Annotated in this window: 96 protein-coding genes, 3 tRNA genes and 2 pseudogenes (2 of these 101 cut by a window edge); 54 read left to right on the forward strand and 47 right to left on the reverse strand. The window is 66.7% G+C overall.

Annotated features, from left to right (window positions below):
- Positions 1-261 carry the 5' end (the start) of a TM0106 family RecB-like putative nuclease gene (locus EF834_RS11695; RefSeq protein WP_408014502.1) on the reverse strand. It extends 1,329 nt beyond the left edge of the window, so only the first 261 of its 1,590 coding nucleotides appear in the window; the start codon lies at positions 259-261; its stop codon lies beyond the left edge, outside the window.
- A gap of 120 nt (positions 262-381) precedes the next feature.
- On the opposite strand from EF834_RS11695, the gene EF834_RS11700 reads away from it, so the two are divergent.
- Genes EF834_RS11700 through EF834_RS11725 form a run of 6 tightly spaced genes read left to right on the forward strand, consistent with a single transcriptional unit; the run spans position 382 to position 4,685 of the window.
- Complete coding sequence (locus EF834_RS11700) at positions 382-1,011, forward strand: DUF6474 family protein (protein ID WP_127947414.1); 630 nt, start codon at positions 382-384, stop codon at positions 1,009-1,011.
- A gap of 16 nt (positions 1,012-1,027) precedes the next feature.
- Positions 1,028-1,552, forward strand: a complete 525-nt coding sequence (locus tag EF834_RS11705; protein ID WP_127947415.1) for a hypothetical protein — start codon at positions 1,028-1,030, stop codon at positions 1,550-1,552.
- A gap of 42 nt (positions 1,553-1,594) precedes the next feature.
- Positions 1,595-2,257, forward strand: coding sequence for a YcnI family copper-binding membrane protein (locus EF834_RS11710; RefSeq protein WP_127947416.1), 663 nt, complete (start codon positions 1,595-1,597; stop codon positions 2,255-2,257).
- Complete coding sequence (locus EF834_RS11715) at positions 2,254-2,811, forward strand: copper resistance CopC family protein (protein WP_235871138.1); 558 nt, start codon at positions 2,254-2,256, stop codon at positions 2,809-2,811. Before EF834_RS11710 ends, EF834_RS11715 begins: the two co-directional genes overlap by 4 nt.
- A gap of 9 nt (positions 2,812-2,820) precedes the next feature.
- The gene (locus EF834_RS11720) at positions 2,821-3,774 is read left to right on the forward strand and encodes a CopD family protein (protein WP_127947417.1); all 954 of its coding nucleotides are present in this window, start codon (positions 2,821-2,823) and stop codon (positions 3,772-3,774) included.
- 50 nt (positions 3,775-3,824) lie between these two features.
- Positions 3,825-4,685 (forward strand): SDR family NAD(P)-dependent oxidoreductase, encoded by an 861-nt coding sequence (locus EF834_RS11725; RefSeq protein WP_127947418.1) that lies wholly within the window; start codon positions 3,825-3,827, stop codon positions 4,683-4,685.
- On the opposite strand, the gene nhaA is transcribed toward EF834_RS11725, so the two are convergent.
- Positions 4,674-6,083 carry a Na+/H+ antiporter NhaA gene (nhaA, locus tag EF834_RS11730; protein WP_127947419.1) on the reverse strand — a complete coding sequence of 470 codons (1,410 nt, stop codon included), beginning with the start codon at positions 6,081-6,083 and terminating at the stop codon, positions 4,674-4,676. The two genes, EF834_RS11725 and nhaA, sit on opposite strands and share 12 nt — an antisense overlap.
- A 293-nt stretch (positions 6,084-6,376) precedes the next feature.
- Between nhaA and EF834_RS11735 the strand changes: the two genes are divergently transcribed.
- Positions 6,377-6,808 carry an SPW repeat protein gene (locus EF834_RS11735; protein ID WP_127947420.1) on the forward strand — a complete coding sequence of 144 codons (432 nt, stop codon included), beginning with the start codon at positions 6,377-6,379 and terminating at the stop codon, positions 6,806-6,808.
- A 330-nt stretch (positions 6,809-7,138) separates the two neighbouring features.
- Here the strand turns inward: EF834_RS11735 and EF834_RS11745 are convergent, their stop codons facing one another.
- Positions 7,139-8,692 carry a succinic semialdehyde dehydrogenase gene (locus tag EF834_RS11745; RefSeq protein ID WP_127947422.1) on the reverse strand — a complete coding sequence of 518 codons (1,554 nt, stop codon included), beginning with the start codon at positions 8,690-8,692 and terminating at the stop codon, positions 7,139-7,141.
- A gap of 207 nt (positions 8,693-8,899) precedes the next feature.
- Here EF834_RS11745 and EF834_RS11750 point away from each other — a divergent pair, with 207 nt between their 5' ends.
- The 5 genes from EF834_RS11750 to rraA all read left to right on the forward strand — a co-directional run bounded on the left by EF834_RS11750 (position 8,900) and on the right by rraA (position 14,744).
- Positions 8,900-9,625, forward strand: coding sequence for a TetR/AcrR family transcriptional regulator (locus EF834_RS11750; RefSeq protein ID WP_127947423.1), 726 nt, complete (start codon positions 8,900-8,902; stop codon positions 9,623-9,625).
- Positions 9,622-10,521, forward strand: coding sequence for an ABC transporter ATP-binding protein (locus EF834_RS11755; RefSeq protein WP_127947424.1), 900 nt, complete (start codon positions 9,622-9,624; stop codon positions 10,519-10,521). Before EF834_RS11750 ends, EF834_RS11755 begins: the two co-directional genes overlap by 4 nt.
- Positions 10,518-12,149: an ABC transporter permease gene (locus EF834_RS11760; RefSeq protein ID WP_127947425.1), complete on the forward strand. Its 1,632-nt coding sequence runs from the start codon at positions 10,518-10,520 to the stop codon at positions 12,147-12,149. The genes EF834_RS11755 and EF834_RS11760 overlap by 4 nt, the downstream gene beginning before the upstream one ends.
- 139 nt (positions 12,150-12,288) lie before the next feature.
- Positions 12,289-14,130, forward strand: a complete 1,842-nt coding sequence (locus tag EF834_RS11765) for an AMP-dependent synthetase/ligase (protein WP_127947426.1) — start codon at positions 12,289-12,291, stop codon at positions 14,128-14,130.
- 143 nt (positions 14,131-14,273) lie between these two features.
- Complete coding sequence (gene rraA, locus EF834_RS11770) at positions 14,274-14,744, forward strand: ribonuclease E activity regulator RraA (protein WP_127947427.1); 471 nt, start codon at positions 14,274-14,276, stop codon at positions 14,742-14,744.
- Positions 14,745-14,831: 87 nt separating this feature from the next.
- Here rraA and EF834_RS11775 read toward each other — a convergent pair whose 3' ends face one another.
- Positions 14,832-16,133, reverse strand: a complete 1,302-nt coding sequence (locus tag EF834_RS11775) for an alpha/beta hydrolase (protein WP_127947428.1) — start codon at positions 16,131-16,133, stop codon at positions 14,832-14,834.
- 80 nt (positions 16,134-16,213) lie between these two features.
- Here EF834_RS11775 and EF834_RS11780 point away from each other — a divergent pair, with 80 nt between their 5' ends.
- Positions 16,214-16,741, forward strand: coding sequence for a helix-turn-helix domain-containing protein (locus EF834_RS11780; protein WP_127947429.1), 528 nt, complete (start codon positions 16,214-16,216; stop codon positions 16,739-16,741).
- A 24-nt stretch (positions 16,742-16,765) separates the two neighbouring features.
- Here the strand turns inward: EF834_RS11780 and EF834_RS11785 are convergent, their stop codons facing one another.
- Entirely contained in the window at positions 16,766-17,185 is a 420-nt protein-coding gene (locus EF834_RS11785) for a MarR family winged helix-turn-helix transcriptional regulator (protein WP_127947430.1), read from the reverse strand.
- 100 nt (positions 17,186-17,285) lie between these two features.
- On the opposite strand from EF834_RS11785, the gene EF834_RS11790 reads away from it, so the two are divergent.
- Positions 17,286-18,107, forward strand: coding sequence for an SDR family NAD(P)-dependent oxidoreductase (locus tag EF834_RS11790; RefSeq protein WP_127947431.1), 822 nt, complete (start codon positions 17,286-17,288; stop codon positions 18,105-18,107).
- Here the strand turns inward: EF834_RS11790 and EF834_RS11795 are convergent.
- The 3 genes and pseudogenes from EF834_RS11795 to EF834_RS11805 form a co-directional block, all read right to left on the reverse strand.
- Positions 18,104-19,071: pseudogene (locus tag EF834_RS11795) on the reverse strand (IS481 family transposase). The gene EF834_RS11790 and the pseudogene EF834_RS11795 sit on opposite strands and share 4 nt — an antisense overlap.
- A 141-nt stretch (positions 19,072-19,212) precedes the next feature.
- Positions 19,213-20,787, reverse strand: coding sequence for a molybdopterin-dependent oxidoreductase (locus EF834_RS11800; RefSeq protein ID WP_127947432.1), 1,575 nt, complete (start codon positions 20,785-20,787; stop codon positions 19,213-19,215).
- A gap of 189 nt (positions 20,788-20,976) precedes the next feature.
- A complete protein-coding gene (locus tag EF834_RS11805; protein WP_127947433.1) occupies positions 20,977-21,207 on the reverse strand; it encodes an RNA-binding S4 domain-containing protein in 231 nt (76 codons plus the stop codon).
- A gap of 82 nt (positions 21,208-21,289) precedes the next feature.
- Between EF834_RS11805 and lysX the strand changes: the two genes are divergently transcribed.
- The 3 genes and pseudogenes from lysX to EF834_RS18775 form a co-directional block, all read left to right on the forward strand.
- Positions 21,290-24,658, forward strand: coding sequence for a bifunctional lysylphosphatidylglycerol synthetase/lysine--tRNA ligase LysX (gene lysX / locus EF834_RS11810; RefSeq protein ID WP_127947434.1), 3,369 nt, complete (start codon positions 21,290-21,292; stop codon positions 24,656-24,658).
- A 269-nt stretch (positions 24,659-24,927) separates the two neighbouring features.
- Positions 24,928-25,161, forward strand: a complete 234-nt coding sequence (locus EF834_RS11815) for a hypothetical protein (protein WP_127947435.1) — start codon at positions 24,928-24,930, stop codon at positions 25,159-25,161.
- Between the two features lie 45 nt (positions 25,162-25,206).
- Positions 25,207-25,566 (forward strand): annotated as a pseudogene (locus EF834_RS18775) (hypothetical protein); the annotation flags it as partial.
- Here EF834_RS18775 and EF834_RS11825 read toward each other — a convergent pair.
- From EF834_RS11825 to EF834_RS11850, 6 genes are all read right to left on the reverse strand, one after another.
- Positions 25,554-27,014 (reverse strand): multicopper oxidase family protein, encoded by a 1,461-nt coding sequence (locus EF834_RS11825; RefSeq protein WP_164874125.1) that lies wholly within the window; start codon positions 27,012-27,014, stop codon positions 25,554-25,556. The pseudogene EF834_RS18775 and the gene EF834_RS11825 overlap by 13 nt on opposite strands.
- Before the next feature lie 220 nt (positions 27,015-27,234).
- A complete protein-coding gene (locus tag EF834_RS11830; RefSeq protein WP_127947436.1) occupies positions 27,235-27,708 on the reverse strand; it encodes a hypothetical protein in 474 nt (157 codons plus the stop codon).
- Positions 27,709-27,783: 75 nt separating this feature from the next.
- Entirely contained in the window at positions 27,784-28,686 is a 903-nt protein-coding gene (sigJ, locus tag EF834_RS11835) for an RNA polymerase sigma factor SigJ (protein ID WP_127947437.1), read from the reverse strand.
- A complete protein-coding gene (locus tag EF834_RS11840) occupies positions 28,683-29,930 on the reverse strand; it encodes an NAD(P)/FAD-dependent oxidoreductase (RefSeq protein WP_127947438.1) in 1,248 nt (415 codons plus the stop codon). Before EF834_RS11840 ends, sigJ begins: the two co-directional genes overlap by 4 nt.
- Before the next feature lie 138 nt (positions 29,931-30,068).
- On the reverse strand, positions 30,069-30,362 hold the full coding sequence (locus EF834_RS11845; RefSeq protein ID WP_127947439.1) for a putative quinol monooxygenase: 294 nt from the start codon (positions 30,360-30,362) through the stop codon (positions 30,069-30,071).
- Positions 30,363-30,417: 55 nt separating this feature from the next.
- Positions 30,418-30,897 (reverse strand): hypothetical protein, encoded by a 480-nt coding sequence (locus EF834_RS11850; protein WP_235871139.1) that lies wholly within the window; start codon positions 30,895-30,897, stop codon positions 30,418-30,420.
- A gap of 100 nt (positions 30,898-30,997) precedes the next feature.
- On the opposite strand from EF834_RS11850, the gene EF834_RS11855 reads away from it, so the two are divergent.
- Genes EF834_RS11855 through EF834_RS11865 form a run of 3 tightly spaced genes read left to right on the forward strand, consistent with a single transcriptional unit; the run spans position 30,998 to position 34,113 of the window.
- Entirely contained in the window at positions 30,998-31,648 is a 651-nt protein-coding gene (locus EF834_RS11855; RefSeq protein WP_206615258.1) for a TetR/AcrR family transcriptional regulator, read from the forward strand.
- A 3-nt stretch (positions 31,649-31,651) separates the two neighbouring features.
- Positions 31,652-33,313 carry an FAD-binding dehydrogenase gene (locus tag EF834_RS11860; RefSeq protein ID WP_127947441.1) on the forward strand — a complete coding sequence of 554 codons (1,662 nt, stop codon included), beginning with the start codon at positions 31,652-31,654 and terminating at the stop codon, positions 33,311-33,313.
- Complete coding sequence (locus EF834_RS11865; protein ID WP_127947442.1) at positions 33,310-34,113, forward strand: SDR family oxidoreductase; 804 nt, start codon at positions 33,310-33,312, stop codon at positions 34,111-34,113. The genes EF834_RS11860 and EF834_RS11865 overlap by 4 nt, the downstream gene beginning before the upstream one ends.
- A gap of 3 nt (positions 34,114-34,116) precedes the next feature.
- Here EF834_RS11865 and EF834_RS11870 read toward each other — a convergent pair whose 3' ends face one another.
- The 8 genes from EF834_RS11870 to EF834_RS11905 all read right to left on the reverse strand — a co-directional run bounded on the left by EF834_RS11870 (position 34,117) and on the right by EF834_RS11905 (position 49,588).
- Complete coding sequence (locus EF834_RS11870; protein WP_235871140.1) at positions 34,117-35,046, reverse strand: cutinase family protein; 930 nt, start codon at positions 35,044-35,046, stop codon at positions 34,117-34,119.
- Positions 35,047-35,333: 287 nt separating this feature from the next.
- Entirely contained in the window at positions 35,334-37,064 is a 1,731-nt protein-coding gene (locus EF834_RS11875) for an Ig-like domain-containing protein (RefSeq protein ID WP_235871141.1), read from the reverse strand.
- A gap of 32 nt (positions 37,065-37,096) precedes the next feature.
- The gene (locus EF834_RS11880) at positions 37,097-38,845 is read right to left on the reverse strand and encodes an Ig-like domain-containing protein (RefSeq protein WP_235871142.1); all 1,749 of its coding nucleotides are present in this window, start codon (positions 38,843-38,845) and stop codon (positions 37,097-37,099) included.
- Between the two features lie 225 nt (positions 38,846-39,070).
- Positions 39,071-40,789: an Ig-like domain-containing protein gene (locus tag EF834_RS11885; protein WP_235871143.1), complete on the reverse strand. Its 1,719-nt coding sequence runs from the start codon at positions 40,787-40,789 to the stop codon at positions 39,071-39,073.
- Positions 40,790-40,821: 32 nt separating this feature from the next.
- Positions 40,822-42,561 carry an Ig-like domain-containing protein gene (locus tag EF834_RS11890; RefSeq protein ID WP_235871144.1) on the reverse strand — a complete coding sequence of 580 codons (1,740 nt, stop codon included), beginning with the start codon at positions 42,559-42,561 and terminating at the stop codon, positions 40,822-40,824.
- A gap of 277 nt (positions 42,562-42,838) precedes the next feature.
- Positions 42,839-44,305: a glutamate synthase subunit beta gene (locus EF834_RS11895; protein WP_127947447.1), complete on the reverse strand. Its 1,467-nt coding sequence runs from the start codon at positions 44,303-44,305 to the stop codon at positions 42,839-42,841.
- On the reverse strand, positions 44,298-48,917 hold the full coding sequence (gene gltB, locus EF834_RS11900) for a glutamate synthase large subunit (protein WP_127947448.1): 4,620 nt from the start codon (positions 48,915-48,917) through the stop codon (positions 44,298-44,300). The genes EF834_RS11895 and gltB overlap by 8 nt, the downstream gene beginning before the upstream one ends.
- A 585-nt stretch (positions 48,918-49,502) precedes the next feature.
- Positions 49,503-49,588: transfer RNA gene (locus EF834_RS11905), tRNA-Leu, on the reverse strand.
- 184 nt (positions 49,589-49,772) lie between these two features.
- On the opposite strand from EF834_RS11905, the gene EF834_RS11910 reads away from it, so the two are divergent.
- The 7 genes from EF834_RS11910 to pknB all read left to right on the forward strand — a co-directional run bounded on the left by EF834_RS11910 (position 49,773) and on the right by pknB (position 59,320).
- Complete coding sequence (locus EF834_RS11910; RefSeq protein WP_127947449.1) at positions 49,773-51,053, forward strand: FhaA domain-containing protein; 1,281 nt, start codon at positions 49,773-49,775, stop codon at positions 51,051-51,053.
- 168 nt (positions 51,054-51,221) lie between these two features.
- On the forward strand, positions 51,222-51,686 hold the full coding sequence (locus EF834_RS11915; protein ID WP_127947450.1) for an FHA domain-containing protein FhaB/FipA: 465 nt from the start codon (positions 51,222-51,224) through the stop codon (positions 51,684-51,686).
- A complete protein-coding gene (locus EF834_RS11920; protein ID WP_127947451.1) occupies positions 51,683-53,062 on the forward strand; it encodes a PP2C family protein-serine/threonine phosphatase in 1,380 nt (459 codons plus the stop codon). Before EF834_RS11915 ends, EF834_RS11920 begins: the two co-directional genes overlap by 4 nt.
- Complete coding sequence (locus tag EF834_RS11925) at positions 53,062-54,498, forward strand: FtsW/RodA/SpoVE family cell cycle protein (RefSeq protein WP_127947452.1); 1,437 nt, start codon at positions 53,062-53,064, stop codon at positions 54,496-54,498. The genes EF834_RS11920 and EF834_RS11925 overlap by 1 nt, the downstream gene beginning before the upstream one ends.
- Positions 54,495-55,982 (forward strand): peptidoglycan D,D-transpeptidase FtsI family protein, encoded by a 1,488-nt coding sequence (locus EF834_RS11930; RefSeq protein WP_127947453.1) that lies wholly within the window; start codon positions 54,495-54,497, stop codon positions 55,980-55,982. Before EF834_RS11925 ends, EF834_RS11930 begins: the two co-directional genes overlap by 4 nt.
- A 3-nt stretch (positions 55,983-55,985) precedes the next feature.
- Positions 55,986-57,386 carry a serine/threonine-protein kinase gene (locus EF834_RS11935; RefSeq protein WP_127947454.1) on the forward strand — a complete coding sequence of 467 codons (1,401 nt, stop codon included), beginning with the start codon at positions 55,986-55,988 and terminating at the stop codon, positions 57,384-57,386.
- Positions 57,383-59,320 (forward strand): Stk1 family PASTA domain-containing Ser/Thr kinase, encoded by a 1,938-nt coding sequence (gene pknB, locus EF834_RS11940; protein ID WP_127947455.1) that lies wholly within the window; start codon positions 57,383-57,385, stop codon positions 59,318-59,320. Before EF834_RS11935 ends, pknB begins: the two co-directional genes overlap by 4 nt.
- 81 nt (positions 59,321-59,401) lie before the next feature.
- Here pknB and EF834_RS11945 read toward each other — a convergent pair whose 3' ends face one another.
- Both EF834_RS11945 and EF834_RS11950 read right to left on the reverse strand, forming a co-directional pair.
- Entirely contained in the window at positions 59,402-60,067 is a 666-nt protein-coding gene (locus EF834_RS11945) for an aminodeoxychorismate/anthranilate synthase component II (protein ID WP_127947456.1), read from the reverse strand.
- Between the two features lie 44 nt (positions 60,068-60,111).
- Entirely contained in the window at positions 60,112-60,882 is a 771-nt protein-coding gene (locus EF834_RS11950; protein WP_408014509.1) for a DUF881 domain-containing protein, read from the reverse strand.
- A 180-nt stretch (positions 60,883-61,062) separates the two neighbouring features.
- Between EF834_RS11950 and crgA the strand changes: the two genes are divergently transcribed.
- Together crgA and EF834_RS11960 are read left to right on the forward strand one after the other, a co-directional pair.
- Positions 61,063-61,326: a cell division protein CrgA gene (crgA, locus tag EF834_RS11955; RefSeq protein WP_127947457.1), complete on the forward strand. Its 264-nt coding sequence runs from the start codon at positions 61,063-61,065 to the stop codon at positions 61,324-61,326.
- A gap of 108 nt (positions 61,327-61,434) precedes the next feature.
- Entirely contained in the window at positions 61,435-61,905 is a 471-nt protein-coding gene (locus tag EF834_RS11960) for a PH domain-containing protein (RefSeq protein ID WP_127947458.1), read from the forward strand.
- 64 nt (positions 61,906-61,969) lie between these two features.
- On the opposite strand, the gene EF834_RS11965 is transcribed toward EF834_RS11960, so the two are convergent.
- The gene (locus EF834_RS11965; RefSeq protein ID WP_127947459.1) at positions 61,970-62,935 is read right to left on the reverse strand and encodes a rhomboid family intramembrane serine protease; all 966 of its coding nucleotides are present in this window, start codon (positions 62,933-62,935) and stop codon (positions 61,970-61,972) included.
- A gap of 10 nt (positions 62,936-62,945) precedes the next feature.
- Positions 62,946-63,467, reverse strand: a complete 522-nt coding sequence (locus EF834_RS11970) for a peptidylprolyl isomerase (protein ID WP_127947460.1) — start codon at positions 63,465-63,467, stop codon at positions 62,946-62,948.
- 59 nt (positions 63,468-63,526) lie between these two features.
- On the opposite strand from EF834_RS11970, the gene EF834_RS11975 reads away from it, so the two are divergent.
- Positions 63,527-63,706 carry a hypothetical protein gene (locus EF834_RS11975; RefSeq protein ID WP_127947461.1) on the forward strand — a complete coding sequence of 60 codons (180 nt, stop codon included), beginning with the start codon at positions 63,527-63,529 and terminating at the stop codon, positions 63,704-63,706.
- A 199-nt stretch (positions 63,707-63,905) separates the two neighbouring features.
- Here the strand turns inward: EF834_RS11975 and EF834_RS11980 are convergent, their stop codons facing one another.
- Positions 63,906-65,165, reverse strand: a complete 1,260-nt coding sequence (locus EF834_RS11980) for a TetR/AcrR family transcriptional regulator (protein ID WP_127947462.1) — start codon at positions 65,163-65,165, stop codon at positions 63,906-63,908.
- Positions 65,166-65,832: 667 nt separating this feature from the next.
- On the opposite strand from EF834_RS11980, the gene EF834_RS11985 reads away from it, so the two are divergent.
- Positions 65,833-66,207: a nuclear transport factor 2 family protein gene (locus tag EF834_RS11985; protein WP_127947463.1), complete on the forward strand. Its 375-nt coding sequence runs from the start codon at positions 65,833-65,835 to the stop codon at positions 66,205-66,207.
- 134 nt (positions 66,208-66,341) lie between these two features.
- Positions 66,342-66,473, forward strand: a complete 132-nt coding sequence (locus tag EF834_RS18635) for a hypothetical protein (protein ID WP_268960994.1) — start codon at positions 66,342-66,344, stop codon at positions 66,471-66,473.
- Positions 66,474-66,651: 178 nt separating this feature from the next.
- On the opposite strand, the gene EF834_RS11990 is transcribed toward EF834_RS18635, so the two are convergent.
- The 10 genes from EF834_RS11990 to dnaA form a co-directional block, all read right to left on the reverse strand.
- Positions 66,652-66,724: transfer RNA gene (locus EF834_RS11990), tRNA-Ala, on the reverse strand.
- Positions 66,725-66,886: 162 nt separating this feature from the next.
- Positions 66,887-66,960 (reverse strand) — tRNA-Ile (locus EF834_RS11995).
- A 75-nt stretch (positions 66,961-67,035) separates the two neighbouring features.
- The gene (locus EF834_RS12000; protein WP_235871145.1) at positions 67,036-68,271 is read right to left on the reverse strand and encodes a DUF3566 domain-containing protein; all 1,236 of its coding nucleotides are present in this window, start codon (positions 68,269-68,271) and stop codon (positions 67,036-67,038) included.
- Positions 68,272-70,782 carry a DNA gyrase subunit A gene (gene gyrA / locus EF834_RS12005; protein WP_127947464.1) on the reverse strand — a complete coding sequence of 837 codons (2,511 nt, stop codon included), beginning with the start codon at positions 70,780-70,782 and terminating at the stop codon, positions 68,272-68,274.
- 81 nt (positions 70,783-70,863) lie between these two features.
- Positions 70,864-72,906, reverse strand: a complete 2,043-nt coding sequence (gene gyrB, locus EF834_RS12010) for a DNA topoisomerase (ATP-hydrolyzing) subunit B (RefSeq protein ID WP_127947465.1) — start codon at positions 72,904-72,906, stop codon at positions 70,864-70,866.
- 318 nt (positions 72,907-73,224) lie between these two features.
- On the reverse strand, positions 73,225-73,791 hold the full coding sequence (locus tag EF834_RS12015; RefSeq protein WP_127947466.1) for a DUF721 family protein: 567 nt from the start codon (positions 73,789-73,791) through the stop codon (positions 73,225-73,227).
- Complete coding sequence (gene recF / locus EF834_RS12020; protein ID WP_127947467.1) at positions 73,742-75,013, reverse strand: DNA replication/repair protein RecF; 1,272 nt, start codon at positions 75,011-75,013, stop codon at positions 73,742-73,744. Before recF ends, EF834_RS12015 begins: the two co-directional genes overlap by 50 nt.
- Positions 75,013-75,936 (reverse strand): phosphogluconate dehydrogenase (NAD(+)-dependent, decarboxylating), encoded by a 924-nt coding sequence (gnd, locus tag EF834_RS12025; protein WP_127947468.1) that lies wholly within the window; start codon positions 75,934-75,936, stop codon positions 75,013-75,015. The genes recF and gnd overlap by 1 nt, the downstream gene beginning before the upstream one ends.
- A gap of 72 nt (positions 75,937-76,008) precedes the next feature.
- Positions 76,009-77,193: a DNA polymerase III subunit beta gene (gene dnaN / locus EF834_RS12030; RefSeq protein ID WP_127947469.1), complete on the reverse strand. Its 1,185-nt coding sequence runs from the start codon at positions 77,191-77,193 to the stop codon at positions 76,009-76,011.
- 544 nt (positions 77,194-77,737) lie between these two features.
- Positions 77,738-79,453: a chromosomal replication initiator protein DnaA gene (dnaA, locus tag EF834_RS12035; RefSeq protein ID WP_127947470.1), complete on the reverse strand. Its 1,716-nt coding sequence runs from the start codon at positions 79,451-79,453 to the stop codon at positions 77,738-77,740.
- Positions 79,454-80,162: 709 nt separating this feature from the next.
- Between dnaA and rpmH the strand changes: the two genes are divergently transcribed.
- The 10 genes from rpmH (at position 80,163) to EF834_RS12085 (ending at position 88,219) form a co-directional block, all read left to right on the forward strand.
- Complete coding sequence (gene rpmH, locus EF834_RS12040) at positions 80,163-80,306, forward strand: 50S ribosomal protein L34 (RefSeq protein ID WP_006550910.1); 144 nt, start codon at positions 80,163-80,165, stop codon at positions 80,304-80,306.
- A gap of 27 nt (positions 80,307-80,333) precedes the next feature.
- Positions 80,334-80,711 (forward strand): ribonuclease P protein component, encoded by a 378-nt coding sequence (gene rnpA, locus EF834_RS12045; RefSeq protein WP_127947471.1) that lies wholly within the window; start codon positions 80,334-80,336, stop codon positions 80,709-80,711.
- A complete protein-coding gene (yidD, locus tag EF834_RS12050) occupies positions 80,708-81,046 on the forward strand; it encodes a membrane protein insertion efficiency factor YidD (RefSeq protein WP_127947472.1) in 339 nt (112 codons plus the stop codon). Before rnpA ends, yidD begins: the two co-directional genes overlap by 4 nt.
- A 75-nt stretch (positions 81,047-81,121) precedes the next feature.
- Positions 81,122-82,258: a membrane protein insertase YidC gene (gene yidC / locus EF834_RS12055; RefSeq protein ID WP_127947473.1), complete on the forward strand. Its 1,137-nt coding sequence runs from the start codon at positions 81,122-81,124 to the stop codon at positions 82,256-82,258.
- Between the two features lie 21 nt (positions 82,259-82,279).
- On the forward strand, positions 82,280-82,843 hold the full coding sequence (locus EF834_RS12060; protein WP_127947474.1) for a Jag family protein: 564 nt from the start codon (positions 82,280-82,282) through the stop codon (positions 82,841-82,843).
- Between the two features lie 98 nt (positions 82,844-82,941).
- Positions 82,942-83,625 carry a 16S rRNA (guanine(527)-N(7))-methyltransferase RsmG gene (gene rsmG, locus EF834_RS12065; protein ID WP_127947475.1) on the forward strand — a complete coding sequence of 228 codons (684 nt, stop codon included), beginning with the start codon at positions 82,942-82,944 and terminating at the stop codon, positions 83,623-83,625.
- Positions 83,626-84,380: 755 nt separating this feature from the next.
- Entirely contained in the window at positions 84,381-85,091 is a 711-nt protein-coding gene (gene rsmG, locus EF834_RS12070) for a 16S rRNA (guanine(527)-N(7))-methyltransferase RsmG (protein WP_127947476.1), read from the forward strand.
- A gap of 40 nt (positions 85,092-85,131) precedes the next feature.
- Positions 85,132-86,124, forward strand: coding sequence for a ParA family protein (locus EF834_RS12075; protein WP_127947477.1), 993 nt, complete (start codon positions 85,132-85,134; stop codon positions 86,122-86,124).
- Positions 86,125-86,126: 2 nt separating this feature from the next.
- Complete coding sequence (locus tag EF834_RS12080) at positions 86,127-87,314, forward strand: ParB/RepB/Spo0J family partition protein (RefSeq protein ID WP_127947478.1); 1,188 nt, start codon at positions 86,127-86,129, stop codon at positions 87,312-87,314.
- A gap of 215 nt (positions 87,315-87,529) precedes the next feature.
- Positions 87,530-88,219 (forward strand): GNAT family N-acetyltransferase, encoded by a 690-nt coding sequence (locus tag EF834_RS12085; RefSeq protein WP_127947479.1) that lies wholly within the window; start codon positions 87,530-87,532, stop codon positions 88,217-88,219.
- A 48-nt stretch (positions 88,220-88,267) separates the two neighbouring features.
- Here the strand turns inward: EF834_RS12085 and EF834_RS12090 are convergent, their stop codons facing one another.
- The 3 genes from EF834_RS12090 to trxB form a co-directional block, all read right to left on the reverse strand.
- Positions 88,268-89,470 (reverse strand): N-acetylmuramoyl-L-alanine amidase, encoded by a 1,203-nt coding sequence (locus EF834_RS12090; protein ID WP_127947480.1) that lies wholly within the window; start codon positions 89,468-89,470, stop codon positions 88,268-88,270.
- Between the two features lie 154 nt (positions 89,471-89,624).
- Complete coding sequence (gene trxA / locus EF834_RS12095) at positions 89,625-89,948, reverse strand: thioredoxin (RefSeq protein WP_127947481.1); 324 nt, start codon at positions 89,946-89,948, stop codon at positions 89,625-89,627.
- Positions 89,949-89,994: 46 nt separating this feature from the next.
- Positions 89,995-90,978, reverse strand: a complete 984-nt coding sequence (gene trxB, locus EF834_RS12100) for a thioredoxin-disulfide reductase (RefSeq protein WP_127947482.1) — start codon at positions 90,976-90,978, stop codon at positions 89,995-89,997.
- An 859-nt stretch (positions 90,979-91,837) separates the two neighbouring features.
- Here trxB and EF834_RS12105 point away from each other — a divergent pair.
- The 5 genes from EF834_RS12105 (at position 91,838) to EF834_RS12125 (ending at position 98,507) form a co-directional block, all read left to right on the forward strand.
- A complete protein-coding gene (locus EF834_RS12105) occupies positions 91,838-92,986 on the forward strand; it encodes a beta-propeller fold lactonase family protein (protein WP_206615259.1) in 1,149 nt (382 codons plus the stop codon).
- Between the two features lie 200 nt (positions 92,987-93,186).
- Positions 93,187-94,338, forward strand: a complete 1,152-nt coding sequence (locus tag EF834_RS12110; RefSeq protein WP_206615260.1) for a beta-propeller fold lactonase family protein — start codon at positions 93,187-93,189, stop codon at positions 94,336-94,338.
- 237 nt (positions 94,339-94,575) lie between these two features.
- Positions 94,576-95,730, forward strand: coding sequence for a beta-propeller fold lactonase family protein (locus tag EF834_RS12115; protein WP_206615261.1), 1,155 nt, complete (start codon positions 94,576-94,578; stop codon positions 95,728-95,730).
- 231 nt (positions 95,731-95,961) lie between these two features.
- Positions 95,962-97,116, forward strand: a complete 1,155-nt coding sequence (locus EF834_RS12120) for a YVTN family beta-propeller repeat protein (protein WP_235871146.1) — start codon at positions 95,962-95,964, stop codon at positions 97,114-97,116.
- A 236-nt stretch (positions 97,117-97,352) separates the two neighbouring features.
- Positions 97,353-98,507: a YVTN family beta-propeller repeat protein gene (locus EF834_RS12125; RefSeq protein ID WP_268960996.1), complete on the forward strand. Its 1,155-nt coding sequence runs from the start codon at positions 97,353-97,355 to the stop codon at positions 98,505-98,507.
- Positions 98,508-98,626: 119 nt separating this feature from the next.
- Here the strand turns inward: EF834_RS12125 and EF834_RS12130 are convergent, their stop codons facing one another.
- The 5 genes from EF834_RS12130 to EF834_RS12150 form a co-directional block, all read right to left on the reverse strand.
- The gene (locus EF834_RS12130; RefSeq protein WP_127947484.1) at positions 98,627-99,391 is read right to left on the reverse strand and encodes a hypothetical protein; all 765 of its coding nucleotides are present in this window, start codon (positions 99,389-99,391) and stop codon (positions 98,627-98,629) included.
- Between the two features lie 64 nt (positions 99,392-99,455).
- The gene (sigM, locus tag EF834_RS12135; protein ID WP_127947485.1) at positions 99,456-100,037 is read right to left on the reverse strand and encodes an RNA polymerase sigma factor SigM; all 582 of its coding nucleotides are present in this window, start codon (positions 100,035-100,037) and stop codon (positions 99,456-99,458) included.
- Between the two features lie 91 nt (positions 100,038-100,128).
- Positions 100,129-103,863: a lipid II flippase MurJ gene (locus tag EF834_RS12140; protein WP_408014503.1), complete on the reverse strand. Its 3,735-nt coding sequence runs from the start codon at positions 103,861-103,863 to the stop codon at positions 100,129-100,131.
- A gap of 290 nt (positions 103,864-104,153) precedes the next feature.
- On the reverse strand, positions 104,154-106,565 hold the full coding sequence (locus EF834_RS12145; protein WP_408014504.1) for a DUF6049 family protein: 2,412 nt from the start codon (positions 106,563-106,565) through the stop codon (positions 104,154-104,156).
- Positions 106,566-106,567: 2 nt separating this feature from the next.
- Entirely contained in the window at positions 106,568-107,122 is a 555-nt protein-coding gene (locus EF834_RS12150; RefSeq protein ID WP_127947488.1) for an NUDIX hydrolase, read from the reverse strand.
- 126 nt (positions 107,123-107,248) lie between these two features.
- Between EF834_RS12150 and EF834_RS12155 the strand changes: the two genes are divergently transcribed.
- From EF834_RS12155 to EF834_RS12180, 6 genes are read left to right on the forward strand one after another with little or no spacing between them, the layout of a single operon-like run.
- Positions 107,249-108,709, forward strand: a complete 1,461-nt coding sequence (locus EF834_RS12155) for a CCA tRNA nucleotidyltransferase (RefSeq protein ID WP_127947489.1) — start codon at positions 107,249-107,251, stop codon at positions 108,707-108,709.
- A gap of 59 nt (positions 108,710-108,768) precedes the next feature.
- A complete protein-coding gene (locus EF834_RS12160) occupies positions 108,769-109,176 on the forward strand; it encodes a TOBE domain-containing protein (RefSeq protein ID WP_127947490.1) in 408 nt (135 codons plus the stop codon).
- A 2-nt stretch (positions 109,177-109,178) separates the two neighbouring features.
- On the forward strand, positions 109,179-109,934 hold the full coding sequence (modA, locus tag EF834_RS12165) for a molybdate ABC transporter substrate-binding protein (RefSeq protein ID WP_127947715.1): 756 nt from the start codon (positions 109,179-109,181) through the stop codon (positions 109,932-109,934).
- Positions 109,931-110,737: an ABC transporter permease gene (locus EF834_RS12170; protein ID WP_127947491.1), complete on the forward strand. Its 807-nt coding sequence runs from the start codon at positions 109,931-109,933 to the stop codon at positions 110,735-110,737. Before modA ends, EF834_RS12170 begins: the two co-directional genes overlap by 4 nt.
- Complete coding sequence (locus EF834_RS12175) at positions 110,734-111,810, forward strand: sulfate/molybdate ABC transporter ATP-binding protein (RefSeq protein WP_127947492.1); 1,077 nt, start codon at positions 110,734-110,736, stop codon at positions 111,808-111,810. Before EF834_RS12170 ends, EF834_RS12175 begins: the two co-directional genes overlap by 4 nt.
- A 20-nt stretch (positions 111,811-111,830) precedes the next feature.
- Positions 111,831-112,373, forward strand: coding sequence for a hypothetical protein (locus tag EF834_RS12180; RefSeq protein ID WP_235871147.1), 543 nt, complete (start codon positions 111,831-111,833; stop codon positions 112,371-112,373).
- A gap of 7 nt (positions 112,374-112,380) precedes the next feature.
- Here EF834_RS12180 and EF834_RS12185 read toward each other — a convergent pair whose 3' ends face one another.
- Both EF834_RS12185 and EF834_RS12190 read right to left on the reverse strand, forming a co-directional pair.
- Complete coding sequence (locus EF834_RS12185; RefSeq protein WP_127947493.1) at positions 112,381-113,682, reverse strand: MFS transporter; 1,302 nt, start codon at positions 113,680-113,682, stop codon at positions 112,381-112,383.
- A 9-nt stretch (positions 113,683-113,691) separates the two neighbouring features.
- Positions 113,692-114,639, reverse strand: a complete 948-nt coding sequence (locus EF834_RS12190; RefSeq protein ID WP_127947494.1) for an NAD-dependent epimerase/dehydratase family protein — start codon at positions 114,637-114,639, stop codon at positions 113,692-113,694.
- A 140-nt stretch (positions 114,640-114,779) separates the two neighbouring features.
- On the opposite strand from EF834_RS12190, the gene EF834_RS12195 reads away from it, so the two are divergent.
- Positions 114,780-115,343, forward strand: the 5' portion of a protein-coding gene (locus EF834_RS12195) for a TetR/AcrR family transcriptional regulator (protein WP_127947495.1). It continues 129 nt past the right edge of the window; only the first 564 of its 693 coding nucleotides appear in the window; it begins with the start codon at positions 114,780-114,782; its stop codon lies off the right edge, out of view.

Genomic DNA, 115,343 nt, shown 5'->3' on the forward strand with positions numbered 1-115,343 from the left:
GAGGGTTGCGCGGGCACGCTGCGGCTCGTCGGGCGCGATCCGCACCCATGCGTCGGGGTCCGCATCCATCAGCTGGATGCGCACCGCCTCACGCTTCGCGGCTGCCGCTTCCTGCCGCTGCTTGACGCCGATGTCTTGAGGGGCTTCAGCAAGCTGGTCGGGGTACTTGGCGTCGAGATGGATCCGGTGTCGGCACCGCGTGAGAGCTCCCGGCTCGAGCAGCACGGGGGCGCCTTCCTGCGGACCGTTGGGGGAACACACGATGTGCAAGATTATGTGCTCACCTAGGGTAAAGCCGAAAGCGGCGATCAGGAACAAGCACAGATAGGCCGTGACGCGGTCCGCGCCTGCACCGAAACACCAGATGGAGGGGCCATTCCAGTGGGGTTGTTCAAGAAACGTAAGCGGCGCGCCACGCGCAAGGCCGAGGCGAAGGCGCTCAAGCACAAGGCCAAGCTCGAGGCCAAGCTCGGCGCGAAGAACGACCGCAAGAAGAACCGCGCGGACAGGAAGGCGCAGAAGAAGGTCGACAAGGCCCAGATCGCCACGCTGAAGGCGCAGGAGAAGGCCGCCATCAAGGCCTCCGAGAAGGGCCTGACGGTCGGGAAGCTGCGCCGCTACCTCGGCGTCGCGCGCCTGCTCGCCCCCATCATCGTGCCGATCGCCTACCGCGGCGCAACCGCGCTTCGCGCACAGATCGACGCCCAGCGCGCCGAACAGATGGGCATCGCGGTCGATCGACTCGGGGAGTTCACCGGTCACGGCGCCAGGCTCAGCGCCCGCATCGCCGGCGCCGAGAAGTCCCTCGACGAGATCGTCGCCCGCCACCCCGCCGACGCGGAGACCAAGCAGTTCGCCTCCGCGATCCGCTCGCGCTTGACCGACCTCGGCACTGCCATCCGCTCGGCCGAGCAGATGCCGCCCTCGCGCCGCAAGCAGGCTCACCAAGCCATCTCCGCGGAACTCGACGGCGTCGAGGCCGACATTCTGTCGCGCCTCGGCGTCCGCTAGCGCTCTTCCGACCACCGTGCCAACAGGTCGTCCCGCTCCCACCGCCGGTCTCCGTGGCGGTGCGGTCGGGGCGACGGCGGCCTCTCTGGCCGGGGCCGCCCACGGGTTCGGCGGCGGCACACTCCCCGACTCGACTGCGCTGACGCTGTTGCTCACGGTCTGTACCGGGGTCGGCGTGGCCGTCGGGGGTGTACCTGTCCTCAACCGCAGCCGGTGTGCCCTGCTTGCAGCACTGGCCGCGGGACAGGGCGCCGGCCACCTCGCGCTCGCCCTCGCCTCCGACGCCCATGTGCACAGTGGGGCATCGGGATTCACGATGCTCGCCGCGCACGCCGTGGCCACCGTCGTCTGTGCGGGCCTGATCCTCACCGCGGAACGGCTCTACGGGCCGGTCACCAATGTCCTGCGCGTCGTCCTCACGCCGCCGACGGTCGGCGCCCGGCCGACGCGGGTCCTCCGGCCGCGTAGGCTCGATCGCGCACCGCGTCTCGCTGTGCTCGCCGTGGGATTCTCCCGACGCGGACCACCCCTGTGCGCCTGACCAGCGCACCGGTACCTCCGCACAGAAAGACACCTGAAGAAAATGAACAAGACCCTCGCCCGCGTGCTCGTCACCGGGGCTGCGGCCGGTGGGGCGTTGCTGCTGGTTGCCGGCACGGCCCCGGCCCAGGTCTCGGTCACCGCGCCCGGCGCCCAGCAGGGCGATTACACCGTCCTCACGTTCCGCGTGCCCACCGAGTCCAGCTCCGCCGGGACCACCGCGCTCACCGTGGAGCTGCCGAACCTCCTGTCGGCTCGTACCGAACCGATGCCCGGCTGGACGGCCACCGTCCAGAGGGATCCCGCGACCGAGACCGCGACGTCGGTTACCTGGACGGCCCACCCTGGGGTGAGCATCGAACCCGGCCAGTTCCAGCAGTTCGTGCTCTACGCCGGCCCTCTTCCCGAGCAGGACCAGGTGGAGTTCCCCACTACCCAGACCTACAGCGACGGCACCGTCGTGCACTGGACCCAGACGCCCGGCCCAGGCGGCGGCGAACCGGACGAGCCGGCACCGACACTGACGCTCACCACCGGCACCGAAGACTTCGACGCTCAAAGCAGGGTCGACGAGTCCACCACGGCCGGAGAGACCACCGGAACCAGCGACAGCACCGCCCGCTGGCTGGGCGGCATCGGCCTGGTGCTCGGTGCAACTGGCGCCGCCCTCGGCGCCGTCGCGATGATTCGGAGCCGTCGCTCATGACCGGCCACAGGATCACCGGCGTCCGTACCACCGGCCTGGGTGCCGTCGTCGTCGGCTTCGTGGCGGTGCTCGCCATGGTGCTCGGGGTCGGCGCGGCGTCCGCACACTCGGCCCTCATCGGGAGCAGCCCCGAGAACGGCGCCCAGATCACGACCGCCCCCCAGCAGGTCACTCTCCAGTTCAACGAGGCGCTCCACCAGAACTTCGCATCGCTGACCGTCGTCGGACCGGACGGCAACCTGTGGTCGAAGGGCGATCCGACGGTCCAGGGCGACACCGTCAGCGTGCCGCTCGACGGTCTCGGCCCGGCCGGCGAGTACACTATCGCGTTTCGAGTGACCTCCGCCGACGGCCATCCCATCAGTGGCACCCAGGTGTTCACGCTTACCCAGGAAGGCGCCGGCACCCCGGGCCCGGCGGCTGCGGCGCCGTCCGGCAGTTCCGACGATTCGTCAGGCAACAGCGGGCTGATCTGGGTGTTCGTCGGCGTCGGCGTCGTCGTGTTCGGCGGCGGCCTGTGGTTCGCGCTACGCAGACCGCGCGGCCAGGGCTGACCGTCGCCTATGAGAACGGTGCGTCCGGTCGTCTCCGGGCGGACCTGGCTACTGTCCACGATCGTCACCGCGCTCGCCGGGGTGGGCATCGCGTGGATGCTCGCCACCCCGGACGGCCCATCCCCCACGAGCGTGGTCCGTGTGCTGGCCGTGGGTCTGGGTGCGACGGTGTTCGGGCTCACCGCCTGGCAGTTTCTGCAGCGCGACGAGCGCCGACCCGCTCTCGACCCCGGACTGTTGTGGCAGTCCACCGCGGCGCTGGCGGGCATGTGGACGGTGGCCGAGGTCGTCCTGGTTGTCGTCGAGGCCGCCGAGGCCGAGGGCCGCTCACGATTCGCGGTGGCGCCGGGCACGGTCATCGACTTCGTGCGCGTGGTCAACGCGGGCCGACTCGGCGTCCTCACCGTGGTGTGTGTGGCGCTGGTGACCGTGACCGCGGCGGTAGCGTACCGACGAAGTCTGCCGTGGGCCGCGGCCCCGGTGCTGGCGTTGTCCGGACTGGCTCTGATCACCCGCCCGGCCAGCGGCCATATGTCGCAGCAGATACTTGGGGCGCTGCTCGGCGCCGCCCACGTCCTTGCCGCCTCCACTTGGTTCGGGATGCTGGCCGCGCTCGCGCTCACCGTCCACTCACGCGGCGCATGGGCAACACTGCTGCCGCGCTATTCGACGATTGCCGCGCGCTGTGTATGGGTGGTGGCGGCGACCGGCGTCGTCAATGCGGCGATCCGCCTGGGTGGGGTGGCCCCGCTCGTCACCACCGGGTACGGCCGGGTGGTGCTCGCCAAGATCATCGCCCTCGCCGCGCTGCTGGCCGCGGGCTGGTGGCTACGGCGCGTCTGGGTGGTTCCCGCGTCCGCGCATCAAATGGGCGCGGATGCGTCGCTGCGTTGGGCGGTCGTCGAATCGGCCGCCATGGCAACCGCACTCGGACTCGCGGCGGCACTCGCAACCACCGCTTGACCCGTCATATCGGTGATACCCGTCATATCGGTGATATAGGATCGCTCACCGTGACTGCGACAGGGTGGTGGTTCCAGGCCAAGCACGCTCTCGACACCCGCGGCCCGTTCGCGCGGCGTCGAGGCCGCACGCTCGCTGGGGCGGTGGCCTCCCGCCGTGTGCTGATCACGGGGGCGTCGTCGGGGATCGGGCGCGCGGCCGCCATCGAACTCGGCGCCGCCGGTGCCGTCGTCATCCTCGTCGCCCGCCGCGAAGCCGAACTTCAAGAGGTCGTGGACGCAGTCACGGCCCGCGGAGGGCAGGCATTCGCCTACCCGTGCGACCTCAACGATGCGGAAGCCTCCGAAGCGATGATCAGTAAGGTTCTGGCCGAGCAGGGCGGCGTCGACATCCTCGTCAACAACGCCGGGCGGTCCATCCGCCGCTCCCTCGCCGACTCGTACGAGCGGGCACACGACTTCGAACGCACCATGCAGCTCAACTATTTTGCGGCGGTGCGCCTGATGCTGGGGGTGCTCCCGGGAATGCGGGAACGCCAGTTCGGCCAGGTGATCAACGTGCTCTCGGTGGCGAACCTGTTCGGCGGCCCCCGGTACTCCGCGTACGTGGCCTCGAAGGCCGCGCTGGACGAGGTCTCCACCTGCTTCCAGGCCGAAACCCTTCACCAGAACATCACTTTCACATCGGTGTACATGCCGCTGGTGAAGACCGCGATGATCGCCCCCAACAAGCAGTACGCCGACGCCCCGGCACTGACATCCGAGCAGGGCGGACAAGTCATCTGCGACGCGATCATTCGTCGACCGCGCCGAATGGGCCCGACGTTCGGTCGTCTGGTGCGGCTGACCGACGCGATCAGCACCGAACGAGCCGACCTGGGCCGGCACCGGCGGTACAACTCAGGTATCTGAATTCTCGCCCGGCTCGGTTTCGTCGGTCTCGCCCGGCTCGGTTTCGTCGGTCTCGCCCGGCTCGGTTTCCTCGGACTCGCCCCGCTCTGTTTCCTCGGACTCGCTCCGCTCGGTTACCTCGGACTCGCCCCGCTCTGTTTCCTCGGACTCGCTCCGCTCGGGGGACTCGCCCTCGCTCGGCGCGGTCGTTGTGAGCATCCGGTAGGTGCGGTTTCGCATTGACAGGATCACCGCCCCGACCGCCGCGGAAAGGCTCGAACCCACCAACACCCCGAGCGTCGCATGGGATCCGAACACCGTTTCCGACCCGTAGGCAAGGTCGACGATGAGGAGGGACACGGTGAACCCGATGCCCGCGATGACCGCGATGCCCAACAAGTCGACCCGACCCAGCCCGGGCTCGAGGCGGCCGGGGCCGTAGCGGGCGAACAGCACTGTGGCCCCGAAGACCCCGATCGGCTTTCCGAGCAAGAGGCCGAGAACCACGCCCATCGCGACCGGATCCGAAAGCGCGGTCCCCAGGCCGGACAGGCCACCGACAGTGACGCCGGCAGCGACGAATGCGAAGACCGGGGCCGCGAGTCCCGCCGAAACCGGGCGCAGTATGTGTTCGTACCGGGCGCTCAGGCTCCTCCCGTGCTGCTCGTCGCGGGTCGGTACGACGAGCCCCAGCGCTGCACCGGCCACGGTCGCGTGAATCCCCGAGGAATGGAACAAGATCCACGTGGCGATGGCAATCAGTACCAACAGCCACCACGGTCGGTAAGCCCTGCGGACAGCCACCGCAAAGACCCCGATGCCCGCGATGCCGGCCGCGAGGGCGCCGAAGGAGAGTGCTTCGGAGAAGAACGTCGCGATGATGACGATCGCGAGGAAGTCGTCGACCACCGCGAGTGCCAGCAGGAAGGCCCTCAACTGAGCCGGCAGATGGGACCCGATGACCGCGAGAACCGCGAGCGCGAAGGCGATGTCGGTCGGCGCCGGGATGGCCCAGCCTCGTAGATCTCCGCCGACCGCGGCCAGATTCACCGCCGCGTACACCGCCGCCGGCACCACCATGCCCCCGACTGCCGCGGCCACCGGGACGGCGGCCCGCCGACGCCCGTGCAACTCCCCCGAGGTAACCTCCTGGGCCAGTTCGAGGCCCGCGACGAAGAAGAAGATCGCCATGAGCCCTTCCTCGGCCCACGAGCTGATCGACAGGTTCAGGTGGAGCGCAGCGGGGCCGAGTTCGAATTGCCCGATCGTGAAATACGAGGCGGACCAGGGCGAATTCGCCCAGATCAGGGCGATCGCGGCCGCCCCCAGCAGCAACGCCCCGCCGACCGTCTCGTCGCGCAGTATCTCCGCGACGCGGGATCGTTCGGTCGGCGACCTCGATGACTGCGGTGCGTTCACTGACGTTCTCCCACCTCAGAATGCCTTGCGACCCCGTGTCGGGAACAGAACACGGCACTCGGAATCCTCGGGACTGGGCCTGGCACCAAACGACTCGAGCCGGACAACCAGGCAGGGTGCGCGGGCCCGGTTGGCGGGATTTACGTGACCCGGTTTGCGGGATTACCGTAAGAGTAAGGGCCGGAATCACCGGGTTCGGCCAGGGCACTGACTGACCTCACTGCGGCTGCGCCGAATTGGGTGCTTCCGATACTTGACCGAGCAGATCGAACAAGGTCGAGGAGATGATTGCGATGTCGACATCACCGAGCATGTCGATGGAAACCCATCCGGATATTGCCGCCCTTCGCGACAGCTACGACGAACTGGGCGAAGGACCCGCCCTACAGTTCGCCGGAGGGCTGCTGGTGCTGGCCGGTCTCTACGCAGCGGCATCGTCGTTCATTGTCGGGTTCAACGGTCAGACGACCCTGATGATGACCAACATGCTCGCCGGGCTCGCTGTCGCACTGCTGGCAGTCGGTCACACCACAACCTATGGGCGGACGCACGGCATCACGTTCGTTGCTCCGTTGCTGGGAGTCTGGTTGATCGTCTCACCCTGGCTGGTGTCCGGTGTGAGCACGAGTGCGGGAATGATCTGGTCCAACGTCGTGGTCGGCGCAGTGGTCGTCGTTCTGGGGGCCGCGAGTGTGGGTGTGGCAATGAGCCGACGCGGTACCTGATAACGGTGCCCGGACAACCGAGCCGGTCACCGGTACGGGTGATCCAGGCGGTGGTGGTCGCAGTGCTGTCCATCCTCGTCCTGGGGGTGACCCTCGGCCTTACGGGGTCTCCCTTGATGGCGATCATGTTCGCGGTTTCGTGTGCCATTGCGGCCGCTGCTCTCGTTGTCCTCTGGCAGGTGATTCCACCCACCAGAGGGTGATGAAGCACGTCCGGGGCCTGGTCCACTCGGGCGCCGGTTCAGTGCGGCCGGGCCACTCCACGACCTTTTGCGCCCGCCCTTGCCAATCGGCAAGGGCGGGCGCGGAGGTCGGTGAGGGAGCCGGAGATCAGCGCTTCGGCAGGTACTTCATTCCCTTGACGAACGGCGGCAGGATCTTGGCCCAGACCTTCGCCGGAAGCCAGCGCGGGCCCCCGAGGTTGATCACGCGGGTGGTCGCGACGGTCTGCGCCTCGGTGTACTTGAGCAGGCCCTCGGCGCCGTGCCGGCGCCCGACGCCGGACACGCCCATGCCTCCCATCGGGGCCGCGGTGCTGCCCCACGTCGGACCGTAGCCCTCGTCGACGTTGACGGTGCCCGCCATCACACGGGCCGCGATAGCCTCGCCCTCTGCGTCGCTGCCCGCCCACACACTCGCGTTGAGTCCGTACTCGGTGTCGTTGGCGCGGCGGATCGCCTCTTCGACGTCGGCGACGGGGTAGATCGAGACGAGCGGACCGAACGTCTCGTTCCCGTAGCACTCCATCTCCTCCGTGACGCCGGTGAGCACGGTCGGCTCGAAGAACAGCGGACCGAGGTCGGGGCGGGCCTTGCCGCCGGCCACCACGGTGGCGCCCTTGGCGACCGCGTCCTGGACGTGCCCGGACACCGTCTTGACCTGATCCTCGGACACAAGACTGCCCATCTCGATGCCGAACTCGTAGCCCGGCGCGAGGGACACGTTCCGCACACGCTCGCCGAACATGCGGATGAACTCGGGGGCGATGGCCTCCTCGACGTAGATGCGTTCGACGGAGATGCACAGCTGGCCGGAGTTGGCGAAGCATGCGCGGACCGCCGCGTCGGTGACCTCGCGCAGGTTCACGCCCTTGGTCACGATCATCGGGTTCTTTCCGCCCAACTCGGCGGAGAAGCCGATCAACCGGCGCCCGGCCTGCTCGGCGAGCAGACGTCCGGTGGCAGTGGAACCGGTGAACATGAGGTAGTCGGTGTTCTCGACGATCGCGGTACCGACCACCGAACCGGGGCCCGGCACCACTGCGAACAGATCGCGGGGCAGCCCGGCCTGGTACAGCAGTTCGACACACGCGAGCGCGCAGTACGGGGTCTGGCTGTCCGGCTTGAGGACGACGGCGTTGCCGGCGAGCAGCGCCGGGATAGCGTCGCCCACCGCGAGCGACATCGGGTAGTTCCACGGCGAGATGACGCCGACGACACCCTTGGGGTGATGGCGGACGACAGTCTTGGTGATGCCGGGCATCATGCCCTGAACGCGCTTGGGGCGCAGCAGCTTCGGGGCCTGACGCGCGTAGTAGCGAGAGGTCAGCGAGATGTCGAGGACCTCCTCCTGCGCGGACGCCCGCGACTTGCCGGTCTCGGCCTGCGCCATGTCCAACAGGGCGCCACGGTTCTCGAGTACGAGCTCGGCGTAGCGCAGGAAGACCTCGCCACGCTCGGCCGGTGACCGCTTCGCCCACGCCTTTTGTGCCACGCGCGCCCGCTCGACCGCGGCGATCGTGTCGGCCGCGGTGCCGACGGGGACGGTGGCGAGTTCGCGCCCGGTGAAGGCCTCGATGACCGGGCGCGTCAGACGGTCCGCGGCGTCCGGGATGGCGATGAGGTCGGCGAGGCGGGCGAAGGTCGCCGCTGACGGAGCAGGCATGGTCGTACCCCTACTGGTGAGTAGATTGCAAGTTACAGACAACTTACCCCTTCCCCGGCATTAGTCACAGGAACCGGGATCCGATCCGCGACCAGTCGAACACCGGCGCCGGCCGGCCATCAGGATTCCGCGTGGGCGGCATGGGGATTAAGTGATGGCGACGGTCGAACCCTTGACCCGATTGAACGGTCGAGCAATACTTTAAACATGTGTTCAGCAAGAGCTGTTTCGCCCGACCGGGACCTCAACACCCGGGCGCGCATCCGAGATGCCGCGATCCGGGTGTTCGGGGAACAGGGGTTCGGCGCCGGGATACGCGCCGTCGCGACTGCCGCCGGAGTCTCGCCCGGCCTCGTCAACCACCACTTCGGCTCCAAGAAGGGATTGCGCGCCGCATGCGACGGGCACGTCCTGGAGGTGATCGCGAGCGAGAAACGGGACGCGCTCACGGCGAGTGATCCAGGCCGGATGCTCGCGTACATGAGCGAGATCGAGCAGTACGCACCACTCGTCGCCTATCTGGTCCGCTCGTTCCAGGCCGGGGGCGAACTCGCCGAATCGCTGTTCGAAGACATGGTCGCCGGCGTCGAGGAGTACCTGGACGCCGCCGTCGCGGAAGGGCGGGTGCGACCGAGCCGCGACCCCGCCGCACGCGCGCGGTACCTGGCGATGAACAGTCTCGGCACGACACTGCTGTTCCTGCAGATGCACGCCGACAAGAACGGTTCCGTCGACTACGCCTTCGCGCTCCGGAAGATGAGCGACGACATCGCGCTTCCCGGCCTCGAGTTGTACACCGAAGGACTGTTCACCGATTCGGCGCTGCTGGACGCCTACACAGACCGGGCCAACACAGACACGGCCAACACAGACACGGCCAACACAGACACGGCCAACACAGACACGCTGCAATCCTCCAAGGAGAATGAATGACCGCAATCATCGAAGTCGAGAAGCTGGAGAAGTCGTTCGGCTCCACCCGGGCACTCGACCGGCTGGACATGATGGTGCGCGAGGGTGAGGTTCACGGCTTTCTCGGGCCCAACGGCTCCGGCAAGTCCACGACCATCCGGGTGCTGCTCGGCTTGCTCCGCGCGAACGGGGGTACCGCAACTCTGTTCGGGCGCGACGTGTGGCGCGACGCGGTCGACCTGCACCGTGACGTTGCCTACGTCCCAGGCGACGTCACGCTGTGGCCGTCACTCACCGGTGGGGAAACCATCGACCTGCTCGCGCGGATGCGCGGCGGCTTGGACACCGCCCGTCGAGCCGATCTGATCGAACGATTCGACCTCGACCCCCACAAGAAGTCCCGCTCGTACTCGAAGGGCAACCGTCAGAAGGTCGCGGTGATCTCTGCGTTCTCGTCGCACGCCCGGCTGCTGTTGCTGGACGAACCCACGTCGGGTCTGGATCCGTTGATGGAGAAGGTTTTCCGCGATTGCATCGCGGAGGCCAGCGCGCGGGGTGTGACCGTCCTGCTGTCGAGCCACATCCTCTCGGAGGTCGAAGCTCTATGCCAAAAGGTCACGATCATCCGGGCCGGCCGTACAGTCGAGAGTGGCTCGATCGCTGCGATGCGTCACCTGAGCCGTACGTCCATCACCGCCGAACTCGACGGTGATCCAGGCGATCTCGGACAAATTCCGGGTGTCGAAGACGTGCGGATCGAGGGTCGCACGCTGCACTGCCAGGCCGACGCGGACGCACTCGGTGCCCTGATTCGCACCCTCGGTGACACGGGCGTCCGAAGCCTGGTCAGCACGCCGCCGACGCTCGAGGAACTGTTCATGCAGCACTATCAAATCGCGGAAGAGGTGCGGGCGTGACCGCCACCGCGACGTCGAGGGCGACCGTCACAGGGGTGACGACGTCGTCGCCTTTCACCGGAACAACGGCGCTGCTGCGCCTCTACCTGCGTCGCGACCGGATGATCTTGCCCGCCTGGGCGCTCGTGTTGGGCGTGCTGCCGATGGTATACGGCAGCTCGATCGCGGGACTGTACCCGACGGACAGTGCCCGTGCCGCGTTCGCGGCAACGACCGCGGTCGTGAAGTCCCAGATCGCCTTGGTGGGACCGATATTCGGGTCCAGCATCGGCGCGCTGGCGACGTGGCGGTCGGGGGTCCTGTTCCCGATGCTGGCCATCGCCGTCATCCTCACCGTCATCCGCCACACCCGCACCGAGGAGGAGATGGGGCGCACAGAACTGCTCGAGTCGACGTCGATCGGACGCCGCGCGGGCCTGACCGCGGCACTTCTCGTCGCGGGCATCGGAACGGTCGTCAGCGCCGCGGCCAGCACTGCGGGCCTCGCAGCGATCGGAACGGGCGCCGCCGGATCGATCGCGTTCGGTGCGGCGATGTTCGGCGCCGGGGTTGTGTTCGCGGGCGTGGCAGCTGTCGCTGCACAAATCAGCACCGGGGCGCGACTGGCGCGCGGCCTCGCGTTCGCCGTCCTCGCGTTCGCGTTCCTGCTCAGAGCTGTCGGGGACGTCGGGTCGGGAACGATGTCCTGGCTCTCACCGATCGGGTGGGCGCAGCAGCTGCGACCGTACGCCGACGAACGCTGGTGGGTGCTGTTGCTATCGGCGGTTACCGCCGTCGTGCTCGTCGCCGTCGCCTACCGCCTGCACGACCAGCGCGATCTGGGTGCCGGCCTCATCGCCGGACGCCCCGGTCCTGGCGAAGCGTCCACCTTCTTGTCGGGCCCGATCGGCCTCGCCTGGCGCATGCAGCGCGGACCGCTGCTCGCGTGGACGGTGGGACTGGCCGTGTTCGGGGCCATGCTCGGCGCCGCGGCGAGCGGCGTCAGCGACCAGATCGGCAGCAGCGAATTCATCATCTCGGTCCTGGACCGGATGGGCGGGACCAAGGTGATCGAGGATGCGTACCTCGCGATGATCTTCTCCATCTTCGGCCTCGCCGCGGCCGCCTTCTCCATCTCCGCGACGTTGCAGTTGCGCGACGAGGAGGAGTCGAGCCGAGCCGAATCCGTTCTCGGCGCGGCGATCGGCCGCTGGCGCTGGGCGAGTAGCCACCTCCTGTTCGCCCTCGCCGGTCCCGCGATCGTCCTCGTCGTCGCCGGACTCGCGGCCGGGATCGCGTACGGCGCGTCGATCGGCGACGTCGGCGGACAGATCCCGTCTGTCCTCGGAGCCGCCCTCGTGCAACTACCGGCGGTATGGCTCGTCACGGGGATCACCGTCGCGCTGTTCGGGGCGTTACCGCGTCTGGCACCGGGCGCGTGGGTGGTGTTCGCGGCGATGCTCGCGTTGTACATCATCGGGATGGTCGCCGATCTCCCCCAGCTGATACTCGACCTCGTGCCGTTCCTGCACCTGCCACGGCTACCCGGGGCCGAGTTCCAGGCCGCACCGGTTATATGGCTGCTGCTGATCGCGGTGGCGTTGCTGGGCGCCGGTCTCGCCGGGCTGCGCCGCCGCGACCTCCGCTGATCTGGGCCGACCGGGGCCGACCCGGTCGGCGCCGCCACCGCCGCCCAAGCCCTGAACGGGAACTCGAGTCACGCCTTCGCGGCGGAACCGTGACATGAATTCCCGTTCAGGGCATCAGTGGCGTTCATAGACTCGGGTCATGACAGCTTCGCGCGCGTCAGACGAGGTCGTGGACTGGTCCAAAATCGAGGAGCGCTCGTCGACGGTGGCCCAGCTGTTCGTCGACCGGGTGGCGGCGACCCCCCGATCCGAAGCCTTCCGATACCCCGTCGGCGACGAGTGGGTGAGCGTCACGTGGTCCGAGGTCAGTGAGCGGGTCCGCGCCCTCGCCGCTGGGTTGATCGCGCTCGGCGTCGAACCCGAGCAGCGCGTCGCCGTAGCGTCCACCACTCGGTATGAGTGGGTGCTCGCGGACCTCGCCGTCATGTGCGCCGGCGCCGCAACGACCACCGTCTACCCCACCACGACGGCATCCGACGTCGCGTTCATCGTCGCGAACTCGGGTAGCCGGGTCGTCGTGGCCGAGGACGAGAGCCAGCTCGCCAAGCTTCGCGAACACCGTGACGAGATCCCCGACGTGCACCGCGTCGTGCTCATCGACGGCACCGTGCCCGACGACGAGTGGGTGATGGGCTTCGACGAACTCGCCGATCTAGGCGACCGAACCTTGCGGGAGCGTCCCACCTGCGTCGACGACCGCATTTCCGGGATCTCCCCCGACAGCCTCGCGACACTGATCTACACATCCGGCACGACGGGCCGACCGAAGGGCGTGCGCCTACCGCACTCGGCGTGGACGTACGAGGCCGCCTCGATCGACGCGGTCGGCATCTCCGAGGGCGACGACCTGCAGTACCTGTGGCTGCCGCTGTCGCACGTGTTCGGCAAGGTACTGCTGACGCTGCCGCTGCAGATCGGGTTCCCGACGGCCATCGACGGGCGGGTCGACAGGATCGTCGACAACCTCGCGGTCGTGCGGCCGACGTTCATGGGTGCGGCGCCGCGGATCTTCGAGAAGGCGTACGCGCGCATCGTCGCCACCGTGAAATCCGAAGGCGGCGTGAAGAAGAGGATCTTCGACTGGGCCATCGGCGTGGGGCTGGCCACCTCGAAGGCGCGTCAGGCCGGCAAGCCTCTCTCGCGAATGCAGCAGGCCCAGCACGCGCTGGCCGACCGACTCGTGTTCCGGACGATCCGGGAGCGGTTCGGCGGCCGGCTGAAGTTCTTCATCTCTGGGTCCGCACCCCTGGATCGTGATGTGGCTCAATGGTTCGACGCCATCGGCATACCGGTCCTCGAAGGTTACGGACTGTCCGAGACGAGCGCCGCGTCGCTCGTGAACCGACCGAATGCATACCGGTTCGGCACCGTCGGCCGGCCCATCCCCGGCACGGACGTCAAGATCGCCGACGACGGCGAAATCCTCCTGCGCGGCCCCGGCGTGATGAGCGGGTACCACCACAACCCGGAAGCCACCGCCGAGTCACTCGAGCCGGACGGCTGGTTCCACACCGGAGACATCGGCACGATCGACGCCGACGGCTACTTGCGGATCACCGACCGCAAGAAGGACATGTTCAAGACCTCCAACGGCAAGTACGTGGCCCCGTCGGCGATCGCGGCGACCTTCAAGGGCATCTGCCCGTACGTCGGGGAGATCATCGTGCACGGCGAGGGCAAGTCGTACTGCGTCGCCCTCATCAGCCTCGACGGCGAAGCGATCGCCGAGTGGGCAGTGGAGAACGGGATGGGCGAGATGCCCCTGCGCGAGATCGCCACCGCCGGTCCGACCGTCGCGATGATGAGCGCCTACATCGACCGGCTCAACGACGGGCTCAACCGCTGGGAACAGATCAAACGATTCACGATCCTCGAACGCGAGCTCACCGTGGAGAACGGCGAGATCACCCCCAGCATGAAGCTCAAGCGCAAGAAGGTGGTCGACAACTTCGCCGACCGGATCACCGAGCTGTACAGCTGACGGTCGGTCCTTGCGCTGTCAGGCGCTGTTCCCCTTCGTTCCCTGCCCGGACTACCGGCAACGCCCCGGTCGCGGCTGACCAGCACAAGTTACCGGTGGGTAAGCTCGGGTGTGACCGGCGAACGAACGAAAGGGCAGTAACCATGAGTGAACCGGTGGCAACCGCTGACCTGGCCGACGAAATCGGTCCGGACATCCGCAGCTGCGACACCCAGTTCATCCAGTTCGGTGCCCGGAGCGCGTTCTCCGGCCCGATCACCACGATCAAGTGCTTCCAGGACAACCTGCTGGTCAAGCAAACCCTGAGCGAACCCGGCAACGGCGGAGTCCTCGTCGTCGACGGTGACGCGAGCGTGCACACGGCCCTCGTCGGCGACATCATCGCCGGTCGCGGCGTCTCGAACGGATGGGCGGGCGTCATCGTCAACGGCGCGGTGCGCGATTCGGCGATCCTGCGCACCCTCGACATCGGCGTCAAGGCGCTCGGCACGAACCCCCGCAAGAGCACCCAGACCGGCTCCGGCGAGAAGAACGTGCCCGTCTCCTTCGGCGGCGTCACCTTCAACCCGGGCGAGACCGTCTACAGCGACGATGACGGCATCGTTGTCCGTTGATACAGGGGTCGTCCGTTGATACAGGGGTCGTCCGCTGACGCAGGGGCCGGCCGCTGACACAAGAGTCCGTCCGTTAGCAGTGAGGGCTCACACGCGTCGCAGGTGGCCGGCCGTCCAGTCGGCCACCAGCGACAGCACCTTGTCATCGACCGGTTCGCGCACCAGCTTTCGGTAGGCACGCAGAGACGGCGGGTTCGGATCGCGGCGCAGCAGGTGTGTCAGATCGGGAACGCGGACCGTGTCGACCTCGTCCGGCACCAGGTCGGCGATCGTCGAGAGGTCGTCCGGGTCCACCTGGATGTCCTTCCCGCCGGTGACCGCAAGGACCGGTGAGTAGTTCTCTCGTAGAGGCGGTTTCGGGTCGAAGTCGAGGAACTCTCGGAACCAGCGCGCGTTGACCTTGCGGCTGCCGAGGCGCGCGACGTCGCCCTCGCTTCGATGCAGCTTGTCCAGCGCCTTCAACTGCTTGGTCCGCACGTCGATTCGCAGCACCTTCAGGATCGCTCGCACGGCGGCCGGGAGGCCCGCGACGGCCTTGCCCGACTGCCACAACAACACCTCCCGGCCGGTCGCCGCCGGACCTGCGAGCAGTACCACCGCGGCCGGATCCGCAGTCCGGTCCGCACCAAGCGCGACTGCGTGGCATGCGCCCTCGCTGTGTCCGATCACCGCAACCTCATCCCTCGCGAATCCTCCTGTGGTGCGCAACCATTCGATGGCAGCCACGGCATCGGCGATGTTGTCGGTGAAGCCCGCGGACAGAAAGCTGCCGCCCGAGGCACCGACCCCACGCTTGTCGAATCGCAACGACGCGACGCCGTTTTCGGCCAGGGCGTGCGCGAGCGCCCGACTGACACCGATGGCCATCTTGCGATGGTCGCCGTCCCGGTCGATCTCCCCGGAGCCGCTCAGAATCAACGCCACCGGCCCCTGGCCTCCCCCGCTCGGCACGGCGAGCGCCCCGACCAGCTTGGTTCCGTCACCCGAGATGAACGAGACCTCCTCTTCGGTGAACTCGGGGCGGCCCGTGGACAGCGCGTCCCGAACGCGCTGAGCGTCCGCCGTCGCGTTCGCGGTGCAGACGATCACCTGGTCGAAGTTCGCACCTGCGGCGACGCCGACGGTCCGCACCCGCACAGCCGGCACACCGCGACGGGCGACGGCGAACATCCGGGATCCGCGGCCCCGCCAGGTTCCGATCCGGATCCGGCCCGGAAACCCGAGTCCGGGCGCACGGAATCCGTGCATGTTCGCGAACGCGTCTGCGACGACGTCGACGCAGCTGATCTGCTCGAGCGGGATGGTGATGTCGCCGTGCAGGCCCGCGACCTTCTCCCCACGCGAGAGCGCGATCGTCAGCGCAGTCGAGGTGACCGTCAACTCGGCCATGGTGCTCCTCTCTAAGTCCGTTGAGGAGTATCATTCTTACAAATGAGAACGTTGTCAATGTTGAGAATGGTTGGTGTTCGATGAGTGTCAGCGCAGATCTTCTGCTCCACCCGATCCGCTTGCGCATCGTGCAGGCGCTGCTCGGTGGACGACGGCTGACGACGGCCGCACTGGCGGCCGAGCTGCCCGACGTCACGTCGGCCACGCTCTACCGTCAGGTCGCGACCCTCACCGATGCCCGCGTGCTCGACGTGGTCGCCGAGGAGAAGGTGCGCGGTGCCGTGCGCCGGACCTACGCCCTGCGCGCGGAGGCTGGGCGGATCTCCCCCGAAGAACTAGCCACGATGTCCCCGGACGAACACCGCCAGGCATTCATGGCGTTCCTCGCCGGACTTCTCAGCCCGTTCGACACCTACCTCTCCCGGCACGATCGTGATTTCACGCAGGACGGCGTCGGATACACGCAGACCGCACTCTCGCTGTCGGACAGCGAGTTCGAGCAGTTCCTGGACGAACTGCGGGGCGTGATCGAACGCTGGGGCGAACTCGGCCCCGCCGAAGGGCGGACCCGGCGGCTGTTCTCGACGATCGTGATGCCGACCGAGTAGCTGTCGTCCGCCGCGCCCGCTGGGTCAGGCGTTCAGGACGAGTTGCAGTAGTTCGCGCAGGGACTGGCGTTGCTCGGTGGCGAGTCGGGCCAGCGGGGCCGCGGCGAAGGGCATACGAGCGCGGAGGTCAGCCGCGACGGCGAGCCCGGCCGGGGTGGCGGCGACGAGTTTGATGCGGCGGTCGCCCGAGTCGGGGCGGCGCTCGACCAGGCCGCGTGACTCCAATCGATCGATGATGGTGGTGACGTTGGAGGGTTCCGCGTGCAGGCGGTTAGCGATGTGGCGCATCGGGACCGGTGCTTCTGCGGCGAGTAGTGCCTTGACCTGCAATGGGGTTAGGTCATGTACGGCGGCGGCGGTTTCTGACTCCTGCGCGTAGCGGCGGTTGATTGCCGCGAACAGGCGCACGACATCGTCGACTGGATCATCCGAACTGCTTTCCATGGGGTCCATGCCTACCAAGATGCTTGACAGAACGGAATTTTACAAAACATAGTTATGGTGCATAATAGCTATGACTGATAAGCAATGAAGGGTTGAGAAGATGAGCAGCAAGACCGTCCTGATCACCGGCACCTCCTCCGGAATCGGCCTGGCCACCGCCGTCGCCGCCGCGCAGAGCGGCTGGCATGTGGTGGCCACCATGCGCGACACCACCAAGGCGACCGCGTTGCTGGCGGCAGCCGAGCAGGCTGGGGTGTCCGTCGATGTGAGGGCCTTGGATGTGACTGACCCGGCTTCGGTCGCGTTGTGCCTGGCCGGGCTGGATCGTCTCGACGCGCTGGTGAACAACGCCGGTGCGGGTCACCTCGGCACGCTCGAGCAGGAGAGTTTAGACGACGTGCGCGCCGTGATGGAGGTCAACTTCTTCGGTGTCCTTACCGTCACCAAGGCGGCACTGCCACTGCTGCGCGTGAGTAAGGGGCGGGTGGTGACCGTCACCAGCGTCGGCGGTGTGGTGGGGCAGCCGTTCAATGAGGCCTACTGCGCGGCCAAGTTCGCGGTCGAGGGGTTCATGGAGTCGCTGGCGCCGGTCGCGGCGACCGTCGGTGTGGCGATCAGCGTGGTCGAGCCGGGTGCGGTGGCCAGCGAATTCGTCAGCAATGTCGGTGTCATCGATGCCGTGATCGAGCAGGCCGGACCGTACGCGCCCGCACTCACCGCCTACCTGGCCCACACCAGCGGTGTCTTCGCCAACGCCCAAACTCCACAGGACGTGGCCGGCCAGTTGGTCGAGGTGCTGGCGGCAGAGCGGCCCGCCTTCCGAGTGCTGACCTCCGACGCTGCACGTGCTTTCGCCGGAGTGAAGCTCGCGGACCTCGACGGTTCGGTGGTGCAGGGGCTGACCGGCTCATGGATCGCCTAGCTGTAATTCCTGGGGACGTTGTGAACGCCGACACGTTCGATGGGTGACTTGCCGCCGATCCCGGTGTGGGGTCGGTGGTGATTGTAGTGATGGATCCAGGCTTGGTATGTCGATGAACGTGCCTCGTCGCTGCGGTAGGTGTCGGCATACGCCCACTCGGCGGCGAGGGTGCGATTGAAACGCTCCACCTTCCCGTTGGTCTGCGGTCGGTACGGGCGGGTCCGCTTGTGCGCGACGTCGGCCCGAGTGCGGTAGCGAATGCGTGTGAGCGGTAACAGGATCCATTGTCGGTCAACACCCGGGTGACGGTGATGTGGTGGGCGGCGAAGAAGGCTTTCGCCCGGGTCCAGAAGCCGGCCGCGGTCTCCTTCGTCTCGTCACCAAGGATTTCCGAGTAGGCGAGCCGGGAATGGTCGTCGATCGCGTGGTGCAGGGACACGTACCCCCTGCCGGAGCGGTTCTTGCGTCCTGCTGCGCGGCCGAGTTTACGGTGACCGCCGCCGTGAGGGATCCGGCCGAGTTTCTTGATGTCCACGTGGACCAGATCTCCGGGCTCGGCGTGCTCGTAGCGTCGAGCGGGCTCCCGGCGCACGGGCAGGCCGGTGGCCTGATCGAGGTGAGCGAGCCGGGGCATCCGGTACCGGCGCAGCACGGCCTCGACGGTGGAACGGGCCAGGTGCAGGTGGTACGCGATCCGGTGTGGCCCCCACCTGCGAGTGAACCGCAGCCCGACGATCCGGCGCTCGGTACGGGTCGGTGTCCGGTGTGGACACCGGTATGGGCGTGAAGATCGATCCCGCATCGACCGATCGCCGGCACGGTAGCGGTCCACCCATTTCGTCGCCGTCGCCTTCGAGCACTGGAACCGTTCGGATACCCGCGCCACCGACCAGCCGTCGATGATGACGAGTTCGGCGAGGGTCAATCGTCCACGAGGAGTCAGGAAGGCATTAGCGTGTGTCATCGAGGACCTCCGATTTGTCGGCGTGTGTGTGGTAACCACACCGATACCGGAGGTCCTCACCTACTCCGCCACGCCACGCCGTTCACAACCTGCCTGGGAACTACAACTAGCGCACGTCCCGGTAGCCGGTGAGGATCCGCGTCACGACACCGTCACCGACAGGGTGTGCCATCCGGTGGCACCGTCGGGGACGGGGCCCGATCGCACCTCGGTCTGGGTGACACCGTCGAGGTCGGTGGCCCGCACCTGGAGGGTATGGGCGCCGGGAGTCGCCTCCCATTGCCAAGTCCACTGCCGCCACGTGTCGACGGTGTACTGCGGGGCCAGTGTCGCGGTCTGCCACGAGCCACCGTCGACCCGGACCTCGACCTTTTCGATGCCGCGGTGCTGTGCCCATGCCGTGCCGGCGACGAGGACCGGACCGGCGTCGAGTCTCGCGAACGCGGCGGGCACGTCGATCCGCGACGCGGTCTTGATCGGGCCCAGCTCGGCCCACCCACGGCGGGTCCAGTACGCCTGGGCCCGGTCGAATCGGGTCAGCTCCCAGTCGACGACCCACTTGGTCGCCGAGACGTATCCGTACAGACCGGGAACCACCTGCCGCACCGGGTAGCCGTGGTCGAAGGGCAGCGGCCTCCCGTTCATGGCGACGGCCAGGATCGCGTCCCGGCCGTCGCGCAGGACCTCGACGGGCGTGCCGGCGGTGAAGCCGTCGTGGCTACCCGACAGGAGCATGTCCGCGTCCGGAGACACACCCACCTCGTCGAGCAGGTCCTTGATGGGATAGCCGATCCAGGTCGCGTTGCCGGCCAGGTCGCCGCCGACCTCGTTGGAGACGCAGGTGAGGGTGATCGTTCGTTCGATCGGGGTGCGAGACATCAAGTCGTCCCAGGTCAGCGTCAGCTCACGGTCCACCATGCCGTGGATCCGCAACCGCCAGTCGTCGGTGGTCAGCATGGGGACCTGCAGCGCGGTGTCGATGCGGTAGAACTCGTCGTTCGTGGTGAGGAAGGGCGTGGCGCCGGGGACCGCGATATCGGTACCGGCCGCAATCGCGGGTGCCTTGTCCGCCGCAGCCACGGCGGGCACCGTGAAGGCGCTGCGATTGCGCACCGCGCCCGCAACCCTCTCCGCGAGCTGACGCCCGGCGACGCCCGCTGCGGCGGCGACCGCCGCCGTGGTCGCGGCCAGACCGAGGAAGGTTCTGCGGGAGAAGCCGCTTTGCTCGCGCGGCTCGCCGGTCTCGGGCTCCCATAGCTGCGCGGTGAGCAGGCGCAGAGCCACCACCCCCGCGAGGACACCGACGATCGTCGGGACGGCGTACGCGGCCGTGGCATCGGGACGAGTCACTGCCGCGTACACCCCGACGGCGCCGAGTCCGACGAGAATGGCGCTGCCGTACGGCCGCCTACGTTGTTCGACGATGCCGGCGATCGCCGCGAACACCACGATGAGGATGCTCATACCGATGAACAGGGCGGGCTTGTCGTTCGTGCCGAACGTGCCAATGGCGAATTCACGCGCCCATGCCGGGCTCCGGTCGACGGTGGTGCCGCCGACCGCGAAGAACGGCGAGGACGCGCCGCCGACCGGCACCGACATCAGTTCCCCCACACCCAGCACCAAGGCCGCCGCCAGCACCCCCGACGCGGCTCGCGCCGTCAGGTGCCTGCCGCGCCCTCCCTCCCGAGGGTTCGCGTATTGCTCAGTCGTCATGTACCGCCCATTCCTTCCGGAGCCGTCTACTTCCAGAGCCCTCTACTTCCAGAGCCCTCTTCCTTCAAGGCACTCGGAACATTCGGCGCAGTGCGGCAATCGGATGGGTCGGCGGCCGAAACGGCACTGCGCTGGGATGCACGACGCTGAGATGCCGGAGACGGACGCCGGGGACAAACATGCTGGGAACTACGAGGTCGGGGCCGTGACCCGCGCCGACATGCCACCGATCTCGACGAGGTCGCCGCCGTGCAGCTGCCGCCCGCGTCGGGTCTCGACCTCACCGTTGACGGTCACCAGTCCGTCGGCGATGACGCCCTTCGCCTCGGCTCCCGACTCGATGAGATTTGCGAGCTTGAGGAACTGACCCAGGCGGATCGACTCGTCACGGATCGGTACCTGGTCCACGGCGTCAGACATGACCCCATCATCCTCCTCGGACCCAAACCTCTGTTCGACGTCTCACACTGGAATCAGACGCACCATCAACGGGGAGGACACCATGGCCTCGGGCAGCGGGTTCGCGGTAGAGACGGCGGAGAAGCGAGAGCACGACCGCACTGCCGTCCCGGTCAGACGCGGGCGTCTCGCGGAAATCCCGCACATCGCGGGTCTGATCCTGGGGGTGTACTCCGTCCTGGTGTTCTTGTGGAGCCTTTCCCCCGTGCTCCGGGATCTCCTCCAAACCCCCCGCGTCTACGTCGACGACTACTACTTCGCCGCACCCGATACGAGCCTGTCGTGGGCCGTGGTGGTCGGCCTCGTCGCAGCGGCCCTCGCGAGCCGCAAACGCATCGCGTGGTGGCTGCTGACGGCCTACTTGGCCGGATTCGCGGTCCTCAACGCGATCGACGCGGTCACCGAGAGGAATGTCAACTCCGCGATCGCCTGCCTGGTCCAGGTGACCGTGGTGGGCGTACTCATCGCGTCCCGCAAGCAGTTCTACACGCGGGTCCGTCGTGGCGCGGCCTGGAAGGCACTGTCCGTACTGCTGGTCGGGCTCGTGATCGGCACCCTGCTCGGCTGGGGGCTCGTCGAACTGTTCCCGGGCACGCTGCCTCCCGACCAGCGGTTCCTGTGGGCCCTCAACCGCGTGATCGCACTCGTTGCGATCGGCAGCGAACAGTTCGACGGTCAACCGGACGTCATCATCGACACCCTCCTGGGGCTGTTCGGCGCGCTCGCGCTGCTGGCCGCGGTGATCACCCTCTTCCGCTCCCAGCGGGTCTCGAACGCGCTGACCGGCAACGACGAGTCCGCCCTGCGCGGTCTGCTCGAGCCCTTCGGCGCGAGCGATTCCCTCGGATACTTCGCGACCCGACGCGACAAGGCCGTCATCTTCGCACCCAGTGGCAAGGCCGCGGTGACCTATCGCGTCGAGGTGGGGGTGTGCCTGGCGAGCGGCGACCCCATCGGGAACCCGGAGGCGTGGCCGCACGCGATCGACGCCTGGCTCGCCCTGTGCTCGAAGTACGGCTGGGCGCCCGCGGTGCTCGGTGCGAGCGAAGCGGGCGCGACCGTGTACCAACGCGCGGGGCTGTCGGTTCTGGAACTCGGTGACGAGGCGATCCTCTACACCCGGGACTTCACGCTGAACGGTCGCGAGATGCGGCAGGTACGGCAAGCGGTCCACCGCCTCCGCAAGGCAGGTGCGACCGTCCGCATCCGACGCCACCGCGACATCCCGCCGGGCCAGATGGCCGACGTAATCTCCCGGGCCGACAAGTGGCGTGACACCGAGACCGAGCGGGGCTTCTCGATGGCGCTCGGTCGGCTCGGCGACCCACTCGACGGCGACTGCCTGCTGGTCGAGGCGATCGCGGCTGACGGCACGGTGCTGGGCATGCTCTCGTTCGTGCCGTGGGGCCCCAACGGCGCCTCGCTGGATCTGATGCGCCGGAACCCTCAGGCCCCCAACGGCGTTGTCGAGCTGATGGTCAGCGAACTCGCGACCCGCGCCACCGAGTTCGGCGTCGCCCGGGTATCGCTCAACTTCGCGACGTTCCGCTCGGCGTTCGAGGAGGGGGCCCGCCTCGGCGCCGGCCCGGTCCTCCGGATCTGGCGATCGATCCTGTTGTTCTTCTCCCGCTGGTGGCAGCTCGAGGCGCTGTACCGCTCGAACGTGAAGTACCAGCCGGATTGGACGCCGCGCTACCTGTGCTTCGACGACAACCGTCACCTACCTCGCGTCGGCATCGCGTCGGTCATCGCCGAGGGTTTGCTCACGCTGCCCACCTTCGGTCACCGGGCAAACGCGCCCACCCACACCGGTCGCCGGGCCGCGGTACCGACGGCGCTGGCAGGCTCCGGAATCCTGCACGCGGACGGCAGTGCACCGGACGTCGCCGAGGGGTCCCTGCCATCCACCTCCGGTGATCTCTCGACCGCAGCGGAGCCGACCGGACCGCGCCGTCCCGAGCAGGTGCGGGTTCGACTGGACAAGCTCGCCAGGCTCACCGACGCCGGCATCGACGCGTATCCTCCAGCCAGTCCGCCGACCCACACGGTTGCAGCCGCAGCGGCCTCACCCGAGGGAACGCAGGTACGAATCGCGGGGCGGCTGTTACGGATCCGCACGTACGGCGGTATCGCGTTCGCGGCGCTGCGGGACTGGTCGGGCGAGATCCAGATACTCATCGACCGCACTGCCGTAGGAGACCGGCTGGATACATTCGCCACCGACTTCGACCTCGGCGACCTCATCGAGGTCAGCGGAACCATCGGCCGCAGCCACCGGGGTGAACTGTCGGTGCTCGCGACGGACTGGCGGATGAACGGCAAGTGCCTACACCCGCTGCCGGACAAGTGGAAGGGGCTCACCGACACCGAAACGAAGATGCGGCGGCGCTACGTCGAGCTCGCGATCAACCCGGAGTCGCGCCGTCTGCTCGCCGTGCGCACCGCGATCGTGCGCTCGCTGCGCGACGCGCTCACCGCCCGCGGCTACCTCGAGGTGGAGACGCCGGTCCTGCAGCGCACCCACGGCGGCGCCGCCGCGACCCCGTTCGTCACCCACATCAACGCGTACGACCTGGACCTGTACCTGCGCATCGCACCCGAACTGTTCCTCAAGCGGCTGTGTGTGGCGGGCGTGGAGAAGGTGTTCGAGATCGGCCGCGTCTTCCGCAACGAGGGTGTCGACTTCAAGCACAACCCGGAGTTCACGATCCTCGAGGCGTACGAGGCGCACGGTGACCACGAACGCATGATGGTGCTGTGCCGGGAGTTGATCCAGGGCGCCGCCGTCGCCGCCCACGGCAGCCCGACCGTCATGCGGCCCGGCCCGGACGGCGAACTCACCGAGGTCGACATCTCCGGCGAGTGGCCGGTCAAGACGATGCACGGAGCGATCTCCGGCAAGCTCGGTATCGACGTCACCCCCGAGACGCCGCTCGAGGACTTGCGGAAACTGTGCGACGCCAACAAGATCGAGTACCGGAAGCATTGGGACGCCGGCGCCGTCGCCCACGAACTGTACGAACAGTTGGTCGAGGCGCACACCGAGTTCCCGACGTTCTACACCAACTTCCCGATCTCGATGTCGCCGCTGACCCGTCCGCACCCCACGCTTCCCGGGGTCGCCGCGAAATGGGACCTGGTGGCGTGGGGCAAGGAACTGGGCACCGCCTACAGCGAGCTGACCGACCCGATCGACCAGCGGCAGCGGCTGACCGGGCAGTCCCTACTCGCGGCCCGCGGCGCCCCGGAGGCCATGGAACTCGACGAGGACTTCCTCCAAGCTCTCGAGCACGGGATGCCGCCGACCGGCGGACTCGGCCTGGGCGTCGACCGAGTCGTCATGCTGATCACCGGCGGCAGCATCCGTGAGTCACTCGCGTTCCCGTTCGTCAAGCCACGAGAAGGTTCGTAGGAAGTCCGACAACTTGGTTTCGTCCACGAAAGAAATCGGAGCCCGTCGTAGGAAATGAAGAGTCTCGTCGGGCCGGTCTGGTAGGAATAGTCGTTCGCATTACCAACTGTCACAGGAGATAATCGCCCGTGTCCTTGCCTGATCCCGATAGCCAGCCCACGCCGACTCCGATGCAGCACACAACACCTGGCCCGCAGTACGGGCAGCCTGCGTCTGCATCTACGCCACCACCGGAGGTGTCGATCGAACAGCGCCGACACTCTCTGTCGATGGCGATATCGTCCGAGGTCGCGCGTGGCGCTCGGGTGGAGTCGCAGACGGACACGAATGCGATCGTGGTCACGGGGTCGAAGCCGAATCACGTTCTGCACGCGATCATCACTTTGTTCACCTGCGGTTTCTGGGGTCTGGTGTGGATCGTCCTCGCAATCATGCTGAGGGAGCATCGAATCGCCCTGACGGTAGACCCCTACGGCCACGTATTGCGGCAAGAGTTGACGTAGTCAGTCGACAACGCGGGAGGCAGCGGTGTTGTGCGTTCCTGCGTCGAATCCGTTCGCGATGGGTTGATCGCCACGAACTCGACCCTGCCCGCCCACCTGTCAGATTCGCTGCCTTGGTATCAGGGCTGCGAGATGGCCCGCCACAAGTAGTTTCGACGGCCACCGACATGGCCGTGCACTTCTGCGAAACAGCGAGCCCCCGGACGCAAGTCGCACACGCTCGACTGGGATGCCCCAGCCGAGCGTCTGCGTGATCTACCTTCCGCAACCGGCCGTGTTGCGACGACCCCTGGAATTCGCATCACCGGACCCCGCGCCGTTGTTGTCGAGTCGGCACATCATGCAACACGGCAACCGTCGAGCAGGGACACGTCGACCGGACCGATCTCTTGTCAGGATCGGTAGTCGAGCCGGGTCATCATCCCCGCTTCCAGGTGGTACCCATTGTGACAATGGAGCATCCAGTCACCGGGATTATCCGCGACGAGGTCGACGGCCACGCTTTGCATGGGCAGCACATTGACAGTGTCCTTTCGGGCACCCGGGGTGCCGTCGGGGTTCACCACCTGAAATGTGTGTCCGTGCAGGTGCATTGGGTGCCACATCATCGTCTTGTTCGTGAAGGTGAGCCGCGCCCGCTGCCCCTCCTTGACGGTCAAGGGCTCCGTCTGGTCGTAGGTGCGGCCGTTGATGGTCCATCGATAGCTCATCATGTCTCCGCCGAGCTCTGCGCTGAGATCCACGTCCGGCGGACCCTGCGGGAGCATCACTTCGCCTGTGGCGGTGAACATGTCGACGGTGCCGACGCGCCCATCCAGTTCACGTGGGCGCACATCCGGGCCGGGTGCGGATCCGGGACCGCTACGAAGGAGCGCGAAGGCCTGCGCGTTCTTTCCTTCCGCCGAAGCGACCAGTGGGAAGACGCCGTCGCCCACTGTCACGATGACGTCGTACCGTTCCGCCATCCCGATCAACACGGCATCGACCTCGGTGGGAACGACCGGGAAGCCGTCGGTGTGCGTCACTGTCATGCGGTGTCCACCGAGGGCCACACGAAAGGCGGTGTCGGCCCCGGCGTTGATGAACCGGATCCGGACCCTCTGGCCTGGCTTGGCATCGAACGAGGTGGGAGCGGATGGCATCCTGCCGTTGATCAGATAGGTGGGGTAGATGACATCACCTGGGTCACCTCCGAGCAGTTCGCTCGAACCTTTCCCGGACCCTTCCTCGTCGGAGTGCTCGACCGCGCCCATACCAGGCATGTCCATACCAGGCATGTCCATACCCGGCATGGAATCGTCCCCCATCTCGCCCATTCCACCTGCACGAAGGTCGTCGAGGATCTGCTCGGGGTCGCCGCCCATGCCGTCGATCCAGTCGTCGAGGGTGACGACCCATTCGGCGTCGTAGTCCAGGGGTTCGTTCGGATCATCGACGATCACTGGGACGTAGAGGCCGTAATCGGTCTGCATGCCCACGTGAGGATGCGCCCAGTACGTGCCCGAATGCGGCACCGAGAACTTATAGGTGAACGACTCCCCTGCCGCGATGTCGGGGGTCGCGGGAGCGGCGCCGTCCATGTCGTTGCGCAACGCGATGCCGTGCCAGTGCAGCGAGGTCGTGTCGGACATTCTGTTGTGCACGGTCACAGCGAGCTCATCCCCGATGTTCGCGCGGATCGCAGGGGCGGGCACGGAATCCCCGTAGGCCAAGGTGCGTACCGTCTTGCCGCCGAGATCGATGTCGGTGCGCTGGGCGGTGAGCTCGGCGGCCACCGTTCGCCCGGTGTGCGGTCGTTTCGCCTCGGCCGCAAGGATCGCGCTCTCGTCGACACCGGAAGCCGCGGTGCTCATCGAGGTTGAGGTGTTCGTACTGCATGCGGTCAATGCCAGACCGCCGAATCCCAGTGCTGTAGCGCCGAGGAATTTGCGCCTGCTGAGGGCTGGACCGATGTTAGCGAAGGTATTCAAGGAACTATCTCCAGAAGTGTGTGCTGCAGCCCGAAGAAGTGCAGCATGGGTGGAACATGCTTCTAGTCCGTACCGGCACGCGTGAAGGTACGGGTGAGTCGAATCACGTTCGTAGGACACACTTCAGGCGCAGGACGTCGATTCCGGGGGATGGAGGGCCCCGCCAGGTTTCGGGGCGCCCGCGGCCTGGGGCGTGTGCCGATCCAGCGCTCGCTCCGAGTGCGACCAGGACGACGAACCCGAGCATCAGGGGACTGACCGCGGCGGCCTGGCGCGGAAGGGTTGCCACGCAGCTCTCGCCCGACATTTCCATCTCAGTTCCGGGCGCAGCGGCAGCGCCGGGCGCGGCGGCAGTTGCCGGTTCGGCGCCCACCCTGACGGATACTGGCGCCGTCTCGCCGGAAGAGTCGGGTTCGGAGGTCGGCAACACAGCACTGCCACCTGGGCAGGCAGTCGTCCCGCCGGCGGTATTGATCCCGTCTGTGGCGAGGCCGTGCATCGTCAGCAAGCCCGTCAAGAGCACCAGGCAGAAGAATGCACGGCGCCAGCTCCTGATCAAAGGTGACAGGGAGCTCATATCACGGGATCCTTCAGCAGTAGACGACCGCCCGAATAGTACCCCCCAGGGGTGTGTCGTGCCACGAGGTGTGGTTCAGCGCACTGTCCACGACGCCAGCTTGTCGGGATTCATGACGATCGCGATCTCGTGGACCTTGCCCTCGGCGACGGCGAGGTCGACCACCGCGGCCACCTGATCATCGAACAAGATCACCAACCCAGCGTGGTTGTTGACCGTCTCGAAGCGGGAGTTGATGGTCAGGCCGTGCGACTCGCTCCGGGCGACGATGCCGAGTAGGTACCGCGCCACTCGGTCCGCACCCACCACCGGAACTCGCGCGATGCCGGGGAGACCCCCGCCGTCGGCCCGGGAGACGACGCCGGGCGCCAGGACGTCCATCAGGGCCGCGAGATCGCCTGTCGTGCATGCCACCGCGAACGCGTGCACGACCTTCCCGCGCTGCCCGTCGTCCGCCTCGAACCGCGGCGCGGCGCGCAGATGCCGGCGGGCGGTCGACGCCAACTGGCGACAGGCTTCGGGGCTGCGCCCGACGATGTCGCCGATCTCGGCGAACGGCATCCCGAACACGTCGTGGAGGATCAGCGCGACCCGCTCCCCCGGAGTCAACGACTCCATCGCCCGCAGCAGCGCCAACGACACCGACTCGTCGAGGGTGACGGTGTCGGCGGGGTCCGGAGGCCGCGGCGACGACGCGACCGGCCCGACCGTACCCGGCACCGGTTCGGGCAACCAGATTCCGGCGTACGACTCGCGACGCGCCCGCGCGGACCCCAACTGGTCCAGGCAGATCCGGCCGACGGCCCGCGTCATCCACGCCAGCGGCACCCGAATCGCTTCACGCTCGTCGTCGGTCAGAGACTGCCAGCGGACGACGGCGTCCTGCACGGCGTCCTCAGCGTCGTGCGCGGACCCGAGCGTCCGGTACGCGATGCCGAAGAGGTGTTCGTAGTCTCGCGAGCCGCGTGCGAAGTTCACCTCGCCACCTCCTCACTCAGTGGCTGCGGGACCGGCTTCGGACCCTTCGGGGCCTTGTACGCGCCGGGCCGGGTCCGCTCGGCGCGCAGCTTGTCCACCGTCATCTTGCAGATCGCTTCCTTTGCCACCGCGCCGAGCCGTCCCGACACCCCGATCGGCCGCGGCGAGTCATCGGCCCGCACGAACTGGAGATATCCGGCCTTGCGGCCCAGGCTCATACACTGCAGCGCGAACCCGAGCGACAGCGTCGGCCGTTGCTCGCCCCGGATCCGTGCGAGCACGGTATCCGCGACGTGACCACCGAGGGGCAGGGCCACCGCGCAGGCCATGCGCAAGTGGGACCCGACCTCCGGCGGGGCCACGACGGCGTCGCCGGCGCCGACGATGTCGGGATGGTCGAGACTGGTCAGCGTGGCGTCGACGCGCAGCCGGCCGACCGCATCGGTGGCCAGACCGCTACGTCGGGCCAGGTCCGGCACCTCGAACGACGCCGCCCACACGCACACGTCGAAGTCGAGCACGCGACCGTCCGCCAGAACGAGTTCACGCTCGCCGACCCGGGTCACCTGCGCACCCTCGTGCCGCGTCACACCCAAACCGTCGAGGGCCCTCAGGATCCGGCGCCGCGCGGGCGATCGCATGTACCCGAGCACACTTCCGGCCGCAACGATGTCCACGACGAGGTCCGGGCGTGCGGCAGCGACCTCGGACACGATCTCGACGGCCGTCGAGCCGCCCCCGACTACCCGCACCGCCGAGCCCGGCGCGAGCGCGGCCAGTTCCTTGCGCAGCCTCTCCGCGGCGGCGGAGTCGCCCGCGTGGTGAGCACGCTCGTCCATGCCGGGCACCGAACGGGCGGTGTTGCTGCCAACGGCATAGACGAGGGTGTCGTACGGGACGACCGTGCCGGCTACGCCGACTCGAACACACTGTGCGGCGGGATCGATTTCGTGAACCGTCCCGACGAGCACCTCCGCGTCCTGGTGCAGCACCTGGCGCAGCGGCACCGCGGCACTCGGACGGGCGCCGGCGACCACCTCGTGCAGCCGGATCCGCTCGATGAATTCGTCCCGCGGATTGATCACGGTGACCCGGCAGTCCCGCGCGGGGTCCTCACCACGGTGACGTCCACGGCTCGCGAGGATGCGGTTGGTCGCCAGCACGCCGGCGTATCCCGCCCCGACGACGACCACCCGGTGCCTCGGCCGCTGCGACTGCGTCGTGGGCCGCTGCGACTGCGTCATGACTGTCTCCTTTGCCTCCTGCCCGCCTGTCGCGGGCTCTCGTCATCTCTGACGACACGGGCTCCGGAAACGTGAGAGAGAGTGGCACACGCCACTCTCTCTCGTTGTCCTCTCTCGTTGTCGCTGTGTAGTTCTTGATCAGGCAATCGGGCGCAGCGGATGGATACCCGGGGCCCCGGCGAGGTGCGCACCGAACGTCGACGCGGCCTCCTGGAAGTGGGGCATCTTCATGTGGGCGTCGAGGGCGTGCTGGTCCGTCCACACCTCGACGACGACGAACGTGCCCGGAGTCGACGTCGACTCGTACAGGTCGTAGGACACACAGCCATCCTCTCTGCGACTGGCGTCCACCAGGGTGGTGAGTGCGGTACGCACTGTGTCCTCGGAACCGGGCTTGGCCGGAATGGTCGCTACGACATGCAGATTCGACATCGAATTCCCTTCTGTGAGCGCCGCCACAGCGCGGCATCCCCAACGTTACCCCGGCTCAATGAGACAAACGCCGCAGATAGGCCTGTGCCCGCTCCGAACTCCAGCCGAATACCTCACGAAGACCCGTCTCCATAGCTGCCAGATAGTCGACCGACGGTTCGGTCCTGACCACTTCGGCGCCGCCGGTGGCGGCGGTGAAGGTGGACATCGGTACGCCGTCACGAGCGCCGACGTGGAGGATTCGGTCGTAGCACGACGGTTCCTGCGCATGGATGTCGTCGAATTGCTCGGCGCTCAAGAGGTAGGCGCAGGCGGCGGTATCGCCGGGCAGGTCGGGATCGTAGAACGCGCGTCCGCCGCCCCACACGCGCGATTCGCCCGCGAAGTAGACGGTGCCGGGAAGTCGCAACGGGATGCGGGCCGAGGGCCCGCGTGGATCCCGCGCCCCCGGATACGCCCACGAGCGACCGACCGGACACCCGCCGCGCAGGTAACAGTCGAGCCGGGCCCGGGACATGTTCGATCCGTAACTCACGTACCAGACCTGCACATTTGCGACACTACGCGCCGCAACATCGGATACAGTTTTGTATCGGATGGCCCGCGACTCCGGAAAGAGGGGGTGACCAGCACACATGTCCGACCTGAAGACGGATGCGCCCCGTCCGAGACGGGTCACCAAACGCCGCGAGGAAACGCGCCAGCGCCTCCTCGACGCGGCCGGCGAGGTGTTCGCCGAGGAGGGTTTCGGCCGCTCCACCGTCGAGCAGGTCTGCGAACGCGCCGGGTTCACGCGCGGCGCGTTCTACTCGAACTTCACCTCGCTCGACGAACTCTTCCTCGCAATGTGGGAACGCCAGTCGGCTCTCATGCTCGACAGCATCCGCGCCTCTCTCGCCGATTCCGCCACGCGGCCCACGCTCATGACGGTCGACACGGCGGTCGAACGCGTGCTCGCCGCCATCCCCGTGGACGACACCTGGTACCGCATCACCGCGGAGTTCACCGCCCACGCACTGCGGAACCCCGCCCTCAAACGCGTGATGGCGGCCCGCGAGGACGCCATCCTGCACACAATCCTGCCGATCGTCGAGGACGCGCTCGCCGCCGTCGGACGCCGGGTCGCCGACCGCAACGCCCTCGGTCGTGCCCTGGTCGCGCTCCACGACGGCACCACCGTGCAGATCCTGATGGAACCCGAGAACGAGGCGGTTCGGCAGGCGCGCCAGCGCCTGTTCGTCACCGTCGTGAGTAGTTACAGCAGCACCGATACGAACAGGAGATAGGCCGTGGCAGAACAAGCCGACGTCATCGTCGTCGGAGCGGGACTGGCAGGTCTGGTCGCGACCCACGAACTGGTCAAGGCCGGCCGCAAGGTTCTCGTCGTCGAGCAAGAGAACGTGGAAAACCTCGGCGGACAGGCGTTCTGGTCGCTCGGGGGGCTGTTCTTCGTCGACAGCCCCGAGCAGCGCCGCATGGGCATCAAGGACTCCCGCGACCTAGCCCTGCAGGACTGGCTCGGCAGCGCCGGGTTCGACCGAGATCGCGAGGATCACTGGCCCCGCCAGTGGGCAGAGGCGTACGTGGACTTCGCGGCCGGCGAGAAGCGCGCCTACCTCCACGACCTCGGCCTGCGCGTCATGCCGAACGTCGGCTGGGCCGAACGCGGCGGCGGCCTCGCCTCCGGCCACGGAAACTCCGTGCCCCGCTTCCACATCACGTGGGGCACCGGCCCCGAGGTGGTCCGGGTGTTCCGCGACCCGGTGCTCGACGCGGCCAGTCGCGGCCAGGTCACCTTCCGGTACCGGCACCAGGTCGACGAGTTGATCGTCGAGGGCGGTGCCGCCGTCGGTGTGCGCGGCACCGTACTCGAGTCGTCGACCGAGCCGCGGGGTGTGAAGTCGTCGCGCACGCCCGCAGGCGAATTCGAGCTGCGCGCACAAGCGGTCGTCGTCACGTCCGGTGGCATCGGCGGCAATCCCGAACTGGTGCGCAAGAACTGGCCGGTCGAGCGGCTGGGTCGCGCACCCGAGCGGATGATCACCGGTGTGCCCGCGCACGTCGACGGCAGGATGCTCGAGATCACCGAGAACGCCGGCGGCAACATCGTCAACCGTGATCGGATGTGGCACTACACCGAGGGCATCGTCAACTGGGACCCGATCTGGCCCAACCACGCCATCCGAATCATCCCGGGTCCGTCGTCGCTGTGGCTCGATGCCACCGGAAAACGCCTGCCGGTGCCTCTGTTCCCCGGCTTCGACACCCTCGCGACTCTCGAGCACATCCTCGGTACCGGACACGACCACACGTGGTTCGTCCTCACGCAGTCGATCATCGAAAAGGAATTCGCGCTGTCGGGTTCCGAACAGAATCCCGACATGACCGGCAAGGACTTGAAGCTCTTGCTCGGCCGCGTGAAGAAGGGGGCGCCCGGACCGGTGGAAGCGTTCAAGCGCCACGGTGTGGACTTCGTAGTCCGCGACAACCTGCGCGACTTGGTCGACGGTATGAATGCCTTGACACCGGACGCGAAGCTCGACTACGAGCAGGTGGAGCGCGAGATCGTCGCACGCGACCGCCAGATCGAGAACACCTTCTCCAAGGACATGCAGGTGATGGCGATCCGCAATGCGCGAACCTATCGCGCAGACAAAGTGATTCGCGTCGCCAAGCCACACCGCCTGCTGGACCCGGCGCATGGACCGTTGATCGCGGTGCGGCTGAACCTGCTCACCCGCAAGACCCTCGGTGGGCTCGAGACCAACCTGGACTCGCAGGTGATCCGCCCCGACGGCAGCGTCTTCGACGGCCTGTACGCCGCCGGTGAGGTCGCCGGCTTCGGCGGTGGCGGCGTCCACGGCTACAACGCGCTCGAGGGAACGTTCCTCGGCGGCTGCATATTCTCCGGCCGGGCCGCCGGACGTGCACTGGGCCGGAGCCTCCGGTGAGCCGCCGCACCGCGCTCGTGACGGGCGCGTCGTCGGGTATCGGCCTCGAGGTGGCGCGGGCGCTCACCGGCCGCGGCTATCGCGTTTTGGGCACCACGCGTAATCCCCACGCACTGCGGGAAAGTTCGCGGGTACCGGGAGTCGAGTACGTGGCGCTCGATCTGACGGACCGGGCGAGTATCGAGGCGTGCGTGCGGGCCGTCGGCGACGTCGACATCCTCGTCAACAACGCGGGCGAAAGTCAGATGGGGCCGCTCGAGGAGTTACCGCTGGACGCTATCGATCGGCTCTTCCGGGTGAACGTGCTCGGCGCAGTGCAGTTGACGCAGGCGCTCCTGCCGGGCATGCGCGAGCGCGGCTACGGTCGCGTGGTGATGGTGGGTTCCATGCTCGCGAGCTTCCCGCTGGCGTTCCGGTCGTCGTACGTGGCCTCGAAATGCGCGCTGAAGGGATTCGCGACGGCCGCCAGACGCGAGCTGAGTCCGTTCGGCGTGTGGCTCACCACCGTCGAACCCGGGACCATCGCCACCGGCATCGGTGACCGCCGCACCCGGTACATCGGCGACGGATCGCCGTACACGGCCGACTACGCGATCGTCTCGAAAGGGATGCGGCGCAACGAAGACCTCGGCATCCGGCCCGGCCGGGTCGCTGCACTAGTGGTCAAGGCCATCGAGGCGAACAAGCCGAAACCCCTGTACGCGGTCGGGAACAAGGCACCGCTGGTGTTCACCGCCCGCCGGCTCGCCCCACGAACAGCGGTGGAGAAGATGATGGCGAGGTTCCACGGGTTGAAGTGAGTGTCAGGCGAGCGAGCTCAGCCAGTTCGCCAACCAGGACGTCGCGGTCGCTCCGTTGCTGTCGACGACGTACCGTCGGTAGTCCTGATGGACCTGGGAACCGTAGAACTCGCTGAGCCTCTCGACCCGGTCCTGGTTTGCGCCGTCCGACGACTGCGCATCCAGGGCCGCCATCCCGCCGGCCGCGTTGAGATCTTCGGCGATCGCTATCGCCTCCTGCATGGTCTTCCCGGTCAACGGCGCCACCGGTGACGAGTTCTGTGCCAGGAACCCGGCCATCCGGGTGACGAAGTCGTCCTTGGGAGTGGAGCAGTACAGGTCCCCGGCCACACAGAAGGTGCGGGTCTGCGGCGTGACCATTCCGAAGCCACCGATCCGGGGTCCGCCCGATCCGTTGCCGACGACGGGCGGGCCGATCAGGGTGTCGCCCTCCGACCGACGCGGGTCGGACAACAGTCCCACTGCGACCATCCGCGACGCCGGCACTACGCCGAGACCGGTACCGATCTCGGCGGCCAAGTCGCCTGCCGCGTCCGCACCCTGGCTGTAGCCCACGAGCGCGAAGTTCGTGTTGTCGCAACGCTGCGCGATGTCTGCGATGATCCCGCGGGCGTTGTCGACGGCCTGCCGCTTCGACGCTCCGTAAACCTCGGTCTCCCAAGGGAACGCTGTCGCGGCATACGTGACGTAGTCGACGCCTACCGACACAGGCAGGGGATCGGTGACCGCACCGAGCATGCCCGGACCACGCTGCGCACCAGGATCGGTCGTGGTCTCCCAAGTACCGGGGATTGCGACGACGTGCAGGTCGGGGCACGACGGCGCGGCCTGAGCCGTCCCCGTTCCGACCGCGACCACGGAACCGAAAGCCGTTACGACACAAGCCCCAAAACCCGACAGAACCCTCTTCACACGCATCGACTTCACAAGCATCGACACAGCACCCCACTCGTTCGATCCAGGTGGTCATTTGCCTGACCACGGCCGTAACGTCCCTATTGTGACAACGCCTGCGACAGACGCGACATGTCGTATGGTGGCAGGTCCACGTTGCGCGGCGATGCACGTTCGGTAAACGTAGGTTACCGAGGTACGGGTGAGCGTACTTCCTTCTTCCCCAGAACATGACACCGGTGGGGTGTCACCGCAGTCTGCGGTGACACCCCACCGGTGGTTTCAGCGCTGCTCGTGGCAGCTATCCGTGCTCAGGAACCGAAGGATCAGGAACCGAACAGTCCCTCGAGGCTGCCGAGCGGGCTCGCGGGTGGCTCGGGCACCACCAGTTCCTGCGGCGCCGACGCCGAATCGACGAACCCGGCGGATGCGACGAATTCGGCAGTGACACTGTAGGTTCCGGCGTTCAGGAACGTCGTCGGCAACGTCGCGACACCGTTGACGACGTCGACCGGCAAACCGAGCGGCGCGTTACCGAGCTTGAACTGGACCTTGCCGTTCGCGTTCGCCGGATCGACGGTCGCGACCAGCGTCACCGGGCTACCGCTGGGCACCTCACCGACCGGAGCCAGCGTGGTCGTGGTCAGCACGTCAGCCGGCGGCGCGTTGGTCACGCTCACCGGGAAGGCCGGCGACACCGATCCCAAGAATCCGTCCGTGCCGGAGTACCGCGCGATCACCCGGTGCGTGCCGGTCGCGTCGAACGTGTACGGCACGATCGCCGCACCGTCGGTGCCGACCTCGGCGGTCAGGGTCTGACCGCCGACGACGAACTCGACCGTGCCGCCCTGGACGGCGGGGGTAACCTGCGCGGACAGGTTCACGTCCTGGCCCACGTACGCGTTGTCCGGCGAGACCACCGCGATGCTGGTGGCGACGTCGTCGCTGCTGACGGTGACCGTCTTCGGCGCCGAGGTCGACCCGATGAACCCGTCACTGCCCGAGAACACGGCCGTGATCGCGTGATCGCCCTCGGAGTCGAACGCGTGCTCGATCGACGCCGAACCGTCGACCACCTCGGCCTCACCGATCGGGTTGCCCCAGTCCAGGAACTCGACGGTACCGCCCGCCGGCGCCGGGTCGATGTTCGCGGTCAGGGTGACCGGGGCGTCGATCTTCGCCGCGTCCGGACCCGAGATCGTCGTGGCGGTCTCCCTGTCCGCCTCGATGATCTGCACCGATCCCAGCGGGCCCGCACCCGCGTTCAGGGGTTCATTTTCGTTCGCCTTGTCCCGCGGGGTGCACTTCGTCGGCGCCCACACGGTACCGACGACTGGCGCGGACAGCTTCGCCGTGAACGTCAGGAAGTTCTTGCTGTGGTTCCACTTGCCGGCGTCACCGTTGGTTCGCAGCTTGAGGTCGATGGTGCCCGACTCGCCGGCCTTCAACCGCGCCTTCACCTGCGGGAGCTGGAAGTAGGTGTAGCCGTTGGAGGTGGGCGTGCCGTCGATGTCCTTGCCGGTCGCGTCGACCTTGATCCCGCCTGTGCTGGTGCTGCTCGACGACGGGCCGTTGGCGATGACCTCGTTGTTGCCGGACAGCCGCAGGATGTTGCCGTTCGGATCCTCGTCCCCGTTGCCGTTGATCCGCAGGACGTTCGGGCGGACACCGCTCAGCCCCGCCGACGTGAACGGCACGACCTCGGCGCTGATGAAGTCCGCGTTGTCCGGGAGATAGACGTCGATCTTGACCCGAGAGACGTTCGTGATGGTTGCGATCGACACGTCCTTGGGGAAGCCGATCGGCCCGGGTTGGATGGTGACGTCGAACTCCTCACCGGCGTTGATGCTGGTCGGCGCGTCGACGGTGACCGAACCGGTCTCTGTCAGCGCCTCCGGGCCCGCCAGGCTGGTATTCGGTGTGGCGAGACAAGCTGTCTTGAACGACGTCGTCACCGGTGCTGCTTGAGCGGGTATCCCGCCCATCATGGTGAGGCCGGCGACCATAGCTCCGATACCGATCGGAGCAACGAGCCGGCGAATTCTGCTCTGTTGCACAATGTCTCCTGATTGAAGGTGGTATCGGATACTCAGCCGAAGAGTCCGGTGAGCGAGCCCAAGCTGCCCGCCGGTCCGGAATCCTCACTCACGGTGAGCACCGTCGGGCCCGACACCGAGTCCGCGTACTCTGCGCCGCCGACGAAGTTCGCCGTCACCGCGTGGGTGCCGGTGACGTCGAAGCTGTGGGTGAACGTCGCCACACCGTCCACGACCTGCGCGGTGCCCAGCACCGTGGTCCCGGACCGGAACTCGACCGTGCCATCGGCCGTGCTCGGATCGACGGTCGCGGTGAACGTCACCTGCCCGCCGACCACGGTCCTACCGCTCACCTCGAGCACGGTTGTAGTCTCCGTGCGCGCCGGCTCGGGATCGTTGACGGTGACGGCAAACTCGGCCGACGTCGACGGCTCGAACCCGCCGGTGCCGGTGAACTCGGCGACCACGTTCGCCGTGCCCGCGACATCGAAGGTGTGCGGCAGCACCGCGACACCGTCGGCGGTACCCACCGGGGCGGACCCGACCTCGACACCGTCGACCAGGAACCGCACGTCACCACCGGACGGGATCGGCAGCACCGTCGCCGACAGGTTGACCGGGGTGCCGGTCACCGCGGTCACCGGCTCGACCACCGTGGTGGTGGTGCCCCAGTCGGGATCGTTCACAGTGATCTCGGCGGGTGCCGAGACGGAGTTGTGGTAGCCGCCGGTGCCGGTGAACTCGGCGGTGATGGTGTGCGACAACGCCTCCGGGAAGGAACGAGTCAGGCTCGCGGCGCCGTTCTCGACCGCGACCGGCTGACCGTAGTTCTGGCCGTCGACCTGGAACTGCACCCGGCCCGTGGCCGTGTCCGGGGTGATCGATGCCGTCATGGTCACGTCCTCACCGACCAGAGCCGAAGCCGGAACCTGCAGCGCGGTGGAGGTATCGGAAGTCACGTCGACCGTCGCCGGTGCCGACGTCGAGTTGTGGAAGCCCGCATCCGCGAGGAAGTTCGCGGTGATCTCGTGTGCACCGACCGTGTCGAACGTGTGCGACAGCGTCGCGACACCGCCGACCACATCGACCGGCGAACCGATGTCGACGCCACCGTCCTGGAACTGCACCCGGCCGTCCGCGTTCGACGGATCGAGGGTGGCCGTCAGCGTGGCCGCCTCACCGGTCTTCACCGTCTCCGGCACATCCAGCGTCGTCGTCGTGGTCACGTTCGGATCCGCGACCCGCACCCACACACCGAACGGGTTGCTGCCCGCGTCATCCCACACCCGCACCTCGGCGGACACGCCGGAGTCGTAGTCCCCGAACGGCGTATCGTCCGGCACCCGGTAGGACGCCTCGAGGGTCAGTGTCTCGTTGTTCTCGAGGTCGAAACCACCGACCAGGAAGGTACACCGGTCCTTACACGTCGCGGTCACGCCGCCGTCGGAGTTGTAGGCGAGGTTGTGCTTGTCGGTCCACGTGGTGTACGTGACCTTCACGCTGTCGCGGTCCAGAACGAAGCCGGCTGGGGGTACGTCCCGCAGACTGGAGATCGACAAGCGGACCTGGTCGTCGTTGTGTTTCTTGACCGTTGTCTTGTAGGTGACGGTGTCACCGGGGTTCACCACGTTGCTGCCGACCACCTCCTTCGTCAGCAGCAACCTGCCGGTGTCCTGAGAATTGCTCGACGGCGGTGGCTCGGCGGCTGTAGCGGTGCCGACGCCGGCACCAAGTATCAATGCAATCACAGAGCCTGCGGCGAGTACTGGACTCGCGACTCTGCGCAGGGTTGACGAAAACACTCATCCTCCTTGGGGGAACCCGCCTCCCGACCCGGCGGTGTCGTGGCAATGCATCACACAAAGCTGCACCCTAGCCTTTGCAAGTTCGTTGCAAAGGCGTTTTCTGGTCATTTGTCCAGTAAGACGCGGGACCGTAAGACGCCGGGGGTGCCACCGCAGTCTGCGATGACACCCCCGGAGTCAGTGCTGCTCGTGGCAGCTATCCGTGCTCAGGAACCGAAGGGATCAGGAACCGAACAACCCCTCGAGGCTGCCGAGTGGGCCCGGGGGTGGCTCGGGTACCACCAGTTCCTGCGGCTCCGATGCCGAATCGACGAATCCATCGGATGCGACGAATTCGGCGGTGACACTGTAGGTTCCGGCGTTCAGGAACGTCGTCGGCAACGTTGCGACACCGTTGACGACGTCGACCGGCGCGCCGAGCGGCGCGTTACCGAGCTTGAACTGGACCTTACCGTTCGCGTTCGCCGGATCGACGGTCGCGACCAGGGTCACCGGGCTACCGCTGGGCACCTCGCCGACCGGATCCAGCGTGGTCGTGGTCAGCACGTCTTCCGGCGGCGCGTTGGTCACGCTCACGGGGAAGGCCGGCGACACCGATCCCAAGAATCCGTCCGTGCCGGAGTACCGCGCGATCACCCGGTGCGTGCCGGTCTCGTCGAACGTGTACGGCGCGATCGCCGCACCGTCGGTGCCGACCTCGGCGGTCAGGGTCTGACCGCCGACGACGAACTCGACCGTGCCGCCCTGGACGGCGGGGGTGATCTGCGCGGACAGGTTCACATCTTGACCCACGTACGCCTTGTCCGGCGAGACCACCGCGATGCTGGTCTCGACGTCGTTGCTGCTGACGTTGACCGTCTTCGGCGCCGAGGTCGACCCGATGAACCCGTCACTGCCCGAGAACACGGCCGTGATCGCGTGATCGCCCTCGGAGTCGAACACGTGCTCGATCGACGCCGAACCGTCGACCACCTCGACCGGGTCACCGATCGGGGTGCCCCAGTCCGAGAACTGCACGGTGCCACCCGAAGCCGCCGGGTCGATATTCGCGGTCAGGGTGACCGGGGCATCGGTCTTCGCCGCGTCCGGACCCGAGATCGTCGTGGTGGTCTCCTTGTCCGCCTCGATGATCTGCACCGCTGCCAGCGGGCCCGCACCCGAGTTCAGCGGGCCGTTCGCACTGTCGCGCGGGCTGCATCGCGTCGGTGCCCATGCGGTGATGATAAGGGTCGCCTTGGGCAGGAACGTCAGGAAGTTCTTGTCGTCGTTGAAATTGCCCGCTCCGCCGCTGGAGCGCAGCTTGAGGTCGACCGTGCCCGACTCGCCAGCCTTCAACAACACCTTGACCTGCGGGAGCTGGAAATAGGTGTAGCCGTCGGGGTTGGTGCTGCCGTCGATGTTCTTGCCGGTCGCGTTGACCCTGATGCCGCCCTCGCTGCTGTCGCTCGACGACGGGCCGTTGCCGATGGTCTTGTTGTCACCGGACAGCCGCAGGTAGGGACCGTTCGGATCCTCCCGCCCGTCGTCGTTGATCCGAATGACGCTCGGGGCGGTGCCGCTCAGACCCACCGACGTATTCGGCACGATCTCAGCGCCCAGATACTCCGCGTTCTCCGGAATCTCGATGTCGAGCTTGATACGAGAGACGTTATTGATCGATGCGCCCGACGCCGAGCCGGGGAAGCCGACCGCCCCAGCCTGGAAGGCGATCTCGAACTCCTCACCGGCGTCGACGCTGTCCGGCGCGTCGATGATTGCCGAGGCTTGCTGCGCTTCCGTGACGGGACCTGCCACCGCCGAGGGTGTCACCTGGCAGGTGGTTGTGAACGTGGTCGTCACCGGTGCTGCCTGAGCGGGTACCCCGCCCATCATGGTGAGGCCGGCGACCAGAGCTCCGATACCTGTCGGAGCAACGAGCCGGCGAATTCTGCTCTGTTGCACAATGTCTCCTGATTGAAGTTGGTATCGGATACTCAGCCGAACAGCGCTTCCAGCGAGCCCAGGGGACCCGCTCCGGAATCCTCACTCACGGTGAGCACCGTCGGACCCGACACCGAGTCCGCGAAGCCCGCACCGCCGACGAAGCTCGCCGTCACCGCGTGGGTGCCGGTGCCGTCGAAGCTGTGGGTGAACGTGGCCACACCGTCGACGACCTCGACCGTGCCCAGCACCGTGGTCCCGGACCGGAACTCGACCGTGCCATCGGCCGTGCCGGGATCGACGGTCGCGGTGAACGTCACCTGCTCGCCGACCACGGTCTTACCGCTCACCTCGAGCACCGTCCTGGTCTCCGTGCGCGTATCGGGATCGTTGACGGTGACGGCAAACTCGGTCGACGTCGACGGCTCGAACCCGTCGGTGCCGGTGAACTCGGCGACCACGTTGGCCGTGCCCGCGACATCGAAGGTGTGCGGCAGCACCGCGACACCGTCGGCGGTACCCACCGGAGCGGTCCCGACCTCGACACCGTCGACCAGGAACCGCACGTCACCACCGGACGGGAACGGCAGCACCGTCGCCGACAGGTTGACCGGGGTGCCGGTCACCGCGGTCACCGGCTCGACCACCGTGGTGGTGCCCCAGTCGGGATCGTTGACGGTGATCTCGGCGGGCGCCGAGACGGAGTTGTGGTAGCCGCCGGTGCCGGTGAACTCGGCGGTGATGCTGTGCGACAACGCCTCCGGGAAGGAACGGATGATGCTCGCGGCGCCGTTCTCGACCGCGACCGGCTGACCGTAGTCATTGCCGTCGAGCTTGAACTGCACCCGGCCCGTGGCCGTGTCCGGGGTGATCGATGCCGTCATGGTCACGTCCTCACCGACCAGAGCCGAAGCCGGAACCTGCAGCGCGGTGGAGGTATCGGAAGTCACGTCGACCGTCGCCGGTGCCGACGTCGAGTTGTGGAAGCCCGCATCCGCGAGGAAGTTCGCGGTGATCTCGTGTGCACCGACCGTGTCGAACGTGTGCGACAGCGTCGCGACACCGCCGACCACATCGACCGGCGAACCGATGTCGGCGCCACCGTCCTGGAACTGCACCCGGCCGCGCGCGTTCGACGGATCGAGGGTGGCCGTCAGCGTGGCCGCCTCACCGGTCTTCACCGTCTCCGGCACATCCAGCGTCGTCGTCGTGGTCACGTTCGGGTCCTGGACCCGCACCCACACACCGAAGTCCTTGCTGCCCCGCTCACCGGACCACGCATTCACTCCGACCAGCGCGCCGCTGTTGTAATCCCCGAACGCCATATCGTCCGGCACCCGGTAGGTCGTCTCGAGGACCACCGACTCGTTGTCGGTGAGGTCGAAACCACCGATCAGGAACGTGCACCGGTCGGTGCACCTCGCGGTCACGCCGCCGTCGGAGTTGTAGTTGAGCTCGTGCTTGTCGTTCCAGGTGACGTACGTGACCTTCACGCTGTCACGGTCCAGAATGAAGCCGGCCGGCGGCACGTCCCGAACCTTTTCGATCGACAACCGGATGTCGTTCGCGCGGTGCTTGACGGTGGTCTTGAAGGTGACGGTGTCACCTGGGTACACCACATTGCTGCCGACGACCTCCTTCGTCAGCTTCAACTGGTCCTCGTTGTAGGTATTGCTCGACGGCGGCGGCTCGGAGGCCGCGGCGGTGCCGACACCGGCACCAAGTAACGCTGCGATCACAGAGCCGGTCACGAGTACCGGACTCGCGACTCTGCGCAGGGTTGACGAAAACACTAATCCTCCTTGGGAACCCGCCTTCCCGACCCTGCGGGTGGCGTCGTGATGCATCACACAACGCAGCACTCTAGCCGTTGCAGGATCGTTGCAGAAGAGTTTTCTGGGCGTTTGTTCAAGAAGTTCTCATGGAAATCTCATGGAGATACGGAAAGGCCCCGTTCCACGCGAGGTAAAGCGTGGAACGGGGCCTTCCGGTTCAGTGTCGAAGGGGCTGTCGAAGAGGGGGCTGCCGAAGAGGGCGACCAAGGGCGGGGACCGACTCCGGTCCCCGTGATCAGCGCTGGGGTGCGCTGGTCGGCACGATCGGCGTGGGAAGCGCCGTCGAGCCCTCGAGGAAGCCGTCGACCGCGGCCGCACACGAGCGGCCCTCGGCGATGGCCCACACGATCAGCGACTGACCGCGGCCCATGTCACCTGCAACGAACACACCGGGAACGTTGGTCTCCCACCCGGACGAACGGGCCACGTTGCCGCGCTCGGTGAGGTCGACACCCAGGTCGGTGAGCAGACCCGGCTTCTCCGGACCGACGAAGCCCATCGCCAGGAAGACGATGTCGGCCTCTAGCTCGAAGTCGGTTCCCTCGACCTTCTCGAAGCGGCCGCTGACCATCTTGACCTCGTGCGCCTTCAGCCCTGCAACTACCTGTCGCCCTTGCTCGTCCGTTCGGCCGACGAACTCCTCGGTGTTGACCGCGAAGACGCGCTCGCCACCTTCCTCGTGCGCGGACGAGACGCGGTACATCAGCGGGTACGTCGGCCACGGAGTGGAATCGGCACGCTCTTCCGGTGGCCGCGGCATGATCTCGAACTGGTGCACGCTCTCGGCACCCTGGCGGTGCGCGGTACCGAGGCAGTCGGCACCGGTGTCACCGCCACCGATGATGACGACCTTCTTGCCCTTCGCCGTGATGGTCGGCTCCGACATGTCACCCAGCTGCACGCGGTTCGCGATCGGCAGGTACTCCATCGCCTGGTGGATGCCATCGAGCTCGCGTCCCTGGATCGGCAGGTCGCGCGCCTCGGTGGCACCACCGGCGAGGACGACCGCGTCGAACTGCTCGCGCAACTGCTCGGCGGTGATATCGACACCGACGTTGACGCCGGTGCGGAACACCGTGCCCTCGGCCTCCATCTGCGCCAGGCGGCGGTCGATGTGGCGCTTCTCCATCTTGAACTCGGGGATGCCGTAGCGGAGCAGGCCGCCGATGCGGTCGTCACGCTCGAACACCGTCACCGAGTGGCCGGCCCGCGTGAGCTGCTGTGCGGCAGCCAGACCCGCCGGCCCGGAGCCGACGACGGCGACCTTCTTGCCGGTGATGTGCGACGCGCGCACCGGCTCGACCCAGCCCTCGTCGAAGGCGCGGTCGATGATCTCGACCTCGACCTGCTTGATGGTGACCGGGTCCTGGTTGATGCCGAGCACACACGATGCCTCGCACGGCGCCGGGCACAGCCGGCCGGTGAACTCGGGGAAGTTGTTGGTCGCGTGCAGGCGATCGATGCCCTCGCGCCACTGACCCTTGAAGATCAGGTCGTTCCACTCGGGGATGAGGTTTCCGAGCGGACATCCGTTGTGGCAGAACGGGACACCGCAGTCCATGCATCGACTGGCCTGGGTCCGAAGGGTCTGAGAGCTGAAGTCTTCGTAGACTTCCTTCCAGTCCATCAGGCGCAGCGGCACCGGACGGCGGATGGGCAGCTCGCGCGACGTGTGCTTCAGAAAGCCGCTTGGATCACCCACGAGCTGCCTCCATGATTGCGTCGTCCACGTTCGTTCCGTTCTTCTTCGCGGTCTCGATAGCGACGAGAACCTTCTTGTAGTCGCGCGGCATGACCTTCGCGAAATGTGCCTTCTGGTGCGACCAGTCGGCGAGGATCCGAGCCGCAACTTCGGATCCGGTCTCGTCGCGGTGGCGCTCGATAGCGCCCTTCAGCCACTCGAAGTCCTCGACGCTGAGATCCTCGAGATCGACCAACTCGGTGTTGAGGTTGGCCCCGAAATCACGGTCCGGGTTGAAGATGTACGCAACACCGCCGGACATGCCGGCACCGAAGTTGCGTCCGGTCTTGCCGAGAATGACGACCTTTCCGCCGGTCATGTACTCGCAGCCGTGATCGCCCACACCTTCGACGACAGCGGTGGCGCCGGAGTTGCGGACTGCGAAACGCTCACCGACGATGCCGCGGATGAGGACCTCACCCTTGGTTGCACCGAACAGGATCACGTTGCCGCCGATGATGTTCTCCTCGGGTACGAAACCCTCGGCCGTCTGCAGCGGCGGGCGGACGATGATCCGCCCACCGGACAGGCCCTTGCCGACGAAGTCGTTGGCATCGCCGTGCAACCGCAGCATCATGCCCTTGGGCACGAACGCACCGAAGCTGTTACCGGCCGAACCCGTGAAGGTGATGTCGATCGTGTTGTCCGGCAGGCCTTCCGCGCCGTAGACCTTCGTCAGCTCATGGCCGAGCATGGTACCGACGGTTCGGTTGACGTTGGTGATCTCCGACTCGAACGCGACGGACTCGCCCTTGTCGAGGGCCGGACCTGCCTGCTGGATGAGCTGCTGGTCGAGCGCCTTCTCCAGGCCGTGCTCCTGCGTACCCGAGCAGTACAGGTCCTGGTCCGCGAACGCGGACTCGACCTTGTGCAGGATCGGCGACAGGTCCAGCTTGGACGCCTTCCAATGCTCGATCGCCTCGGAGGTGTCGAGGAGATCGACCTGGCCGACGGCCTCCTGCAGAGTGCGGAAGCCCAGCTCGGCGAGCAGTTCACGCACCTCTTCGGCGATGAACATGAAGAAGGTCTCGACGAACTCGGGCTTGCCGGTGAAACGCTTGCGCAGCACCGGGTTCTGCGTCGCCACACCCACCGGGCAGGTGTCAAGGTGGCACACGCGCATCATGATGCAGCCCGAGACCACCAGCGGCGCGGTAGCGAAGCCGAACTCTTCACCGCCGAGCAGAGTTGCGATCATGACGTCACGGCCGGTCTTCATCTGGCCGTCGACCTGGACCACGATACGATCACGAAGCCCGTTGAGCAGCAGCGTCTGCTGGGTCTCGGCCAGGCCGATCTCCCACGGGGCGCCCGCGTGCTTGAGCGACGTGAGCGGCGACGCACCCGTACCACCGTCGTGACCGGAGATCAGGACGACGTCGGCGTGCGCCTTCGATACACCAGCGGCAACAGTGCCGACACCGAGCTCCGAGACCAGCTTGACGTGGATGCGGGCCGCGGGATTGGCGTTCTTCAGGTCGTGGATCAGCTGAGCCAGATCCTCGATCGAGTAGATATCGTGGTGCGGCGGAGGGGAAATGAGGCCGACGCCCGGCGTGGAGCCACGCACCTCGGCAACCCACGGGTACACCTTGTGCGGCGGCAACTGGCCACCCTCACCCGGCTTGGCACCCTGCGCCATCTTGATCTGGATGTCGGTGCAGTTGCTCAGGTAGTGAGACGTGACACCGAAACGGCCCGACGCGACCTGCTTGATCGCCGACCGACGCCAGTCACCGTTCTCGTCCGGCGTGAACCGCGACGGATGCTCGCCGCCCTCACCGGAATTCGATCGACCACCGAGACGGTTCATCGCGATCGCGAGCGTCTCGTGGGACTCGGCCGAGATCGAGCCGTAGCTCATTGCGCCGGTCGAGAAGCGCTTTACGATCTCACTGGCGGGTTCCACCTCGTCGATCGAGATGGGCTCGCGCACACCGGTCTTGAACTTGAACAGACCGCGCAGCGACGCCAGGCGCTCCGACTGGTCGTCGACCAGCTTCGTGTACTCCTTGAAGATGTCGTACTGGCCGGTGCGGGTCGAGTGCTGAAGCTTGAACACCGTGTCCGGGTTGAACAGGTGGTACTCGCCCTCACGACGCCACTGGTACTCGCCGCCCACCTCGAGCTCACGGTGCGCACGCAGCTCGGGACGGTCCAGGTACGCCTTGGCGTGGCGTGCGGCGACATCCGCCGCAATCTCGTCGAGGCCGATGCCGTCCAGGTCGGAGCGCAGGCCACTGAAGTACTCGTCGACGAGTTCCTGCGACAGGCCGATGACCTGGAACAGCTGGGCACCGGTGTACGACGCGAGCGTCGAGATGCCCATCTTCGACATCACCTTGAGCACACCCTTACCGGCGGCCTTGATGTAGTTCGCGACGGCCTTGTCGAGCGTCACACCGGGCAGCTGGTTGCCCCGCAGCAACTCGTCGATCGTCTCGAAGGCCATGTAGGGGTTGACCGCTCCGGCACCGAAGCCGAGCAGCGCAGCCATGTGGTGAACCTCGCGTGCGTCACCGGCCTCGACGACCAGGCCGACCTTGGTGCGGGTCTTCTCACGCACCAGGTGGTGGTGCACCGCCGAGGTGAGCAGCAGCGACGGGATCGGCGCGTACTTCTCGTTGGACTCACGGTCCGACAGCACGATGATCCGGGCACCGCCGGCGATCGCCTCGGAGACCTTCTCGCGCACGGTGTCCAGCGCCTTACGCAGACCCTCGCCGCCCTGCGCGACGGGGTACAGGCCGCGGACGATCACGCTGCGGAAGTGCGGGTACTGACCGTTGTCGTTGACGTGGATCAGCTTCGACAGGTCGTCGTTGTGCAGGATCGGCTGCGACAGCGCGATCTGGTGGCACGACTCGGCCGATGGGTGGAGCAGGTCGGACTCCGGTCCGAGGGTGCCGCCCAGGCTGGTGACGATCTCCTCGCGGATCGCGTCCAGCGGCGGATTGGTCACCTGCGCGAACAGCTGCTGGAAGTAGTCGAACAGCATCCTCGGGCGCGCCGAGAGGATCGCGATCGGCGTGTCGGTGCCCATCGAGCCCAACGCCTCGATACCGCTGGCGGCCATCGGCTTGACGAGGAGGTTCACCTCCTCGGTGGTGAAACCGAAGATCTGCTGACGCAGAACGACCCGGTCGTGGGTCATGTATGTGTACTTGTTCTCCGGCAGGTCCTCGATCCGGACCAGGTTCTCGTCGAGCCACTGCTGGTAGGGGTGCTCGGCGGCGAGCTCCGACTTGATCTCGTCGTCCGAGATGATGCGGCCCTGGGCGGTGTCGACCAAGAACATGCGGCCGGGCTGCATACGCATGCGGCGCACGATCTTCTCGGGGGCGATGTCGAGGACGCCGACCTCGGACGCCATGACGACCAGGCCGTCCTCGGTGACCCACACACGCGACGGGCGCAGGCCGTTGCGGTCGAGCACGGCGCCGACGACGGTGCCGTCGGTGAAGCACACCGATGCCGGGCCGTCCCACGGCTCCATTAGCGTGGAGTGGTACTCGTAGAACGCCCTGCGGGCCGGGTCCATGCTCTCGTGACGCTCCCATGCCTCCGGGATCATCATCAGCACGGCGTGCGGCAGGCTGCGGCCGCCGAGGTGCAGCATCTCGAGCACCTCGTCGAAGCGGGCGGTGTCGGACGCGCCAGGGGTGCAGACCGGGAAGATCTTCTCGACCGCACCCTCACCGAACACATCGGACTCGATGAGCGCCTCGCGGGCCCGCATCCAGTTCTCGTTGCCGCTCACGGTGTTGATCTCGCCGTTGTGGGCGACGCGGCGGAACGGGTGCGCCAGCGGCCACGACGGGAACGTGTTGGTCGAGAAACGCGAGTGAACAAGACCAAGCGCACTCTCGAGGCGGTCGTCCTGCAGGTCGAGGTAGAAGCCCTTGAGCTGCGGCGTCGTGAGCATGCCCTTGTAGACGAACGTCTGGCTCGACAGGCTCGGGAAGTACACCGTCTCGCGGCCCGGGCCATCCGCGCCGGCGCCGCGGTTACCGAGTTCGTGCTCGATCCGCTTGCGGACGACATACGCACGACGCTCGAGGTCCATGCCGGTGACCGAGTCGCCGACTGTGACATCCCCCGTCGCTCCGCTCGCCCCCGGGCTGCCGATGAACACCTGACGGAAAGTAGGCATCGCCTCACGAGCCAGCGTGCCGAGCGACGAATCGTCGGTGGGGACGGTGCGCCAGCCGAGAACCGTCAGGCCCTCCTCTGCGACGATCTTCTCGACACTCGAGGCGGCCTCGTCGGCAGCGGCCTCGCCTTGGGGCAGGAACGCGATACCCGTGGCGTACGCACCCTCGGTGGGCAGTTCGAAGTCGACGACGGCGCGCAGGAAGCGGTCCGGGACCTGAAGCAGGATGCCGGCGCCGTCACCGGTGTTGGGCTCGGAGCCCGCCGCACCGCGGTGCTCGAGGTTCACGAGCGCGGTGATCGCCTTTTCGACGATGTCCCGACTGCGACGACCATGCATGTCGACGACGAAGGCGACGCCGCAGGCGTCGTGTTCGTTTGCCGGGTGGTAGAGCCCCTGGGGCCCGGGAAGATGCTTCATACCTACTGCCTTCGTATGCGTATATGCATCGACGACCAGCAGCGCTGATGGTCATCCACATGCAGAGCATGTGCCGACACGACGCTGTGTTCGGCACCGACCGAGAGGGGCTCTCCGTTGAGCCTCTGTACTGGACCGAGGTATGCCCTGGCGACGTTGCTCTGGGGCATTTCAGACGTTCATGGGTCCAGCGTGTTGAGAAGAGGTTAATTCACCACCCTGGGCGAAGCGCAAGCCAGACTTCACTTTCCAGCCTGCGACCATTGTGTTTATCCCCACACACAGGGGAGATGCAGCTCACGTCACAGCTTGGGAGGCGATGCACGAATCTGTGCACAAGACAACTGCTGGCCGCAGCGAGTGGACAGCTGCGGCCAGCGCGGGACGAACACTAACAGCTTCTGAACGCTTGTCCATCAAGGACGACATGCCCAGTCGGCCCGAGCGCCCACTCCTCTTCGACGCCGGCGGAATCCAGCTCGGAACGTAAGAGAATGGGAGGTCAGGCCCATCATGGAGCGACGAGAAGACCAGCGACGAAATGACTGAGGCCGCGGGTTCCGGAGAACTCGCGGCCTCATCTTGTGGTGGGCGAAGGGGGACTTGAACCCCCACGTCCCGAAGGACACTGGCACCTGAAGCCAGCGCGTCTGCCATTCCGCCACTCGCCCGAGCGACGCCGCAAACAGTAGCACGCAGGTCACGTGTAGGACGATTCGTGCAGGCAGGGCATGGAGGGAGGGGCCCGGAGCGCGACCGAACCCCTGCGGTGGTGGTGTCCAGATATCATGCAAAGGCAGCGGCCACGCCGCGACACGCAGATTGACCGCGAAAGACAACAGCAAGGTTCATGCCGTGGGGATCGTTCAACGCTTCGAGCGCAAGCTTCAAGGTGCTGTCGGTGATGCCTTCGCGCGAGTCTTCGGCGGGGGCGTTGTACCTCAGGAAGTGGAGGCTGCGCTGCAACAAGAGGCCGCTGACCGCGTTCAGCGACTCGACGGCGGCCACCAACTCGTACCCAACAGCTACGTGATCACCATCAACGAGTCCGATCACGAGAAGCTGGCATCGGATCATGAACTGACCGCGAAGTCCTTCGCCCGGCACCTCGAGGGATACATTCGTGAACAGGGGTGGCAGACGTACGGTGACATCGACATCCGTTTCGAGCCGTCGACGACGCTACATACCGGGCAGTTCCGAACCAGGGGATCGGTCGATCCGGACGCGCGCCGCGGTACGGTCGGCGCGCCCGGACCAGATCCCCGCGCGAGACGAAACCCAGTACCCGATTCACCGACCCCAGGAGCAGGCCCCATGACTCAGAACTCCGGATACGAACCTGGCCGCGACCCCCGGGATCGCACCCAGGAGCACGAGCAGCCGCGCAACGGCAACGCGCACCCGGGGCACGAGCCGACGCAGGGGTATCAGCAGGACTACCCACCGGGCTACGCGCAGCCTCGCTACGACCAGTCGTACGGTGCGCCACAGCAGGGCGGCTACCCGCAGGACGCCGGCTACCCGCAGCAGGGCGGCTACCAGTCCGATTACCAGCAGCAGGACTATCAGCAGTACGACGCCCAGCAGCCGTATCCCGGCCAGTACCCCGGATACCATCGGGACTACAACCAGCAGGGTTATGACCAACAGGGCTACGACCAGCAAGGCTACGACCAGCAAGGTTATGACCAGGGCTACCAGGGTCGATACGACCAACAGGGCTACGCCGACTACCGGCAGGGCGACTACCAGCAGGGGTACGACCAGGGCGGATACAACCCTTCGTACGGCCGACAGGGGTACGACCAGGGCTACCAGGCCGGCTACGCCCCCGAGGCGGGTCGTACGTTCACCGCGACGTTGCAACTCGAGGACGGCAGCGGCCGCTACTACCAGTTGCGCGAGGGCAGCAACGTCATCGGACGCGGTCAGGAGGCGCAATTCCGACTGCCGGACACCGGCGTCTCACGCCGCCACCTCGACATTCGCTGGGACGGTCAGATGGCGATGCTCGCCGATCTCGGTTCCACCAACGGCACTACGGTCAACGGTGCACCTGTGCAGGACTGGCAGCTCGCCGACGGTGATGTGATCCGCGTCGGCCACTCCGAAATCCTGGTGCGCATCCTCTGACGACACCACAGACGACTCGAACCGAGACACGAGACCGCCGCTCGGAACACCGGGCGCGACGGTAGGTCATGATCACTGCCAGTGAATTCACACATATGATGCAAGCGAGCTGAGTAAGCCCCGGCCACGCAAGCGCGTGGCCCTGGCCCCCGAAGGAGGTGTCGAGCAGTGCAGGGACTGATTCTCCAACTGACGCGAGCCGGCTTCCTGCTGTTGCTCTGGCTCTTCGTGTGGGCAGTGATTCGCACTCTGCGCAGTGATATTTACGCAGGCACGGGCGGCCGAGTGGTATCCCGCTACCAGCGCCGCTCGCCGATGCTGTCGTCGCTCGGCAAGCAGAAAGTTGCGAAACACCTGGTAGTGACGCAGGGCGCGCTGGCCGGTACCCGCATCACACTGGGCACTCAACCGGTCCTGATCGGTCGCGCCGACGACTCGACGCTGGTGCTCACCGACGACTACGCGTCGACTCGGCATGCACGTCTGTCCCAGCGCGGCGCCGACTGGTACGTCGAGGACCTCGGCTCGACCAACGGCACGTACCTGGACCGCGACAAGGTCACCACAGCTGTCCGCGTTCCGCTGGGCACACCGGTGCGCGTCGGCAAGACTGTGATCGAGCTCCGACCGTGACCCTGGTTCTGCGCTACGCGGCCCGCAGCGACCGCGGTCTTGTCCGCGCCAACAACGAAGACTCGGTGTACGCGGGTGCACGCTTGCTTGCGCTTGCCGACGGCATGGGCGGCCACGCGGCGGGCGAAGTCGCCTCGCAGCTGATGATTGCCGCGCTGGCGCACCTCGACGACGACGAGCCCGGCGAAGACCTGCTCGGCAAGCTGGACGCCGCCACCCGCGAGGGCAACGCGACCATCGCCGATCACGTCGAGGAAGACCCCGAACTCGATGGCATGGGCACGACGCTGACGGCGATCCTGTTCGCGGGCAGCAAACTGGGTCTGGTCCACGTCGGCGACTCGCGGGCCTACCTGCTGCGTGACGACCAGCTCGCCCAGATCACTCGCGACGACACGTTCGTCCAGTCCTTGGTCGACGAGGGGCGGATCACCGCCGAGCAGGCACACACGCACCCGCAGCGGTCACTGATCATGCGGGCGCTCACCGGCACCGAGGTCGAGCCGACGCTGACGATGCGTGAGGCCCGCGCCGGCGACCGCTATCTGCTCTGCTCGGACGGGCTGTCCGACGTGGTCAGCGACGAGACGATCGCGAACACGTTGCGGGAAGGCACCCACGACGATTGCGCCGACCGGCTCATCGAGTTGGCGCTGCGCGGCGGCGGACCCGACAACGTCACGGTCATCGTCGCCGACGTCATCGACCTCGACTACGGCCAAAGCCATCCGATCGTCGGCGGTGCCGCCTCCCGCGACGACGACGACGCGCCGCCGCCGAACACCGCAGCCGGCCGGGCCGCCGCGATGCGACCACCACCCGGACCTCGAGAGGTGGAACCCGTCGCCGAGGAGGTGCCCCAGAAGTCGCACCGGCTGCGCTGGGCAACGCTCGTTGCGCTCGGGTTGATCGCGGTGGTGGCCGCAGGTCTGTTCGTGGGCCGGGAGATGATCCTGAGGAACTACTACGTCGGCGCCTACGACGACCAGGTCACGGTGCTGCGCGGGGTACCCGGGTCGGTCCTCGGCTACTCCCTGCAGGAAAGCGCGCTCGTCGGTTGCGTCAGCGACGACGGATCACTGATCGTCGTCGAAGCCGGTCAACTCCCGAACTGGTGCCAGGTGTTGATGGTGGAGGATCTGGCCCCGTCGGCGCGTGAGCAGGTACGTGCCGGTCTTCCGTCGGGTACGGCGGAAGACGCCACCGCGCAGATGCGTCGCCTCGCAGCGAACGACCTGTTGCCGGTGTGCACTCCGACGACACCGGAAACCGAGCCCTTGCCCAACCCGACGGCCGGGGAGCCGCTCGCGCCGGCCATGCCGATACCGACCCAGGTCGAACAGATCCCGGGCCAGAACTGCAGGGTCGGTAGCTGATGTCCGAAGCACCGTTCCCCACCCCGGTTGGTGGTTTCGCCGCCGCACCTGCCCAGCCGAACCGGCGAAACACGGAACTGGTCCTGCTTTTCTTCGCGATCGCAGTCACGACGATTTCGCTGATACTGGTCGAGGCCAGCCAGGAACAGGCCATCACCTGGGATCTCGCGAAGTACGGACTGGCGTTCGCGGTGATGTTGCTGGTAGCGCACCTCGCCGTGCGTCGCTTCGCGCCGTACGCCGACCCGCTGCTGCTGCCGATCGTGGCGTTGCTCAACGGGCTGGGCCTGGTCCTGATCCACCGGCTCGACCTCGCCGACGCCGACGCCGCAGTTCTCCAGGGTCTCCCGATTCCGGCTCCGGACGCCAACCAGCAGGTGCTGTGGACGGCGCTCGCGCTCCTCGGATTCGTCACCGTCCTGGCAGTGCTCCGCGACTACCGCCTGCTTGCCCGCTACAGCTACACGGTGGGCTTGGCGGGTCTGGTACTGCTCGCGATCCCCGCGCTGTTGCCGTCTCGCTTCTCCGAGGTCAACGGCGCCAAGATCTGGATCAGGCTTCCGGGTTTCAGTATCCAACCGGCCGAGTTCGCGAAGATCCTGCTGATCATCTTCTTCGCGGCGGTGCTCGTCGCCAAGCGTGACCTGTTCACCACGGCCGGTCGGCACTTCTTCGGCATGGACCTCCCCCGCGCCCGTGACCTCGGCCCGATCCTCGTGGCGTGGATCGTCTCGGTCGGAATCATGGTGTTCGAGAAGGATCTGGGCACGTCGCTGCTCATCTTCGGCACCGTGCTGGTGATGATGTACATCGCGACCGAGCGTGTGGGTTGGCTGCTGATCGGTGGCGTACTGCTGATCATCGGGTTCTTCTTCGCGTATCAGATGTTCGGTCACGTCCGGGTGCGAGTCGACACCTGGATCGACCCGCTCAGCGACTACCAGGACACCGGCTACCAGATCTCACAGTCGCTGTTCGGGCTGGCGACCGGCGGCGTCGCCGGCACCGGCCTCGGCAGCGGACGCCCCTCGCAGGTCCCGTTCGCCAAGACCGACTTCATCGTGGCCACCATCGGCGAGGAGTTGGGCCTGATCGGCCTGGCAGCGGTGCTGATGCTGTTCCTCATCCTCGTGGTGCGCGGGCTGCGGACCGCTGTGGCGGTGCGCGACAGCTTCGGCAAGCTGCTCGCCGCCGGTCTGTCGTTCACGATCGCGATTCAGGTGTTCGTGGTCGTCGGTGGCGTCACCAAGCTGATCCCCCTCACCGGGCTCACCACCCCGTTCATGTCGTACGGTGGGTCATCCCTGCTCGCGAACTATCTACTCCTCGCGTTGCTCATGAAGATCTCCGACGCCGCCCGCACCCCCGCCACTCCTAAGAAGAAGGGGCCCACCCGCATCGCGGAGGCTCAGACGGAAATGCTGGGCCGCCAATGAACACATCCCTTCGCCGCGTCGCTCTGGCCGTCATGGTGATGGTCGCCGCGCTGCTCGCCAACGCCACGTACGTGCAGGTCATCAAAGCCGACGACCTGCGCCACGATCCACGCAACTCACGTGTCCTCCTCGACGAGTACTCGCGCCAGCGCGGCCAGATCTCCGCCGGTGGACAGGTGCTCGCCGCGTCGGTGCCCACGGACGATCGCTACAAGTACCTGCGGGAGTACCCGCCGACCCCCCAGTCGCCATCGAGCCCACTCGCGAACGCGCCGGTCACGGGCTTCTACTCGATGCTGTACGGCAGCGCGGGGATCGAGAGGACGGAGGATCCAGTCCTCAACGGCTCGGACAACCGCCTGTTCAGCAGGCGCTTCTTCGATTTGGTGTCTGGCCGCGACCCGCGCGGCGGCAACGTCATCACCACGATCAACCCACTGATGCAGCAGGTTGCGTACGACCAGTTGACCTCGAAGGGTTATACCGGTTCGGTCGTCGCGCTCGAGCCGAGCAGCGGGAACGTTCTCGCGATGGTCAGCACCCCCAGCTACGACCCCAACCTGCTGTCGGGACACGATGGCGCGGCGACATCGGCAGCGTGGGATGAACTCAACGCCGATCCGGACAAGCCGATGCTCAACAGGGCGGTGTCCGCGACGTACCCGCCGGGTTCGACTTTCAAGGTTGTCGTCACTGCCGCGGCACTGGAGAACGGCGCCAACCCGGACGAGCAGCTCACCGCGTCACCGACCATCACGCTGCCCGGCACGACGACCACGCTCGAGAACTACAATGGCTCCGCCTGCGGCACTGGTGAGACGGCGTCGCTGCGCGAAGCGTTCGCGCGCTCGTGCAACACCGCATTCGTCGAACTCGGCATCAGAACCGGAACCGACGCGCTGGCGGAGCAAGCGCGGGCGTTCGGCATCGGTCCCGGCACGCCCGCTATCCCGATCCCGGTCGCCGACAGCACGATAGGTTCCATTCCCGACGCTGCCGCGCTGGGCCAGTCGAGCATCGGCCAGCGGGACGTCGCACTGACCCCGCTGCAGAACGCGGAAATCGCCGCGACCGTCGCCAACGGCGGCATACACATGGAGCCACATCTGGTGTCGCAACTGCAAGGTCCGGACCTGTCCAATCTCGCCACTACGACGCCCACGCCACTCGGGCGCGCGGTGTCGTCCGACGTCGCTGCGACGTTGACCCAGCTGATGATCGGCTCCGAGAACAACACCGCCGGCGCCGGCACGATCCCGGGTGTGCAGATCGCGTCCAAGACCGGTACGGCGGAGCACGGGACAGATCCACAGAACACGCCGCCGCACGCCTGGTACATCGCGTTCGCGCCGGCTGAGAACCCGACCGTCGCGATCGCAGTCATCGTCGAAGACGGTGGCGACCGCGCACTCGCCGCCACCGGCGGATCGGTCGCAGCCCCCATCGGACGAGCCGTAATCGCGGCCGGATTGCAGAGGGGGTAAGGCATGTCGTTGTCCAACGGATCGGTAATCAGCGGCCGCTACCGCCTGCAACGGCTGATCGCCACTGGCGGCATGGGCCAGGTGTGGGAGGCGACCGACAGCCGTCTCGACCGCCGCGTCGCCGTGAAGGTCCTCAAGGCCGAGCTCTCGTCGGATCCGGAATTCCTGGAGCGATTCCGCACCGAGGCCCGCACCACCGCCCAGCTCAACCACCCCGGTATCGCGGGCGTCTACGACTACGGCGAGACCCGTGACTCGTCCGGCGCACCCACCGCTTACCTGGTGATGGAGTTGGTGTCCGGCGAACCGCTCAACGCGGTGCTCGCGCGGGTGGGTCGACTGTCTGTTCAGCATGCCCTGGACATGCTCGAGCAGACCGGACGCGCCCTGCAGGTTGCACATTCGGCGGGTGTGGTGCACCGCGACGTCAAGCCCGGCAACATCCTCATCACCCCTACCGGGCAGGTGAAGATCACCGATTTCGGTATCGCGAAGGCGGTCGACGCATCCCCCGTCACCCGGACGGGCGTGGTGATGGGCACTGCGCAGTACATCGCCCCCGAGCAGGCACTCGGCCAAGAGGCCACCGCGGCGAGCGACGTGTACGCGCTCGGTGTCGTCGGCTACGAGGTGCTGTCGGGCAACCGCCCGTTCGGTAGCGGCGGCACCCTCACCGTGGCGATGAAGCACGTACAGGATGCGCCGGAGCCGTTGCCCGATGACCTGCCCGCGCCGGTCCGCGAACTCATCGACATCACGTTGACGAAGGACCCCGCCACCCGCTATGCCAGCGGCGGCGAGTTCGCCGACGCCGTCGCGACTGTCCGGGCCGGTCACCGTCCGCCGTCGCCCGGCCCGGCGACAGCCGGTGCGACGCGAGCGAGCATGCCGGTCCCGCCGTCCCCGGCCGCGACGACCGCCATGATGCCGACGCAGGAGCACAGCCCCACCGGTGAAGCGGATCAGGTCCCGCAACCGCCGGACGGCGGCGGTTCACGCTGGACACCCGGCCAGAGGGCGATGGCCTGGGCTGGCGGTAGCCTTCTTGTGCTTGCGGCGATGGCCGCGGGCGGCGCCATCGCGCTCCTCGGTGATGAATCGGGCGAAAGGTCCACTCCGCCCGTTGTGACATCAACCACGGAGGTGCCTGTAACGACGACCACCCCCGAGGCGACGGAGCGGGCGACGATCCCAACCATCCAGACGACCACCGCCCAACCGACCACGACGACGACCACACCGCCGCCGACATGGACCACGACCGAGACCACGCCCCAGCCCACCACGACGACGACCACGACCGAGACCGAACCCACCACGACCACGACCGAGACCGAACCCACCACGACCACGACCGAACCCACCACGACCACGACCACCACAGCCCCGCAAGGACAGCCATGACGACGCCGCGCAACCTCTCCTCCCGGTACGAGCTGGGCGAGATTCTGGGCTTCGGCGGCATGTCCGAGGTACATCTCGGACGAGACCTGCGGCTGAGCCGTGACGTCGCGGTCAAGGTGCTTCGCGCCGACCTGGCCCGCGACCCCACGTTCTACCTACGATTCCGGCGCGAGGCACAGAACGCGGCCGCGCTGAACCATCCGGCAATCGTCGCGGTCTACGACACCGGCGAGGCCGATACGGACGCGGGTCCGCTGCCGTACATCGTGATGGAATACGTCGACGGCGAGACACTGCGTGACATCGTCCGCACCGAGGGGCCAATGGCACCGCGACGGGCGATCGAGATCATCGCTGACGTGTGCGCGGCACTCGACTTCAGTCATCGCCACGGCATCGTGCACCGGGACATGAAGCCCGCCAACATCATGATCAACCGCGCCGGCGCGGTGAAGGTGATGGATTTCGGCATCGCGCGGGCGATCGCGGACGGCTCGAGCTCGATGACGCAGACTGCCGCGGTTATCGGCACGGCGCAATACCTGTCGCCGGAACAGGCCCGCGGCGAGCAGGTGGATGCACGCTCGGACGTCTACTCCCTGGGCTGCGTGCTGTACGAGGTGCTTACAGGTGAGCCGCCGTTCCAGGGCGATTCTCCCGTCGCGGTGGCATACCAACACGTCCGGGAGGATCCCCGGGTGCCGTCGCACGTGAATCCGGCGGTTCCACACGCGCTGGATGCGGTGATCCTGAAGGCGATGAGCAAGAACCCGGCCAACCGCTACCAGAGCGCCGCCGAGATGCGCAGCGATCTGGTGCGGGTATTGAATGGCCAGGATCCGGTCGCACCGATGGTCTTCACCGACGAGGACCGCACGACGATGTTCGGCGCGGTCGACGACGGTCCCGCGAGCACCAGCTCGGGCTACCGACCCGAACCGACCCGCACGGCGACCGTGACCGCCACTCCCGACACGATCGTGCCGCCGAAGAAGCCGCCGAAGAAGAGTCACACGGCCCGCAACGTGCTCCTCGCGATCGCGACGCTCGTCGTAATCGGCATCGTCGGCGCCTTCGCCCAGGCGTACTTGTCCACGCCGCCGAAGGTGACGGTCCCGAACGTCGCGGGTCTCAACCAGCAGGAGGCCGTGGCAGAGCTGCGCGACGCAACCCTGGGCTCGACCATCCAGTCGAGACCCGACCCGGTGGTCGCCGTTGGCAACGTCATCGGGACCAACCCGTCGGCCGGCACCTCGGTGGACAAGGACGCCCGGATCACCCTGCTGGTTTCGTCGGGCCCCGAGCAGGTGCAGGTGCCCAGGCTGGACGGCTTGACGCAGGACGAAGCCGAAAAGGCCCTCGGTGCCGCCGGTCTGCGCCTCGAACCCGAAGTCGCCCGAGGCCCGTCCGAGGAGGACGAGGTGGACAAGGTGACCGAGCAGGCTCCGGCTGCGGGCGCGAGGGTCAGCCTGGACTCGACAGTGGCGATCACCCTCGGCGAGGGCCCCGAGCAAGTGCGGGTTCCCAACGTCGTGGGTCAGTCCCTCGAGGTTGCGCAGCCCAATATCGAAGGCGCGGGTTTCAAGGTGGAGGTCGAGGAGATCGACTCGAGCAAGCCCGAAGGCCAGGTCGTCTCGACTTCTCCGGAAGGCGGTGAAGATGCCGCGAAGGGCGACACGATCCAGATCCGGGTGTCGAACAGCGAGCTGTTCGAGATGCCCAACCTGAGCGGGATGTCTAGGTCGCAGGCGCTGCAGGCCCTTCGCCAGGCCGGTTGGACGGGGTCGTCGAGCCAGCTGACCGAGAGGGATGACGCGACGCTCGACCCCTCCGAGGTGGGCAAGATCACCGCTCAGCAGCAGACGGCGGGCACCGAGGTGGCGAAGGACGCTCCTTTGCAGGTGATGGTGGGCGAGCTGGGGATTCCACGCTAGGCGCCCCAGGCCGCAACAACGGAAACCGCTGAGCGGGTCCCCGGCGCCCGGGGACCCGCTCAGCGGTCTGATCAGCTAACGTCAGCGCACGAGCGCATCTCCGAGCGACCGGGCGACCTCGTCCTCGAGTGTCGCCACGAGCGTCTCGGCCGGTGCCTGCCCGCACACGCCGAGCCAGTTCGCGAGCATTCGGTGACCGCCCTGGGTGAGTACCGACTCCGGGTGGAACTGCACGCCGTGGATGGGTAGCTCACGGTGCCGCATCGCCATCACGATGCCGCTGTCGGTGTGGGCGATGACCTCCAGCTCGGCAGGGATGGTGTTCTCGAGAACGGTCAGCGAGTGGTAGCGGGTGGCCGTGAACGGATCGGGCAGTCCGGCGAGGACCCCACCGTCGTTGTGGTGGACGATGCTCGTCTTGCCGTGCAGCAGTTCGGGTGCCCGGTCGACGGTGGCACCGAACGCGGCGCCGATCGCTTGGTGCCCCAGGCACACACCGAGCAGCGGAGTCTTGGCGGTGGCGCACGCGCCGACCAGCGGCATCGTTGCGCCGGCGCGCTGTGGGGTGCCCGGTCCGGGGCTGAGCAGGACGCCGTCGAATTCGTCCGCGGCGGCCGCGATCGCGTCGGCCCCTGTCAGTCGAGGGTCGTCGTTGCGCCACACTTCAGCGTGCGTTCCGAGTTGACCCAGGTACTGGACCAGGTTGAACACGAAGCTGTCGTAGTTGTCGACGACCAGGATGCGCATGTGACGAGGGTAGTGCCTGCGGGATCCTGCGCGGTGCGCAGGGATTAGGCGCCCGCGTCCGCGTGCTCCGTGTGCAATTGGCCGGTGTAGGCGGGAACGGTCAGGCGGTCCGATTCCTGCTGGGTGTAGCCGAGGCCGTACCGGACGGCGTACTGCTTGAACGTCTTGATCCCGGGCTCGTTGGCGAGGGTCGCCCCGAGACGGGCCGGGTCACCGATCGCAGTCACGACGTACGGCGGACTGTAGGTGCGTCCGTGCAGCAGCAGGGTGTTGCCGATGCATCGCGGCGCGGATGTGTTCACGAGCCGCTGGTCCTGCATGGCGATCGCCTCGGCCCCGCCGGTCCACAGCGCGTTGAGGACGCTCTGCACATCCCGCTGATGCACGACGAGGTCGTCGGGTGACGCACCGGCGGGGTAGTTGCCGTCGGCGTCCCGCGGCGCATCCGTCAGGGTGACGACGACACCGGGCCCGCTGAGCGAGGTCAGGCCCAAGGTATCGGCGAGTTCGCGGCTGTCGGCCAGTACCTCGGCGACCCGGCTGTCCGTGCTGGCTGCATTCTCCTGGAGTTCCTGTACCCGGGCGGAGAGGCTGTCGTAGATGGCTGCGGCATCGTCGACATCGCCCTGCGCTCCGCGGACGAGATCGGACAGGCGGGTCGAATCGGTTCGCAACTCATTGCCATGGGATACCTGCCGCGTCGTCGCCAGCAAGAGTCCCGCGACCAGGCAAACCACGAGGACGGCTACCGGCCAGAAGCCGAACTTCGGGTTCGCGCCCTGCGACTGCGATTCGACGTCCGGCACGTTGACCACCCCCACGACGGACTATCGGTACGCGACCGGTCCTGGCTGCGCTTGTTTGAGATAGCGTGTAATTCACGACAGATAGTGCGAATGTACCCTGTCCGCCCGGACAGTTTCGGGTACCCGACCACGTTCCCCATCCGCACAAGAACATCCACGCAAGAACATCCACACAAGAACAAGGACGTCATGCCTAAGTCGAAGGTCAGGAAGAAGACCGACTACACGATCAACCCGGCGAACCGCACCCCGGTGAAGGTCAAGGCCGGTCCGTCCAGCACGCTGTACATCTCGGTGATGCTCGGTTTGATGCTCCTCGGCCTGCTGTGGATCATCGTGTACTACTTGGCCGGCGAACAGCTCGCGTGGATAAACAGCCTCGGGGCCTACAACTTCGCCATCGGCTTCGGATTCATGATCGTGGGCTTGATCATGACCATGCGATGGCGCTGACCTGCCGTTTCGTGATCTCTCCCGGTAACGCACACTTCTGCAATTACACACATGTCATTCATCCCCAGCGTTGATAACACCTGTGGATAACCAAGGAAGGCTGTGCACATGCCTGAGGATGAAGTCGATCACGAACCATCACTGGAGTGGTCCACTCCCCTCGGCGCGGTAGCGGCACTGACGGTCGGCGGGGTCGCAATGCTCGTCGCCGCGCTGCTGGTCGGACTCGACACACCGGGACGGTTCCTGGCCGTTCTGGCGTCGCTGGCCATGTTCGTACTCGCAGGACTCGCTATGCGTCAGCGCCCGAAACTTGCGATCGTGCGTGCCGGAGCCGAACCGGCGATCGCCGCCACGCGCCTGCGGGGGCGGCGGGTCTACGTCCGCGGCGACATCACTCGAATTCGGATCGTTCGCTATCCGCGGCTGGGTCGGCGGGTGCCGATGCTCGAGATCGACGCCATCGACCCCGACGGCACCGAGCGGCTCCTCATCTTCGGACGATGGGACCTCGGCACCGACCCGACCGTGGTGTTCGACGCCCTGTCCGTGCGCGGACTCGTCCCCGAGAAGGGGTGAGAGCCCCGGCGCCCCAGGGGGTCAGAGCCCGGCGTTCCAGGAGGGGGCACAGCCCCCGTGCCGGTCAGGCGATGTTCAGCTGATCGCGCAGGCCGACAACCCGCAACGCGATGACGCCTACGACGAGAACGCCGATGGCGGCGATTCCCGCCCAGCCGAGTTGCCGGGCGCGCGCGACTTCGGCCGGGGTTCGCTGCCCTGTCGGCGCGTACACGAGTACCGCGGTCGCAGCGGCGCCGGCGACAAGCCCGCCGAGGTGCCCCCACAGCGAGATACCGGGCACAGTGAGACTGATGACGATGTTGAGGCCGATGATCGTCAGAACCGGCCCGGCGCTGCGGCGCATCCGGACGAGCAGGACGGCCTGCGCGCCCATGATGCCGAAGATCGCACCAGAAGCTCCGGCTGTGAAAGCCCCGAGCGACTCGAAGGCCAGCGCCGACGCCGAGCCGCCGAGCAACGAGACGAAATAGACCGCGAGATAGCGGCTGCGGCCGAGGACCATCTCGGTGTCGCGGCCGAGGATCCACAGCACAAACATGTTGATGGCCAGGTGGATGAGACCGAAGTGCAGGAATCCGCTCCCGACAACGCGATACCACTCCCCCTGCGCGACCGCGAGCGGGTCGAGAACCAACTCGCCGAACAGCGACGAGTCGAAGGTGGCCGCGCCGGTGAACCGGTTGACGACGCCCGCACCGTTGTTCATCAGGGACCCCGCCTGGATGGCGGTGGCCATGAAGAACAGCACGTTCAGCGCGATCAGCGCGTACGTGGCAACCGGCACCGGGGATCCGGAACGCATAGCCGCACCCGCGACGGTGCGCGCCCGCGGTGTGTCCCGCCGTCCGGCAGACACGCAGTCGACGCACTGGTGCCCTACGGGCGCCGAGCGCAGGCAGTCCGGGCAGGCGGGACGCCCGCATCGGCTACAGGAAAGGACGGTGGGGCGATCGGGGTGGCGTGCGCACCTCGACTGAGGCGGCGGGGTGCCCTCGCTAGCCGCACCACCCCAGCCGGGGTTCGTCATCCGTGAGTCCTTACGCGATGGTGATGCTGTTGATCACGACGTCGTCGACCGGGCGGTCTGCCCCGTCCGTTGCGGTAGTGGCGATGGCGTCGACAACCTTCTTCGAGTCTTCGTCCTGCACCTCACCGAAGATGGTGTGACGCCGGTTGAGATGCGGCGTCGGGCCGACGGTGATGAAGAACTGCGAGCCGTTGGTGCCCGGGCCGGCGTTCGCCATCGCCAGCAGATAGGGGCGATCGAACTGCAGCTCTGGGTGGAACTCGTCGGCGAACTTGTAGCCCGGACCCCCACGGCCGGTACCGGTCGGGTCGCCGCCCTGGATCATGAAGCCGTCGATGACACGGTGGAAGATAGCACCGTCGTAGAACGGGCCACTGGCGCCTCCCTTTGCGTTCTGCGTGGTGTACTCCTTTGAGCCGTTCGCGAGACCGACGAAGTTCTCGACGGTCTTCGGCGCATGGTTACCGAACAGTGCGATCTTGATATCGCCACGGTTGGTGTGCAGCGTTGCGGTAGCAGTCTGTGAAGTCACCCCTCCATCGTGCCACTGCCTTCGGGCGCCCCGCCCACGACGTGTGCAAAAGTGATGTCATGACACGTACCACCAGGAGTGCTGTTGCCCCGACGTCGTCGGCGGGTCGCCGAGTTCTGATCGGCATCGGCACCGCCGTGGCCGCGGCTGCGGCCGCCGCGATCGCGCTCACCCGACGCCCCGAGATGCCGCCGGTGGCGCCGCGTCCGCCGTCACTGAAGGATCCTCGACCGCGGTAACCCTCGCACCGCCACCGCGCCGAGTGGGCGTGAGCGGATTCCGGACACCCACCGCGGTGTGTCTGCCACCGCACCCACGGCACGGTGAGTGTCGTTGCTGCGATTGATGATTCGATTGACTGTCGCCCGGAGGTCCCCGACCCACCACTCCGGCAGCATCGGGGACTCCCCGTACCACATCCCGCCCGGTGTGCTTCCGCTACTTCGGTGACGCACCCCAGAGGACCGTCTCGAGGTTGTACCTCGTCAGACGTTCGGTGGAGATCCGCAGTGCGTGGGTGGACCACAGGATCTCGCCGAGGCACTGAATCACGAGTCGGGTCGACCCGGGCATCGTGATGCTTCCGTCGCGCACGCCCGCCGCACATGCTCGTTCCCACGCCCGGTGCATCTTTCGCCGGTCGAGCTCGAGGAAGTCGAATTTCCCGGTGGCGACGAGCATCGCCCACGACTTGAGAATCGTAACCTCGGGTTCGAACCGTTTGCCTGCCGCGCTACGCACCCGGATGAGCGCGTCGATGGTCTCGAGCGGCGTTCCGCCTACCGCCGCGATCGCCTCGTGCGCCTCCCTCATCCGGGACGAGAACCCCGAGAGGATCGCGACGAGAATCGCATCACGCGAGTCGAAATGGTGATAGAGACTGCCCTGGGTCAACCCGACTGCGTTCGCGATGTCTCGGGTGGTCGTGGCGTCGCAGCCACGTTCGGCGAATACGTGGCGGGCAGCGTCGAGGATGCGATCTCGCCTGTCGGACACTGTCCCGGAGTCGTCGCGATCCCACGACATGATCACTTCACGCGCAACCCGGGCTGCTTTGGAATCGGAGAGATCATCGTCCGCCGGCTTGGTCGCGAGACCGTGGAACATCATGTCCACCATGCAATCCGCGACCCTGCGGGCCGAGGTTCCGGGCGGTGCGACCGTTACGCTGTAGGTCAGCGCAACCCGCAACATCTCACGGAGTATCCGCGTATCTACCTCGGGGCGAACCAGACTAGCGTTTTCGGCGTCGCTGACCAACGTTTGCCACTTCTTGTCCGACCATCGCGGCTCGGAGCTCAGTAGCGTCTCCAATTCCGCGTTTCGCATCTCCGGCACACCGTGACAAACCTGAAGCGCACCAGGGTGCCGCGCGGACACCTCGGCGATCTTCCGCGCCAACCGACGGATCGCATCCAGCGGCGAGTCCGACGGAACCGCAGGGCTCTGCGTGGCGGCGACGACGTCGTCACGGAGCGCGCGGACCATCGTCGCGGCCAGTACCTCCTTCGAAGCGAAGTGGTAGTAGAGGCTGCCGGCCAGCATTCCGGTGTCTGCCGCGATGTCCCGCATCGACGTGCCTGTGTATCCCTTGGCGGCAAACAGATCCGAGGACACCGCGAGGATCTCGGTGCGCTTGTCCTGCTTGTTCCGCCTTCCAGTCTCGGGCGCCAAGGTGGCGCTTCCCGTTCGAGTCATTCCATCCCCCTGCTTCTACGGCCCAAATGGTCGTTCTTCAGACCAGACCGTCGTGTACTCAGACACGCATCGTCTGGTTTCCCTGTTCGGCCCGCCCTGTCACCAACGGACACGCCAAAGTCGGCACCCCCTGCCACATGCCGCGATCGACCTCAACCTCCCCGAACGTCAGCCCGATCGAAGACAGCGTACGTCGGTTGGGTCGATAGGCCCGGCGCAACACCGGACTATGGTCCCATCGCGCCGATTCCGAGCCCGTTGCAGCCGGATCGTTCGAGCGCGTATGCCACTTCCACGTCTCCGGGCGCCCCCGAGTACAGATGTCCGATCCTCCGTGCTTCTCTCGTCGGCTTCTGCTGGGCGACTGGGCCGTCGACACGACCCTGTTCGAGTGACAGCGGATTCTGCTGCGGCGTCAACGTCGGTGTCCGACCGTCGTTTCCTACGCTGCCCGCGGTCCATTCGACGGGTCCGCGATGGCGGTGGATCCGCCTCACTGCGTGCTGCCTTGCGTCACGGTAGTGGTGGCGATGATTGCGGCGGGATTCAGCGGAGGCGGTTCCCGGTCCGACGAGCGGTATGCGTGGCGGGTGCCGAGAGGGTGTGTTCCGAGGGGTCTCACTGGTCTACCCTCGGCTGAAACACGTTCTACCTATGGAGGGGCACAATGCCTGCGTCACCCGAGAGCATCCGGAATACCGTCGAGGCCTACATCAAGTCCGTGGCAACCGGCACCGCGGACGACATTCTGGCGCTCTACGCCGACGGTGCCACGGTCGAGGATCCGGTAGGTACCCCGGTCCGCACCACCCGTGAGTCGATCCGCGAGTTCTATCAGGTCATCGAGCCGCTCGAGCAGGAGGCCGAACTGGTCACTCTGCGCATCGCGGCCAACACCGCAGCATTCCATTTCCGTCTGATCACCAAGATGGGTGACCAGACACTCGAGATCGCGCCCATCGACGTCATGGAGTTCGACGACGACGGCAAGATCGTCAGCATGCGTGCGGTGTGGTCCCAGGAGGACATGATCACCGGCTGAACCGGGTCTGGTTGTCTCCTCGAGAAATCTCGAACACCAGTCCTCTCGTATAACGAATTGGTGCAAATCGAGGTGGTCTGCGGTAGCTTGCCATAGCGCAGAGCGCGTCCACCACATCTCGAAGAGGAGTAGACATGGGTTCAACCCCTGAAGAACTCAAAATGATCGATGACGCCAGTGAGTTGCTCGGCAACGTCGGCAGTGCAATTTCGGGAATCGGCACGGCTCTCGGCTTGATCAGCCTGGTGGCCACAATCCTGCCCTGATCTGAGAGATCGCCTGCGCGCTCGCGCGGACTCCGAAATTCTGGAACAGTGCCCCACCGTCTCACGAGACGGTGGGGCACTGCCGCTCAGAGCCGACCCCCTGGGCGCGAGGCACACGTACGAGAAAGAGCCACCTACTCGCTATCGAGTAAGTGGCTCAGTTCGGCGGATTAACTTGTGGAGCCTAGGAGATTCGAACTCCTGACATCTGCCTTGCAAAGGCAGCGCTCTACCAACTGAGCTAAGGCCCCGTCTGCGCCGTTCCGGTGACCGGATCAGCGACTTGTGACCTCGTGCCAGACATCTGGACCGCGTCGCTTGTCGAGCAACTTGGCTAGTCCGAGTGCAACCAGCAGTCCGGCTCCTGCTATCAGGACGACCTTCATGGTGGTACCCCTTCGTCGGCACGTGGGTGGGCCTAGGAGGACTTGAACCTCCGACCTCTTCGTTATCAGCGAAGCGCTCTAACCGCCTGAGCTATAGGCCCTCGAACCAGCGAGAACAGTACCCCACCGGAGCGCTGGACACCAAAACGAGTCCGGCGGGGCACTGTTTCGGCTGATCAGTCCGGGTCCGCCAACGTGACCTGCACACCGCCGACCAGGTCGGAGCACAGGTTGTAGATGAACGAACCAATTGTCGCGAGTGCCGTCAAAAGCACCATATTCATGAGCCCGATCAAGGCCGAATAACCGAACACCTGCCCGGACGTCACGAGTCCGCCACTGCTCGCGTCGGTGACGATCGAGTTGAAGGCACTGTTGAGTCGGTCCCAGACACCCATGCCGTCAAGCACGACGTAGAGAAGACCGACCGCGACCATCCACACGAAGAACATCGCGACCGAGATCACAAGCGACACCTTGAGTGTCGACCACGGGTCGATGCGGCGCAGCTGAACGGTGGCTCGCAGCTTCTTCCCCTCTGCGGGCGCAGAGACAGTGCGAGGGGCCGCGGTCGGCTTGTGAACATCGACCTGCGCCGTGGATCCGGTAGGTCCGGCGGGTGTAGTGGATCGACTGGGCGCCGGATGACTGACCGACGACAAGTCCGGCATGTCCTTCGCCAGGTCGGTGCGTGCGATGTTGCGGGTTGGCCCATCGATGACGGCCGCCTTCGCCCGGGCGGCCGCCTTGGCGTCCGCTTTTGCCGCACCCCTGTCCCCCGCCTCGGCGCCACCGCCGGGTGCCGGTGCGGGCTGCTTGGGCGCGGCCGCGCCGGCGACGATGGGCGTGTCAGGGCCGCCGACCTGGGCGGGCGGCGGCTTCGCCGGCATCGACGGAGGCTTCGGCGCCGCCGTGCCGGTCACGATCGGCCGGGTCTCGGCGGGCGGCTTCGCCGCACCGTTCGCACCAGGCCGGGAAGGACCGGCTGGGGCCGGGCGGTCGGGCCGATCTCCGTCGGTCTGCTTCGCCACCGGCTGTTGTCCTGGCTGCTCCGACGTCTCGGCTGGCGGCTGCTGCGGTTCCGGCCCCTCCCCGAGATCGGCCGGGCCGGCGACGGGCTTCCCGCCGCTATCCTTGCCGGAATCCCGCGATGCCCGAGGCTCGACCGGATCCTGCGACTGCGGGTCCGGCATGTCGCCTGGATCCTGCTCAACGGGATCCTGCGATGCCCGAGGCTCGACGGGATCCTGCGACTGCGGGTCCGGCTTGCCACCGCGATCCTGCTCAACGGGATCCTGCGATGCCCGAGGCTCGACGGGATCCTGCGATCCCCGGGGCTCGACGGACTCCTCCAACTGCTGGTCCGGCATGTCACCCCTGTCTTGCTCACCGGACCTTTGGGGCGTGCTCAACTACGACTCCTTCGCTCCATCGGAAGCTGTAGCACCTTCTTCTGGTTCGTCTGCATTTCGTGCGATCGCGAGCAGGGTGTCACCCTCCCCGAGATTCATCAACCGCACGCCCTTCGTCTGCCGGCCAGCCTTACGCACCTGCTTTGCTGCGGTGCGAATGACGCCGCCACCCGAGGTGATCGCGTACAGCTCGTCGTCATCGTCGACGATGACCGCACCAACCAGGGTGCCACGTCTCGCGTCGTACTGGATGGTCAGAACACCCTTTCCACCGCGACCCTGTGCGACGTAGTCCTCGATGGGGGTGCGTTTGGCGTATCCGCCCGACGTCGCCACCAGTAGGTACGTACCGTCGCGTACGACGTTGAGTGACAGCAGTTCATCGTCCTGATTGAACCGCATGCCCTGCACACCGGACGTTGCGCGGCCCATCGGGCGCAGCGCGTCGTCAGTCGCGGAGAAGCGGATCGACTGGCCCTTGGCCGAGACGAGCAGCAGATCGTCGTCGGCCGAAGAGAGCACGGCGCCCACCAGCTCGTCTTCGCCGCGCAAATTGACCGCGACGATTCCGCCACTGCGGTTCGAGTCGAAGTCGGTCAGCTTCGACTTCTTGACCAGACCGTTGCGGGTCGCGAGCACCAGGTACGGCGCATCCTCGTAGGACTTGAGCTGGATGATCTGCGCGATCCGTTCGTCCGATTGGAACGCCAACAGGTTCGCGACGTGCTGGCCGCGCGCGGTGCGGTTGGCCTCGGGCAGCTCGTACGCCTTGAGGCGGTACACGCGGCCCTTGGTGGTGAAGAACAGGATCCAGTCGTGCGTAGAGCTGACGAAGAAGTGCTTGACCAGATCGTCCTGCTTGAGGCCGGCACCCTGCACGCCCTTACCGCCGCGCTTCTGTGAGCGGTACAGATCGGTCTTGGTGCGCTTGGCGTACCCGGTCTCGGTGATCGTGACGACCACGTCCTCGCGGGCGATGAGGTCCTCGTCGGTGACGTCGCCGTCGGCGGCGATGATCCGGGTGCGCCTGTCGTCGCCGTACTTGTCGACGATCGCCGTGAGCTCGTCGCGGACGATCGCGCGCTGCCGCTCGGGCTTGTCGAGGATGTCCTTCAGGTCGGCGATCTCGCGTTCGATCTCGGCCAGTTCGTCGATGATCTTCTGACGTTCGAGGGCGGCCAGTTTGCGCAGCTGCATCGCAAGGATCTGGTCGGCCTGGACTTCGTCGACGTCGAGTAGCTCGATCAGGCCGGTCCGGGCGTCCTCGACGGTCTGCGACGCTCGGATCAGGGAGATGACCTGGTCGAGGGCGTCGAGCGCCTTGACCAGACCACGCAGGATGTGGGCCCGGTCTTCCGCCTTGCGCAGCAGGAATCGGGTACGCCGGACGATGACCTCGAGCTGGTGCGACACGTACAGGCGGATCATCTGGTCGAGCCGCAGGGTGCGCGGCACGCCGTCGACGATGGACAGCATGTTCGCACCGAAGCTCGTCTGCAGCTGCGAGTGCTTGTAGAGGTTGTTGACCACCACCTTCGCGACGGCGTCACGCTTGACGACGACGACGATGCGCATGCCCACGCGGTCAGACGACTGGTCCTCGATCTTGGAGATGCCGGCGATCTTGCCGTCGCGCACCTGCTCCGCGATCGACGTGATCAGGTTGTCGGGGTTGACCTGGTATGGCAACTCGGTGATGACGATCTGGGTGGCGCCGCGATCGGATTCCTCCACCTCCACGACGCCGCGCATGCGGATCGAACCACGGCCGGTGCGGTAGGCGTCCTGGATGCCCTGTCCGCCGACGATGAGGCCGGAGGTCGGGAAGTCGGGCCCCTTGACCCGCTCGATGACAGCCTCGAGGGTGGCTTCCTCGTCGGCCTCGTGGTTGTCGAGAGCCCAGTAGATGGCCTCGGCGATCTCGTTGAGGTTGTGCGGCGGGATGTTGGTGGCCATACCGACGGCGATACCGCCGGACCCGTTGATCAGCAGGTTCGGCACGCGGGACGGCAGGACCGTCGGCTCCTGCGTCTTGCCGTCGTAGTTGGCGACGAAATCGACTGTTTCGTGATCGATTTCGCGGGTCATCTCCATCGCGAGCGGCGTGAGTCGGCACTCGGTGTACCGCATCGCGGCCGCGCCGTCGTTGCCTCGGGAACCGAAGTTGCCCTGCCCGTCGACCAGCGGGTAGCGCAGCGACCACGGCTGCGCCATGCGCACGAGAGTGTCGTAGATCGAGGAGTCGCCGTGCGGATGGTAGTTACCCATGGTGTCCGCGACCGGACGAGCGGACTTCACGTATCCGCGGTCCGGGCGGTAGCCGTTGTCATACATGGCGTACAACACGCGGCGGTGGACAGGTTTGAGGCCGTCACGCACGTCGGGCAGCGCGCGACCCACGATCACGCTCATCGCGTAATCGATATAGCTGGACTGCATCTCGTGCTGGATGTCGACCGGTTCGATGCGGTCGTGCGACGGCTCGTCGGGGGGCAACGTCGTGTCGGTCATGAGCTCACTTTCTGATCAAAGACTTCGCGAGCGGGGAGGGCCCGTAAGAGCGGTCCGCGGAGGTGTACGGGCCCGCCCGCCCTACACGTCGAGGAAGCGGACGTCCTTGGCGTTGCGGGTGATGAAGCTACGACGGGCCTCGACGTCCTCGCCCATGAGGACGCTGAACAGCTCGTCGGCGGCCGCGGCGTCGTCGAGGGTGACCTGACGCAGCACACGGGCGGTCGGATCCATCGTGGTCTCCCACAGCTCCTTGGCGTTCATCTCGCCCAAACCCTTGTAGCGCTGGATCCCGTCTTCCTTGTTGATCTTTTTGCCGGCGGCCAGACCCGCCTCGAGGAGACCGTCGCGCTCACGATCGGAATACGCGAACTCCGGCGCGGCACCCTTCTGCCACTTGAGCTTGTACAGCGGCGGCTGCGCCAGATACACGTACCCCTGCTCGACGAGCGGGCGCATGAAGCGGAACAGGAGCGTCAGCAGCAGCGTCGCGATGTGTTGGCCGTCGACGTCGGCGTCGGCCATCAGCACGATCTTGTGATACCGCAGCTTGTTGATGTCGAACTCGTCGTGGATGCCGGTGCCGAACGCGGTGATGATCGACTGGACCTCGGTGTTCTTGAGAACACGGTCGATGCGCGCCTTCTCGACGTTGATGATCTTGCCGCGCAGCGGCAGGATCGCCTGGTACATCGAGTCGCGTCCGGACTTCGCGGAACCACCGGCCGAGTCACCCTCGACGATGTAGATCTCGCACTTGCTCGGATCGTTCGAGCGGCAGTCGGCGAGCTTGCCGGGCAGTCCGCCGATGTCGGTGGCACTCTTGCGACGGACCAGCTCACGCGCCTTGCGGGCCGCGGTGCGTGCCTGCGCCGACGACACCGCCTTGGTCACGATGGTCTTGGCGTCCGCGGGATTCGCCTCGAACCAATGCGAGATGTTCTCGTTGCACGCCTTCTGCACAAAGGACTTGACCTCGGTGTTGCCGAGCTTGGTCTTGGTCTGTCCCTCGAATTGCGGCTCGGCGACCTTGACGGAGATGATCGCGGCGAGCCCCTCGCGAATGTCGTCGCCGGTGAGCTCCGGATCCTTGTCCTTGACGAGCTTCTTCTCCTTCGCGTACCGCTTCACCACCGAGGTGAGCGCGGCGCGGAAGCCCTCCTCGTGGGTTCCGCCCTCGTGGGTGTTGATGGTGTTCGCGAAGGTGTGCACCGACTCCGAGTAGCCGGCGTTCCATTGCATCGCGATCTCGAGCTCGTGGCCGGTGCCCTTGGCGGTGACCCCGACGACAGAGTTGTGGATCGGCTGCTTGGTGCGGTTGATGAAGCGCACGTAGTCTTCGAGCCCGCCCGGGTAGTGATAGATGCGGGACTTGACCTTGGGTGTCGGTGCGGCTGCCTCGGCCTCGGCCTCGGTCGCAGTCTTCGGTGCCTCGGCCATCGTGCTGACGACTTCGTCGGTGATCTCCTCCTCGGCGACACGCTCGTCGGTGAGGGTGATGGTCAGGCCCTTGTTCAGGAATGCCATTTCCTGCAGGCGTCGGGCGACCGTCTCGAAGTTGTAGGTCGTGGTCTCGAAGATGGCCGGGTCTGCCCAGAACCGGACGGTGGTGCCGCTCTCCGACGTCGGTGCGCCTTTCTCGAGGTCGCCGGGCTTGGCGTAGTCGTACATCTGCGACCAGTTGTAGCCGTCACGCTTGATCTCGACCTCGACCTTGGTGGACAGCGCGTTCACGACAGAGATGCCGACACCGTGCAGACCACCGGATACCGCATACGCGTCGGAGTCGAACTTGCCACCGGCGTGCAGCTGGGTGAGCACGACCTCGACTGTCGGGGCGCCGGAGGCGTGCATCCCGACCGGGATGCCGCGACCGTCGTCGACGACCTGGATGCCGCCGTCCTCGAGCATGGTCACCTCGACCTTGCTCGCATGACCGGCCATCGCCTCGTCGACCGAGTTGTCGACGACCTCCCAGATCAGGTGGTGTAGGCCGCGCTCACCGGTGGAACCGATGTACATGCCCGGCCGTTTACGGACGGCTTCCAGCCCCTCTAGGACAGTGATGGAGGAAGCGCCGTAGTTCTTGTTGGAAGTGCTCTTGTTTGACTTCTGGGCAGCCACGGGTTGGTAGCTCTCCTTCTCCGTCCAATGCCGACACGGCTCCACACCTGCGCTTCGAAAGATGGTGGCCAGACGGTGTGTGGCCACCGCGCCCTGCGAGCGGTGCGTCAAGATTCGCCGCTAGTTACCCGACCATCTTACTTGTAGGTACGACATACAGGGCACCTAACACACCCCTGACAGCCCCGTAGGCGCGATTTCTCGGCCTCCGGTGAGTGAATCGCTCGAGAGGCACTCGTCGGAGCGCTGTCCTTTACTACTCGGCCTTGTCTACTACTCGGCCTTGTCTACTACTCGGCCTTGTCCTGCTCGCCCGGATCAGCCGTAGGTGTCACGCGGGCCACGGCCCGGGATGTGCCGTTCGCCCTTTCGCCAGCTCGGCGCAGTAGGGCCTGTGATCCGCAGCGACTTGACGACGCCCTGCCCGACCGCCGCAGCAATCTTCTCGAGGATTTCCGACTGCATCATGCGCAGCTGCGTCGCCCATGCCGTCGATTCCGCCGACACGCTCAGCACCCCTTCCCGCAGGCCCGTCGGCTCGGCGTGGGATGCAATATCCGGCCCCACGACATCCGCCCAGCGCCCGATCACGGTGCCCTCCGACACCCGCGCCGACCAGCCGCGCTGCTTGGCGACGGCGCCGGCGACCACACCGAACGGCTGTGGGTCGCGGTCGTCTGGACCCGCGCCGGACCACGACCGCCGACGTGACCGCAAGGCACGAATACCGCCGGTCCGGGGCGACGCCCTCCCCTGCCCCACCGACTTGCCGCTGGCCTTCGCGGCCGCCCGCGCCTCCTCCAGCGCACGCCGGGCCAGGTCTATGCCCTTCAGCTCAGGGCCCTTCGAGTCGGGGCCCTCCGTCTCGGGCTGCTCTTCGGTCATCGGTCACCTCCCACTGTGATGGGCCATCCATACGGGTGATCAGTGATATCCGTCCTCGCTCGGTGTCGTGGGCCGCAACGCCGAACCGGGTGGCGGACAGCTCGTCGGGCACGTCCTCGGGCACCGCTGCCGTGATGAGGACCTGCTCGGCCCCGGCGGCGATCTCCGCGAGCGCGCTCCGGCGCTTACCGTCCAGCTCCGCGAAAACGTCGTCGAGCATCAGGACCGGATCGCCACCGTCCGCGCGCAGCAGGAAGAATGCACCCAACCGCATCGATAACGTGAATGACCACGATTCCCCATGACTTGCAAAACCTTTCGCGGGCTGATCACCAAGGTACAGTTCCAGGTCATCGCGGTGCGGGCCGACCAGGCACACCCCACGCTCGATCTCCCTCGACCGCATCACCGACAGTTCGTGGAGGAAACTCGCCTCCAATAGTGCGACGTCGTCGCGCTCGGGTTTCCGTGCCGGATCGAGAAGCTCGAGCGGAAGCGAGTCCCCCAGGCTGCTGCGGTAGCGCACCGACGCCGGACGTGACTCGGGAGCCAGCGACCGGTAAGCCGTCACCAGGTGCGGGGCCAGGTCATGCACCAGGCGTAGACGTGCCTCGAGCAATTGGGCACCATGCGCGGCCAGATGACCATCCCAGACGTCGAGGGTCGCAAGGGCGCTCGCCCCCTCGGACGACCGAGATCCCCGGCGGAGCGCACCGCTCGCGGTCTTGAGCAGTGCCGACCGTTGCCGCAGCACCTTGTCGTAGTCGATCCGGACCGCGGCCATGCGAGGTATCCGGGAAGTCAGCAGTTCGTCGAGGAAGCGCCGGCGGTCCCCCGGGTCGCCGCGCACGAGCGACAGATCCTCCGGCGCGAACAACACCGTCTGCAGGATGCCCATGATCTCCCGCGGGCGACCCGTGGGCGACTGATTGATCCTGGCACGGTTGGCCCTACCGTCGTTGATCTCGACGTCGACGCCCAGTTCTCGGCCCTGATTGACCACGAGCGCTCCCACGTACGCCTGGGCCGCTCCCACACGGATCAGCGGTGCGTCGCTCGCCACCCGGTGCGACGACAGCGCCGACAGGTAGCCCAGCGCCTCGAGCAGATTGGTCTTGCCGTGCCCGTTGCGTCCGACGAACACAGTGCAACCGGGCGCGAGGTCGACTGTGACGGCGTCCCACGACCGGAAGTCGCGCAGAGAGAACTTGCGAACGAACACTAGGTTTCGGTCACCGTTCCCGACTGTGTTGTGTTTGGCTGTCGGGCCGGCCGGACGGAATGCCCGCCGAACTGATTGCGCAGCGCCGACACCGCCTTCATCGCCGGTGCGTCCGGCTGCCGGGACGCGAAGCGCGCGAACAGTGCCGCCGACATGACCGGCGCCGGGACTGCATGATCCAGAGCTTCCCGCACCGTCCACCGTCCCTCGCCGGAATCCTCTGTGTACCCGGAAATCTCCTCGAACCCGGGATCCTCGGCGAGCGCCTTCACCAGCAGCTCGAGCAGCCAGGACCGCACGACAGTGCCGTGCGTCCACGCCTGCAGCACGCCGTGGACATCGGTGACCAGGTCCTCGGCCTCGAGGAGCTCGTAACCCTCGGCGTAGGCCTGCATGAGCCCATACTCGACGCCGTTGTGGACCATCTTGGCGTAGTGACCGGCCCCGACCGGACCGGCGTGGACGAAACCTCCGGCACGTTCGCCCTCGGGACGCAGTGCGTCGAAGATCGGCATCGCCCGCTGGACGTCCGCGTCCGAGCCTCCGACCATCAGGCCGTATCCCTCGTCGAGCCCCCAGATTCCCCCGGAGACACCGCAGTCCAGGTAGCCGACGCCGGAGGCGGCGAGAAGGTCCGCGTGGCCGCGATCGTCGGTGTAGCGGGAGTTCCCGCCGTCTATCACCAGATCCCCGGTCTCGAGTACGGATGCCAGCTCGCTGATCGTGTCTCGAGTGATCTTCCCGGCCGGCACCATCACCCACACGAGCCGGGGTGTGGTCAGCGACGCCACCAACTCGGTGAGGGAGCCGACGTCCGTGACCTCGGGGCGAGGATCGTAGCCGACGACCTCGTGGCCCCGATCCCGCAGCCGCGCGCGCATGTTGAAGCCCATCTTGCCGAGTCCGACCAGTCCGAGCTGCATCGTGAGATGTCCCTCCACTAGTGGTGATTCGAGCTCGCTTCGCGGCCTCCTCCAACTACCGGTCGACGCCCGTCAGCCCGGCAGACGCACCGGCATCAGCAGGTAGGTGTACTCGCTGTCGGGGGCCGGGAAGGTACCGGACTCGCCTTGCACGGGCTCTTCCTCGGTGACCGGCCGCAGCACCGCGGGTCGGCTCGAGGTGGTGAAGCCAAAGGACACACGGTCCGAATGCAACGATGTCAAACCGTCGATGAGGTAGCCCGGGTTGAAGGCAATCGTCAGCGGCTCACCCTGGAAGTCGGCCTCGAGGGACTCCTCGGCGCGACCGGCGTCGTCCCCACCAGCGGAAAGCAGCAGGCCGTTGTCGTTGAACTCCAGTCGCACCTGGGCGCCACGCTCGGCGACGAGAGCCACGCGCTTGATCGCCTCGACGAGCGGCGTGACCTCCACGGTCGCCATCGCGGTGTGCTCGGCCGGCAGCAACTGCCGGAACTTCGGGAACTCGGCGTCGAGCAGCCGCGTCGTGGTGCGGCGGCCGTCGGCGACGATGCCGAGCATGCCCTCCGTACCGACCGATGAACCGGCGCCGAGTGCCAGTTCGACCGGTGAGAGCGTGCTTCCGCCGAGGGTTTTCGCGGATTCGGACAGTGTCTTGGCCGGAACGAGCACCGCGGCCGAGGTGTCACCCGCGGTCGGCATCCACTCGAGTCGGCGGACCGCGAGTCGGAATCGGTCGGTGGCGGCCAGCACGACATTGGTGCCCTCGATCTCGACGCGGATACCGGTGAGCATGGGCAGAGTGTCGTCCTTGCCGGCGGCAACGGCGACCTGGCCGACGGCCTCGGCGAACAGATCCACGGGCAGCGAGCCGGTCTGCTGCGGCATCGCGGGCAGCTGCGGGTAATCCTCGACTGGCATGGTCGGCAGCGAGAACTTGGCGCTACCGCAGGTGATGAGCACATGGGTGCCGTCGACGGTCACATCGACCGGCTTGTTGGGTAGCGCTCGAGTGATGTCGGCGAGCAGTTTTCCGGACACGAGCACCTGGCCGGTGCCGGCGACCTCAGCGGAGACGCGGACCTGCGCGGAGACCTCGTAGTCGAAGCCGGAGACGGTCAGCCCCTGATCGTCGGCACCGAGCAGTACACCGCCGAGCACTGGTACCGGCGGCCGAGACGGCAGGCTGCGCGCGACCCATGCCACGGAGTCGGCGAAGTCCTCCCGAGCAACGCGAAACTTCATGCTTCCAAGCTCCATCGCTCAGGTGTTCCTCTCGGTAGGCATGGACGGGTCGGCAACGGCTGCGCTAGCAGTCTGACACAACGACCAGGGGACACCGTATGCGTTCGGGCATCGTGTTGGAAAGCCAGTGTCGACTCCTCGAGAGACCTCGAGCGTGCATGAACAGGCGGCCTGCGCCGGATGTTCACAAGCCCTGTTCTTAAGGGATCTCTCTCGAGAAGATTTAAATCGTAGTAATAGGCACTGTGGAATCTGTGGATCGAGGCGAGCAACCGCTGGTCGCGACCGCTCGAGGCATGGGGAGTTCTCGAGGACGTTCTCGAGGACAAATCCGGCGCGGGTGTGGACATCTCGAGATGGCTCAAAGTTGTCCTACCGTTCTCCACAGCGATCACAGCTTATACACACGCCTATCCACAGGTGTGAGTTCAATGGAATTCCTTTCTCGAGTGCCCGGGAAAAAGCGAAGCCGTACGGCGTTCTCGCGCAGATTTGGACGCCGGATGCAGTTCGGGCGCCTCGAGGATGTCTCGAGGCGCCCGAACGATCAGCTGAACTCTCAGCTCTTGGAGCGTTGCTTGATCCGAGCCGTTAGCTCCTGGACCTGGTCGTACACCTTGCGGCGCTCGGTCATCTCCTTGCGGATCTTCTTGTCCGCGTACATGACCGTGGTGTGATCCCTGCCGAACGTCTGTCCGATCTTCGGCAGGGATAGATCGGTGAGTTCACGGCACAGGTACATCGCGATCTGGCGAGCCTGCGCGAGCGGACGAGCCTTGCCGGGGCCACACAGGTCGTCGATCGACGTGTTGAAGTACTCGGCCGTCACCGCCATGATCGTGGAGGCATTGATCTCGAGTGCCGCCGAATCGGGCATCAGGTCACGCAGCACGACCTCGGCGAGCTTGAGGTCGAGTGCCTGTCGGTTGAGTGACGCGAACGCCGTCACTCGAATCAATGCACCCTCGAGTTCGCGGATGTTGCGCTCGATCCGACTGGCGATCAACTCGAGGACGTCGTACGGGACGTCCAGTCGGTCCATCCGCGCCTTCTTCGACAGGATCGCGATCCGAGTCTCGAGTTCGGGCGGCTGGACGTCGGTGATGAGGCCCCACTCGAAGCGAGTGCGCAACCTCTCCTCCAGGGTGGCCAGTTGCTTCGGCGGCCGGTCCGACGACACCACGATCTGCTTGTTCGCGTTGTGCAGCGTGTTGAAGGTGTGGAAGAACTCTTCCTGGATACCTTCCTTGCCCTCGATGAACTGGATGTCGTCGACGAGCAGGATGTCGGTCTCACGGTAGCGGCGCTTGAACGCAACCTTGCGGTCGTCACGAAGGCTGTTGATGAAGTCGTTCGTGAACTCCTCGGTGGAGACGTACTTGACCCGCATCCCCGGGAACAGGCGCTGTGCGTAGTGGCCGGCGGCATGCAGGAGATGGGTCTTACCCAAGCCCGACGCACCCCAGATGAACAGCGGGTTGTAGGCGCGCGCCGGTGCCTCCGCGATCGCGACCGCCGCCGCGTGGGCGAATCGGTTCGAGGCGCCGATGACGAACGTGTCGAACGTGTACTTCGAATTCAGACTGTTGCCACCCGAGGATTCGGCCGACGGCCCCTTCGGCGGCTGCGTGAAGTAGGACGGCCACGACTCGTGGACGCTGTCGATCGCTGCCCGCTCGTCGTCGACCTCCTCCTGCTCGGCCTGGTCTGCCACTGCGGCTTCGGCCGCACCCATAGCCGGGTGACTTCGGCGAAGCGGGCCGGGGTCATCGGTGACGGTAGTGCCCGGGTACTGAGAATGCTCCGAACCGTGGACTGCGCCTGGGCCTGGTTCTCGAGACCCGGGTTCTCGAGAAGCGGATTCCCGGGAAGCCACTTCCCTGGACACCGCTTCCGTGGACACCGAATCTCTGGGTCCCGAATCTCTGGGTCCCGAATCTCTGGATACAGACTCGGCGTCGTCGGCCTTCGCCGGCACGTTCCGCTCATCGGTGTCGTCGGGTGCGGCGATGCGCACTCCGAGGCCCTCGACCCTCTGGCCAAGGTGCAGGTTGAGTGCCCGCAGAATCGGTTCCCGCAGGTCTCGCTCGATCGCTTCCTGCGCGAGCGGCGACGGCACCGACAGCAGCGCGAAGCCCTGCGCATATGTCAGCGGCCTGACCAGTGCGAGCCACGCCTTCTGGGCCTTGGTCAGGGCGGTGTCCTCGGAGCCGGAGGTCAGCTCTGCAACGACGTCGCGCCAGACATTCGCCAAGGCGTTCGGATCGTCGTTCACTGTATGTCCTCCCCGAGCCTGCGCCGGCCCGGCCCCAGGTCGTCTGTTGGTCGCGGTCGTCTGTCGAATGAGCTCCCCCGGAGAGGCCGAACCCCCTACTGGGCAACGAATATGCCACCCGAACTGTGTTTCCACATAATTATCCACAGATGTGGACAACGCCCGAGATGGGGGTTTGCGGGTCCGGACCCGAGCCTTTCGAAGCCCTCTAGGCCCTCACCTGGCGGAACGCTCTGGTGAATGAAGAAGTTTCGATGCTACCCGCGTCGGTTCGGTCCACGCGCGCGAGTGTTGGTTCTCGTGCAGACGCGGTTCTCGTGCCGCGGTCGGGGATTGCTGCCGCGCGCCACACGACGTCCATGTCGCAGCGCGAGCGCCGGAACCTGTGGCTGTGCCATGCAGGGACGGTAGCAACCAGGAGGTTGGTTTACAGCAATTCCCGAGGATTTGATGGAAATCGATCGCGCGGACCGCACAGAGGCCCCCTCGTTGCAAGGATCCGGGCGATCGAGGCGTGTCACTCGCGCCGTTGGGGGCCGATCTCGGTTTGACCTCACTCGAGCGTGTCAGTACCCTCGAACAGTCACCCAATGGTGAAGGATACGTGCTGGCCGGAGGTCGGTGCCCAGGTCCCATCGTGTGATCACCAAGTTTCCGTTCAATGTAAGACCGATGCCGACTGGCGTCAGAACTTCGAGGAGTGTTGACCGTGGCCAAGGGCAAGCGGACGTTCCAGCCGAACAATCGCCGCCGCGCGCGCGTTCACGGCTTCCGTCTCCGTATGCGGACCCGCGCGGGCCGCGCAATTGTTTCGGCGCGTCGCCGCAAGGGCCGCGCTTCGCTCACCGCCTGATTCCGAACCTGCTTCCGGGAGCTCGGGGTGTTACCTGAGCCGTATCGCCTTCGCCGCAGCGCGGACTTCTCCGCGACGGTGCGTGGTGGGCGTCGAATGGGCAGGCGAGATCTCGTTGTTCACGCCCTGGAGCGTGAAGCAGCAGACTCGTTGGTGAGTGTCAATGGGCCCCGTTTCGGGCTCGTCGTAAGCAAGGCTGTCGGGCCGGCGGTGATTCGGCATAGAGTCGCCCGCCGGTTTCGTCATATCTGCGCCGGGTTGATCGACGCCGTTCCGGTCGACACCGACGTGGTGATCCGCGCGTTGCCGGGATCGGCAACCGCAAGTTCCCGGGAACTCGACAAACAGCTGCGATCCGTGCTCCGAAAGCTGGATCTGTTGGCTGGCGAAGGCGATCCGGTATGAGCAACGAACACGACGTCGCGCGAGCCGAATCTGGTTCGCGCTCTTCGCTGTTCGCGGCGAACCTCTTGACGTCGCTGCGAAGTCTTCCCGCGCGCGTCCTGATCTTTCTGATCGAGCTGTACCGAACCTACGTGTCCCCTCTGCGACTGCCGACGTGTCGGTTCACGCCGACCTGCAGTGAGTACGCGGTCGACGCGCTACGCACGCACGGTGCGATCAAGGGTTCGGCGCTCACCGTGGTGCGACTCGTGAAGTGCGCGCCCTGGCACCCTGGTGGGTGGGACCCCGTCCCCGAACGTCGAGGTCGGCATCTCCACCATGTGAGTCGGGAATGACGCGCCGCGCTCGCCCAGAACCTGCCCAACACCACGGTGTGGTGAACGTGGACGAACAGAGGAGTGCTTAGAGCCGTGCTCGACTTCATTTACTATCCGGTGTCCGGGATCCTATGGGTCTGGCACAAGGTGTTCGGAGCCGTTCTCGGTGCCGATAACGGTTTCGCGTGGGCGTTGTCGGTGATGTTCCTGGTGTTCACGCTGCGCGCCATCCTTTACAAGCCCTTCGTCAGGCAGGTGCGTACGACGCGGCAGATGCAGGAGTTGCAGCCGCAGATCAAGGCGTTGCAGAAGAAGTACTCGAAGGACCGCCAGCGCATGGCGGTGGAGATGCAGAAGCTCCAGAAGGAGCACGGTTTCAATCCGGTGATGGGCTGCCTGCCCGTTCTGTTGCAGGCCCCGGTGTTCATCGGTCTGTTCCACGTCCTGCGCTCGTTCAACCGCACCGGTACCGGCTTCGGTGGGCTCGGGATGTCGGTGGAAGAGAATGCGAACACCCCGAACTACTTCTTCAGCGCTGACGACGTCCAGTCGTTCCTGAGTGCGCGCCTGTTCGGCGCTCCGATCTCCTCGTTCATCACGATGCCGAGGGAGACACTCGAGTCGTTCGGTGCCTACGGCACGGTGCCTTCTGTCGCGAACATTGCGGCCGTTTCCATTCCGCTCATGATCCTCGCGTCGGTTGCCACGCACTTCAACTCGCGAGCGTCGGTGGCACGCCAGAGCCCCGCGGCCGCAGCGAACCCGCAGTCCGCGATCATGAACAAGCTCGCGCTGTGGGTGTTCCCGCTCGGTGTCCTCGTCGGTGGCCCCTTCCTGATGATCGCAATCCTGCTGTACTGGGTGGCGAACAACATCTGGACGTACGCACAGCAGCACATCGTGTTCCGGCGGATCGACGCGGAGGAGAGCGCCAAGAAGCAAGCCGCGATGGAGCGCCGCGCAGACACCGCGCCCAAGCCCGGGGCTCGGCCCACGAGAGACAAGCGAAAGCGGCAGGCCCCACAGAAATCCTCCCCCGCCGTCAACCCGGAGTCCGGAGCCAAGGACAAGGCAGCCGACAAGGGAGCCACGGACCAGGGAACTGAGGACAAGACCGAGAGCGCCGACGCGTCCGGCGAGAGCACGAACGGGGACGGCTCGACGCCCCGGCCTCCCAAGCCGCGGCCGTCCACCAATCGCCCCAGGAGCAACAAGCGCAAGCGGCGCTGACCTCGAGAAGAGAGAACGACGATGACCAGTGAGCAGGACACTGCCCGGGACGGGGAGAGCGGAGAGGGCACGGATGTGGCACTCGAGACTCAGAATGCCGATCAGACGGCGGACACCGAGGTCGAGGACGATCTGATCGAGGAGGGTGAGATCGCAGGAGACTACCTCGAACAATTACTCGACATTCTGGATTTTGACGGCGACATCGACCTCGATGTCGAGGGCGATCGCGCGGTCGTGAGCATCGACGGTGGCAAGGATCTGTCGAAGCTGGTCGGCCGCAAGGGTGAAGTTCTCGACGCGCTGCAGGAGCTGACGCGGCTCGCGGTCCAACAGTCCACCGGGGTGCGCAGCCGTCTGATGCTCGACGTAGCGGGCTGGCGCGCCGGCCGCCGCACAGAACTCAGCTCACTTGGCAAGGCTGCGGCCGAGCGGGTGCTCGCTTCCGGTGAACGCGAGGAAATGGCGGCGATGACGCCGTTCGAACGCAAGATCGTGCACGACGCCGTTGCGAGTGTCGACGGCGTCTCCAGTGAGAGCGAAGGTGTCGAGCCGAACCGACGCGTCGTCATCCTCAAGGACTGACGCACGCCCGCTCGTCCGAGCCAAGGGCCTCGGGTCCCCAGTCGTGAGACTGGACCCGAGGCCCTCTCTTGTTGTTGTGGGGTGGTGGGTTGGGAAGGATGTTTCACGTGGAACTGGTTGATGAGCAGTGGGACGTTGTCGGTGCGGCGGGGCGGGTGTTCGGTGATCGGGTGGGGTTGGCGCGGGCGTATCACGCGTCGTTGGCGTCCGATGGTGTGGAGCGGGGACTGATCGGTCCGCGTGAGGTGCCGCGGTTGTGGGTGCGGCATGTGCTCAACTGCGCGGTGTTGGGTGAGCTGGTGGGGGTCGGCGAGACGGTGGTGGATGTGGGGTCGGGGGCGGGGTTGCCGGGGATTCCGTTGGCGATTGCGCGTCCGGATGTGCAGGTGACGTTGGTGGAGTCGTTGTTGCGTCGGTCGGTGTACTTGCAGGAGTTCGTGGATGCGGCCGGGTTGTCGAATGTACGGGTCGTGCGGGGGCGGGCGGAGCAGGCGGGGGTGGTGAAGGAGGTGGGTGGCGCCGACGTGGTGACCTCTCGTGCGGTGGCGCCGTTGGAGCGGTTGGTGCGGTGGTCGCTGCCGTTGGTGCGTGTGGGTGGGAGGATGTTGGCGGTGAAGGGTTCGAGTGCGGCGGAGGAGGTTTCCCGGGATCGTGCATCCCTCGCCCGGTTGGGGGCCGGCAAGCTCGAGGTGGTCGAGTGTGGTGGTGGTGTGTTGCCGGTGCCGACGATCGTGGTTCGAGCAGAACGCGTCGCGCACCATCGCCATCGCGGTCGGCGCTGACACCGTGACCGTGAACCCCTACTCCTTCCAGTCAATCCGCGCCGATATCCACGAGGACGAGGCCGAGCCTTCGGATGCATCACGACCAGGATTCGGCGTCTGGGTGTAACCGATTCCGGTCGGCGGGTCCGCCAGAGAAGCCGCCACGGTCCCTTCCCCGGTTTCTCAGTCTCGTGTAGTGGTGACTTCACAGCAGGCCAGTCTTCCAACGGGTGGCGTCGGTCCGATCGATGTTTCACGCGAATCACGACGCACGGCGAAAAGAAACTCTAGATCGCCGTTGGCATCATTCTGGGACGCGATGTCCCCCATGCCCGGGGCACCAATAGAATTCGTCACTGTGACGGCGAGTTGGCCAGCTGCGATACCCATTCGTGGGTCCGCCTTCGGGGCAGCATTCCGGGCCCAAGGACCTGTGCCCCATTCTGTCGTCGCCATACACAATCCGTGCCATGAGGTGAGCCCGGACAGTCTCCGGCGCGGCCCGTGATTCACGTGAAACACTCGTGCGAGGTTGTGTTCATGGCATCACCGCCAGCGGCACCCCGAAGCGCGTCCTGACCGCGTCTGCGGGAGGGGCCTGCACCTCGGTCCGACGGCTTGTTTCACGTGGAACTGTTTCACGTGGAACTTCCAGGACCCGTGAGGTCTTCAGGTCCGAAGCCTCCCTCCCCCGGGGGTCGCTAGCGAGAAGGACGGGTGTCAGTGTGTGAGCCCGGTTTCCGGGTTGGTTGTGGGGTGGTGGGTTGGGAAGGATGTTTCACGTGGAACTGGTTGATGAGCAGTGGGACGTTGTCGGTGCGGCGGGGCGGGTGTTCGGTGATCGGGTGGGGTTGGCGCGGGCGTATCACGCGTCGTTGGCGTCCGATGGTGTGGAGCGGGGACTGATCGGTCCGCGTGAGGTGCCGCGGTTGTGGGTGCGGCATGTGCTCAACTGCGCGGTGTTGGGTGAGCTGGTGGGGGTCGGCGAGACGGTGGTGGATGTGGGGTCGGGGGCGGGGTTGCCGGGGATTCCGTTGGCGATTGCGCGTCCGGATGTGCAGGTGACGTTGGTGGAGTCGTTGTTGCGTCGGTCGGTGTACTTGCAGGAGTTCGTGGATGCGGCCGGGTTGTCGAATGTACGGGTCGTGCGGGGGCGGGCGGAGCAGGCGGGGGTGGTGAAGGAGGTGGGTGGCGCCGACGTGGTGACCTCTCGTGCGGTGGCGCCGTTGGAGCGGTTGGTGCGGTGGTCGCTGCCGTTGGTGCGTGTGGGTGGGAGGATGTTGGCGGTGAAGGGTTCGAGTGCGGCGGAGGAGGTTTCCCGGGATCGTGCATCCCTCGCCCGGTTGGGGGCCGGCAAGCTCGAGGTGGTCGAGTGTGGTGGTGGTGTGTTGCCGGTGCCGACGATCGTGGTTCGAGCAGAACGCGTCGCACGCCACAATCGCCGGCACCGCGAGGCTACGGGGACTCGAGGCTTTGATAGTTGAGAATTGCGTCATGCGAAGTCATCAAGTGAAGGAGCAATAGATGTCGGCTGGAGCTGAATCCGCCGTTTCACGTGAAACTGCAACCCCGACGGACTCGATGAACGACAGTCGAGATCAAGACTTCACCCATGCCCCCTACGAAGAAGTTTCTCTTGCGGACACCCCGATAGGGGCCGCCGCGCAGCGGGCAAGTCAGGTGCTCCACCCCGGGGCGGCCACTCTGCCCAAGCCGCCGCAGCGTCGCGTGTTCACGGTCGCCAACCAGAAGGGCGGTGTCGGTAAGACGACCTCGACGGTCAATCTGGCAGCGGCGCTCGCGGTCCAGGGGCTGACTGTCCTGGTCGTCGATCTCGATCCGCAGGGCAACGCGAGCACCGCGCTCGGCATCCCGCACACGTCGGGAACGCCGTCGAGCTACGAACTACTCCTCGGCGAGGTGACCGCGAAGGAAGCGATCCAGCAGAGCCCGCACAGCGACCGCCTCTACTGCATTCCCGCGACCATCGATCTGGCTGGCGCGGAGATCGAGCTCGTGTCGATGGTGGCGCGCGAGAACCGACTCAAGAATGCGTTGTCCGAGGCGGCGCTCGCCGATGTTGATGCGGACTTCATCCTCATCGACTGCCCACCGTCGCTGGGGCTGCTGACCGTCAACGCGTTGGTCGCGGCGAAGGAGGTGCTGATTCCGATCCAGTGCGAGTACTACGCGCTCGAGGGCGTCGGGCAGCTACTCCGAAACATCGAACTCGTACAGGCACACCTGAACCGGGAGCTGCACGTTTCCACTGTCTTGCTGACGATGTACGACGCACGGACCAAGCTCGCCGATCAGGTGGCCGACGAGGTGCGCAACCACTTTGGAGACGCTGTCCTGCGCGCCGTGATTCCGCGGTCGGTCAAGGTGTCCGAGGCTCCCGGCTACGGCATGACCGTCCTCGACTACGATCCCGGATCACGGGGGGCGCTGAGCTATCTTGACGCCGGCCGAGAACTCGCGGCACGCGGGATGACTACCACGACGCAGGAGCAGTAGAGATGGCGCAGACACGCAAGGGAGGACTCGGCCGAGGACTGGCGGCACTGATCCCCACCGGTCCCTCGGGCGGCGGCCCGGGGCTGGGTGATGCAGCCGCGGATCTCATCATCGGAACCTCCGTTCCGGCGACCGCCGCGCCCGCAGAGCCCGCAGAAACAGCGCCCGCAGAAACAGCGACGGAAGCCACGTCTAAGCCGGCGCAGGGGGAAACGGAAAGTCAGACAACGGTCCGCGACAACGCCGTGACGGACGGCGCTGTGACGGAAAGTGTCGTGACGGACGGCGCCGCCGGGACCGCTCCGGCTCCGGCGCCATCGGCGGGAACCGGTGACTCGGCGGGAACCGGTAACGAACAACTCTCCCCCGCCGGTGCGGTATACCACGAGATCCCACCGCACCTGATCGAGCCGAACCCCAAGCAGCCGCGTTCGGTCTTCGACGAGGAGGCACTCGCCGAGCTGGTGCACTCGATCCGTGAGTTCGGGCTGATGCAGCCGGTCGTGGTCCGCAGGGTGGGCTCCGAGCAGTATCAGCTCGTCATGGGTGAGCGTCGTTGGCGGGCCAGCCAGATCGCGGGCCTCGAGGCGATCCCGGCGATCGTCCGTGAGACCGCAGACGACTCGATGCTGCGTGACGCGCTGCTGGAGAACATCCACCGGGTGCAGCTGAACCCGCTCGAAGAGGCCGCCGCATACCAGCAGCTACTCGAGGAGTTCGAGGTCACCCACGAGGAGCTAGCGGTCCGGATCGGACGCTCCCGTCCCGTCGTGACGAACATGATCCGGCTGCTCAAGCTCCCCATCCCGGTGCAGCGGAGGGTGGCGGCCGGTGTGCTGTCTGCCGGACACGCGCGGGCACTGCTCTCGCTCGAGGCCGGAGCCGACGCGCAGGAGGCCCTGGCGGCCCGCATCGTCGCCGAGGGCATGTCGGTACGGGCAACGGAGGAAGCGGTGATTCTCGCCAACCGCGAGGACCCCTCTCCTACCCCACCGGTCAAGCGGCAGCCGATCCAGATGCCGGGCCTTCAGGATGTCGCCGAGCGGCTGTCGAACTCGTTCGACACCCGTGTCACGGTGAGCCTCGGCAAGCGGAAGGGCAAGATCGTTGTCGAGTTCGGCTCGGTCGAAGATCTGGAACGGATCGTGACAATGATGGAGACGCAGGCAGGCGACGGAAGCTCTTCCTGAGCCGACCCTTATCCCGCAACCAATACGTCACTGTGACGATCGAGCCGTGTGTCTGTGCCCGATACCGCTGAGCGCGGAACCAACGGGCGGGCCGGCCGAATGTCGCTGGTGCGCTGAGGACGGAACTATCCCCTATCCTGGAGGGTAGTTCCGTCGAGGCGGGTGAGACTCCCCGAGTGGTATGGAGGCTGGGGGCATGGAGGCTGGCGAACACGGTGTCGACTAGCATCACATCACTTACCCTGGAGGGTCTCGACAAGCTGTCATCGCACGCGCGGCGATGCGTCTTCTGGGAGATGGACCCAGCGGTCCGCACCTCTCCCGAGTTCCGCGATCTTCACGATCCCGAGTTCGAGAAGGAAGCGTGGCTGTCGATGGTCATGCTCGAATGGGGATCTTGCGGCCAGGTGGCCCTGGTCGATGACAAGCCCGCGGGCTGCGCCCTGTACGCCCCACCGAGCATGGTGCCCCGAGCCGACCTGTTCCCCACCTCCCCCGTCAGCGCTGATGCCATCCTCCTGACCACGATGCGGCTCGAACCCATAGGCGAGGAACACGGCCTGGGTGCGACGCTGATCCAGGCCGCCGTCGGTGATCTCATCCGACGCGGCGTCCGAGCCCTCGAGGCGTTCGGGATTCGCGGCGTCGACGCATCCAGTGACGTCCCGGCCGCCACAGCGGCCTTGGAGTGCTCGCCGCAGGAGTGCATGATCAACGCCGACTTCCTGGAGGACATCGGATTCGAAGTGGTCGCACCACACCACCGGTTCCCGCGCCTTCGGCTGGAACTCGACCGGGACCACCTGTGGAAGGCGGACGTCGAGGCGGCCCTGGACCGGCTCCTGGAGGTCGCATCCTTGTCGGTGGTCGATATCGGCGAAAAAAGCGCCGTGGGGGCCTGCTAGGCCCGTTCTCGGGCCCAGGAGAACGCGGCGAGGGGTCCGGTGGTGTGCCTACCCGAGACGGTCGGCGCTGGACAGTTCCTCGGCGAGCAACTCGGCGAAGGTGAACGTCCCAGTGGGTGCATCGTCCTGCCCCAGGAGGTACAGGCGCTTGACCGAGATGAGGATAGCCTCGGCGATCGTGTCGCGCTGTCGAGGATCGGTGAGCACTGCGACGTCGAAATCGTTTGTGAGATAACCGATGTCGACTTGGACGGTCGGCATCTTGGTGAGCCGTAACAGATCCCAGGTTCTCCCGTGAGTCCTGCAGTCCCGCAACGGCGTTCGCGCCACAATCTCTCGCTGGATGAAACCGGTGAGGATTTGCCCGATCGTCGACGTCGATCCGTGCGAGTTGCCGAAGTGGAAGCTCGCGACACCGCTCGCGGAGGGACTGACGTGGCTGTCACACCGCAGCGCGATCATCAAGTCGGCGTCGAACTTGTTCGAGGTCTCGGCGCGCTCGGCGTCGCTGAGGTCGGCGTACTGCGGACGTGAGAGGAAGGTCTCCATGCCGGTCGCAGCCATTCGGCCCTCCAGCCGGCTCGCGAGATCCCACAGAATCTCGGCCTCGCTCATCGGGCCGCTCGGCGTGTTCACGATCGAGCCGGTATTGGGGCCACCGAGACCGGGATCGATCACGATCCGCTTGCCGCTCAGTTGCGGGCCGGATCGGCGGACCAGTTCCTGCTCGCTGATGGCGTGCGGCGAACCACCCGAGACACGGGTGCCGAGCAACTGGAGCGAGCGCAGCGTTGCGGGGCCGCAGATACCGTCGGCTGCGATGCCGATCTCACGCTGAAACGAGCTGAGCGCGTCATGGGTCTGCGGGCCGAAGTAGCCGTCGACGCGGCCGATGTAGAAGCCCAGGTCCTGCAGGCGGGTCTGGAGCGCAGCGACATCGTCGCCGTACAGCGGGGCGGACAGCTGATAGATCAGGGTGCGGGCGCCGAGCCGGTACGACGCTTCCTTGAGGGATCGATAGGTCGCCGGACCGACGATGCCATCGACAAGCAGGCCGCGCTGCTGCTGGAACGCGCGAACCGCGGAGTCGAGATGGTGATCGAACACGGCGTCGGGCGCGACCCAGTGCGAGCCCTGCACCGCTTCGCGGTGGGTGTCTGCAACTCCGTTGTGGAGGAAACCCAGGCCAGTCAAAGTACCCCGAATCTCGGCGACGGCGGGGCCGTGATCGCCGTGACGGAGTAGCTGCATGCTCGTGGCCTTTCTTTGCTGACGTCGTTCGATTCTCTCAGACCGTTCCGGGCGGTCGGCAGTCTAGTAGGCCACAGTGTGACAAGGCTGTAGTGGCGGTCAGGTCACACTGTGGCCGAATCGAGGCCCGCGGGCCGAGCGGAGCGGGGTGGGATCAGAGCACGTCGGCGAGATCCTTGAGGAGGGCTGCCTTGCCCTTCGCGCCGACGATCGTCTTCACGGGCTCGCCGCCCTGGAAGAGGATCATCGTCGGGATCGACATCACCTGGAAGTCGCGGGCTGCGCCGGGGTTCTGGTCGATGTCCAGCTTCGCGACCGTGAGCTTGTCGGCGTGCTCGCCGGCGATCTCGTCGAGCACCGGGGCCACCATCTTGCATGGGCCGCACCAGGTGGCCCAAAAGTCGACGAGCACGGGCTTCTCGGAATCGAGAACCTCCTGCTTGAACGAGTCGTCATTGATCGTGATTGTGTTCGCCACGGATCCTCCTGGATCTTGAGTAGAAGACGGCTGGACGGGGTACAGATCAGGCGTCGACGGGCTTACCGGCGGCGGCGAGGGTGTTCGCGGTTATCTCACCCTGCTCGGCCAGCCAGCGCTCGGCGTCGATCGACGCCGAGCAGCCGGTCCCAGCGGCCGTGATCGCCTGACGGTAGGTGTGGTCCACCAGGTCACCGGCGGCGAAGACACCCTCGACCGAGGTCGTGGTGGTCGGCGACTGCACCGTCACGTAGCCGGCCGCGTCGAGGTCCACCTGGCCCTTGACGAGTTCGCTACGCGGATCGTGGCCGATCGCGACGAACATGCCGGTGACATCCAGCGTCGACTGTTCGCCAGTGACGGTGTCGCGAATCACCAGGCCGGTGACGCTGTTCTCGCCCAGTACCTCGACCGGAACGGCGTTGGTCACGAAGCGGATCTTCTCGTTCGCCTTGGCGCGCTCGAGCATGATGCGCGACGCGCGGAACTCCTCACGACGGTGCACCAGTGTGACACTGCGAGCGAACTTGGTCAGGAAGGTGGCCTCCTCCATTGCGGAGTCACCACCGCCGACGACGACGATGTCCTGGTCACGGAAGAAGAAGCCGTCGCATGTCGCGCAGGCACTCACGCCACGGCCGAGGAGCCTCTCCTCGCCGGGGATGCCGAGATAGCGGGCGGCAGCGCCCATCGCCAGGATGATCGCGCGGGCGTAGTAGGTCTCGCCGTTCGCGACCACCTTCTTGACCGGACCGTCCAGCTCGATCTCCTCGACGTCCTCGGTACGGATGTCGGTGCCGAAGCGCTTGGCCTGCTCCCGCATCTCCTCCATCAGATCCGGGCCCATGATGCCCTCACGGAAGCCCGGGAAGTTCTCGACCTCGGTGGTGGTCATCAGTGCTCCGCCGAACTGCGTGCCCTCGAACAAGAGGGGCTGGAGTTCCGCGCGGGCGGCATATACGCCGGCGGTGTATCCGGCGGGTCCCGAGCCGACAATGATGAGGTCACGGACCGTGGTCGGAGTAGTCATGCGGGCCTTTCCTGTCCTCTGGGGCCGTCCGGTGGACAGCTTTCGTTGCTGCGGTCACGCGGGTTCAACGCTGACGATGTACCTCGCGGGGTTGGTCAGCTCAACACCAGATTAGTTGGTGTTGTTCCCGGGGTTCCCGGGGACGCACACGACCGACCGCGTAGAACGTTTCACGTGGAACCGCCGATGTGTACTGGGTCATACCAGGGCGGACCGGTGCTGGGACCTTCGGCGGGAGCGGATCGACGTTCCCCACATGGGCGTGCCGCGCGGCCGGATGCTGGACATGAACTCGGTCAGCGCGTCGGACGGGAGGCGAACATCGTCGTGCAGTCCTGCGGCTGCCCGCAGCTCCGGTGATCGCAGTAGCGACTTCGCCGAGCGGCGGGACCTGGGCGCCTCGCCGCCGTCCGACTCTCGATAGGCCCTGCTCGATAGGCCCTGCTCGATAGGCCCTGCTCGATAGGCCCTGCTCGATAGGCCCTGCTCGATAGGCCCCTATTGATGTCGCTCCACCACAGATGCGGTCGTTGGCAGTCGAGGTGTGGCTTCGGATCCTCGAGTGAGCTGGTCGCCGTCGCGGACCACCGCGCACCAACTGGAGCTGTAATCCGTTGTCCAGCATCTATTCCCAAGAAACTACCGTCCCCACCGGTGCGCTTCGCTGGGGAGTCGTGCGCACTCCGTCTCTAGCCGGTCCCTCGCGCGTGCAGTGGCGGGGTATGTGCAAATGGGCGGAAAGCCCAGTTGCATCGGGTTTGTGGTTGTTAGCCTCATTTCGGCTGGTGTCTGGGTCCGGCCGCCGATTTGTGTCACTGCATGGCCTGTGCGTCTTGTTCCTCTGCGGTGGGAGAGAAATGTGAATTGGCTCAGTGATTTTCGTGGTCCACGCGTAGCCGGGGGACGTGCCGCGCGTCTGGTGTTGGGCGCGGCGGCTGTTTCGGCGACGGTGCTGGGTGTGGCCGGGGTGGGGAACGCGGCAGCGGACACGGTCATCGACACCATCGCGGTTGGGGACTCCCCTAACGGGGTCGCTGTGTCTCCCTTCGGGTCCCGCGCCTACGTAGTCAACCGCGGTGACAATTCGGTGTCGGTGATCAGCAGATTCACGAACACAGTGGGCGACACCATCGCGGTTGGGGACTTCCCGGTCGGGGTGGCTGTGTCGCCTTCCGGGTCCCGTGTCTACGTCACCAACCAAGTCGACGGCACGGTGTCGGTGATCAGCACCTTCACGAATACGGTGATCGATGTCGTCACGGTAGGGATCGGACCGTCCGGTGTGGCGGCGAGCCCGGACGGGTCCCGTGTCTACGTCACCAACAGTGGCGACGACACGGTGTCGGTGATCGACACCGTCACGAACACCGAGGTCGATGCCGTCACGGTGGGGGACGCCCCGAACGTGCTGGCGGTGAGCCCGGACGGGTCCCGCGTCTACGCTTCCAACGCGTTCGACGGCACGGTTTCGGTGATCGAGACCGTCGGCAACACCGTCATCGATACCGTCACGGTCGGGGCCGGAGCGTTCGGTGTGGCGGTAACTCCGGACGGGTCCCGGGTCTACGTCACCAACGCGTTCGACGACACGGTGTCGGTGATCGCGACTGCCACGAACATGGTGGTCGATACCGTCACGGTCGGAGACCTCCCGCAGGGGGTGACGGTGGCCCCGGAGGGGTTCCGAGTGTATGTCGCCAACGGTATTGATGAAACGGTGTCGGTGGTCGAGACCAGCGGCAACACCGTGGTCGAGACGATTCCGGTGGGAAGCGACGCGTTCGGTGTGGCGGCGAGTCCGGACGGGTCCCGCGTCTACGTCACCAACCGTTCGGACGACACGGTGTCGGTGATCGCCGTCCATAAGTGCCTCGGATCGCTGTGTATCGACACCGGGTCCCTGGTCGGTGGTGGTTCGCTGGTGGGTGCCAGATCGCTAGGAAGCGGTTCGTTGGCCAGCGGTGGGTCGTTGGCGGGCGTCACTTCGACAGGCAGCTCTACCAGCTGATTCTGGTAGTTAGGCTGACAACGACTTCACTACTACCGCAACCGGTCTGGCGGCACATCGGTTGTGTGTGGCCTGCGGCGAGTCTCCGATTGCATCGGGATTGTCCTTGTTAGCCTCCCATCGGCTGGCGTCTAGGTCCGGCCGCCGGTTGTCAACCTGCAAGGCCTGTCCGTTTTGTTCCTCATTGGTAGGAGAGAAATGTGAATTGGCTCAGGGACTCTCATTCTCTACGTGCGGTCGGCAGGCGTGCTGCTCGTCTGACGCTGGGTACGGCAGCTGTTTCCGTGATGGTGCTGGGTGCGGGCGCCATGGGGGCATCGGTCGCGGCAGCGGACACCGTCATCGACACCGTCCCGGTCGGGAACACACCGATCGGGGTGGCAGTGACCCCGGACGGGTCCCGGGCCTACGTCACCAATTTTCTGGATGACTCGGTGTCGGTGATCAGCACTTTCACGAACACGGTGGTCGATACCGTTGCGGTCGGGACCTTCCCGGTCGGCGCGGCGGTGACCCCGAACGGATCCCACGTCTACGTCGCGAACGCTTCTGACGGCACGGTGTCGGTGATCAGCACTTTCACGAACACGGTGGTCGATACCGTCATGGTGGAGTCCGGTCCGTCCGGTGTGGCCGTGAGCCCGGACGGGTCCGAGGTCTACGTCGCCAACAGCAACAGCGATTCGGTGTCAGTGATCGACACTGGTACGAACACCGAGGTCGATACCGTCACGGTCGGAGATGCCCCGAACGAACTGGCAGTCACCCCGGACGGGTCCCATGTCTACGTTGCCAACAATAGTGTCGGCACGGTATCGGTGATCGAGACCGCCGGCAACACCGTCGACGATACCGTCACGGTCGGGAACCTCCCCCGGGGTGTGGCGGTGACCCCGGATGGGTCCCGTGTGTACGTCGCAAACCTGTCCGACGGCACGGTGTCGGTGATCGACATCGGCACGAACATGGTGGTAGACACCGTCCCGGTCGGGAACTCCCCGGTCGGAGTGGCGGTGACCCCGGACGGGTCCCGGGTCTACGTCACGAACGGTGTCGACGGCACAGTGGATGTGATCGCGACCTCCGGCAACACTGTCATCGACGCTGTCACGGTGGGGGGCGGACCGTCCGGTGTGGCGGTGACCCCAAATGGATTCCGTGTCTTCGTCACCAACCGCCTTGACGACACCGTGTCGGTGATCGCCGTCGAGAGGTGCCTCGGATCGCTGTGTATCGAGACTGGGTCCCTCGTCGGCGCCGGCTCGCTGGTGGGTGCCGGCTCACTCGGCAGCGGTTCTTTGGCCGGCGCGGGTTCGTTGGCTGGTGGTTCGACGGGCAGCACTACGAGCTGATACCGCCACCTAGGTGAGCTGACGTGCCGTCACCTCGAGGGTAGGGGTGGCGGCGCTCCAGGTTCGTTGACCGGTCTGTTGCAGCGACCGGGATGGCGCGTGTGTGGGGTTTCGGTGTTTCTCCGGGGGTTTCGGCGTGGTGGTTGTTAGCCTCCCCCGGTCCGGTGTCTGGTCCGGGTGCCGGTTTGTGTCACTGCATGACCTGTCCGTTTTGTTCTTCTACCGTGGGAGAGAAACGTGAATTGGTTCAGTGGTTTACGAGAACGCCGCACCATCGCGGGGCGTGCGACGCGTCTGGTGTTCGGTGTGGCAGCGGTGCCGGTGATGGTGCTGGGTGTGGCCGGTATGGGTGCGGGGGCCGCGGCCGCGGACACTGTCATCGACACCATTCCGGTCGGGGCCGATCCGGTCGCGGTGGCTGTGTCCCCCCTCGGGGCTCGCGCCTACGTTGCGAACAGCGGTGACGGCACGGTGTCGGTGGTGGACACCGTCTCGAACTCGGTGGTCGACACCATCCCGGTAGGAAACAGTCCGTTCGGGGTGGCGGTGTCCCCGCTCGGGGCTCGCGCCTACGTCGCCAACCAGGGTGACGGCACAGTGGATGTGATCGCCACCTTCACGAATACGGTGGTCGACACCATTACGGTCGGGTCTGGCCCGGCCGGGGTGGCGGTGTCCCCGCTCGGGGCTCGCGCCTACGTCGCCAACCAGGCTGAGGGCACGGTCGATGTGATCGACACCTTCACGAATACGGTGGTCGACACCATTACGGTCGGGTCTGGCCCGTTCGGGGTGGCGGTGTCCCCGTTCGGATCCCGCGTCTACGTCACCAACCAGCTCGGCGGCACGGTGTCGGTGATCGACGCCTTCACGAACGCGGTGGTCGACACCATTACGGTCGGGGCCAACCCCGTCGGGGTGGCTGTGAACCCGTCCGGGTCCCGCGTCTACGTTGCGAACCAGCTCGGCGGCACGGTGTCGGTGATCGACACCGCCACGAACGCTGTCATCGATACCGTCACGGTCGGGGTGTTCCCCAGGGGCGTGGTGGTCACCCCGGACGTGTCCCGCGTTTACGTCACCAACAGCGGTGACGGCACGGTGGATGTGATCGACACCGGCACGAACGCGGTGATCGACACAATCACGGTCGGGGACGACCCGTTCGCGGCGGCGGTGAACCGGGACGGGTCCCGCGTCTACGTCGCCAACGCCGGTGACGGCACGGTGTCGGTGATCGCCGTGGAGAAGTGCCCGGGCTCATTGTGCTTCGGTGCCGGTTCGTTCGCGGGCGCCGGGGCCGGGTCGACGGGCAGTGCCGGTTCTGCGGGTACGGGGTCGTTCGCGGGTGCCGGGGCCGGTGCCGGGTCGGCCGGCAGCGCTACCAGCTGAACCGCCACCTAGGTGACCTGAGGCGCCGTCACCCCAGTGTGGGGGTGGCGGCGCCCAACTCCATTGCCCGATCTGCTGCAGCCGGACTAGTGCTTGTGCTGGGTTTCGGTGTTTCTCCGGGTGTTTCGGGGTTGTGGTTGTTAGCCTCCCCGCGTCCGGCGTCTGGTCCGGGTGCCAGTTTGTGTCACTGCATTGCCTGTCCGTTTTGTTCTTCGACCGTGGGAGAGAAACGTGAATTGGTTCAGTGGTTTACGAGAACGCCGCACCATCGCGGGGCGTGTAGTGCGTCTGGTGTTCGGTGCGGCAGCTGTTTCGGCGATGGTGCTGGGTATGACCGGTGCGGGAGCGGGGGCCGCAGCCGCGGACACCGTCATCGACACCATTCCCGTCGGGAGCGAGCCGATCGGGGTGGCGGTGTCCCCATTGGGGTCCCGCGCCTACGTCACCAACAACATTGGCGGTACGGTGTCGGTGATCAACACCGTCACGAACACAGTGGTCGACACCATTCCGGTCGGAAACGCTCCGTTCGGGGTGGCGGTGTCCCCGCTAGGAGCCCGCGTCTACGTCACCAACCAGAGTGACGGCACGGTGTCGGTGATCAACACCTTCACGAATACGGTGGTGGACACCATTGCGGTCGGGGCTGCCCCGTCCGGGGTGGCGGTGTCCCCGCTCGGGGCCCGCGTCTACGTCTCCAACGTGAGTGACGGCACGGTGTCGGTGATCAACACCTTCACGAACTCGGTGGTGGACACCATTGTGGTCGGGGCCACCCCCGCCGGGGTGGCGGTGTCCCCGCTTGGGGCCCGCGTCTTTGTTGCCAACAGTGGGGACGGCACGGTGTCGGTGATCGACGCCTTCACGAATACAGTGGTCGACACCATTCCGGTCGGGGCCGACCCGTTCGGGGTGGCGATCAATCCCGACGGGTCCCGTGTCTACGTTGTGAACCTGGCCGACGGCACGGTGTCGGTGATCGACACCTTCACCAACACCGTCATCGACACCGTCACGGTCGGGAACCTCCCTCGGGGCGTGGCGGTCACCCCATCCGGGGCCCGCGCCTACGTCACTAACCGCCCTGACGGCACGGTGTCGGTGATCGACACCCTCTCGAATACGGTGGTCGACACCATTGCGGTCGGGAACCTCCCGTTCGGGGTGGCGGTGAACCGGGACGGGTCCCGGGTCTACGTCACCAACGCCGGTGACGGCACGGTGTCGGTGATCGCCGTCGAGAAGTGCCCGGGCTCATTGTGCTTCGGAGCCGGTTCTTTGGCGGGTGCAGGTGCCGGTTCGACGGGCAGTTCGGGGTCGACAGGTGGCGGGTCGTTCGCGGGCGCCGGGGCCGGTGCCGGTTCGGCGGGCAGCACATCGAGCTGAACCGCCACCTGGTGAGCCGGGGCGTCGTCACCTCGAATGTGGGGGGTGGCGGCGCCCCAGGCTCATTGACCGATCTGCCGCAGCGACCGGGCTGGCGCTTGTGGGGGGTTTCGGTGTTTCTCCGGGTGTTTCGGTGTTGTGGTTGTTAGCCTCCCCGCGTCCGGCGTCTGGTCCGGGTGCCGGTTTGTGTCACTGCATTGCCTGTCCGTTTTGTTCTTCTACCGTGGGAGAGAAACGTGAATTGGTTCAGTGGTTTACGAGCACGCGGCACTATCGGGGGGCGTGTAGTGCGTCTGGTGATGGGTGTGGCAGCGGTGTCGGCGATGGTGCTGGGTGTGGCCGGTTTGGGTGCGGGGGCAGCGGCTGCGGACAGCGTCGTCGACACTATTCCGGTCGGAAACGTCCCGCTCGATGTGGCGGTGTCCCCGACAGGGTCCCGCGTTTACGTCGCCAACAATGGTGACGGCACGGTGTCCGTGGTCGACACTTTCTCGAACTCGGTGGTCGACACGATCACGGTCGGGGCGGTTCCGTCCGGGGTGGCGGTGTCTCCGCTCGGGTTCCGCGTCTACGTCACCAACGAGGGTGACGACACTTTGTCGGTGGTCGACACGTTCTCGAATTCGGTGGTCGACACGGTCACGGCCGGGGCGGGTCCGTCCGGGGTGGCGGTGTCTCCGGACGGGTTCCGCGTCTACGTCACCAACGCTCTCGACGGCACGGTGTCGGTGGTCGACACGTTCTCGAATTCGGTGGTCGACACGGTCACGGTCGGGGCGGGTCCGTCCGGGGTGGCGGTGTCTCCGGACGGGTTCCGCGTCTACGTCACCAACTTCGACGACGGCACGGTGTCGGTGGTCGACACCTCCTCGAATTCGGTGGTCGACACCATTACGGTCGGGGCCGGCTCGTTCGGGGTGGTGGTGTCTCCGGACGGGTCCCGCGTCTACGTCACCAACACTTCCGACGGCACGGTGTCGGTGGTCGACACGTTCTCGAATTCGGTGGTCGACACCATTACCGTCGGGACCGCTCCGTCCGGGGTGGCGGTGTCTCCGGACGGGTCCCGCGTTTACGTCGCCAACGCTCTCGACGGCACGGTGTCGGTGGTCGACACGTTCTCGAATTCGGTGGTCGACACCATCACGGGCGGGGACTTCCCTACCGGCGTGGCGGTGTCTCCGCTCGGGTCCCGCGTTTACGTCGCCAACGCTCTCGACGACACGGTGTCGGTGATCGCCGTGGAGAAGTGTCCGGGCTCCTTGTGCTTCGGTGCCGGTTCGTTCGCGGGCGCGGGGGCCGGCTCGACGGGCAGTGCCGGTTCGGCGGGTACCGGATCGTTCGCGGGTGCCGGGGCCGGTGCCGGGTCGACGGGTAGCACCACCAGCTGACACCGCAGCGCCGTCAACGATTGTGCCGCCACCCTCACGATGAGGGTGGCGGCGTCATGTGGTGCGCGAACCGGAAATCGCCCTATAGATGATCTTGGGAGCACTTCTTCACGAGACGCTCAACCGATCTCGGTCCGTGAGAGCAAGTCGGGGTTGGTGGCGTCGCAACCGCTGCCGACGACCAGCGCTGTGAGTCCAGGTGGACGGGGTCCAGGGAGGAGTAGGAGCACGGCGTCGCTGCCGCGGAACCGGACTTCCCGCATTCCCAGTACGGGTACCGACCGGTCAATTCCGTTGGCCTGCAGGCAGGTAGCACGGGACTCAGGGTCGGCGAGGCGGCCAACACCGTCCGCGTTCGACGAATCTGCATCACCCAACAGCGCTAGGACCTGACCGCCGTCGATGTCGGTCCCGAGGTCGACCGCTGGGGGCTGCGGCGTCCCCGCCGTGGACGTTGCGACCGCCGCGGGTGCGGCCGGTCCTGTCGGGTCCATGCGGCCGAGTGCGAAGACCACACTGACAGCCGCGGCAGTCGATGCGACCGCCACCGCAATCCAGGTGCGCGCCGGCCGTCTCGTCCGAACCTCCGTCAACTCCGTCACGGTTGCAGAAGGACGCGAATCATCTTGTGCCAGAGCGGTGTTGATACGAGTCACGATCTCCGGAGGGACCCGCGTCCCGAGGCTGTGGTCGCGGCCCGCCTCGCCAAGGTCGGCGGAGACGGCGTCGAGGGCATCGATCACGGCGAGGGCGGCCGGATCCTGGCGCACGAGCGGCCACAGCCGAGTGCTGATGTCGTGAGGCAGGACGCCCGCATGCAGGTCGGCGAGCAAGTCAGTCGAGAACGGGGGGCCCAGCGTCTCGTCACCGTCGTGAACGGTCATCTCACCTCCTACCTGCAAGTTTCGGTACGCAGTTGCGCCTTCACTTGGTTCAGACGCGAGGAGATCAGGATCGGTTCCCTACCTCGCGCAAGTATTCCAAATGTGATGCGAGCTTGCTCCGCGCTCGCGCACAGCGACTCTTGATGGTCCCCTCCGGCACGCCGAGCCGCCGGGCGGCCTCGGCGACCGAATAGCCCTCCATATCGACCGCGACGATCGCGGCGCGCTGTTCGACGGGCAACCGCAGCAGGGCCTGGTCGACGAGCAGGGTGACCTCACGCTCTGCGACGTAGTCCCGCACATCACGGGGATCGACTGCCTCATCGGACGACAGGGACACCGTTGGCCGCACACGGTTCCGGCGGATCCGGTCGAGGCATGCGTTCACCACGATCGTGTGCAGCCAGCTGCGAACAGCCGCGTCCTTCCGGAACGACCCCGCTGTGCGATGCACGGACAGCAGCGCCTCCTGCAGGGCGTCTGCGGCGTCCTCGACGGTGTAGCTCGTTCTCCTTGCAACGTGCCAAAGGTGGTCGTAGTGCCGACTCAGCAACTCTGGGAACGCGCCCGCGTCACCTGACGCGTGTGCCGCCAAGAGCTCCGAGTCCGACAGACCAGCCTTGGCGACCCCCCTGAAGATTCGCACCGGGCGGATGTTAGTCCATCAGTTGTTGCCTGGCACCTCGTGTACCCGGCTCATCCCGTCGGGGGCCGTGTCCGACGTTCGGTCCGCCGGATCAGGGCGCCGGCGTGAACGACACCTCGGCGATGGCCGACTGGTTCTTTCCGTCTATCGTGCTCAGGTCGGTGATCCACACGAGAACGTTCTTGGTCGCGCCGTCCGCCGTCAGGGGGATCTCGGTCGCGCCGTCCCGCAGGGTGGCGTTTCCAATCACGTGCGTCTGGTCGAGCGTTGTGTCCGGCGCCGGCGCGGAACGGATCTCGACTTGTGTTCCGGGCGTTGGGGAAACGATCTCCATGCTCGCCAGCCGCACGGCGTCGGGCAGCGTCACCATCAGGCCCACACCGGATTTGAGCGCTGGGAACGGCTGGAAGTACGTTTCGGTTTCCCAGACGGTCTCCGGGTTACCGTCGATCGCGAGATCCGCGGTCTCGGCGTTGTCCGCCGTGCCCTGGGGCGAGAACGCCGAGGCCGACGCGGGGATAATGAAGGGCTCGGCCGCGGGTGGAACGGGAGCCGGGGGCGGGACCACGGCCGTCGGCGCGGGTGCTTCCACCGTCGTCGTCAGACCGATGTCCTGGTTCGTGAGCGATTCGTCGGTGTTGCCGCCGGCCAGCAGGTTCGCCAGCCACCAGCCGATCAGAGCGAGGAGCACCACGGTGAGGGCTCCGAGCGACACCAGGGCGATCAGCGTACGGTTCGATTTCCGCTTCTCAGCGGCTACCGCCTCGGGATCGGCCAGATCGTGTTCGTCCTCGCTAGGTGCCCGCTGCCCCAGCCGCAGAGCCGGCATGAGTTCGGTCTTCTGGTCGACGACCGTTGCCTGTTCGAGGATGTGCTGCACCGTCGCGGCGGCGCGGATACCACTGTCGCCACCGAGCGCCCGCACCGCGACCGCGGAGATCTCGAACGGGACGTCGGGTCGCACGGCCCGCGGTTCGACGGGACGGCCGGACGGGTCTCGCTCGGCGGGGTCCATGCCGCTCGGATCGTCTGCGGTTTCCGCAAACGGCCAGTGTGCAGTTATGAGGGCATAGAGCATCGCTCCGAGCCCCCTGACGTCGGAGGCCGGGTCGGAGTCGGACAGGGTTCCCGGGAATGCCAGAACTGCGTCACCGGCGGTGCTGATGCGGATCCGGTCGGGTTGGTCGATCGACAGTGCGCTGCCGCCGCGGTGCGCGGCCTCCGCCGCCGCAGCGAGTGCGCGTACGGCCCGGGCCGCCCCGATCGGCGACGGTTCGGTCGCTGCGATTTCCTTCAGTGACCGCCCCGGGGTCCACTCGGAGACGACGATGCCTCCGGAGCTACCGCGCACGACGTCGAGGACGCGGGCGAGGCCGGGCGAGTTGATTCGACCCAGCCGCAGGGTGCGGGACAGGATCGCCTGCGGACCGTCGGGACCGGTTGCGGCGGCACCCTCGACTTGCTGCTCGGCATCGACGAAGGTGAGCGCCACCTCGCGGTCGAGCTTGATGTCGAGAGCCTGCCAGAACTCGAGCCCGCGGGCACTGCCGTGCGGCGCCAGTAGTCGGTAGCGTCCGCCGGCCACCGACACGCCCGGCATCAGCTGGGGACCACGCAGCGGCCGACGAGGTTCGGGGGCCGAGCCGGTCACGCGTAGCGGGGGCAGTGGAGGCGAGCCGATCGGTAGCACGCCGGTGTCGACGTTCGGGTCGCGTCGGCGAGTGCGCTCCGTCGGTTGATGCGCGGTATCGTAATCGGAAGTAGCTGCAGCAGAGCCATTTTCGTCCGTGTCGTTTGAGGGGGTCAACTGTTGGTCCGCCGGATTCGCATCCGCGACGTCAGTAGCGCCCGCTGTGTCGGTGGCGTCCGCGACGTCAGTGACGTCGGTGGACGTGCCGGTCTTACTGTCGGCAACGTCGTCGTCGCTCACACGCGCTCCTTCCATGAATTGGTCGGGTATATAATCACCGCCGACGTATGCCTCGCTGCGTCCAGGGTACGGGAGCCCGTCCGGCCGATCGAGAGACCGGGGGATGTTACGGATCACCGGAATCAACTCGGTATCGCCTTCGTACGGCAATTGCGCCGCCACCCTGATCGCCGGCGGCGCCCCTTCCGCCTCGGGACTGACGCGGTCACGGAGCCCCGGGATCCTTCGCTGGACAGACACCGTGATCGCCAAGATCTCCGGGACCTTCGCGAGCCACAGAAGAACGAATGTGACGACGAGCATCAACGCGCCGGTGATCGCGACGCGGATCATTGCGCCCGGGCCACCGAACGACTCCGACAGCCGGTCCAGACCCAGCAGCCGGTCCGCCGCGAACATCGCCACGGCACCCGCCGCGGACGACAGCAGCACCACCCACACCGTCTTTCCGACGTTCGCCATCTGCAGGTTGCCGAGGCTGCGGTGCAGCAGAAAGCCACCGATGAACGCGCCCGTCACGAACGCGAGCCCGTTGGCCGCTCCGAGGAGGATCACCACCTGCTGGGTGTCCGAAGCGACGTACGGCGTCAGCGCCGACAGCGCCACCTTTACGCCGGTGATACCGAGGATGATCCACGTCGGGGTCCACGCCTGCTCGCGTGCATAGAACACCCGCAGATGGATCAGCACGAGCGAGTACGGGATGAGCGTGAACGCCGACCAGCTGACGGCCTCGCCGAGGCGCTCGGCACTCCCCTCGAAGAGGCCATACCCGAACAGCGCGTGGCCGACCTGCGGGCCCGCGAATGTGAGGAACGTGATGACCGGGAGGAGCGCGATCATCGTCAACCGCGTGGCCACCGACAGATCGTCGACGACGGCGGGGGTGTCGTCGGCGGCCGCGTTGCGGCTCAGACGCGGCATGATCGCCGTCAGCACGGTGACGCCGAGAACGCCGTAGGGCAACTGCAGCAGCAACCAGGCGTTGTTGTAGATCGCCGGGCCGGCCTCGTCGACGTCCGCCGAGACACGGGTAGCGAACACCATGCCGGCCTGGCTGATCAGCACATACAACACGATCGCGGCGGCCATGCCACCGAACTGCTTGAGGCGGTCGTCGATGCCCCAGAGCGGTCGCAGCGAGATACCCTGCCGGCGGATCGCCGGGACCAGGCACACGGCCTGTGCCACGACTCCCGCTGTCACGCCGAGACCGAGGAGCAGCAGGTGCGGATCGCTGACCCGAACCGGGTCGAGCGAGATGCCCCCCGGAATCAACCAGTACGCGGCGAGGATGCCGAGCACCACCACGTTGTTCAGGACGGGCGCCCACGCTCCGGGTTTGAATTCCTGCTGCGTGTTCAAGATCGCCGTGAATAGTGCCGACAGCCCGTAGAACAGGATCGCCGGCAGCAGCAGCAGTGTCAGCGCTGTGGCGAGTGCAATGTTGACCCGGCCGTGCTCCGGGAGAAATACGTACTTGACAAGGATCGGGGCGGCCGCGGTCGTCAGCAAAGCGGCCGCGCCCAGCAACGTGATGGACGCGGTGAAGAGCCTTCGGACGAAGGCCGAGCCGCCGTCGGGATCCTCACTTTCGGCCCGGACCAGGACTGGCACGACGATCGCGGTGAGTACCGCCCCGAGCACCAGCTGGGAGATCATGTTGGGGATCAGGTTGGCGACGGTGAAGGCGCTGGCCACGGCCGGGCCGAGCGCGGTGAGCAGCAGTAGCTGCTTGAGGAACCCGGTCATCCGGCTGATCAGTGTCGCGAACGCGATGGAACCGGTCGCGGCCAGCAGGCTCTTCTTCTCCGCTTCCTCGCTGGTGTTCACCGGTTCCCGACCGGCCGGGGGACCCGGCGGAGGCGGTGGTGCGGCGACGGGACCTGCGGGCATCTGTCTCGGTGGCCGAGGCGGCGGACCGGGGCGTGGTCCGGCGGGGGGCATCGGGCGCGGGCCATTTGCGGGTCCCGGGCGCGGCGGCGTCCGGGGCGGAACACCCGGTTGCTGCAGGCGGGGGCCGTTCGGCGGACCGGGGCGTGGTCCGGCGGGGGGCATCGGGCGCCGGGCACCGGGTGGCACCGCACCCGGTGGCACTGGGCGCGGTGGCTGCGATGGTGCCGGACCTCGTCCCCACGGAGCCGGCCGTCCCTTCGGCCGATCGCCCTCGCCGGGAGAGTTCTCGGTCATGGACGTTGATACCCTTCGTCGGCTCGGTCAGGCTGTCCACGGAACCGGTGCCAGAGCCGTCGTCCCGCTAGGAACAGCAGAAGTACACCAGCGCCCGCGGTAATTATCGCCAAAGCTTGACCGTACGCGTTCGACCGCACAGTGACCGAAGTTTGCTCACCAAGGTTCTGGCCGTTTTCGGTAGTCAGGGAGAAGCTGACCACCATCGTCCGGGAGTCCGAGATCTCCGCAGGTACCTGCAACGACCGGCTGCCGCGAGGCGGCAGCTGCTGCGGCCCGATATCGGTGATCTGCATTTCCTCGGGGGCGTCGACCTGCAGTTCCACGGTGATCCCGACCGGGAGGTCGTTTCTTGCCACCAATAGCAACGGGCTTTGCTCGGACGCGAGCGTATACACCCCGCCTGGGGCCAGGATCGTGACCGCCTGGTACATGTTGTCGATCGCGGTGGTGACGTTGCTCACGCGTGTGTGAGCGGCCTGGTCCATCGCGCCGGCGGCGCCCCCATCCATCGCGTCGGAAGACCCCTTGTCCCGCCGGTTCGACAGGCTCATCGCCCGCAGTAGATCTTCGTACAACGGCGCCATGAACTGTTTCGGCGTCAATGGCACCTGAGGGTCTTCGACCAGCGTCGCGAGCAACTCGTCGATGCGTGACGTCTGCGCCTCCACCCCCAACTCGACGGACTCGGGAATGCCGTCGAGGATCGCGCGCTGTGGATAGACCAGGTCCGCGACGTCGGGTGTGGTGGGCTGTTCCGCGACGATCGTCGCGAGCGGTTGCGGCGTCGCGAGGCCGGATCGGAGAAGTGTCGAGACGGTCGACAGGACGGTCGCGGCCTCGTCGCCGTCGGCTGACCACTGCTGCGGAGGCACGATGAGCATCGACCGGTCCCCCGTCCGGTTCCCGCCGTCTGTCTTCTGCAGTGTCCGCCAGGTCACCGCACCCAGCGCGTCCTGCAGTCGGGCCGCGCGCGAATCGCGGTCGAGGTCGTAGCGTGCCTGTTCGGGAACGTACGACGGAGTCTGCGGGGTCGAGCCGACGGCGGCCAGGGCGGCCGCGGCCGAGACGTCGAACAGGGCGGCGTCGAGAGCGTTCTCATCGTCGCCCATGACGGTGACCTTCCGGCCCGGCGCAGGTGTCGCCTCGACCGCGTTGGCCGCGAGCAGCGTCGTGGCGGGTCCGAGTTCGTGCAACATCTGCGCGGAGTTTTCGTCGAGGAGGCCGGCGTCGGGCCAGGTGACGTTTCGCACTGAGGTCACGCCGAGGATCGGGTCGACAATGTCGGCGGGCGCCAGCAACGCACTCGAGGTGAGGGATTCGTCGTCGACCGTGCTCAACGCCGCGAGATCGACCTGAGCGAATGGCAGCGCGATGACGCACATTCTCTGGGCTAGCGACTCGAGGCGCTGCAGCCACGCCGTGGCCGCGTCGCTTCCATCGCCCTCATGGGTGGGTCCGGTCGGGTTGGCCGGATTGTCGACCACCACGTAGCCCCGGGCCATGTTGCTGGCCGTGATCAGCAGGTCGGGATCGATGGCCAGGCACATGCTGTCGGTGAGTTCGCCGTCCCGGTCCACGTCCGGCTCGGTCGCGAACTCGGCGGCGGCTAGCAGCTCGTGGAGGCGGCCGCCCTGGGACAGTGAGCGCGCCAGGTCGTCGTCGACCAGCCGGACCTTCTCGTTGATCGATCCGGGGATCCCGGCCGCCAACCGCGGCTTGTCCGCGAGCGGCCACAGCATCGTGACCGGGACCGGATTCGATGTGTCGGGTGGGACAGGCGCCGTCGCGGACGCGGAGTCCGAACCCTGCGGGGCGGCGTCGGTGGCACCTTCCGCCTGTGGCAGCCCCAGCACCGGGAGCAGGAAGCGGGCGTCGTCGAGGCGGGCCTCACCGCCGTAGTCGGGAGTGCCGTTGACGTTGACCAGCATCGGGTAGACGCCAGGTTCGGCGATATCGAGGGACCGATCGGTCTGCGAACGTAGTGGCAGCGACAGCGTGAACTGCGTTTGCTCACCTTGCTGGAGGTTCGACGCGACGTGGACGAAGGGCCCGACTGTGTCGAACTCGCCCTGGTAGAGGTCGAGTGAGGTACGCAACGCCTCACTCGAGTCCACCGCCGGGGCACGCTGCAGTCGCACCGCGATGTCTGCGACGGGGCGGTCGCCTACGTTCGCGACGGTTCCGGTGACCGTGACGGTGGGTTCGGTAGTCGTGGTCACGGCGGTCGGGGTGACGCCGTCGATGCTCAGTTTCAGGAACTGCGGGTTTTGTGTGGCTGCCTGCGTGTCGGTCTGCGCCGACACGGGTCCGGTACCGATCAGGACGGCGCTTGACAGCATCAGCACGAGCGTCAGCGCCGAGAGGATCGTGGCACCGGATCGTCGCCATGCCGGACGCGATGCCATTGTCATTCCGTGCCGGTCCCCCCGACGCGTGTGTGCTCCATATCCGCGATGAGCTGCCCGGCGATCCCGGCCAACTTGCGTTCGTCGGCGTAGGCGAGCCGCGAATCCAGTTCCGACAGCGGAACCCAGGCCACCTCGGTGACTTCGACGTCGGCGTCGGACAGCTCACCCCCCAGCGATCGCATGAGGTAGTGGTGCACCGTCTTGTGGACCCGCCGGCCTTCGGTGACGAACCAGTAGTCGATGCTTCCGAGCGCCGCGACGACGGCGCCGCGGATGCCGGTCTCCTCGGCGACTTCACGCATCGCGGTCTGCTCGGCGGTCTCGCCCTTCTCGATGTGCCCCTTCGGCAGCGACCACAGCAACCGGCCGCGTCGATCGGTACGCCCGATCAGGGCTGCGCACAGTTTGTCCTTCGGACCACCGAGGCCATCGACGACCAATCCCCCGGCGGATGTTTCGCGCACGGTCCGCATGCGGGGCGCGCCCGATTGCGCGCCAGAACCGCGCCGCCGCGAAGGACGGCGGTTGCGATTTGCGGGCTTGGCGGCGGACACCCCATTGATCGTAGTTGACAAAATGTGGGCGGCCGTACTTCCACTCCAGGGTGGCCGTGGTGTCGCCGCATCGCCGCCGTGTACGCGGCGTTCCGGCATTTGGCGGCCTCGGTAAGGTCTGCTGACGTGAACGCCCCCACTCCCGACGCCGAACGGCGTGCCCGACTGCTCCGCGGTGCGCATCAGACCCTGCGCACCCTGTCGGACGTGCTGGCCCCGCTCGGGGCACGGTTCGCCGAGGCCGGACACGAGCTGTACCTGGTGGGCGGCAGTGTGCGCGACGCCATCTTGGGGCGCCTCGGCACCGACCTGGATTTCACCACCGACGCTCACCCCGAGCAGGTGCAGGAGATCTTGCGGGGGTGGGCCGACAACCAATGGGACACCGGCATCGCATTCGGGACCGTCAGTGCCACCAAGGGCGACGATCAGCTCGAAATCACCACGTATCGCACCGACACCTACGACGGGGTCACCCGAAACCCGGAGGTGCAGTACGGCACGACGCTCGACGAGGATCTGGTCCGCCGCGACTTCACCGTCAACGCGATGGCCGTGCGGATCGACCCGCAGGGCACCTTCGAGTTCGTCGACCCGCTCGGCGGCATCGACGCGCTGCTCGCCGGGGTGCTGGACACTCCCGTGGCGCCGGAGATCTCGTTCAACGACGACCCGCTGCGGATGCTGCGGGCCTGCCGGTTCGTCTCGCAGCTCGGGTTCACGCTCGCGCCGCGGGTGCGTGAGGCGATCGTCGACATGGCCGGGCAGATCGAGCGGATCACCGCGGAGCGCGTTCGCGCCGAACTCGACAAGCTGATCCTCGGGGAGTATCCGATCGACGGCGTCAACGTCATGTGCGAGACCGGGCTCGCGGACCGGGTGATCCCCGAGATCCCCGCCATGAAACTCGAAATCGACGAGCACCACCAGCACAAGGACGTGTACTGGCATTCGCTGACCGTTCTCCGGCAGGCGATCGATCTCGAGGACGGCGATCCGGATCTGGTACTGCGCTGGGCTGCATTGCTGCACGACGTCGGCAAGCCCGATACCAAGCGCAACGAGCCGGGTGGCGGCGTCAGCTTCCATCACCACGAGGTGGTGGGCGCCAAGCTCGTCCGCAAGCGGATGCGGGCTCTGAAGTACTCCAAGCAGATGGTCGACGACGTCGGTCAGTTGGTGTTCCTACACCTGCGGTTCCACGGCTACGGCAAGGGCCAGTGGACGGACTCGGCGGTCCGCCGCTACGTCACCGACGCCGGAGACCTGCTGCCCCGGCTGCACAAGCTGGTTCGCGCGGACTGCACCACTCGCAACAAGCGACGGGCGGCAGCGCTGCAAGCCACCTACGACGACCTCGAGGCACGGATCGCTCGGATCGCCGAGCAGGAGGATCTGGCGCGGGTGCGCCCGGACCTCGACGGAAACGCAATCATGGATTTGCTCGGCATCCCGGCTGGACCGCAGGTCGGTGAGGCGTGGAAGCACCTCAAGGAGCTGCGTCTGGATCGCGGTCCCCTGAGCCGGGAGGAGGCCGAGGCGGAACTGATGAAGTGGTGGGCGGAGCGCAAGGAGTCGCCGAAGTAGCCGCAAACGCGGACAATTGTTATTGAGCTGTCCGCATCTACGGAGATAGACTCGGCCGCATGCCCGACGTTCGGATCCGCGATGCGGCCCAGCTGCTCGGCGTCAGCGATGACACCGTCCGGCGGTGGGTCGATGCCGGCACCCTCGCCTCCCACAAGGACGACGCTGGACGCATGGTCGTCGACGGCAAGCAGCTCGCCGAATTCGCGCGTGCCAACGCCGCGCCCGGGCCGGAGAACCCACTCGGAGTGGGCAGTTCGGCGCGCAACCGCTTCGTCGGCCTGGTCACACGGGTGCGCATCGACGGCGTGATGGCGGAGGTCGAGATGCAGTGTGGGCCGTTCACTGTCGTCTCGCTCATGAGTGCCGAGTCGGCAGAGGCGTTGAAGCTCGAGCCGGGCAGCGTGGCTGTGGCCGTGGTGAAGGCGACAACCGTCATCGTCGAGACGCCTGGGTCACCGGCGTGAGACTGCGGCACGTGGTGGCCGTCGGTATCGCCGTGACAATACTGGCGGGCTGCAGCAGCGCGATCGACGCCGACACCGCGAACGGGCAATCGATCACCGTTCTTGCCGCGGCGTCGCTGCGTTCGACGTTCACCGAGGTGGGCCAACTCTTCGAGGCACAGCATCCCGGGACTCGGGTCGTGTTCAACTTCGCCGGATCGTCCGATCTGTCCACCCAACTTGACCAGGGCGCTCCGGGAGACGTTTTCGCATCGGCCGACACGGCGAACATGACCAAGGCGACCGGCGCCGGGCTGACGGCGACCGAACCGGTGAACTTCGCCACCAACGTGCTGACAATCGCCGTCCCGCCGGGCAATCCGGCCAACATCGACTCGTTCGCCGACCTCACCCGGCCGGAGGTGAAGGCGGTGGTCTGCGCGCCGCAGGTGCCGTGCGGTACCGCGACCCGACGGATCGAGGACGCCACCGGAATCCACCTCACGCCCGTCAGCGAAGAGTCCTCGGTGACCGACGTCCTGGGGAAGGTCGTCACCGGTCAGGCCGATGCCGGTCTGGTGTACGTGACCGATGCCGCGGCCGCACGCGACAGGGTCGCCACCGTTCCGTTCCCTGAGGCGGCGACCGTCATCAACACCTACCCCATCGCGGTGTTGCGGAAGTCCGGGAATCCTGACACGGCAGAGAGTTTCGTCGCCTTCGTGCTCGGTCCGGAAGGACGACGAATCCTGTCCGACGCAGGGTTCGGGGCGCCGTGACCGCTAGGCCGACGGCCCGGATCCCGGCCGGACTGCCGGCCTGGATCTTCGTCCCCGCGGCCGTGGGCAGCCTACTGGTGGTGCTCCCGCTCGTCGCGATGCTCCTCGAGGTGGACTGGACCCACTTCCTCCAGCTCGTGACGTCCGAATCCTCTTTGGATGCATTGGCGTTGAGCGTCAGAACTGCGTCGGCAAGCACACTTCTGTGCGTCCTGCTCGGGGTTCCTATGGCATTGGTGTCGGCGCGCTGCCGCTTTCCCGGTCTCGCGGCGCTGCGTGCGCTGGTGCTGTTGCCGCTGGTGTTGCCCCCCGTCGTCGGCGGACTCGCGCTGCTCTACACCTTCGGCCGACAGGGGTTGATCGGTCGGCACCTCGAGGTCGCGGGCATCCAGATCGCGTTCTCCACCACAGCGGTGGTGCTGGCCCAGACGTTCGTGGCCCTTCCGTTCCTCGTGATCAGCCTCGAGGGGGCCCTGCGTACCGCCGGACGCCGGTACGAGGCCGTCGCCGCGACACTCGGGGCCCGTCCGACGACAGTGCTGAGAAGGGTCACGGTGCCACTGGTCCTGCCCGGCCTCGTGTCCGGCGCGGTGCTCGCGTTCGCCCGTGCGCTTGGGGAATTCGGTGCCACACTCACGTTCGCCGGCAGCCTACAGGGGGTGACCCGGACGCTGCCGCTGGAGATCTACCTCCAGCGGGAGACGGATCCGGACGCCGCCGTGGCGCTGTCGCTGTTGCTGGTCCTTGTCGCCGTCGCGATCGTCCTCGGCGCCCGCACCCGACGCGCGGCAGGCGCGCTGTGAACGGGCTCACGGTACGGGCGAGAGTCGCGTCGAGGGGCCTCGACGTCGAACTCGCGGTCGCGTCGGGTGAGGTTCTCGCGGTCCTCGGGCCCAACGGGGCCGGAAAGTCGACGCTCCTCGATGTCGTCGCCGGTCTGTTGCGCCCCGACGACGGACGTGTCGTGCTCGGCGAGCGCGTTCTCACCGACACCGCGACAGATGTTGCGGTGCAGCCGCATCAGCGGTCGGTCGGGCTGCTCGCTCAGGAACCGCTGCTGTTCCCGCACCTGACGGTTCGGGAGAACGTGGCCTTCGCGCCACGCAGCGCCGGACGGGGTCGGCACGAGTCCCACGCGGCGGCGACACGGTGGCTCGACGAGGTCGACATGGCCGGCTCCGCGGATCGCCGTCCCCGTAAGCTGTCCGGTGGTCAGGCGCAGCGGGTGGCGGTGGCCCGCGCCCTGGCCGCTGAACCCGGTCTGCTCCTGCTGGACGAGCCGATGGCTGCGCTCGACGTCGGAGCCGCGCCGGCTGTCCGAACGCTCCTGCGCCGAGTGCTGCGGACCGGTGAGCGGACCGCGATCCTGGTGACTCACGATGTGCTGGATGCACTTTCGCTCGCCGACCGCGCCGTGGTGATCGACCGCGGGAGGATCGTCGAGGAAGGCCCGGTCGAGCGGGTGCTGACGCGTCCGCGCAGTACCTTCGCGGCGCGGATCGCGGGCATCAACCTGCTCTCGGGCAAGGTCGGCACCGACGGGTTGGAGACCGTCGCGGGCCTCGTCCACGGCACCGCCGAGGACGCGTGTGCGCCTGGTGACGGTGCGGTCGCTGTCTTCGGCCCGACCGCGGTGGCGGTCCACCGCGTCCATCCGGAAGGCAGTCCTCGCAACGTGTTCCGTGTTCGGATCACCGAGATCACCGGCGTCGGCGGGCACACGATACGTGTCCGCGCCGAGGACCACGCCGACGGCTCGCCCGGCCTGATCGCCGACGTCACCGCCGGCGCGGTCGCCGAACTCGATCTCGCCGCCGGCGACGACGTGTGGTTCGCCGTCAAGGCCACCGAGGTGGCGGTGTACCCGAACGCCTGAGCGGGTGCGGGAACCGATTGATGTCGCCCGACGTCCATCCAGGTATGGGAGCACTCGAGTACTGGTTTGGCACCGGCGACGGCGAGCTGAGTACGTGGACCTCGGCCGCGGATCTGGACCTCGACGGTGACGGTGTGTTCGACGCGGTGCGCCTGGACTTCGACGGCGACGGTCTGCGCGACGACGCCATGTGGGATGTCGACGGAGACTCGGTGGTCGACAGAGCGGTCTTGGACGCCGGGCAGTCGTCGGCCCGTTACTTCGCCGACCCGGCGCACGACGGTGTGTGGGCTCAGGAGGTCTCGCGTGAGTCGGCCTCCCCACCCCCGCCACCCCCGTCGCCGTGGCGGGCGGTCGACTTCGACGGCGACGGTCTGTCGGATGATGCCGTCGCCGACTTCGACGGTGACGGCACACTCGACGTGGTGCTGACCTCGACTCGAGGTGGTGGTGGCTACGACACGGTGCTGGTGGCTGAGGAGGACCCTGGTCGACTGTCGGTGCGGCTCGGTGACACCGACGCCGATGGACGTCTCGACACTGTGTGGCGGGTCGGGACGTGACCGATCACTAGGCGGTGCGCCGTGAGTTGATCCCGACCGCGATCAGGGCGAGGGCGTAGGTTCCGGCGCCGACTAAGACCAGGCCGAGAGAGCGCCCGTCCGGTGCGACGACCGTCGCGGCGGCGGCGAGTGCAGCACAGAAGGCGGCGTTGAAGACGGTGTCCTGCAGTGCGAACACCTGCCCGCGGCGACCGTCGTCGATCTCGATCTGCATCGCCGCGTCACCCGTGAGCTTGATCGTCTGGCCGGCGAATCCGAGCAGCAACGCGCCGGCGAGCAGCAGTGGCTGCGACAGCGACGCGACGAGCGTCGCCTGTACGAGTGTTGCGAAGACGAGGGCGAGGGTCACGGTGCGCGGGCGTCCCAGGCGAGGAATCAACCACGGTGTGGCGAGCGCGGCGAGCAGCATCCCGGCGGCGGTGGCACCCACCGCGACACCGAAGCCGGCCAGACCGCCGGGCAGTGCACCGCCGGCCGCCGGGTGCCGCAGGATGAGCACCATCAGAAGCGTGTTGATCCCGAAGACGATGCGGTGGGAGCCGATTCCGATCATCGCCGTCGTCACACCGGGCGCCTGCCAGACGGCTGTCGCGCCGATGCGCAGACCCGACAGCACCGCGGCGGCGACGCCGCGCATTCTCGGTGTTTCAGTGCCCGGTTCGGCCGGTCCGAGGGCGTTGGGCGCGAAACCGCTGACGGCCCACGCCGCGATCACTGATCCGGTGGCCCCGACGGCTACCGCGATGCCGGAGCCCAGATCCCCTTCACCCACCACGCCGATGATGGTCAGGGCGGTACCGGCGCCGAGGGCCGAGAAAACCGATCCCACGGTTGCAAGCACAGAGTTGGTTGGTACCAGCCAACTCTGGCGTACCACGTGGGGCAGCGACGCGGATGCGCCCGCGAGCACGAAGCGGCTCACACCGATCGCGGCGAGGGCCAGAACGAGCAGGGGCGTCTCCCCCGCTCCGGCGATCAGCAGGGCTGCGATGATGAGGATGAGACTGCCGCGCAACAGGTTCGCCCAGAGCAGGACCGTACGGCGATCCCAGCGGTCGAGCAGGGCGCCCGCGAACGGGCCGATCACGGAGTACGGCAGGAGCAGCACCGCGAATCCGGCCGCGATCGCCAGCGGTTCGGTCTCGCGTTCCGGATTGAACAGGATGGCGCCGCCGAGGGCGGCCTGGAACAGCCCGTCACCGTACTGGCTCGCGAACCGGACCGTCGTCAGACGCGCGAGTCCCGGCGAGTGGCGCAGCGTCGTGACGGCGATCGTCCACGATTGCCGAATCGAAGTCCGTCTGCGCACACGGTGACCCTATCGGGCAGTTGTCGCCGCCAGGTCGTTCTCCCACCACCGGACGGTCTGCACGGCCGCCTCGTCGAGCGGGGTCGGTGCGAGTCCGAGTAGCTGCTCGCTGCGGCTCGAATCCATGACGTACGGGGCCTCGAACTGGTAGAGCATCTCGGCCAGCTCCCGCGTGGGGCGGTGCACCGAACCGATCGCGCGCAGCAGCATGCTCGGCAGCGTTCCCACCTTCGGGGCGCGCACGTGCGCGGCGGAAGCGAAGGCCTCGACCATCTGGCGCTGGGTCACCGCGGGAGCGGTGGGGGCGTGCAGCACTGTGTTCCACAGCCGCTGGTCCTGCGCCGCCGCGATCATCGCCTTGGCCAGATCCGGCACGTAGGTGAACGAGTGCACCACGTCGGGGCGTCCCATCACCCGGATGGTCTTCCCGTTCAGGACCGCCGGAACCATCCGCTCCCCTGCGTGCGCGTCCCGGACCCGTGGCCCGAAGAAGTCGGCCGCCACCACGCTCACGGTGGGCACCCGGTGCGCGGCGCGGGCCGCGAGTAGTCGGGCACGGACACCGAGCTTGCCGGCCGTCGCGTCGCGGGGGTTGTCCTCGGTCATCGGGCCGTCGGGACGCCCGTACGCGTACAGGCTCTCGGGGAACACCACGACGGCGCCGATCCGCTGGGCGGCGTCCATCACCACCCGCTCGGCGACGGGAAGTTCGCGTTCCCACGCGCGAGCGTCGTACTCGGAGCCGTGGATGCAGTGGAAGACCGCGGCGGCCCCGTCGAGCGCGGGCCCGAGGGCGGTGGGATCGGAGACGTCCACCTTGCGGCGTTCGATCCGCGGATGCACCGGCCCGCTGCCGGAGCGGGTCAGCACCAGAACGTCGTGGCCGGCATCGGCCAGCTGCTCTGCGACAGTCCAGCCGACGGGTCCTGCTCCGGTCACTACCTGCAGATTCGACATGACGGGCTCACCTTCTCGAGGGGATTTCCAGAAACGAGAGCGCTGCTCTCGTTTTCAGCATGTGTCACCCGCGCATGCTTTGTCAAGAGCACTGCTCTCTTTCGTTGACAGTGCTCTCGCGTGTCCGGCAGGGTGGAACCATGACATGCACGCCACGCGAACGCGCGCGTGAGCAGACCCTGGCTGAGATCACCCGCATCGGACGCGAGCATTTGGTCGCCCACGGTGCCGCGGCCCTGTCGCTGCGGGCGGTCGCGCGGGATCTCGGGGTCGTGTCCTCTGCGGTGTACCGGTACGTCGCGAGCCGGGACGAGTTGCTCACGCTGCTGGTCGTCGACGGCTACAACGAACTCGCTGCGGAGGTAGAGGTCGCTGTCGACGCACTGCCCGAGGCGGACCATCGCGGGCGACTGCATGCCCTTGCCCGCGCGGTCCGTGTGTGGGCGGTGCGCGAACCGGCCCGGTATGCGCTGCTGTACGGCAGTCCGATCCCCGGTTACCACGCCCCGGCAGAACGCACGACAGGCCCGGGCACCCGGGTCATCGCCGCGTTGGTGACCATCATCGAGTCTGCGTACCGGGCCGGTGCGATCGAGGTGCCGGAGGCCGAGTGCGAGCCGGGCCTGGCCGTGGATCTGGGGCGGATCCGCAGCGAGATGGGATCGACCTTGCCGAACGAGGTCCTCGTCCGCGGAGTGATGGTG

Origin of the sequence: Rhodococcus spongiicola (assembly GCF_004011835.1) — a bacterium.
Classification (GTDB): Bacteria; Actinomycetota; Actinomycetes; order Mycobacteriales; family Mycobacteriaceae; genus Prescottella; species Prescottella spongiicola.

Coding starts and splice junctions, on each gene's coding strand:
- EF834_RS11780 (WP_127947429.1), top strand. CDS start 16,214: ATGAGTGTCAGCGCAGATCTTCTGCTCCACCCGATCCGCTTGCGCATC.
- EF834_RS12080 (WP_127947478.1), top strand. CDS start 86,127: ATGGCGCAGACACGCAAGGGAGGACTCGGCCGAGGACTGGCGGCACTG.
- EF834_RS11830 (WP_127947436.1), bottom strand. CDS start 27,708: ATGAGCTCCCTGTCACCTTTGATCAGGAGCTGGCGCCGTGCATTCTTC.
- EF834_RS12190 (WP_127947494.1), bottom strand. CDS start 114,639: ATGTCGAATCTGCAGGTAGTGACCGGAGCAGGACCCGTCGGCTGGACT.
- EF834_RS12130 (WP_127947484.1), bottom strand. CDS start 99,391: ATGACCGTTCACGACGGTGACGAGACGCTGGGCCCCCCGTTCTCGACT.
- EF834_RS11870 (WP_235871140.1), bottom strand. CDS start 35,046: ATGCTTGTGAAGTCGATGCGTGTGAAGAGGGTTCTGTCGGGTTTTGGG.
- EF834_RS12075 (WP_127947477.1), top strand. CDS start 85,132: ATGTCGGCTGGAGCTGAATCCGCCGTTTCACGTGAAACTGCAACCCCG.
- rsmG (WP_127947475.1), top strand. CDS start 82,942: ATGTTTCACGTGGAACTGGTTGATGAGCAGTGGGACGTTGTCGGTGCG.
- EF834_RS11815 (WP_127947435.1), top strand. CDS start 24,928: ATGGCGATATCGTCCGAGGTCGCGCGTGGCGCTCGGGTGGAGTCGCAG.
- rraA (WP_127947427.1), top strand. CDS start 14,274: ATGAGTGAACCGGTGGCAACCGCTGACCTGGCCGACGAAATCGGTCCG.
- EF834_RS12145 (WP_408014504.1), bottom strand. CDS start 106,565: ATGGCATCGCGTCCGGCATGGCGACGATCCGGTGCCACGATCCTCTCG.
- trxB (WP_127947482.1), bottom strand. CDS start 90,978: ATGACTACTCCGACCACGGTCCGTGACCTCATCATTGTCGGCTCGGGA.
- EF834_RS11845 (WP_127947439.1), bottom strand. CDS start 30,362: ATGTCGAATCTGCATGTCGTAGCGACCATTCCGGCCAAGCCCGGTTCC.
- EF834_RS11985 (WP_127947463.1), top strand. CDS start 65,833: ATGCCTGCGTCACCCGAGAGCATCCGGAATACCGTCGAGGCCTACATC.
- EF834_RS11945 (WP_127947456.1), bottom strand. CDS start 60,067: ATGCGCATCCTGGTCGTCGACAACTACGACAGCTTCGTGTTCAACCTG.
- EF834_RS11960 (WP_127947458.1), top strand. CDS start 61,435: ATGCCTGAGGATGAAGTCGATCACGAACCATCACTGGAGTGGTCCACT.
- gltB (WP_127947448.1), bottom strand. CDS start 48,917: ATGAAGCATCTTCCCGGGCCCCAGGGGCTCTACCACCCGGCAAACGAA.
- EF834_RS11745 (WP_127947422.1), bottom strand. CDS start 8,692: ATGCCTGCTCCGTCAGCGGCGACCTTCGCCCGCCTCGCCGACCTCATC.
- lysX (WP_127947434.1), top strand. CDS start 21,290: ATGGCCTCGGGCAGCGGGTTCGCGGTAGAGACGGCGGAGAAGCGAGAG.
- pknB (WP_127947455.1), top strand. CDS start 57,383: ATGACGACGCCGCGCAACCTCTCCTCCCGGTACGAGCTGGGCGAGATT.
- EF834_RS12015 (WP_127947466.1), bottom strand. CDS start 73,791: ATGACCGAAGAGCAGCCCGAGACGGAGGGCCCCGACTCGAAGGGCCCT.
- EF834_RS11735 (WP_127947420.1), top strand. CDS start 6,377: ATGTCGACATCACCGAGCATGTCGATGGAAACCCATCCGGATATTGCC.
- EF834_RS12090 (WP_127947480.1), bottom strand. CDS start 89,470: ATGCAGCTACTCCGTCACGGCGATCACGGCCCCGCCGTCGCCGAGATT.
- EF834_RS12140 (WP_408014503.1), bottom strand. CDS start 103,863: ATGCCCGCAGGTCCCGTCGCCGCACCACCGCCTCCGCCGGGTCCCCCG.
- EF834_RS11750 (WP_127947423.1), top strand. CDS start 8,900: ATGTGTTCAGCAAGAGCTGTTTCGCCCGACCGGGACCTCAACACCCGG.
- EF834_RS12060 (WP_127947474.1), top strand. CDS start 82,280: ATGACCAGTGAGCAGGACACTGCCCGGGACGGGGAGAGCGGAGAGGGC.
- EF834_RS11980 (WP_127947462.1), bottom strand. CDS start 65,165: ATGACTCGAACGGGAAGCGCCACCTTGGCGCCCGAGACTGGAAGGCGG.
- EF834_RS11800 (WP_127947432.1), bottom strand. CDS start 20,787: ATGACGACTGAGCAATACGCGAACCCTCGGGAGGGAGGGCGCGGCAGG.
- dnaN (WP_127947469.1), bottom strand. CDS start 77,193: ATGGAGCTTGGAAGCATGAAGTTTCGCGTTGCTCGGGAGGACTTCGCC.
- rsmG (WP_127947476.1), top strand. CDS start 84,381: ATGTTTCACGTGGAACTGGTTGATGAGCAGTGGGACGTTGTCGGTGCG.
- EF834_RS11935 (WP_127947454.1), top strand. CDS start 55,986: ATGTCGTTGTCCAACGGATCGGTAATCAGCGGCCGCTACCGCCTGCAA.
- EF834_RS11975 (WP_127947461.1), top strand. CDS start 63,527: ATGACACGTACCACCAGGAGTGCTGTTGCCCCGACGTCGTCGGCGGGT.
- gyrA (WP_127947464.1), bottom strand. CDS start 70,782: ATGACCGACACGACGTTGCCCCCCGACGAGCCGTCGCACGACCGCATC.
- EF834_RS11775 (WP_127947428.1), bottom strand. CDS start 16,133: ATGGCCGAGTTGACGGTCACCTCGACTGCGCTGACGATCGCGCTCTCG.
- EF834_RS11825 (WP_164874125.1), bottom strand. CDS start 27,014: ATGAGCACCGCGGCTTCCGGTGTCGACGAGAGCGCGATCCTTGCGGCC.
- gnd (WP_127947468.1), bottom strand. CDS start 75,936: ATGCAGCTCGGACTGGTCGGACTCGGCAAGATGGGCTTCAACATGCGC.
- EF834_RS11755 (WP_127947424.1), top strand. CDS start 9,622: ATGACCGCAATCATCGAAGTCGAGAAGCTGGAGAAGTCGTTCGGCTCC.
- EF834_RS11785 (WP_127947430.1), bottom strand. CDS start 17,185: ATGGAAAGCAGTTCGGATGATCCAGTCGACGATGTCGTGCGCCTGTTC.
- EF834_RS11805 (WP_127947433.1), bottom strand. CDS start 21,207: ATGTCTGACGCCGTGGACCAGGTACCGATCCGTGACGAGTCGATCCGC.
- EF834_RS11710 (WP_127947416.1), top strand. CDS start 1,595: ATGAACAAGACCCTCGCCCGCGTGCTCGTCACCGGGGCTGCGGCCGGT.
- EF834_RS11925 (WP_127947452.1), top strand. CDS start 53,062: ATGTCCGAAGCACCGTTCCCCACCCCGGTTGGTGGTTTCGCCGCCGCA.
- EF834_RS11765 (WP_127947426.1), top strand. CDS start 12,289: ATGACAGCTTCGCGCGCGTCAGACGAGGTCGTGGACTGGTCCAAAATC.
- crgA (WP_127947457.1), top strand. CDS start 61,063: ATGCCTAAGTCGAAGGTCAGGAAGAAGACCGACTACACGATCAACCCG.
- EF834_RS11720 (WP_127947417.1), top strand. CDS start 2,821: ATGAGAACGGTGCGTCCGGTCGTCTCCGGGCGGACCTGGCTACTGTCC.
- EF834_RS11965 (WP_127947459.1), bottom strand. CDS start 62,935: ATGACGAACCCCGGCTGGGGTGGTGCGGCTAGCGAGGGCACCCCGCCG.
- EF834_RS12160 (WP_127947490.1), top strand. CDS start 108,769: ATGCCCGACGTTCGGATCCGCGATGCGGCCCAGCTGCTCGGCGTCAGC.
- EF834_RS18635 (WP_268960994.1), top strand. CDS start 66,342: ATGGGTTCAACCCCTGAAGAACTCAAAATGATCGATGACGCCAGTGAG.
- EF834_RS11840 (WP_127947438.1), bottom strand. CDS start 29,930: ATGACGCAGTCGCAGCGGCCCACGACGCAGTCGCAGCGGCCGAGGCAC.
- yidD (WP_127947472.1), top strand. CDS start 80,708: ATGAGCAACGAACACGACGTCGCGCGAGCCGAATCTGGTTCGCGCTCT.
- EF834_RS11855 (WP_206615258.1), top strand. CDS start 30,998: ATGTCCGACCTGAAGACGGATGCGCCCCGTCCGAGACGGGTCACCAAA.
- EF834_RS11790 (WP_127947431.1), top strand. CDS start 17,286: ATGAGCAGCAAGACCGTCCTGATCACCGGCACCTCCTCCGGAATCGGC.
- EF834_RS11715 (WP_235871138.1), top strand. CDS start 2,254: ATGACCGGCCACAGGATCACCGGCGTCCGTACCACCGGCCTGGGTGCC.
- EF834_RS12180 (WP_235871147.1), top strand. CDS start 111,831: ATGTCGCCCGACGTCCATCCAGGTATGGGAGCACTCGAGTACTGGTTT.
- EF834_RS11930 (WP_127947453.1), top strand. CDS start 54,495: ATGAACACATCCCTTCGCCGCGTCGCTCTGGCCGTCATGGTGATGGTC.